The 115,043-nt window shown below is 55.2% G+C and carries 110 protein-coding genes, 1 pseudogene and 2 riboswitches (2 of these 113 only partly in view); of the genes and pseudogenes, 22 read left to right on the forward strand and 89 right to left on the reverse strand.

Annotation, left to right across the window (positions count from 1 at the left end; translation table 11 throughout):
- Positions 1–1,336, reverse strand: partial view of a succinate dehydrogenase flavoprotein subunit gene (gene sdhA / locus ACFPQ4_RS03580; protein WP_378110376.1) — the 5' portion only. Its footprint begins 422 nt before the window's first position; only the first 1,336 of its 1,758 coding nucleotides appear in the window; the start codon lies at positions 1,334–1,336; its stop codon lies beyond the left edge, outside the window.
- Between the two features lie 63 nt (positions 1,337–1,399).
- A complete protein-coding gene (locus ACFPQ4_RS03585; protein WP_378110377.1) occupies positions 1,400–2,065 on the reverse strand; it encodes a succinate dehydrogenase cytochrome b558 subunit in 666 nt (221 codons plus the stop codon).
- Between the two features lie 203 nt (positions 2,066–2,268).
- Here ACFPQ4_RS03585 and ACFPQ4_RS03590 point away from each other — a divergent pair, with 203 nt between their 5' ends.
- Together ACFPQ4_RS03590 and ACFPQ4_RS03595 are read left to right on the forward strand one after the other, a co-directional pair.
- Entirely contained in the window at positions 2,269–3,177 is a 909-nt protein-coding gene (locus ACFPQ4_RS03590) for a LysR family transcriptional regulator (protein WP_378110378.1), read from the forward strand.
- 184 nt (positions 3,178–3,361) lie between these two features.
- A riboswitch (cyclic di-AMP (ydaO/yuaA leader) is annotated at positions 3,362–3,569 on the forward strand.
- A gap of 10 nt (positions 3,570–3,579) precedes the next feature.
- Positions 3,580–4,218, forward strand: coding sequence for a 3D domain-containing protein (locus ACFPQ4_RS03595; RefSeq protein ID WP_378110379.1), 639 nt, complete (start codon positions 3,580–3,582; stop codon positions 4,216–4,218).
- A gap of 1 nt (position 4,219) precedes the next feature.
- Here the strand turns inward: ACFPQ4_RS03595 and ACFPQ4_RS03600 are convergent, their stop codons facing one another.
- From ACFPQ4_RS03600 to ACFPQ4_RS03615, 4 genes are all read right to left on the reverse strand, one after another.
- Entirely contained in the window at positions 4,220–5,029 is an 810-nt protein-coding gene (locus ACFPQ4_RS03600; RefSeq protein ID WP_378110380.1) for a polysaccharide deacetylase family protein, read from the reverse strand.
- Positions 5,030–5,110: 81 nt separating this feature from the next.
- Positions 5,111–5,773, reverse strand: coding sequence for a potassium channel family protein (locus tag ACFPQ4_RS03605; protein ID WP_378110381.1), 663 nt, complete (start codon positions 5,771–5,773; stop codon positions 5,111–5,113).
- A 14-nt stretch (positions 5,774–5,787) separates the two neighbouring features.
- Entirely contained in the window at positions 5,788–7,131 is a 1,344-nt protein-coding gene (locus ACFPQ4_RS03610; RefSeq protein ID WP_378110530.1) for a TrkH family potassium uptake protein, read from the reverse strand.
- Positions 7,132–7,153: 22 nt separating this feature from the next.
- On the reverse strand, positions 7,154–8,491 hold the full coding sequence (locus ACFPQ4_RS03615; RefSeq protein WP_378110531.1) for a TrkH family potassium uptake protein: 1,338 nt from the start codon (positions 8,489–8,491) through the stop codon (positions 7,154–7,156).
- Between the two features lie 434 nt (positions 8,492–8,925).
- Between ACFPQ4_RS03615 and ACFPQ4_RS03620 the strand changes: the two genes are divergently transcribed.
- On the forward strand, positions 8,926–10,653 hold the full coding sequence (locus ACFPQ4_RS03620) for a CPBP family intramembrane glutamic endopeptidase (protein ID WP_378110382.1): 1,728 nt from the start codon (positions 8,926–8,928) through the stop codon (positions 10,651–10,653).
- Between the two features lie 410 nt (positions 10,654–11,063).
- Here ACFPQ4_RS03620 and uvrC read toward each other — a convergent pair whose 3' ends face one another.
- A complete protein-coding gene (gene uvrC, locus ACFPQ4_RS03625; RefSeq protein ID WP_378110384.1) occupies positions 11,064–12,995 on the reverse strand; it encodes an excinuclease ABC subunit UvrC in 1,932 nt (643 codons plus the stop codon).
- A gap of 212 nt (positions 12,996–13,207) precedes the next feature.
- Here uvrC and ACFPQ4_RS03630 point away from each other — a divergent pair, with 212 nt between their 5' ends.
- Positions 13,208–13,354: a YqzM family protein gene (locus ACFPQ4_RS03630; protein ID WP_378110385.1), complete on the forward strand. Its 147-nt coding sequence runs from the start codon at positions 13,208–13,210 to the stop codon at positions 13,352–13,354.
- An 82-nt stretch (positions 13,355–13,436) separates the two neighbouring features.
- On the opposite strand, the gene ACFPQ4_RS03635 is transcribed toward ACFPQ4_RS03630, so the two are convergent.
- From ACFPQ4_RS03635 to ACFPQ4_RS03680, 10 genes are all read right to left on the reverse strand, one after another.
- Positions 13,437–16,097: an SLC13 family permease gene (locus ACFPQ4_RS03635; RefSeq protein WP_378110386.1), complete on the reverse strand. Its 2,661-nt coding sequence runs from the start codon at positions 16,095–16,097 to the stop codon at positions 13,437–13,439.
- Between the two features lie 763 nt (positions 16,098–16,860).
- Positions 16,861–17,070 (reverse strand): YezD family protein, encoded by a 210-nt coding sequence (locus ACFPQ4_RS03640; protein ID WP_378110388.1) that lies wholly within the window; start codon positions 17,068–17,070, stop codon positions 16,861–16,863.
- A 26-nt stretch (positions 17,071–17,096) separates the two neighbouring features.
- Positions 17,097–17,969 (reverse strand): sulfate ABC transporter permease subunit CysW, encoded by an 873-nt coding sequence (gene cysW / locus ACFPQ4_RS03645; protein ID WP_378110390.1) that lies wholly within the window; start codon positions 17,967–17,969, stop codon positions 17,097–17,099.
- A 4-nt stretch (positions 17,970–17,973) separates the two neighbouring features.
- The gene (cysT, locus tag ACFPQ4_RS03650; RefSeq protein ID WP_378110391.1) at positions 17,974–18,822 is read right to left on the reverse strand and encodes a sulfate ABC transporter permease subunit CysT; all 849 of its coding nucleotides are present in this window, start codon (positions 18,820–18,822) and stop codon (positions 17,974–17,976) included.
- 33 nt (positions 18,823–18,855) lie between these two features.
- Complete coding sequence (locus ACFPQ4_RS03655; RefSeq protein WP_378110392.1) at positions 18,856–19,953, reverse strand: sulfate ABC transporter substrate-binding protein; 1,098 nt, start codon at positions 19,951–19,953, stop codon at positions 18,856–18,858.
- A 200-nt stretch (positions 19,954–20,153) separates the two neighbouring features.
- Positions 20,154–20,930, reverse strand: coding sequence for a prepilin peptidase (locus tag ACFPQ4_RS03660; RefSeq protein ID WP_378110393.1), 777 nt, complete (start codon positions 20,928–20,930; stop codon positions 20,154–20,156).
- A 96-nt stretch (positions 20,931–21,026) separates the two neighbouring features.
- Positions 21,027–21,974 (reverse strand): ATP-binding protein, encoded by a 948-nt coding sequence (locus ACFPQ4_RS03665; RefSeq protein WP_378110394.1) that lies wholly within the window; start codon positions 21,972–21,974, stop codon positions 21,027–21,029.
- Positions 21,975–21,995: 21 nt separating this feature from the next.
- A complete protein-coding gene (locus tag ACFPQ4_RS03670; RefSeq protein WP_378110395.1) occupies positions 21,996–23,489 on the reverse strand; it encodes a DnaD domain protein in 1,494 nt (497 codons plus the stop codon).
- 128 nt (positions 23,490–23,617) lie between these two features.
- Positions 23,618–24,031 (reverse strand): GtrA family protein, encoded by a 414-nt coding sequence (locus ACFPQ4_RS03675; protein WP_378110396.1) that lies wholly within the window; start codon positions 24,029–24,031, stop codon positions 23,618–23,620.
- A 37-nt stretch (positions 24,032–24,068) separates the two neighbouring features.
- The gene (locus ACFPQ4_RS03680) at positions 24,069–24,368 is read right to left on the reverse strand and encodes a YuiB family protein (RefSeq protein ID WP_378110397.1); all 300 of its coding nucleotides are present in this window, start codon (positions 24,366–24,368) and stop codon (positions 24,069–24,071) included.
- Positions 24,369–24,514: 146 nt separating this feature from the next.
- On the opposite strand from ACFPQ4_RS03680, the gene hemQ reads away from it, so the two are divergent.
- The gene (hemQ, locus tag ACFPQ4_RS03685) at positions 24,515–25,258 is read left to right on the forward strand and encodes a hydrogen peroxide-dependent heme synthase (protein ID WP_378110398.1); all 744 of its coding nucleotides are present in this window, start codon (positions 24,515–24,517) and stop codon (positions 25,256–25,258) included.
- A 59-nt stretch (positions 25,259–25,317) separates the two neighbouring features.
- Here hemQ and ACFPQ4_RS03690 read toward each other — a convergent pair whose 3' ends face one another.
- The 3 genes from ACFPQ4_RS03690 to ACFPQ4_RS03700 all read right to left on the reverse strand — a co-directional run bounded on the left by ACFPQ4_RS03690 (position 25,318) and on the right by ACFPQ4_RS03700 (position 28,367).
- Entirely contained in the window at positions 25,318–26,736 is a 1,419-nt protein-coding gene (locus ACFPQ4_RS03690; protein ID WP_378110399.1) for an aspartate ammonia-lyase, read from the reverse strand.
- Between the two features lie 156 nt (positions 26,737–26,892).
- Positions 26,893–27,174, reverse strand: a complete 282-nt coding sequence (locus tag ACFPQ4_RS03695) for a hypothetical protein (RefSeq protein WP_378110400.1) — start codon at positions 27,172–27,174, stop codon at positions 26,893–26,895.
- Positions 27,174–28,367: an NAD(P)/FAD-dependent oxidoreductase gene (locus ACFPQ4_RS03700; protein ID WP_378110401.1), complete on the reverse strand. Its 1,194-nt coding sequence runs from the start codon at positions 28,365–28,367 to the stop codon at positions 27,174–27,176. Before ACFPQ4_RS03700 ends, ACFPQ4_RS03695 begins: the two co-directional genes overlap by 1 nt.
- Positions 28,368–28,613: 246 nt before the next feature.
- Here ACFPQ4_RS03700 and ACFPQ4_RS03705 point away from each other — a divergent pair, with 246 nt between their 5' ends.
- Positions 28,614–29,609, forward strand: coding sequence for an NAD(P)/FAD-dependent oxidoreductase (locus ACFPQ4_RS03705; RefSeq protein WP_378110402.1), 996 nt, complete (start codon positions 28,614–28,616; stop codon positions 29,607–29,609).
- A 106-nt stretch (positions 29,610–29,715) separates the two neighbouring features.
- Here ACFPQ4_RS03705 and ACFPQ4_RS03710 read toward each other — a convergent pair whose 3' ends face one another.
- From ACFPQ4_RS03710 to ACFPQ4_RS03720, 3 genes are all read right to left on the reverse strand, one after another.
- The gene (locus tag ACFPQ4_RS03710) at positions 29,716–29,925 is read right to left on the reverse strand and encodes a hypothetical protein (protein WP_378110403.1); all 210 of its coding nucleotides are present in this window, start codon (positions 29,923–29,925) and stop codon (positions 29,716–29,718) included.
- Entirely contained in the window at positions 29,919–30,062 is a 144-nt protein-coding gene (gene sda, locus ACFPQ4_RS03715; protein WP_378110404.1) for a sporulation histidine kinase inhibitor Sda, read from the reverse strand. Before sda ends, ACFPQ4_RS03710 begins: the two co-directional genes overlap by 7 nt.
- Before the next feature lie 275 nt (positions 30,063–30,337).
- Positions 30,338–31,000 carry a YheC/YheD family protein gene (locus ACFPQ4_RS03720; protein ID WP_378110405.1) on the reverse strand — a complete coding sequence of 221 codons (663 nt, stop codon included), beginning with the start codon at positions 30,998–31,000 and terminating at the stop codon, positions 30,338–30,340.
- 400 nt (positions 31,001–31,400) lie between these two features.
- Here ACFPQ4_RS03720 and ACFPQ4_RS03725 point away from each other — a divergent pair, with 400 nt between their 5' ends.
- Positions 31,401–31,970, forward strand: coding sequence for a hypothetical protein (locus ACFPQ4_RS03725; protein WP_378110406.1), 570 nt, complete (start codon positions 31,401–31,403; stop codon positions 31,968–31,970).
- A gap of 385 nt (positions 31,971–32,355) precedes the next feature.
- Here ACFPQ4_RS03725 and ACFPQ4_RS03730 read toward each other — a convergent pair whose 3' ends face one another.
- A complete protein-coding gene (locus ACFPQ4_RS03730; protein WP_378110407.1) occupies positions 32,356–32,715 on the reverse strand; it encodes a HesB/IscA family protein in 360 nt (119 codons plus the stop codon).
- 49 nt (positions 32,716–32,764) lie between these two features.
- Positions 32,765–33,214, reverse strand: a complete 450-nt coding sequence (locus ACFPQ4_RS03735; RefSeq protein WP_378110409.1) for a hypothetical protein — start codon at positions 33,212–33,214, stop codon at positions 32,765–32,767.
- A 284-nt stretch (positions 33,215–33,498) separates the two neighbouring features.
- On the opposite strand from ACFPQ4_RS03735, the gene mqnE reads away from it, so the two are divergent.
- Together mqnE and ACFPQ4_RS03745 are read left to right on the forward strand one after the other, a co-directional pair.
- Entirely contained in the window at positions 33,499–34,569 is a 1,071-nt protein-coding gene (mqnE, locus tag ACFPQ4_RS03740) for an aminofutalosine synthase MqnE (protein ID WP_378110532.1), read from the forward strand.
- Between the two features lie 85 nt (positions 34,570–34,654).
- A complete protein-coding gene (locus ACFPQ4_RS03745; RefSeq protein ID WP_378110410.1) occupies positions 34,655–35,713 on the forward strand; it encodes an NAD(P)/FAD-dependent oxidoreductase in 1,059 nt (352 codons plus the stop codon).
- On the opposite strand, the gene ACFPQ4_RS03750 is transcribed toward ACFPQ4_RS03745, so the two are convergent.
- Positions 35,710–35,976, reverse strand: coding sequence for a YuzB family protein (locus ACFPQ4_RS03750; protein WP_378110411.1), 267 nt, complete (start codon positions 35,974–35,976; stop codon positions 35,710–35,712). The two genes, ACFPQ4_RS03745 and ACFPQ4_RS03750, sit on opposite strands and share 4 nt — an antisense overlap.
- A gap of 98 nt (positions 35,977–36,074) precedes the next feature.
- Here ACFPQ4_RS03750 and ACFPQ4_RS03755 point away from each other — a divergent pair, with 98 nt between their 5' ends.
- Positions 36,075–36,320 (forward strand): NifU family protein, encoded by a 246-nt coding sequence (locus ACFPQ4_RS03755; RefSeq protein WP_378110412.1) that lies wholly within the window; start codon positions 36,075–36,077, stop codon positions 36,318–36,320.
- Positions 36,321–36,373: 53 nt separating this feature from the next.
- Here ACFPQ4_RS03755 and ACFPQ4_RS03760 read toward each other — a convergent pair whose 3' ends face one another.
- From ACFPQ4_RS03760 to ACFPQ4_RS03790, 7 genes are all read right to left on the reverse strand, one after another.
- On the reverse strand, positions 36,374–37,144 hold the full coding sequence (locus ACFPQ4_RS03760; protein WP_378110534.1) for an SDR family oxidoreductase: 771 nt from the start codon (positions 37,142–37,144) through the stop codon (positions 36,374–36,376).
- A 23-nt stretch (positions 37,145–37,167) separates the two neighbouring features.
- Complete coding sequence (locus ACFPQ4_RS03765; RefSeq protein ID WP_378110536.1) at positions 37,168–37,875, reverse strand: Cthe_2314 family HEPN domain-containing protein; 708 nt, start codon at positions 37,873–37,875, stop codon at positions 37,168–37,170.
- Positions 37,876–37,989: 114 nt separating this feature from the next.
- On the reverse strand, positions 37,990–39,771 hold the full coding sequence (locus ACFPQ4_RS03770) for a UbiD family decarboxylase (protein WP_378110413.1): 1,782 nt from the start codon (positions 39,769–39,771) through the stop codon (positions 37,990–37,992).
- The gene (locus tag ACFPQ4_RS03775; protein WP_378110414.1) at positions 39,768–40,727 is read right to left on the reverse strand and encodes a COX15/CtaA family protein; all 960 of its coding nucleotides are present in this window, start codon (positions 40,725–40,727) and stop codon (positions 39,768–39,770) included. The genes ACFPQ4_RS03770 and ACFPQ4_RS03775 overlap by 4 nt, the downstream gene beginning before the upstream one ends.
- 122 nt (positions 40,728–40,849) lie before the next feature.
- On the reverse strand, positions 40,850–42,214 hold the full coding sequence (locus tag ACFPQ4_RS03780) for a glycosyltransferase (protein ID WP_378110415.1): 1,365 nt from the start codon (positions 42,212–42,214) through the stop codon (positions 40,850–40,852).
- A gap of 50 nt (positions 42,215–42,264) precedes the next feature.
- Positions 42,265–43,233, reverse strand: a complete 969-nt coding sequence (locus ACFPQ4_RS03785) for a GDP-mannose 4,6-dehydratase (protein WP_378110416.1) — start codon at positions 43,231–43,233, stop codon at positions 42,265–42,267.
- A gap of 1 nt (position 43,234) precedes the next feature.
- On the reverse strand, positions 43,235–44,260 hold the full coding sequence (locus ACFPQ4_RS03790) for a mannose-1-phosphate guanylyltransferase (RefSeq protein WP_378110417.1): 1,026 nt from the start codon (positions 44,258–44,260) through the stop codon (positions 43,235–43,237).
- Between the two features lie 218 nt (positions 44,261–44,478).
- Between ACFPQ4_RS03790 and ACFPQ4_RS03795 the strand changes: the two genes are divergently transcribed.
- Positions 44,479–45,906, forward strand: coding sequence for a glycosyltransferase (locus ACFPQ4_RS03795; protein WP_378110418.1), 1,428 nt, complete (start codon positions 44,479–44,481; stop codon positions 45,904–45,906).
- 680 nt (positions 45,907–46,586) lie between these two features.
- On the opposite strand, the gene ACFPQ4_RS03800 is transcribed toward ACFPQ4_RS03795, so the two are convergent.
- The 9 genes from ACFPQ4_RS03800 to metA form a co-directional block, all read right to left on the reverse strand.
- On the reverse strand, positions 46,587–46,937 hold the full coding sequence (locus ACFPQ4_RS03800; RefSeq protein WP_378110419.1) for a thioredoxin family protein: 351 nt from the start codon (positions 46,935–46,937) through the stop codon (positions 46,587–46,589).
- Between the two features lie 31 nt (positions 46,938–46,968).
- Entirely contained in the window at positions 46,969–48,603 is a 1,635-nt protein-coding gene (locus ACFPQ4_RS03805) for a putative polysaccharide biosynthesis protein (protein WP_378110420.1), read from the reverse strand.
- 13 nt (positions 48,604–48,616) lie between these two features.
- On the reverse strand, positions 48,617–49,339 hold the full coding sequence (locus ACFPQ4_RS03810; protein WP_378110421.1) for a ThuA domain-containing protein: 723 nt from the start codon (positions 49,337–49,339) through the stop codon (positions 48,617–48,619).
- A gap of 21 nt (positions 49,340–49,360) precedes the next feature.
- The gene (locus tag ACFPQ4_RS03815) at positions 49,361–50,110 is read right to left on the reverse strand and encodes an HAD family hydrolase (protein ID WP_378110423.1); all 750 of its coding nucleotides are present in this window, start codon (positions 50,108–50,110) and stop codon (positions 49,361–49,363) included.
- A 66-nt stretch (positions 50,111–50,176) separates the two neighbouring features.
- Complete coding sequence (gene mqnC, locus ACFPQ4_RS03820) at positions 50,177–51,316, reverse strand: cyclic dehypoxanthinyl futalosine synthase (RefSeq protein ID WP_378110424.1); 1,140 nt, start codon at positions 51,314–51,316, stop codon at positions 50,177–50,179.
- A gap of 81 nt (positions 51,317–51,397) precedes the next feature.
- Positions 51,398–52,771, reverse strand: coding sequence for an EAL domain-containing protein (locus ACFPQ4_RS03825; protein WP_378110425.1), 1,374 nt, complete (start codon positions 52,769–52,771; stop codon positions 51,398–51,400).
- A 136-nt stretch (positions 52,772–52,907) separates the two neighbouring features.
- Positions 52,908–54,092: a MalY/PatB family protein gene (locus ACFPQ4_RS03830; protein WP_378110426.1), complete on the reverse strand. Its 1,185-nt coding sequence runs from the start codon at positions 54,090–54,092 to the stop codon at positions 52,908–52,910.
- 19 nt (positions 54,093–54,111) lie between these two features.
- Entirely contained in the window at positions 54,112–55,269 is a 1,158-nt protein-coding gene (locus ACFPQ4_RS03835; protein ID WP_378110428.1) for a PLP-dependent transferase, read from the reverse strand.
- Between the two features lie 19 nt (positions 55,270–55,288).
- Positions 55,289–56,230, reverse strand: a complete 942-nt coding sequence (gene metA / locus ACFPQ4_RS03840) for a homoserine O-acetyltransferase MetA (RefSeq protein ID WP_378110429.1) — start codon at positions 56,228–56,230, stop codon at positions 55,289–55,291.
- 107 nt (positions 56,231–56,337) lie between these two features.
- Positions 56,338–56,449, reverse strand: a riboswitch (SAM riboswitch).
- 121 nt (positions 56,450–56,570) lie between these two features.
- On the opposite strand from metA, the gene ACFPQ4_RS03845 reads away from it, so the two are divergent.
- Complete coding sequence (locus ACFPQ4_RS03845) at positions 56,571–56,756, forward strand: hypothetical protein (RefSeq protein WP_378110430.1); 186 nt, start codon at positions 56,571–56,573, stop codon at positions 56,754–56,756.
- A gap of 65 nt (positions 56,757–56,821) precedes the next feature.
- On the forward strand, positions 56,822–57,757 hold the full coding sequence (gene corA / locus ACFPQ4_RS03850; protein ID WP_378110431.1) for a magnesium/cobalt transporter CorA: 936 nt from the start codon (positions 56,822–56,824) through the stop codon (positions 57,755–57,757).
- Positions 57,758–57,840: 83 nt separating this feature from the next.
- Here the strand turns inward: corA and ACFPQ4_RS03855 are convergent, their stop codons facing one another.
- Together ACFPQ4_RS03855 and ACFPQ4_RS03860 are read right to left on the reverse strand one after the other, a co-directional pair.
- On the reverse strand, positions 57,841–59,223 hold the full coding sequence (locus tag ACFPQ4_RS03855) for an MATE family efflux transporter (protein WP_378110432.1): 1,383 nt from the start codon (positions 59,221–59,223) through the stop codon (positions 57,841–57,843).
- Positions 59,224–59,341: 118 nt separating this feature from the next.
- Positions 59,342–60,346, reverse strand: a complete 1,005-nt coding sequence (locus ACFPQ4_RS03860) for an HRDC domain-containing protein (RefSeq protein ID WP_378110433.1) — start codon at positions 60,344–60,346, stop codon at positions 59,342–59,344.
- Positions 60,347–60,581: 235 nt separating this feature from the next.
- On the opposite strand from ACFPQ4_RS03860, the gene ACFPQ4_RS03865 reads away from it, so the two are divergent.
- On the forward strand, positions 60,582–60,872 hold the full coding sequence (locus tag ACFPQ4_RS03865; protein WP_378110434.1) for a DUF3055 domain-containing protein: 291 nt from the start codon (positions 60,582–60,584) through the stop codon (positions 60,870–60,872).
- A 61-nt stretch (positions 60,873–60,933) separates the two neighbouring features.
- The gene (locus ACFPQ4_RS03870; protein ID WP_378110435.1) at positions 60,934–61,176 is read left to right on the forward strand and encodes a hypothetical protein; all 243 of its coding nucleotides are present in this window, start codon (positions 60,934–60,936) and stop codon (positions 61,174–61,176) included.
- On the opposite strand, the gene ACFPQ4_RS03875 is transcribed toward ACFPQ4_RS03870, so the two are convergent.
- From ACFPQ4_RS03875 to ACFPQ4_RS03925, 11 genes and pseudogenes are all read right to left on the reverse strand, one after another.
- Complete coding sequence (locus ACFPQ4_RS03875) at positions 61,173–62,507, reverse strand: phosphodiester glycosidase family protein (RefSeq protein WP_378110436.1); 1,335 nt, start codon at positions 62,505–62,507, stop codon at positions 61,173–61,175. The genes ACFPQ4_RS03870 and ACFPQ4_RS03875 overlap by 4 nt on opposite strands.
- A gap of 241 nt (positions 62,508–62,748) precedes the next feature.
- On the reverse strand, positions 62,749–63,051 hold the full coding sequence (locus tag ACFPQ4_RS03880) for a Ger(x)C family spore germination C-terminal domain-containing protein (protein ID WP_378110537.1): 303 nt from the start codon (positions 63,049–63,051) through the stop codon (positions 62,749–62,751).
- Between the two features lie 89 nt (positions 63,052–63,140).
- Positions 63,141–64,046: a 5'-3' exonuclease gene (locus tag ACFPQ4_RS03885; RefSeq protein WP_378110437.1), complete on the reverse strand. Its 906-nt coding sequence runs from the start codon at positions 64,044–64,046 to the stop codon at positions 63,141–63,143.
- Between the two features lie 112 nt (positions 64,047–64,158).
- Positions 64,159–65,328, reverse strand: a pseudogene (locus ACFPQ4_RS03890) (aminotransferase class I/II-fold pyridoxal phosphate-dependent enzyme); the annotation flags it as partial.
- A complete protein-coding gene (locus ACFPQ4_RS03895; protein WP_378110438.1) occupies positions 65,325–65,699 on the reverse strand; it encodes a Spx/MgsR family RNA polymerase-binding regulatory protein in 375 nt (124 codons plus the stop codon). The gene ACFPQ4_RS03895 and the pseudogene ACFPQ4_RS03890, both read right to left, overlap by 4 nt.
- A complete protein-coding gene (locus tag ACFPQ4_RS03900; RefSeq protein WP_378110439.1) occupies positions 65,696–66,688 on the reverse strand; it encodes an RluA family pseudouridine synthase in 993 nt (330 codons plus the stop codon). Before ACFPQ4_RS03900 ends, ACFPQ4_RS03895 begins: the two co-directional genes overlap by 4 nt.
- Before the next feature lie 3 nt (positions 66,689–66,691).
- Positions 66,692–67,270 (reverse strand): cob(I)yrinic acid a,c-diamide adenosyltransferase, encoded by a 579-nt coding sequence (locus ACFPQ4_RS03905; RefSeq protein WP_378110440.1) that lies wholly within the window; start codon positions 67,268–67,270, stop codon positions 66,692–66,694.
- The gene (locus ACFPQ4_RS03910) at positions 67,242–67,862 is read right to left on the reverse strand and encodes a bifunctional adenosylcobinamide kinase/adenosylcobinamide-phosphate guanylyltransferase (protein WP_378110441.1); all 621 of its coding nucleotides are present in this window, start codon (positions 67,860–67,862) and stop codon (positions 67,242–67,244) included. Before ACFPQ4_RS03910 ends, ACFPQ4_RS03905 begins: the two co-directional genes overlap by 29 nt.
- A gap of 100 nt (positions 67,863–67,962) precedes the next feature.
- Entirely contained in the window at positions 67,963–68,208 is a 246-nt protein-coding gene (locus ACFPQ4_RS03915) for an aspartyl-phosphate phosphatase Spo0E family protein (RefSeq protein ID WP_378110442.1), read from the reverse strand.
- Between the two features lie 139 nt (positions 68,209–68,347).
- The gene (locus ACFPQ4_RS03920) at positions 68,348–69,577 is read right to left on the reverse strand and encodes an aminotransferase class I/II-fold pyridoxal phosphate-dependent enzyme (RefSeq protein ID WP_378110443.1); all 1,230 of its coding nucleotides are present in this window, start codon (positions 69,575–69,577) and stop codon (positions 68,348–68,350) included.
- A 32-nt stretch (positions 69,578–69,609) separates the two neighbouring features.
- Positions 69,610–70,101, reverse strand: coding sequence for an Lrp/AsnC family transcriptional regulator (locus tag ACFPQ4_RS03925; RefSeq protein ID WP_378110445.1), 492 nt, complete (start codon positions 70,099–70,101; stop codon positions 69,610–69,612).
- Positions 70,102–70,443: 342 nt separating this feature from the next.
- Here ACFPQ4_RS03925 and ACFPQ4_RS03930 point away from each other — a divergent pair, with 342 nt between their 5' ends.
- The 3 genes from ACFPQ4_RS03930 to ACFPQ4_RS03940 all read left to right on the forward strand — a co-directional run bounded on the left by ACFPQ4_RS03930 (position 70,444) and on the right by ACFPQ4_RS03940 (position 72,292).
- A complete protein-coding gene (locus tag ACFPQ4_RS03930) occupies positions 70,444–71,058 on the forward strand; it encodes a matrixin family metalloprotease (protein WP_378110446.1) in 615 nt (204 codons plus the stop codon).
- Positions 71,059–71,071: 13 nt separating this feature from the next.
- Positions 71,072–71,656, forward strand: coding sequence for a hypothetical protein (locus ACFPQ4_RS03935; protein WP_378110447.1), 585 nt, complete (start codon positions 71,072–71,074; stop codon positions 71,654–71,656).
- Between the two features lie 141 nt (positions 71,657–71,797).
- Positions 71,798–72,292 (forward strand): hypothetical protein, encoded by a 495-nt coding sequence (locus tag ACFPQ4_RS03940; protein WP_378110449.1) that lies wholly within the window; start codon positions 71,798–71,800, stop codon positions 72,290–72,292.
- A 147-nt stretch (positions 72,293–72,439) separates the two neighbouring features.
- Here the strand turns inward: ACFPQ4_RS03940 and ACFPQ4_RS03945 are convergent, their stop codons facing one another.
- The 6 genes from ACFPQ4_RS03945 to ACFPQ4_RS03970 form a co-directional block, all read right to left on the reverse strand.
- The gene (locus ACFPQ4_RS03945; RefSeq protein ID WP_378110450.1) at positions 72,440–72,772 is read right to left on the reverse strand and encodes a spore coat protein; all 333 of its coding nucleotides are present in this window, start codon (positions 72,770–72,772) and stop codon (positions 72,440–72,442) included.
- 34 nt (positions 72,773–72,806) lie between these two features.
- Positions 72,807–73,028: a hypothetical protein gene (locus tag ACFPQ4_RS03950; protein WP_378110451.1), complete on the reverse strand. Its 222-nt coding sequence runs from the start codon at positions 73,026–73,028 to the stop codon at positions 72,807–72,809.
- Positions 73,029–73,105: 77 nt separating this feature from the next.
- Positions 73,106–74,023 (reverse strand): cysteine synthase A, encoded by a 918-nt coding sequence (cysK, locus tag ACFPQ4_RS03955; protein WP_378110452.1) that lies wholly within the window; start codon positions 74,021–74,023, stop codon positions 73,106–73,108.
- A 3-nt stretch (positions 74,024–74,026) separates the two neighbouring features.
- Positions 74,027–74,566 carry a hypothetical protein gene (locus ACFPQ4_RS03960; RefSeq protein ID WP_378110453.1) on the reverse strand — a complete coding sequence of 180 codons (540 nt, stop codon included), beginning with the start codon at positions 74,564–74,566 and terminating at the stop codon, positions 74,027–74,029.
- Positions 74,567–74,679: 113 nt separating this feature from the next.
- A complete protein-coding gene (locus ACFPQ4_RS03965; RefSeq protein ID WP_378110454.1) occupies positions 74,680–75,099 on the reverse strand; it encodes a DUF350 domain-containing protein in 420 nt (139 codons plus the stop codon).
- Positions 75,100–75,116: 17 nt separating this feature from the next.
- Entirely contained in the window at positions 75,117–77,486 is a 2,370-nt protein-coding gene (locus ACFPQ4_RS03970; RefSeq protein ID WP_378110538.1) for an endonuclease MutS2, read from the reverse strand.
- Between the two features lie 126 nt (positions 77,487–77,612).
- Here ACFPQ4_RS03970 and ACFPQ4_RS03975 point away from each other — a divergent pair, with 126 nt between their 5' ends.
- Entirely contained in the window at positions 77,613–77,972 is a 360-nt protein-coding gene (locus ACFPQ4_RS03975; RefSeq protein ID WP_378110455.1) for a phage holin family protein, read from the forward strand.
- A gap of 174 nt (positions 77,973–78,146) precedes the next feature.
- The gene (locus tag ACFPQ4_RS03980; RefSeq protein WP_378110456.1) at positions 78,147–78,518 is read left to right on the forward strand and encodes a cupredoxin domain-containing protein; all 372 of its coding nucleotides are present in this window, start codon (positions 78,147–78,149) and stop codon (positions 78,516–78,518) included.
- A 160-nt stretch (positions 78,519–78,678) separates the two neighbouring features.
- Here the strand turns inward: ACFPQ4_RS03980 and zapA are convergent, their stop codons facing one another.
- From zapA to pxpB, 12 genes are all read right to left on the reverse strand, one after another.
- Complete coding sequence (zapA, locus tag ACFPQ4_RS03985; protein WP_378110457.1) at positions 78,679–80,937, reverse strand: cell division protein ZapA; 2,259 nt, start codon at positions 80,935–80,937, stop codon at positions 78,679–78,681.
- 402 nt (positions 80,938–81,339) lie between these two features.
- Complete coding sequence (locus tag ACFPQ4_RS03990; protein ID WP_378110458.1) at positions 81,340–81,492, reverse strand: hypothetical protein; 153 nt, start codon at positions 81,490–81,492, stop codon at positions 81,340–81,342.
- 295 nt (positions 81,493–81,787) lie between these two features.
- Positions 81,788–84,235, reverse strand: coding sequence for a phenylalanine--tRNA ligase subunit beta (gene pheT, locus ACFPQ4_RS03995; RefSeq protein WP_378110459.1), 2,448 nt, complete (start codon positions 84,233–84,235; stop codon positions 81,788–81,790).
- A gap of 60 nt (positions 84,236–84,295) precedes the next feature.
- Positions 84,296–85,330: a phenylalanine--tRNA ligase subunit alpha gene (gene pheS / locus ACFPQ4_RS04000; protein WP_378110460.1), complete on the reverse strand. Its 1,035-nt coding sequence runs from the start codon at positions 85,328–85,330 to the stop codon at positions 84,296–84,298.
- Positions 85,331–85,774: 444 nt separating this feature from the next.
- The gene (locus ACFPQ4_RS04005) at positions 85,775–86,392 is read right to left on the reverse strand and encodes a YcnI family copper-binding membrane protein (protein WP_378110461.1); all 618 of its coding nucleotides are present in this window, start codon (positions 86,390–86,392) and stop codon (positions 85,775–85,777) included.
- A 136-nt stretch (positions 86,393–86,528) separates the two neighbouring features.
- Positions 86,529–87,215: a response regulator gene (locus ACFPQ4_RS04010; RefSeq protein WP_378110462.1), complete on the reverse strand. Its 687-nt coding sequence runs from the start codon at positions 87,213–87,215 to the stop codon at positions 86,529–86,531.
- Entirely contained in the window at positions 87,215–88,054 is an 840-nt protein-coding gene (locus tag ACFPQ4_RS04015) for a sensor histidine kinase (protein WP_378110463.1), read from the reverse strand. Before ACFPQ4_RS04015 ends, ACFPQ4_RS04010 begins: the two co-directional genes overlap by 1 nt.
- Before the next feature lie 37 nt (positions 88,055–88,091).
- Entirely contained in the window at positions 88,092–89,765 is a 1,674-nt protein-coding gene (locus ACFPQ4_RS04020; protein WP_378110464.1) for a copper resistance CopC/CopD family protein, read from the reverse strand.
- Between the two features lie 132 nt (positions 89,766–89,897).
- Positions 89,898–90,302: a gamma-glutamylcyclotransferase family protein gene (locus ACFPQ4_RS04025; RefSeq protein ID WP_378110465.1), complete on the reverse strand. Its 405-nt coding sequence runs from the start codon at positions 90,300–90,302 to the stop codon at positions 89,898–89,900.
- Entirely contained in the window at positions 90,299–92,425 is a 2,127-nt protein-coding gene (locus ACFPQ4_RS04030) for a putative bifunctional diguanylate cyclase/phosphodiesterase (RefSeq protein ID WP_378110466.1), read from the reverse strand. Before ACFPQ4_RS04030 ends, ACFPQ4_RS04025 begins: the two co-directional genes overlap by 4 nt.
- A 105-nt stretch (positions 92,426–92,530) precedes the next feature.
- Entirely contained in the window at positions 92,531–93,292 is a 762-nt protein-coding gene (locus tag ACFPQ4_RS04035) for a LamB/YcsF family protein (RefSeq protein ID WP_378110467.1), read from the reverse strand.
- Entirely contained in the window at positions 93,289–95,046 is a 1,758-nt protein-coding gene (pxpB, locus tag ACFPQ4_RS04040) for a 5-oxoprolinase subunit PxpB (protein WP_378110468.1), read from the reverse strand. Before pxpB ends, ACFPQ4_RS04035 begins: the two co-directional genes overlap by 4 nt.
- A gap of 89 nt (positions 95,047–95,135) precedes the next feature.
- On the opposite strand from pxpB, the gene ACFPQ4_RS04045 reads away from it, so the two are divergent.
- Together ACFPQ4_RS04045 and ACFPQ4_RS04050 are read left to right on the forward strand one after the other, a co-directional pair.
- Positions 95,136–95,456: a hypothetical protein gene (locus ACFPQ4_RS04045; protein WP_378110469.1), complete on the forward strand. Its 321-nt coding sequence runs from the start codon at positions 95,136–95,138 to the stop codon at positions 95,454–95,456.
- An 8-nt stretch (positions 95,457–95,464) separates the two neighbouring features.
- Positions 95,465–97,936 carry an MMPL family transporter gene (locus tag ACFPQ4_RS04050; RefSeq protein WP_378110471.1) on the forward strand — a complete coding sequence of 824 codons (2,472 nt, stop codon included), beginning with the start codon at positions 95,465–95,467 and terminating at the stop codon, positions 97,934–97,936.
- On the opposite strand, the gene ACFPQ4_RS04055 is transcribed toward ACFPQ4_RS04050, so the two are convergent.
- From ACFPQ4_RS04055 to ilvB, 16 genes are all read right to left on the reverse strand, one after another.
- Positions 97,937–98,545, reverse strand: a complete 609-nt coding sequence (locus ACFPQ4_RS04055) for a hypothetical protein (RefSeq protein ID WP_378110473.1) — start codon at positions 98,543–98,545, stop codon at positions 97,937–97,939. It abuts the gene before it with no gap.
- Between the two features lie 148 nt (positions 98,546–98,693).
- Complete coding sequence (locus tag ACFPQ4_RS04060; RefSeq protein WP_378110474.1) at positions 98,694–99,656, reverse strand: aldolase catalytic domain-containing protein; 963 nt, start codon at positions 99,654–99,656, stop codon at positions 98,694–98,696.
- Between the two features lie 108 nt (positions 99,657–99,764).
- Positions 99,765–100,061: a HesB/YadR/YfhF family protein gene (locus ACFPQ4_RS04065; RefSeq protein WP_378110475.1), complete on the reverse strand. Its 297-nt coding sequence runs from the start codon at positions 100,059–100,061 to the stop codon at positions 99,765–99,767.
- A gap of 51 nt (positions 100,062–100,112) precedes the next feature.
- Positions 100,113–101,390: an MFS transporter gene (locus tag ACFPQ4_RS04070; RefSeq protein WP_378110476.1), complete on the reverse strand. Its 1,278-nt coding sequence runs from the start codon at positions 101,388–101,390 to the stop codon at positions 100,113–100,115.
- A 59-nt stretch (positions 101,391–101,449) separates the two neighbouring features.
- A complete protein-coding gene (locus tag ACFPQ4_RS04075; protein ID WP_378110477.1) occupies positions 101,450–102,949 on the reverse strand; it encodes a leucyl aminopeptidase in 1,500 nt (499 codons plus the stop codon).
- 45 nt (positions 102,950–102,994) lie between these two features.
- Entirely contained in the window at positions 102,995–104,392 is a 1,398-nt protein-coding gene (locus ACFPQ4_RS04080; RefSeq protein ID WP_378110478.1) for an ATP-binding protein, read from the reverse strand.
- A gap of 124 nt (positions 104,393–104,516) precedes the next feature.
- Positions 104,517–105,887: an anti-sigma-I factor RsgI family protein gene (locus ACFPQ4_RS04085; RefSeq protein WP_378110479.1), complete on the reverse strand. Its 1,371-nt coding sequence runs from the start codon at positions 105,885–105,887 to the stop codon at positions 104,517–104,519.
- On the reverse strand, positions 105,884–106,681 hold the full coding sequence (gene sigI / locus ACFPQ4_RS04090; protein WP_378110480.1) for an RNA polymerase sigma-I factor: 798 nt from the start codon (positions 106,679–106,681) through the stop codon (positions 105,884–105,886). Before sigI ends, ACFPQ4_RS04085 begins: the two co-directional genes overlap by 4 nt.
- A gap of 155 nt (positions 106,682–106,836) precedes the next feature.
- Positions 106,837–107,262: a hypothetical protein gene (locus ACFPQ4_RS04095; RefSeq protein WP_378110481.1), complete on the reverse strand. Its 426-nt coding sequence runs from the start codon at positions 107,260–107,262 to the stop codon at positions 106,837–106,839.
- 130 nt (positions 107,263–107,392) lie between these two features.
- Positions 107,393–107,941, reverse strand: coding sequence for a peroxiredoxin (locus ACFPQ4_RS04100; protein WP_378110483.1), 549 nt, complete (start codon positions 107,939–107,941; stop codon positions 107,393–107,395).
- 149 nt (positions 107,942–108,090) lie between these two features.
- Complete coding sequence (gene leuB, locus ACFPQ4_RS04105) at positions 108,091–109,170, reverse strand: 3-isopropylmalate dehydrogenase (protein WP_378110485.1); 1,080 nt, start codon at positions 109,168–109,170, stop codon at positions 108,091–108,093.
- Between the two features lie 198 nt (positions 109,171–109,368).
- Positions 109,369–110,565 carry an aminotransferase-like domain-containing protein gene (locus ACFPQ4_RS04110; RefSeq protein WP_378110486.1) on the reverse strand — a complete coding sequence of 399 codons (1,197 nt, stop codon included), beginning with the start codon at positions 110,563–110,565 and terminating at the stop codon, positions 109,369–109,371.
- Between the two features lie 22 nt (positions 110,566–110,587).
- Positions 110,588–112,138, reverse strand: a complete 1,551-nt coding sequence (locus ACFPQ4_RS04115) for a 2-isopropylmalate synthase (protein WP_378110487.1) — start codon at positions 112,136–112,138, stop codon at positions 110,588–110,590.
- A 157-nt stretch (positions 112,139–112,295) separates the two neighbouring features.
- Positions 112,296–113,288 carry a ketol-acid reductoisomerase gene (gene ilvC / locus ACFPQ4_RS04120; protein ID WP_378110488.1) on the reverse strand — a complete coding sequence of 331 codons (993 nt, stop codon included), beginning with the start codon at positions 113,286–113,288 and terminating at the stop codon, positions 112,296–112,298.
- 156 nt (positions 113,289–113,444) lie between these two features.
- Entirely contained in the window at positions 113,445–113,930 is a 486-nt protein-coding gene (ilvN, locus tag ACFPQ4_RS04125) for an acetolactate synthase small subunit (RefSeq protein WP_378110489.1), read from the reverse strand.
- Positions 113,927–115,043, reverse strand: the 3' portion of a protein-coding gene (gene ilvB / locus ACFPQ4_RS04130; RefSeq protein WP_378110490.1) for a biosynthetic-type acetolactate synthase large subunit. It continues 629 nt past the right edge of the window; only the last 1,117 of its 1,746 coding nucleotides appear in the window; its start codon lies off the right edge, out of view; the stop codon is at positions 113,927–113,929. The genes ilvN and ilvB overlap by 4 nt, the downstream gene beginning before the upstream one ends.

A 115,043-nucleotide genomic window follows, 5' to 3' on the forward strand; every position in this document is an offset into this window, starting at 1 on the left:
CGTTGCCGTCCATCTTCGTGATCGCGTCGTATTTGCTCGCTTGCTTGTTGCGCTCGCGCTCGAATACGCTTTCCGATACGTCCTCGGCGGACTTCTTCAATCCTTTGATATATTCGATCGCTTTAGGTCCGGTTACCATGCCGCCGAAGATCGCGGACAGCAAGGAGTTCGCTCCGAGACGGTTCGCGCCGTGGTATTGGTACTCGCACTCTCCGCAAGCGAACAAGCCCGGGATGTTCGTCATTTGGTTGTAATCGACCCATAGTCCGCCCATCGAGTAGTGAACCGCCGGGAAAATTTGCATCGGAATTTTGCGCGGGTCGTCGCCCATGAACTTCTCGTAAATCTCGATAATGCCGCCGAGTTTAACGTCGAGCTCCTTCGGATCTTTATGCGACAAATCGAGATACACTCTGTTCTCGCCGTTGATGCCGAGCTTTTGGTTGACGCATACGTCGAAAATTTCGCGAGTCGCGATATCCCGAGGCACGAGGTTACCGTACGCCGGATATTTCTCCTCGAGGAAGTACCAAGGCTTGCCGTCCTTGTACGTCCAAATCCGTCCGCCTTCGCCGCGGGCGGATTCGCTCATGAGGCGGTTCTTATCGTCGCCCGGAATAGCCGTCGGGTGAATTTGGATGAACTCGCCGTTCGCGTAGTATACACCTTGCTGATACACCGCGCTGGCCGCGGTACCCGTATTGATAACCGAGTTCGTCGTTTTGCCGAAAATAATGCCGGGACCGCCGGTCGCGAGAATAACCGCGTCGCCGCGGAATGTGACCGACTCCATCGTGCGCAAGTCTTGCGCCGAGATGCCGCGGCAAATGCCGTCGTCGTCCACTACCGCTCCCGTGAACTCCCAGTGCTCGTACTTTTGCACGAGTCCGGCCGCTTCCCAGCGGCGAACTTGCTCGTCCAACGCGTACAGGAGCTGCTGGCCCGTCGTCGCGCCCGCGAACGCCGTGCGGTGGTATTGCGTTCCGCCGAACCGGCGGAAGTCAAGCAAGCCTTCCGGCGTACGGCTGAACATAACGCCCATCCGGTCCATCAAGTGAATGATGCCGGGCGCCGCTTCGCACATCGCTTTAACCGGCGGCTGGTTGGCGAGGAAGTCGCCTCCATAAACCGTATCGTCGAAGTGCTCCCACGGGGAGTCGCCTTCGCCCTTCGTATTGACTGCTCCGTTAATGCCGCCTTGCGCGCATACGGAGTGCGATCTTTTGACCGGAACGAGCGAGAACAGATCGACCCGTACGCCCGCTTCAGCCGCTTTTATCGTTGCCATAAGGCCGGCCAGTCCGCCGCCTACAACTATGACTTTACCTGTAGCCATTACGTCTTCTTCCTCCCTAAAAAAAAGTTCTGCCTCAGCAAAACTGGGTGCGATTGCCTAAGCTTAACCTGCCGTTACGGAAGCGATCGACGCAGCGGCATCGAACTCGTCGCCGCGGAACGCGATCAGCGACAGCAAGAATAACACGGACACGATAACGAAGATGCCCATGCAAATGTTCGCGGACACTTTTTGCGCGCGCGGACCGATCGTGATTCCCCAACTGACGAGGAATGCCCAGATGCCGTTGGCGAAGTGGAACGTAGCCGCAAGGACAGCAATGATATAGATCGTGAACACGGCCGGATTGCTGACGATATCGTGCATATGCGAGCCGAGTTGTTCATACGTCGTGTTGCCGAACGTAACTTGCAAGCGCGTCTCGTAGACATGCCAAGCGACGAAGATGAACGTGATTACTCCGGTAACGCGTTGCAACGCGAACGCCCAGTTCCGGGAGTAGCTGAAGCGGCCGACGTTAAGGTTGGATTGGAACGCCATGTACAACCCGTAAACGCCGTGGAACAAAATCGGCAACCAAATAAAGAACAGCTCTAGGAACGGTAACAACGGAAGCCCGTGCAAAAAGTCGATGCTGTCCGCGAATCCCTCGGTTCCGCCTTCGTATGCGGAGTAGTTCGTCAATGCGTGCTCGACCAAGAACAGGCCTAGCGGAATGACACCGAGCAAAGAGTGAAGCTTGCGCGGTAAGTAAGAATTCCCTTTCATGTCCGTATGTGTTCTCCTTTCGTAACCGTGCGATTGTCGCTGTGGACGCTCTTAGACATTGCCTTCAATGCCATTCGCCACCATCAGTCACCGCTTTATAGGTTACTCTATTTTCGCTTATAATGGAACTGCATATTTCTTATTATAACTTATAACGATTATGCATATGGTACCTTTATTCGACAATGAAGGAGTCGTCCGACATGCTTGATGACATGCGCGCGTTCGCCACGATCGTGGAGCAGACGAGCCTGAACAAAGCGGCAGAGCGGCTGAACGTCTCTCAGCCCGCGCTATCCCGGCGAATCGCCAAGCTGGAATCGGAGCTGGAAGTGACCCTGTTCCGCCGCATCGGCAAACGCCTTGAGCTCACCGCGGCCGGACAACTGACTTATGAATTCGCATTGGAGCTTCGCCGGTTCCACAGCAATTACTTGCAAAAGCTGAACGCTTTCAAGTCCGAGGAAGCGCCGGTCGCCACGATCGGAGCTAGCCTAACGACGCTGCAGACGACGTTGCCTGAGCTTATCCAAGCGATGACGGAGAAACATCCTCAGCTCGAGATCAAAGCGGTCACCGGCAAAGCGCACGAAATCGCGACGCTAGTGAAGGAGCGTAAAGTCGACTTCGGTCTCGTCGCGTCCGCCGTCGATGCCGATCCCGCCATTACAAGTTTACCCTTATTTGACGATCACCTCATACTCGTCCTTCCCCGAACGCACTATATATTAGAGAGAACGCAGCTGGCGATGTCCGATCTGAACGGATTGCCCATGATTTTGTTCGCGCCGGGCACCTGGTACCGCACGCACACGGACGAGCTGTTCCGTAAATACAATCTGAAGCCGGACGTTCGCATGGAAATCGATTCGTTCGAAGCCATCATCCGGTTGTTATCCGCGTGCCGGGCCGGGACGCTTTTGCCCAAATCGTATATGCGCGAGCAGCTACTCGCAGACAACGACCTGTACCTGGTCCGCATTCCGGAACTGGAAGAGACGAAGCGGACGATATCGATCATTCACGGGGATCCGGCATGGCTTGCGCCTTCGACCCGCTATTTGATCGACGAGATGACCGCTTATTTCAGCCGTCGGACGAACACTCCGTAAATGCAGTCCCGGCGCGGGTTTGAGGGCGATTGCCGGGATTTTCCGGTTCCAACGATCTGCCTGCTGTGTTAACCTCTACAAGACGTATAAACGGTTGCCGCCAATCTTGGAAGATAGCGGCATAACGTTTGTATCTAAGCCATTCAGAGTGGAACCGTGTAACAATCGTTCCCTATGAATGGACAACCAAATCTGGCCTAAACCATTTGGTGCGGGGGAAAATACTTAACGTGCGCATAGGCGCGGATGGCTCGGCCATCGTCCAACGCCGACTGCACTCGGGGTGAATCGAAACGTACTTAGCGACGGAGACGTCGCTCGTCCGATCGTAGGGTTGTACTCCCAATCCGAACCCGACAGCTAACCTCGCCGGCCCCATTTTATTAGGAGGCAAGTATACTTATGAACCGAAAACTGAAGAATCTCGGCACGCGCACGGCATCGCTCGTCTTGGGCGGCGCTCTGCTCATTCCTGCATTAACCGCCCATGCGGCAACGACTCACATCGCTACGGACACGACGACGTTCTGGAAGCTATCCCAATATTACGGCATTCCGACGCAGCTTCTGCTGGACGCCAATCCGAACGTGGACCCGACGAACATCTACGCGGGCTTGCGGCTTTCGATTCCGACGACCAACACGGTCACGGCGAAGTCGACCGAGCAACCGTCGGTTACGGCGCAATCGATCACCACGAATGCAGGGGTTTCGCTCGCATACTCCAAAGTGCTCGATATCAAAGCAACGGCGTACTCGTCGGCTCCGGAAGAAAACGGCCCCTGGGGCGCCGTCGACTACTTCGGCAACGCGCTGAAGCTGGGTACGATCGCCGTCGATCCGAGCGTAATCCCGTTCGGAACGAAGCTGTACATTACGGGCTACGACTTCAACGGCTTGCCGGTCGGCGGCATGGTCGGAACGGCGACCGACAAAGGCTCGGCCATCAAAGGTAAACGCGTCGATATTTTCATTCCCGGCACCCCGGCGTTCGTCTCCGAATTCGGCATTCAGAACGTGAAAGTGTACATTTTGAAATAAGTTACTCGATAGCTCCTTCGGGCAGATGCAACATCTGCTTGAGGGAGTTATCGCGTTTTACCGGCAATCCGAGCAGCTCCGACAAGGAGACCGGCTCGTAGTCATGCTCCCTCAGCCAATCGATAATCCGAGGCAGCGCTTTGACCGTACCGGCGAGACTTTGCCCTTCCCCGCCTCCCGCATGCATAAGAATGACCGATCCCGGCCTGACCGACTTCGTCACGTTGCGGAACACTTCATTCTCAGTCAATTGCCGCCAATCCGCGGAATCCACGTCCCAATTGACGACCGTATACCCTTGCGTTTTCGCCCACTCCAGCTGTTCCGGCATAATTTCCCCGTACGGCGGGCGGACAAGCTTCGGCTTGTAACCGATAATACCCGCGATGACCGTCTCCGCGCGCGTAATCTGCCGCTTCACGTCCTCGACCGGCAGCTTGGAGAAATCCGGATGGCTGTAGGAATGGTTGCCTACGTCATGCCCTTCGCGCTTAATGCGCCTAAGCAGATCCGGATGTTTCATGCTGCGCGTCCCCATAGCGAAAAAAGTAGCCGTCACGTGCTTTTTCTTTAATACGTCGAGAACTTGACCCGTAAATCTAGGATCCGGCACGTCATCGAACGTTAGCGCCACTTTCCTAGACTCGCGCGAAGCGGATAAGACGAATACCCCTTCGAATTTGCGTTCCAAATCCGTCCACTGTATGCCGGGCGGTACGGCTCCGGCCGAACGAGCCGACCCCATCAAACATAAAAGGGTGACGGCGCCCCCCAGCACCATCACCGCGATTCGATAACGCCAACCTGCCATTGTGCCACCCTCCCAGGACCGATCGTCTACCTTATATCCTGAGCAAGTGGGAACTTTTTCATACTTACGGCTGCAAATCGATTATTTGTTGAGCGAGTGCTGGAACTGCTCAATTTGCTCGTTCGTCCCGATGACGACCATGACGTCCTTCTCGGCAAGCACATCGTTGGCTGCCGGCGCGATGATGATACCCTTCGGTTTGTTAATCGCCACGATGCTGCAACCGAACCGTCCTCTCGGATTGACGTCTTCGAGCGATTGTCCCGATAGGCATTGCGGAACCGCGAGCTCCGCGATCGTATACTGCTTTGAAAGCTCGATGTAATCGAGCAGATTCGGCGAGACGAGCTGGTGCGCGACGCGAATGCCCATATCGCGCTCGGGATAAATAATGCGGTCGACGCCCATGCGCTCCAACACGCGGCCGTGCAACTCGGACACCGCCTTCGCCACTACTTTCTTCACGCCGAGCTCCTGCAACAGGATCGTCGCTAAAATGCTAGCCTCGACATCGTCTCCGATCGCGACGACGCCGCAATCGAAGTTGCGCGCGCCGATCGATCGTAGCACTTCTTCTTCCGTCGCATCCGCTACTATCGCATGCGTAAATATTTTGGACAACTCCTGTACTTTTTCCTCGTCGCGGTCGACGCCGAGCACTTCGTGGCCCAATCGGATAAGCTCTTGGCCGATGCTCGAGCCGAAACGGCCTAATCCGATAATGATGAATTGATTCGCCTTCATGTTGTCCTGCTCTCCTACCCGATTATGATTTTGCCTTCCGCTTCGCGGTAAAGCTTGCGTTCTTGTTTAGGTCCTAGCGCGTAGGTTAGCGTTAACGGACCTAGACGTCCGATGAACATCATGACGATGATAATGATTTTACCCGCAATCGTAAGCTGCGTAGTCAGCCCCATCGTTAAGCCGACCGTACCGAAAGCCGATGTCACCTCGAACAAAATCATGAGGAAGGGATGATCCTCGGTCGTCGCCAAAATCATCGTTGCGATCGTGACGAGCACGAAAGCGAACAGCGTAACGGTAAGCGCCTTGTACACCCGCTCCTGCGCGAGACGGTATCGGAACAGAACTACGTCGTCCTTGCCCCGGATCATGGCCACGACGGCGCCGATGAGCGCGGTGAACGTCGTCGTCTTGATGCCGCCTCCCGTCGAGCCGGGAGATGCACCGATAAACATGAGGATGACGATAAAAAATTGCGTCGCTTGCCGCAGTCCCGCCAAATCGACCGTATTAACACCGGCGGTTCGCGGCGACACGGACTGCGTGAACGAGGCCAACAGCTTCTCTCCGAAGCCCAAATGCGCCATCGTTGCCTGGTTCGTATACTCGAAAATAAAGATGACGACGGCCCCGGCGACGATAAGTATGCCCGACATGCTAAGCACGACTTTAGAGTGCAAGCTCAGCCTCCGTCTTAGCTTTCGCATTTCCACTAAATCCGCCAATACGACGAAGCCTAGACCGCCGAGAATAATAAGCAGCATCGTCACGATGTTAACGAGCGGATCGCCGACGTAATCGACCAAGCTACGGTAATTGCCCATAATATCGAATCCTGCGTTATTGAAGAACGAGACGCCGTGGAAGACGCCCTTAAAGATGGCCTCTCCGACCGGCATATCGTATGCGAAGCGAATCGCGAACAACAACGATCCTGCCGTCTCGATGGCAAGCGCATAGACGACGACTTTACGTACCAAACGCACGATGCCTTCTATGCTCGTCTGGTTCAACGCCTCTTGAAGCACGAGGCGCTCGCGCAGCGAAATCCGTCGTTTGAGGACGATCGCGAACAACGTCGACATCGTCATGAAGCCTAGGCCGCCGATCTGGATGAGCAATAAAATAATAACTTGTCCGGCTGTAGTCCAATACGTCCCCGTATCCACGACTACGAGTCCCGTCACACAAGTAGCCGACGTCGCGGTGAACAGCGCGTCGAGAAATTTGGGCTGATGTTCCGCAACGTGAGCGAACGGCAGCATAAGGAGTCCCGCGCCGATAAAGATGATTGCTAAAAACCCCGCAACGAGAATACGCGGCGGCGAGCCCATAAATTTACGCAACGCGTCTCGCATCATAAGCCCTCTCCCTATCCGATTAACCGATTATGATTTTACCTTCCGCATGCCGATAGCGGGCGCGTTCCAACTTCGGCGCCAGGGCGTAGGTCAGCGTCAGCGGCCCGAGCCGCCCGATGAACATGAGAACGATGATCGTGAGCTTCCCTGGAGTCGTTAACTCCCCGGTCAATCCCATGGACAAACCGACCGTGCCGAAGGCGGACGTTGCTTCGAACAGTATTTTCAAAAATGCCGCATCTTCCGTCGTACATAAAATCATCGTTCCCAGCATCACGATGCCGATACAGAACAGCGTGACGGTAACGGCTTTGTATACCCGCTCTTGGGCAAGCCGGAGGCGGAACAGAACGACGTCGTCTTTGCCCCGGATCATGGCCAGCACGGCGCCGACGAGCACGGCGAACGTCGTCGTCTTGATCCCCCCGCCCGTTGATCCCGGAGACGAGCCGATAAACATGAGAATAATAATGAAAAATTGCGTCGCTTGACGGAAGTTGGAAATGTCGACGGTAGTCACCCCGCCGGAACGGGTCGTCACCGACTGGAACACCGAAGCGAGCGCCTTCTCTCCGAGAACGCTAGGTCCGATCGATTGGGAATTCGTGAATTCGAACAGGAAGATAATAAGCGCTCCGACGACGATCAGCGTTCCGCTGACAATCAATACGACTTTGGTATGCAAAGACAATCTTCGTTTTAAGTCTAACCGCAAGTCGAACAAGTCGGACAAGACGATAAAGCCGAAGCCGCCTAAAATAATGAGCAGCATCGAGACGACGTTCATATAGAGGTCCGACGAGTAAGCGGAGAAGCTGCTGAAATCGCCCGACAAGTCGAAGCCCGCATTGTTAAAGATCGATATCGAATGAAACACTCCGTGGTATATCGCGCGCCCGATGCTCATATCGAACGCGAACCTTATCGCGTATAAGGCCGCTCCTATGGCTTCGATGGCAAGAGCGAAAGTAATGACTTTGCGCACGAGACGTACGAGCCCTTCAATGCTGCCCTGGTTAAGCGATTCTTGCAGAATAAGTCTTTCCTTGAGCGAGATCCGTCTTCGGAGAATCAAGGCGAACAGCGTCGCCATCGTCATAAAGCCGATTCCGCCGACTTGGACGAGCAAGAGGATAACTGCATGACCGAAAGTCGTAAAATAAGAGCCCGTATCTTCAACGACGAGCCCGGTTACGCACGTCGCGGATGCCGCGGTAAATAGAGCATCGATATAAGGCATCGGCTTTCCGTCCGTCACGGAGACCGGCAGCTTTAACAGCTGCGCGCCTAGAAGGATGATGAACACGAAGCCTAGAAGCAGCGTTCTCGGAGGAGACGCGCTAAACCAGCGAACCATTTTTGTGTACAAGCGATATTCTCCTCTGAAAGCAATGACCGACCATAAAAAAAGAAGCAATGGAGCCCACTGCTTCGAGATTAACATACATGTCCTGTTCCGCACAGTCTGCGAGGGTAGATCTCCGAATACAATAACTTGTACCGGCGATCGGTCGGCGCCCCGTTTTCCATTCGGCAAACCGGCTGGTTCAATATGGAATTACGTGACGTACCATCGAATTATATGCTTTCTAGGTAGTGGGAACAACGTCAAAAAGGGGGCAAACTACCGCGTTTCGACGATATTAAGCACAGCAAACGCATACTATCTTCGGCTAATGCCGCCGCGCTACGATTATCGCTCCCTTTTCTTTCATTTTCATCGAAAATGCGAGATACTTAATGGAAAATCAGAGATCCAATAGGTCATGCCAAGAGAGGAAGCACCCGCCAATGCCCCAACATAATCAAGCATCTCTGTCGCGCCGCTGGGTATGGACCGCCGCGATCAGCTTATTACTCTTTCTATTTATACAAGTATTGCCGACGACCTATCAGCAGTTACAGTCGGATGATCAGAAGGTATTAACCCGCGCCCAAGCGGAAAATCAAGCCGTATCCATTGCGGAAAAGCGCTTCGGGATCGAACGCGGCACGATCGGCAAGGTAACCGTCACCCAGCTGTCGGATAGCGATGCGGTCGGGTATTACGCCAAAAATAACTTGATGTCCGAATACGACAAACGGTTAGACGCCACGTTACCGACCGACTATTACCGCGTAGATCTTCATTTGGGCGGCAGCTCGGGAACGCTTAAGCTGCTGCTTCATCTGAAATCCGGAAACCTCGTAGGCTGGCGGCATCAAGCTAGCGGCGGTATCGGCGCCGAGAACAAGACCGCCTCGGAGTCAGGGAATGGCCAAGCGGAAGCCGAAAGAGCGCTGCGATTCGCCTCCGCTTGGGGAATAGACGCGGGAAGCTGGGAATGGAGCGGCATTCACGAGGCGGACGGAAGCTCCGTATTCGTCTCCAAGCAGTCGGACGTAGGCGAGGCGCAGCAATGGCTGAAAGTGCGCGTGCCGCGTTCGTTCGAGACTTCCGGATCTTCCGCGACTCCGTGGGATGGCGGATATGTCCTTTATGGCACGCAATTGCCGGCGAGCTTCCTAGGCTATATGGATAAGCAAGAGCATTTGGCTTCCCAAATATCGAAGTTCGGTTATATCGTACCTCAGATGCTATTGCTCGTGTGCGCCATCGTTGCCGCGGGTACTTATGCCGCGCATAGCTCGTATCGGCGGGGGATATTCTTGGCCCTCGTGTTCTTCGCCCTCTACGTCGCCTTTACTTACAACCTGATCCCGGGAATGCGGGCTAGCGTGATGGGGACGTCCACCGGCGTCAGCGATACGCTTAACCCGAGCCTAATTACGGTCAGCCTTATTATTTACGGTGCGATGGGCTTGCTCACGTATTTGTCAGCGGTTGGCGGCGATGGCTTGTGGAAGTCGATGGGCGTTGCTTTATGGCCTCGTTGGAAGGATGCCGGATATGGCGAAACCGTGCTCCAGAGCATGAAGACGGGATACTTCCTCGCCTTTATTCTGCTAGGCGCCCAATCCGTTATACTGATCGTGTTGCAGCAATTGCTCGGCTCTTTCGCTGCGTCTGATCCGTCGCAATCGACCTATAACATGACTTATCCGTGGTTATTGCCGATTCTCGCTTGGTGCGCGGGCATTTCCGAAGAGCTGCAAAGCCGGCTGTTCGGCATCGGACTATTCCGTCGTTGGTTCGTCGGAGGCGTCCGCAAGCTGCTCGGCAGGGAGCCTTCGGCCCGAACTGTATCTTGGCTGACTTTCGCCGCTATGTTGCCGCCGGGCTTGTTATGGGCGCTAGGGCACGTCGGTTACGCGGTCTACCCGATCTATACGCGTACGATCGAGCTCGTATTGCTGTCCTTGCTGTTCGGTTGGTTCATGCTTCGCTTCGGGCTTATGGCCGTGATCTTCGCCCACGTGACGCTCGACGCTATCCTCATGGGCGTTCAACTGCTATCCGACGGCTTGCCGGGAGATTATTGGAGCGGACTGTTCAGCCTCCTCATGCCGGGGCTTGCCGGCATCGCGATCTGGTGGCTGCATCGGCGGCTCTCCGCTCGCCCGGGGCATATGGTATAAGGAAAGTCCCTTTTCATCGTTATCCCCTAGGCTCAGGAAACGCACGAAAGGCTCGACGGCCGCTGTAACGCGATATTATCGCGCTATTGCTAGCCGTCGAGCCTTTTTCCGCTTCGTAACTCGATATTATCGCGCTATTGCTAGCCGTCGAACCTTTTTCAGCTCCGTAACTCGATATTATCGTGCTATTGTTTGCCGTCGAGCCTTTTGCCGCTCTGTAACGCGATATTATCGTGCTATTGTTAGCCGACGAACCTTTTTCCGCTCCGTAACTCGATATTATCGCGCTATTGCTAGCCGTCGAGCCCTTTTCCGCTTCGTAACTCGATATTATCGCGTTATTGTTAGCCGTCGAGCCCTTTTCCGCTCCGTAACTCGATATTATCGTGCTATTTCACACCGACGAGCCTCTACTCCGCGTTCAAAGCCTCCAAAATACGGCTCGCCAGCGCTTCGCCGATCGATACCGCTTTGAAATCTTCCACCGAAGCTTCCTTGATCGCCTTAAGCGAGCCGAAATGCTTGAGCAGCTGCTTGCGTCTCTTCTCTCCGATGCCCGGAATCGCGTCGAGCTTGGAAGCGACCATCCCCTTCGCCCGCTTCTCGCGGTGGAACGTAATCGCGAAACGATGCACCTCGTCCTGAATGCGCGTCAGCAAGTAGAATTCCTGGCTGTCCCGCGCTAGCGGGACAGGTTCGGGTGGATCGCCTACAAGCAGCTCCGCCGTGCGGTGCTTGGCGTCTTTCGCCAAGCCGCATACCGGCACGTCGAGCCCGAGCTCGTTGGCTAGCACGTCCATGACGGACGCGATATGCCCTTTGCCGCCGTCGATGACGATCAAATCCGGCATCGGCAGCCCTTCTTTAAGCACCCGTTCATACCGTCTGCGCACGACTTCACGCATCGTCTCGTAATCATCTGGCCCCTCGACGGACCTGACGTTATACTTGCGATATTCCTTCTTATCCGGCTTGCCGTCCGTGAACACGACCATCGCGGAAACCGGCGAAGCACCTTGAATGTTCGAGTTATCGAATGCCTCGATCCGGTGCGCGCTCGGAATGCCGAGTAGCTCGGCCAAGCCGTCCGCCGCTTTCACGGTTCGCGTCTCGTCCCGCTCTAGCAGCTTGAACTTCTCCTCCAGCGCTACCCGCGAGTTGTCGCACGCCATCGCGACGAGTTGCTTCTTCGTGCCGCGGCGAGGCAACGCCACCTTGATCTTCAACCAGCGGCGCAGCGAGTCTCCGACTTCGCCGCCTTCTTCGGACGGCGAATCCGCCGTATCTTCTTCCTCGGCAAGTTTTCTCGTCAAAGCCGCCTCGCTGTCCGTTCCCGCAGCCGGCGTCTCGCGTTCGCCCGCTTCCTCTTCCGGCGGCAACGGCAGTAGCATTTCGCGAGGAAGCGCGGGATTATCGCTGTAATACTGGGTAACATAACTGAGAAAATCATCGTACGGCTCGCCGTAATACGGAAAGACGGACATGTGGCGCTGATTCATTTTGCCTTGGCGCATATAGAGAATTTGCACGCACATCCAGCCTTTGTCGACCGCAAAGCCGAACACGTCGCGATCCATCGCGTCGGTCATATTGATCGTCTGCTTCTCCATCAGCGCATCGATCGCCGTTATCTGGTCGCGGTATTCGCGAGCGCGCTCGAAAGCCAGCTCTTCGGCCGCTTCCTCCATCTTGCGCTTCAGCTCGCGACGGATGTCGGCATGCCCCCCGTTCAGAAACCGCGAAATTTCGCCGATCATCTCGTCGTAAACTTTCTGATCGACCGGATATTCGCATGGCGCGACGCATTGGCCAAGGTGATAATATAAGCACACTTTGTCCGGCAGCACGTTGCACTTGCGAAGCGGATACAGCCGATCGAGCAGCTTCTTCGTCTGTTGGGCCGCGAACGCGTTCGGGTACGGGCCGAAATACTTCGCCTTGTCTTTCACGACCCGCCGCGTCACTTCGAGCTTCGGATGCGCTTCGTGCGTTATTTTTAAATAGGGGAACGATTTGTCGTCCTTGAGCAGCACGTTATATCTCGGCATATGCTCCTTGATCAAATTACACTCGAGGATGAGCGATTCCGTGTTGCTCGCCGTGACGATATATTCGAAGTCCCGGATTTCGGACACTAATTTTTGCGTCTTGCCGTCATGGCTTCCGATAAAATAAGAGCGGACGCGGTTTTTCAGTACTTTCGCTTTGCCTACGTATATGATGCGGCCTTCGCCGTTCTTCATCAGGTAGCAACCCGGCTGATCCGGAAGCAGCGCAAGCTTATGGCGAATATTCGCCATCGCTTCCTCGCGGCTGGCCGCAGGAGGAGTCAAGTTATCCATGCAGGGCACCTCGTCTTTATCGGCATTCGGGTTCGGCGATTCGATCGCCAGGCAGAACACCCGTTCCTCCATTGTACCATAGCCGCGGGCTTTTCGGATTCGCCGCCGTCGCCGATGTCGCAAACTTGTCACCGACTGGCGCTTTGCATGTCTTTACAACAAAAAGCGAAGTTGGGTATACTATCAGTATCGAACGTCTCAGGAGGCTTACCATGGAAAACGTAAGAGATCCGCGTCAACATATTAACGAAGAACCGCGCGACGACTTGAACGATACGGCAATGGGCTTTTTCGCAATGTTCGGCTTCATGTTCGTGGTGTTCACCGTAGCGGTTGTTATTAAATTTATTATCGACTAAGCTTCCGACGAACAGTAAAAAACGCATTCCGAACCCTTCTCGGGAATCCGGAATGCGTTTTTTCGTTATCTCTAAACGTTTCTCAGCCGATCAATCCGATCCACTTCCAGTAAGGCACGCTCGCCATGACCGCCGCCATTGCCGCGACGGCATACCCGAGCGCCATCCATTGGCCTTGCCGATGGCTGAACGACTTGCCTTCCGCGCTATAGTAGGCGGTCAAATATGTCGGAGATTGATAAGCGAAGAAGAACGGATCCGTCGACAGCAAGATGACGAACACGAGCACCCAAGGGTGGATGCCGGCTTGCTCGGCGAGAGGCAGCAGCGCCACGACCAGCAAAATAAGCGCCGGGTCGTCCCTAACGATGAACGTGACGATGAACGACAGCAGCATGACCGCGGCGAGGAACAACATCGGCTGATCGATGAACGCAGACATTCGATCCCCAAGGAAAGACGACATCGCTTCTACGATGCCGAGCTGCTTCGCCGCTTCGGCGAAGCTGAACGCGATGCCGATGAAGAGCAGGAACGTCCAATCCACACCCGTCTTGAGCGTCTGCGTATCCAATGTTTTCGTAATGACCAATACGGAAAACCCGATGAGCAGCACCCAGGCGTTGTCGATGCCGTGAAGCGGTTGAAGGATGAGCATCGCTATGCACCCGACGACGGTCCATACCGTCACGCGCTCTTCTCTGGACAGCTTGCCGATCAGCTTCAGCTGGTCGTCGATCACTTCGCGGGAAACCGGTCTAGCGGGCGCCACGTTACGGAACTTCATGAACAAGAAGCCGAGGATGATAGCGGCGAAGATTAGAAACGCCGGCAAAGCGTACAGGAACCATTCGAACCAGTTCGGCTGCTTCGCGCCGTGCACGAGACCGAACGCCATTACGTTGCTGTACGAGCCCGTCAGCATGAACGGTGCCGCGAAGCCGTAGAATACCATCGCGGCAAGCCCCAATCCAGCGGCCCCGTCGCTTCGGTCCTTGAAGCCCATCGATTCCGACAGCGTACGCGCGATCGGCACGCCGAGCGTAACCTTCGCGGAGGAAGACGGGATAAGCGGATTGAGCAGCGTGCCCCCTGCCACGATTCCCCATAGCTGTCCGCGGTAATTGGCGGGAAATCGCTTAAGCGCGTGCAGCGATAATCGGAATAGAATACCCGACTTCGTGATAACCGCGCCTAGGGCGAGAATGAACAGCATGTATAACCACGTCGTGGACGAGAAGCCCGACAACGCCACCTCCGGCGTTACTAAGCCTCCTAGCACCCAGAACATCGCCATGAGCAGCGCTACGACATAGTCCGGGATCACGTTAACGATCCAGAGCGCCACGGCGGCCAAGCCTATTCCTATGAAATCCATGCCGTGACGCGACAGCCCCGCCACCGGATCCGCGAAGTGAAAATACCCGAGGCAGCCTGCGGCGATCGCTAGCGCGATGACGCCGCTCCACCGGCTTCCACTGAGCAGATTGCCGGCTTTGGAAGCCAAATCATTCGTAATCTGGCGATCCAGCTTCTGCTTCGCCAGCCGGTAAGCCCGCTCGTCGGCGTCGACATCCGCGGCAAGTCCCGCCGCCCCACTTCCGGCCGTCGTCGCTAACGCCTCCGCCATCGCCAAATGCTCGAGCGCCTTCGCTTTCATCCCGATCGCGCGGCTAATCTCGGCTGCCCGCTCATGCAGCAGCACGAGCTGGCCCGTGCTAAACCCATGCCCTGACGCCTCTAGCGTCGCCTCGACTTTAACGAAACCGGCCTCCCGCGCATTCATCGCGCAATTGCGCAAATAACGATCGAGCACGCCGAACTCCGCGCTCCCGAGCGCTTCGATCGGGCACCTATCCAGCGCGTCCCAGCCCTCCGCATCGTCGGGAGCGACCGCGAAGATCCGTATCGCGTCCGCCCACTGCTCCGCCTCCGCGTACATTCGGATCGCCGCGTCCCAGTTTCCGTCCGCGCACCACACCCGCTCTGCTATTTCACGAAGCTCGCTCAACTGCTCCGTAGCGTACCGATCTGCCAGCCGCGCACGCAGCATCCCGCGTACGGCCGCCGTTACCGCGAACCATTGCGATGCTTGTTCTTCAGAGCGCTCGCCTTCAACATCTCCTTCGGCTTCCTCGAACCGGATGAACTCCTCCCACCGAGGCATCCATTCCGCGATCCGTTCCACCGCTTCGATGCCGAACTGCTCGCGCGCAAGCTTCCGGTTCACCCTCGGGAATAACGAGCATGCCTCCACGAACTCGCACCACGCGGTAGGCAATGCCTCCAGCGCCTGCGAAATCCACCTTGCCTTCTCTTCATTCGATTGCTGCAATCTATCGTTCGTCTGCACGAGCCGAGAGGAAAGCAACCCGATGAAATATTTAGAGACGACCGGATGCTCGTCGATCAGCTTCTCGAACATCTCCTTATCCATCACGAAAAGCACCGAATCGGTCGCGGTCCTCGCGGTAGCCGACCTCGCTTCCCCCGTCAAGAGCGCCATTTCGCCGAACGTATCCCCTTCGCTCAGCTCCGCTAACGGCCTGCTGCCGCCGTCCGGCAACGCCGACGAAAGCTGCACTTTGCCCCTCTCGATCAGGAACATGCTGTCCCCGGCATCGCCCTGCTCGAACAACAGCTTCCCCGCCTGCAGCTCGCGCTTGTCCAATTTGCCTAATATTTTCGCCAACTCGATATTCGTTAGCCCGCTGAAAATCCGAAATCCCGCTATCGTCGCCATAATCTAATAGATCCCTCTAGTAGCCATAATTTCAATATCCTTATCTTACATTATCGTTAACCTATTATATAGACGCAAAAGTCCGGACTCCGGGGCGGCGCTGAACAACTTTCAAGAGCTGCGCGACCCATCAAGAAGCTGATCACGAAGAAGATTCCACAGCAGGAAGATCATCCGTATTCGATGGAGGCTATGATCCTGCCGGGAGGGCGTGAAGCCGGGTGGACTCGGAGTTTCGTCGCTGTAGCCTCGTTTAGCGAGGTTGCAGTGGACGCGCTCGGAGTTTCGTCGCTGTAGCCTCGTTTGGCAAGGTTGCAGTGGACGCGCTCGAAGTTTCGTCGCTGTAGCCTCGTTTGGCGAGGTTGCAGTGGATACGCTCGGAGTTTCGTCGCTGTAGCCTCGTTTAGCGAGGTTACAGCGGGTGCGCTCGGAGTTTCGTCGCTGTAGCCTCGTTTGGCGAGGTTACAGCGGGTGCGCTCGGAGTTTCGTCGCTGTAGCCTCGTTTGGCGAGGTTGCAGTGGGTGCGCTCGGAGTTTCGTCGCTGTAGCCTCGTTTGGCAAGGTTGCAGTGGGTGCGCTCGGAGTTTCGTCGCTGTAGCCTCGTTTAGCGAGGTTACAGCGGGCGCCCTCGGCGTTTTACGACTTTCTTCTCGGGAACCGAGGTTACTAAAACGCATTTCTGTAGTCATCCAAGTTAATTCGTCCGCGCGCAAAGCGCAAAAAAACAGCCCGGTTGCCCGGACTGCCCTGTTTAATCGCGATAATTAACCTTGCTTGCGCGGTTTTTTCTCTTCCGTGTGCAGGGTGCGTTGCACGGACGACGTACCGTCGTCGTAGCGGCGACGCTCCTTGCGTTCGATCTGCACGATTCTGCCGTCGTGTACGACGATGTTCACCTCGCCGTATTCCAACCCGTTCACTTGCTCAGCGATGCGCGAGAGCCAACGATCGTCTACTTCTACCGGTTTCGCCATCCGAATCCCCTCCACATTCCTCTTGTTTATCTTTCATGCTCGCGGCTCATGCGGCTTTCCACGATCGACTTAATGACTAGCGTGATGATCGCTAGGATCATTAACAGCGACGCGACGGCGAATGAGGCGCTGAATTGATACTCGTTGTATAAAATTTCGATGTGCAACGGCAGCGTGTTCGTCTCTCCGCGGATATGTCCCGATACGACGGACACGGCGCCGAATTCTCCCATCGCCCTGGCGTTGCACAGAATCAAGCCGTACAACAACCCCCACTTGATATTCGGCAGCGTTACCTTGAAGAACACTCGCCAGCCTCGGGCGCCAAGCGTAACCGCAGCCTCTTCGTCCTGCGTGCCCTGCGCTTCCATGATCGGAATGAGCTCCCTAGCCACGAACGGGAAGGTTACGAACATCGTCGCAAGAACAATGCCCGGCGTAGCGAAAATAATGTGAATGTCGTGTGCTTGTAACCATGGGCCCATGAACCCCTGCGCTCCGAACAATAGAACGAAGATGAGACCGCTGACGACCGGCGATACCGCGAAAGGCAGATCGATCAGCGTGACGAGCAGGTTTTTGCTGCGAAACTTGAACTTCGTGATCGCCCATGCCGCCGCTACGCCGAATATCGCATTAAGCGGAACGGCAATCGCCGCCGTAACGAGCGTTAGCTTCAGCGCCGACATCGCATCCGGATCCTTCAGCGCGCTTACGTACGATTCCCAGCCTTTACGCAAAGACTCGGTAATGACCGTGATCATCGGTAGCACGACGATTAGAGCTACGAAAAGCAAAGCGATCGAGATGAGCACCCAACGTACAATCGGCGACTCCGTCATATGAGGGCGAGTTTTCGTGCTTTTACCGGAGCGCGGGTTCGTAACGATTCCAGCCATAGTCTTACGCCTCCTTCGAAACGACGCGCAGACGGCGGTTAGACCATCGTTGCAGCAAGTTGATGCCTAGCAAGAGCACGAAGGAGATGAGGAGCAAGCCGACCGCGACGGCGGCCGCTTGGCTGTACTGGTACTGCTCAAGCTTCGTGATGATCAGGAGCGGCGCGATCTCGGTTTTCATCGGCATGTTGCCGGAGATGAAGACGACCGAGCCGTATTCGCCGATGCCGCGGGCGAAGGCGAGCGCGAAGCCAGTCAGCAGCGGCGGCAGCAGCTCCGGCAAAATCACTTTGCGGAACGTGCGCAGCCGGTAAGCACCGAGCAATACGGCCGCCTCCTCCATATCGGACTCCATATCCTGAAGTACCGGTTGCACCGTTCTTACGACGAACGGAAGTCCGATGAAGATAAGCGCCAGCGTAATGCCAAGCGGCGTGTAAGCGACCTTAATGCCGAGCGGTTCCAGGAGTGACCCGATCCACCCCTTCGGCGCGTAGATCGTCGTAAGGGCGATACCCGCCACCGCCGTCGGCAACGCGAAGGGGAGATCGATAAGTCCGTCGATAATTCTTTTGCCCGGAAAACGATACCGCACGAGCACCCAGGCAAGCAGCAACCCGAATACGAGATTCGCCAGCGCCGCGTAGAAGGAAGTCAGCAAACTCAGCTTATAGGAGGCGACTACCCGCGGGTTCGTAACCGTATCCCACCACTCCGAAGGGGAGAGATCGAGCGATTTGATGACCAAGGCCGCGAGCGGGATCAGCACAATCAAGCTTAGGTAGAGCACCGTGAATCCGAGCGAGAGATTAAATCCCGGGAGCACCCGGTCCGCTTTGCGTTGTCGCATCATTGTCCTGCCTTAACCCCTCTGGCCGGCCCTCTCTTAGGATCCCGGCGTATAAATTTTGTCGAACGTGCCGCCATCGGCGAAATGCTTAGCTTGCGCTTCTTTCCAGCCGCCGAAATCCTGGTCGATTTGCAGCAGGTTCAATGCCGGGAATTGATCCTTGTATTTGTCTGCTACCGATTGCAGGCGCGGACGGTAGAAGTTTTGCGCCGCGATTTCTTGGCCTTGCTCGGAGTACAAGTATTTCAGATAAGCGTCCGCCGCTTCGCGGGTGCCTTTCTTATCCACGTTCTTATCGACAATCGCTACCGGCGGCTCCGCCAAAATGCTGAGCGAAGGCGTTACGATTTCGAACTTGTCGCCGTACTCTTTCAATGCCAGATACGCTTCGTTCTCCCATGCGAGCAGTACGTCGCCGATGCCCTTCTCTACGAAAGTCGTCGTCGAACCGCGTGCCCCCGTATCCAGAACCGGTACGTTTTTGTACAGCTTGTGGAGGAAATTGAGCGTCTGCGTCTCGTCGTAACCTAGCGTCTTCTGCGCATAGCCCCAAGCGGCCAAGTAGTTCCAGCGTGCGCCGCCCGACGTCTTCGGATTCGGTGTAATGACTCCGACTCCGTCCTTGATCAGATCGTTCCAGTCTTTAATTCCTTTCGGATTTCCTTTGCGTACGAGGAAGACGATCGTCGACGTGTACGGCGTGCTGTTATTCTCGTAAGACTTTTGCCAGTCGGGCTTCAGCAAGCCTTTGTCCGCGACCGCGTCGATATCGTAACCGAGGGCGAGCGTCACGACGTCCGCTTCCAGACCGTCGATGACCGAGCGGGCTTGCGCGCCGGAACCGCCGTGGGATTGCTTGATCGTGATTTCTCCGCCCGTCGTCTGCTTCCAATATTCGGCGAAGCTTTTGTTGAACGCCTCGTAAAGTTCGCGAGTCGGGTCATAAGAAACGTTGAGCAGTTCGATCGGATCCGGAATCTTGCTCGGTTCGGCAGCCGATCCGCTTGGCGATGCTGCGTTCGACGGAGTAGCCGAGGAACCGTTGTTGTTATCGTTATTTGAACCGCAAGCCGACAATGCCGTTACAATCAGTATCGCGATAAGGACCGATTGGAATTTTTTAAATGTTGTCATTTTCATACACCCCAATGTGTTGTAATGTTGCCTCTTCACTCCGGTTGGCCTGACCGGTCGCTTTAGGACATGATTCCCGATAATTCCTACAAGGTTTATAATTCCTACCCGTTTACTAGGTATTGGGGAAATAATAACAGGGCGCCTAGCCCCCTGTCAATAAGTGCTATAAAAATAATTGATAATTTCTGGGCGACTAGTTACGCGTAAAGAAATCGATCGACGTACCACGCGATAACCTGATCGCCGTAATAATAGACGATCAGCGCTCCGAGCGCGATGAACGGACCGAACGGAATAACCGCGTCTCTCTCCCGTTGTCCCGCGAGCGTGCGAGCCCAGCTGAATACGAGCCCGCATACGCTGGCCGCGAACAAGCTTAGCAGCGTAAGCTTAATGCCTAGCGCAATGCCAATGAACGCATAGAGCTTGACGTCGCCCCCACCCATCGTCTCTTTCTTCAACAGATGCCCCGTAATTACGCCGATTAGGAACAGAATCCCGCTGCCGACGAACATGGCGGCGAAGTAATTCCACAGCGGCAGCGGATGGCTCCAAAGCCTGAGCAAGGCGGCGCCCGCGATGCCGACCGCGACGACGGCGTTCGGAATGCGCAAGCTTTGCAAGTCGGTCTGCGTAATGACGATAAGAATGCAGGTAACGAATAAAGCGACGGCCAATTCCCGTTGAAGCCCGAGAATGAGGTATGTAATCGCGAACAATATTCCCGTGGCGAGCTCGCCTATCGGATAACGCGCGGAGATCGGATCTTTGCAGTAGCGACAAAGCCCGCGCAGGAACAAATAGCTGAATACCGGCACAAGATCGAGCGAGCCTAGCGTATGCTCGCATTTTGCGCAGCGCGAAGGAGGATAGGCTATCGATTGCCCCGCAAGCACGCGAATAGCGACCACGTTCAGAAAGCTGCCGATAAGGAGACCGGACAAGAACAGAAGCATCGTCGTTAATAGATTCATATGGCCTCCCGCTCTTAATGAAAAATTAAAAACCGGCAAAATTCTTTATGGGTTCCATAAAGAATCGGCCGGTTTAGTGTAATGCTCCTGATGGCGCTATCCCCGATGATTTCGGCCTCGCACGTGCACGACTTCGACGAACGGACGGACGCGATCCATGAGACGCTGTCCCTTATGCATCTCTTCGCCTTCCTTGTGCGTGAAGCTGAAGTGCTTCTCCAGCGCCTCCAGATCGTGGTTCGACGTATAGAACGTCGGTTTGCGGTTCATGCGATGGTTAAGAATGGCGCCCAATACGTGGTCGCGCACCCAAGGGCTTAAGTTTTCCGCCCCGATATCGTCGAAGACGAGCAAATCCGCTTCTTTCATCAGCGTGATCGTCTCTTTCATCTGCTGCGGCTCCAGCATGAGCGCCTTGACGTCTTCCACGAAATCCGGCATATAGACGATTACGCCGGAGAAGCCTTCCTTCGCCAGCTTCTGAAGCATGAACCCCGCCAAATACGTTTTTCCCGTGCCGAAGTCCCCCTGCAAATACAAGCCTTTCTTCTGCAGTCCTTCGCTTCGCGTCTTCTCGATGTAACCGAGCAGATCCATGACGGCCGGCTCCCGGCTCGGATCGAGATCGAGCATTTCCGACGGGTCGTATTCCGCTCCGAGAATGGTTTCGTCTACGAAGAAATTCGTAATCCGCTTGCGAATTTGCTGTTGTTGCTCGTTTACCGTCCATTTGGAGCAAGCAATTTTCTCGTCTACCACTTGCCAACGTCCGTTCAGCGGCGAGCACGTAATGCCTGTGTAATGACCTTGCATATCGTTCGGACATTTCGCCAACCCCGGGCATTGCTTGCAATTGCGGACTTCGACCGACATCTGATAGAGCCGGTTCATATTAAGTCGCAACGTCTTATCGTCCACGTCGGGATAACGGGAACGAAGCTTCAGCACGAGCGGGTCGTTCAATACTTGCTCGGCCAACTGATCGGAACGCTCCGCTCCTCCGAACTGTGGCAATCGGCGAAGCGCTTCTCCCAAAGATTCCATCTTCCCGTCCCCCTGTTCCCTTTAGCGTTCTTCCTTCATTCTGCGGGCGAGCTCGCGCATCTTCTCCCGCTCTTCCGGCGACACTTCCCGCACTGGTCCTTCGTCCTTGACGACCGGCATCGACGGCTTGCGGCTCGCCGCGCCGCGTCCTTGCCGGGTTCCTCCGCCGCTTCCGCGCGCGGACGGCGCATCTCCGTTGCGTTTACGCTCAAGCGCCGCGTTCAGCTTCTCCTGCTCCCTTACGTACATGACTGCTTTGTCGAGCGTATCGATGCCCTTGGCGAGCATATTGGAGGCGATCGAATCGATGAACGATTTCGTAAGGCGTTGATTGCTGCTCATTCCGAGCACGTAATGGATGAGCACGTTGATGACCGGCTCGGGCAGCTTGTAGTTCATATCGATCTTCTCGAACATACGGATGAAGGCATCCGGAACCGCGCCCGGAAAATACCGCTCCAGCATGCGCGTGTACGGCTCTCTGCGTAGCATCTCGTTGTACTGGCTTGGCGTAACCTCGGCCAAAAACCGCTCCGGCACGTCCAATTGAATCGTAGAAGTCGCGGCCGCGGCGATCGATGCTTCTTCGGTCGTCCGGCCTTCGCCGCGCGACAAAAAGCGCTCTCGCTCTTCGTCCCGCTTGCGGCTCTGACGGTACATCAGATTGGCGCGGTTTTGCAGCTCGTCCCAGACAAGCGTCCCGTCCGCGTGGAAAGTCCCATCTTCGTCGAGCAGACGGCAAATTTCCGGCACTTCAAGATCGTACTTGTACGCGAGATAGTTGAGTTGCTCGAGCAGCTCCGGCGATCGGTTCAACCGCTCCACGTGAACGCGGTTCGCCGAGCCTTTCGGGAATCGCATCATCATGTCGCTATGGCGGATTTTCTCTTGTCCGCGGAACGAAGGCGCCCGCTCGGCGGCGGACGCGCTCTCCGTCCAACCGGATTCGAGCTCCGGATCGACGGATCCCGCTCCGATCTGGAACAGCTCGTAGAACGGAACCGTCGCTTCCTCGCGGTTCATGAAACGCGTGAGCTCCTGCGGAGGCACAGGAACGAATTGTTCCCGCAGTTCAAGCAACCCTGGCTTGCCTAGCTTGTCCCGCAACAGCAACGTCAAATGCAAATTGGAGAAAAACTCCGCCGGCTGAAGCGGTCGGATTAACGCGTATTCGTATAAGGTTTCCTCGGTTAACGGATTATGATGACGGAAAACTTGCATCAGACCGACCGCTTCGAGCTTCGAAGCCGCCTCGATCACGTTTTTGCGTCCGGTTGCGCCGGGCTCGACGCCGAGTCCTAGAAACAGTCCGCGTTGCGATGCGATCGGCGTATATCCGGTCTGGTCGTCCGCGATCTGATGATATAACAATTGATAGAGGCCCATCGACATGGCGCCAACCATCGGCTGATAGAGAGAGAACAGAACCTTGCGGTCGAGAGCGCTAAGCGCGAAATCCCGATTCGCGTAATAACGGTGATTCTCGGTAAATTCCATAAGATTCGATACGCGCATCGCGGAATCGACAACCTTTTCGCTAGAGAATGATTTCTCTATTGTAGCACACTCGGCTATCGGCCATAGATAGAAAAATAGAGCCAATCTAGGCTCTTTGCGCATGGATTCAAGGAAACCGATCTCTATTATGAACTTGATTGACCGCTTTCGGGCTCTATGCGGAACACCCAAAGTTTGTAGCCCAAATAGTTCACGATCAACGATACGACGACGGAACACGCTTTGGCCGCCGCGGCCGTCATTCCCATGTTCTCCAAGGCAAGCAACGTCGCGGTCGAGGCCGCGAAGGATAGCAAGTTCACGGCAACGAAGCGAACGATGTCGCCGGCCTGACGCTTTTTGTTCACTTGGAACGTCCATCTGCGATTTAATAGATAGCTGTTCCCGATCGCGACGCCGTAGGACACCGTTTGCGCCCAAGCGGAACCGAAACCCGCCGCGTACACCAAAACGCAAAAAACGACGAAGTCCACGCCCGTATTCATAATGCCTACGAGCGCGTATTTCGCCATTCTGATCATTTCCGACCGCTTGAACATCTACTAATAGCCCCCTTCGCAGCATCGGGGCCGCAGGTTAGAACATTTTGTAGCCGCCGCGTCTTAATGCGCGAATCGCCCATCCACTTATGTAAGCGCCGAACGCGCCCGCAACGACGAGAATAATATCCGATACTAGCATCGACCGCACGTTCTCCGATACGGTGAGATCGGGCTGCCACAACGAATAGATCCCGATAGGCACGACGATGATCAAGAACAGCCACAGCGGCAGCCACGTCGTCTTGATCAACATGTTCAATATGAAGCCGATGCCGAAAAACAGCACTAGGCAGAGTAGCGATCCGACGATCGCGAACATGATTCCCCCAAGCATTATGCGTCCCTCCAAATTATGCAGTGCCAAACCGTTGTAAGTTACACTTACAGTGTACAAGATCGATTTCCCGCGCGTCAACGTTGCTCCCCCCTCTTCAATTACGCTACAATGGGAACAGCAAGTTGGACAAGGAGAGATGACGTATGAGCGAAGCCGCTCAAACCTTAGAAGGTTGGTACGCGCTGCACGATTTGCGCAGCATAGATTGGGAAGCTTGGAACGCGGCAAGCGCCGCGGAGAAGGATGCCGCGCTGAACGACCTGCTTGGGCTCGTAGCCGACTGGCAAGCGGTCGAGGATCGCAAGGAAGGCAGCCTGGCGCTATACACGGTCGTCGGACAGAAAGCCGATCTGATCTTCATGCACCTGCGGGAGACGCTGCAGGAGCTTAACGATATCGAGAACGCGTTCAACCGTTCCGCGATCGGACGGTTCATGAAAAAAGCTTATTCGTACGTAAGCGTAGTGGAACTGAGCAACTACATGGCCGCGCCGGGCGTCGATCCGATGCAAGTGCCGGAAATCGTTGCGAGGCTGAAGCCGATTTTGCCTAAGAGCAATCATATTTGCTTCTACCCGATGAACAAGAAGCGCGAGCTTCAAGACAACTGGTACATGCTTTCGATGGAAGACCGCAAAACGATGATGCGCAGCCACGGCATGATCGGTCGCGGTTACGCGGGCAAAGTCAAGCAAGTCATTTCCGGCTCCGTCGGTTTCGACGACTGGGAATGGGGCGTTACGCTGTTCGCGGACGATGCGCTTCAATTCAAGAAGCTCGTCTACGAAATGCGCTTTGACGAAGTCAGCGCCCGCTTCGGCGAGTTCGGCGCTTTCTATGTCGGCAACCTGCTGACGGGCGATGCGCTTACCAAGTTACTAAAGTAATCACGCCGCAGGGCACGGACCGGGGATCGCCTCCCCGGTCTTTTTTATCGTCGTTATGGTTAACCTTGATCTTTAAGCAGATGCTCTCCCGCGATGCCGGGAGTCGTCATCTGGACGGGATCGAGGATTTCGTCCATTTCCTCGGCGGTGAGCAGTCCCTTTTCCAGGATAAGCGCCTTTACCGACGCCCCCGTCGCCAGCGCTTCCTTCACGAGCTGCGCGGCAACGTCGTATCCGAGATGCGGATTGAGCGCCGTCACGATTCCGAAGCTATTTTCGACGTACTCCTGGCAACGCTCCCTGTTCGCCGTCATGCCTTGCAACGCGAAGCGATCTAATACATCGAGCGCATGCGCGAGTATATCTAGCGATTGCAACAGATTGAAAGCGATGACCGGCCCCATGACATTCAGCTCGAATTGTCCGGCCTCGCAAGCGAGACAGATCGTGTGGTCGTTGCCCATCACTTGGAAAGCGACCTGATTCACGACTTCGGCCATGACCGGGTTCACTTTCCCCGGCATGATGGAAGAACCCGGCTGCCTCGGCGGCAAAACAAGCTCGCTTAGCCCGACGCGCGGTCCGGATGCCATCATTCGGATGTCGTTGCATATTTTAGACAAGTTGACCGCGAGCACTTTAAGCGCGGCGGATAGCTCCGTATACGCGTCCGTATTTTGCGTAGCGTCCACGAGATCGTCCGCCGTGCGGATAGGAAGGTGCAAATCTTCCGAAAGTTTGGCGACGACTAGACGGATATAGTCCGGCGTCGCATTAAGCCCCGTACCTACCGCCGTCGCCCCCATATTCACGGCGAGCAACCCCTCCATCGCCCGTTCGATCCGACCGATATCCCGCTCCAGCACGCGGCCGTACGCGCCGAATTCTTGCCCCATCCGAATCGGCACGGCGTCCTGCAAGTGCGTCCGTCCCATTTTGAGCACGTCGTCGAACTCGGTTGCTTTGCGGATGAACGATTGCTGTGTCTGGCGAAGCGTAGCAAGCAGCTTATTGGAAGAACGGTAAGCCGCGATCCGCAGCGCCGTAGGAATGGCGTCGTTCGTCGACTGCGACATGTTCACGTGGTTATTCGGGCTGCAGTGAAAATAATCGCCTTTGGCGTAACCCAATATCTCGAGCGCCCGATTGGCCAGCACCTCGTTCATGTTCATGTTGATCGACGTGCCCGCCCCGCCTTGGATCGAATCCACGATAAATTGATCCGCCCATTGCCCGCTGGTTACCTCGGTCGCAGCTTTGGCAATCGCGTCGGCAATGTTGTTCGGCAGTCGCTTCAGCTCCGCGTTCGTCCTCGCCGCAGCCAGCTTTACATGAGCTAAAGCTCCTATCAGCGACGCGTGAACGGGTACGCCGGTAATCGGAAAATTATCGACCGCCCGCATCGTCTGAATCCCGTAGTACGCTTCCTTCGGCACGCTCAAGCTGCCGAGCGAATCTTTCTCGATTCGTTCGCCCAATTCCGACACCCCTTAAGCAAGCAACTCGCTGTAGTATATCGTTACAATTATTTATAGTGTGCCAAACTATATAGGGTGTTACCCAAACGTAAGGTAGCGAATGTACGCAAAAAAGCCGGCAACCAGTCCAATGGACTTGTTGCCGGCTTAGCCGATTTAATCTTCGTCTGCTTCGCTAAGCGCGCGCATCTGGGCTTCCCATTCCGCGCGGCGCTTCTCTTCCAAGTATTCCTGCGTCTTCCGGTCGCGCTCGCGGCCTTTCTCCTTCAGTCGCTCGATGGCGGGCTGAATGAGCAGGTCAACCTCGGCTTGTACGGTCGACACGAGATCATAACGGGATTGCGACTCCAGATAGGAGCCTACCTCCATCAGCGCGTTGTAACGGTCCAGTTCGCCACGCGTTAACAGGCCCCGCACTTGCACGCTGCAATGTCTCATTACAGGAATTTACCTTTGCGCAGCACTAGCGGAATACCGCCGATGATGAACAGGTAACGGATGTCGATAGCCTTCTTCAACCATGCGGCTACGCGACCTTTGTATTTACGACCGAACGCGATCCCGATCGCTTCGCCTTTACCAAGCGACGCAACCGTACCTTTGTTCGAGAACGCGAACTTCTTAAGCGGCTGGTTACGGATCGAAGCAACCAGGTTGTGCGCGCAGTTAACGCCTTGTTGCATGGCCATTTGCGCGGTCGGCGGATATGGACGGCCTTGTTCGTTGAACAACAAGGAGTTGTCGCCGAGGATGAAGATGTTATCGTGACCAGGAGCGCGAAGGAACTCGTCTACTTTCACGCGACCTCTCATCGTCTCGAAACCGGCTTCTTCGATCAAGCGGTTGCCGCGTACGCCGCCGGTCCAGATAACCGTCTGCGATTTGATCTCTTCGCCTTCGCCGACGATAACGCCGTCCGGGCTGCACTCTTTGATCGCCGTGCCGATGCGGAACGTAACGCCTTTCTTCTGAAGCACGTTCATCGCGTATTCGACCAGTTCCGGATCGAAGCCCGGCAACGCGGTCGGAGCCGCTTCGATGTTGATGATCTTAACGAGCTGCGGATCAACGTCGAATTGCTTGCACAGTTCCGGAATACGGTCGGCCAACTCGCCGATGAACTCGATGCCCGTGAAGCCGGCGCCGCCGACTACGAACGTCAAGTAGTCCGTACGGTGCGGCTCGCGCTTGAAGCGCGCGAATTGATATTCGATATGCTCGCGGATTAGGCGAACGGAGTTAATGGAACGAATGCTCATCGCATGCTCGGCGAGTCCAGGGATGCCGAACGTCTCGGACTCTCCGCCGAGGCCGACGATCAGGTAGTCGTAAGACAGTGTGCCGTCTTCGAGGATGACTTTGCGGTCTTGCGGGCGAATTTGCACGACGGTCGATTTAACGAAGTCGATTTTGAATTCGTCGATCAGCTTGGAGATGTTAACGCGTGCGTTCTCCGGGTGATCGGTACCTGCTGCGGGCATGTGCAGGTGAGTCGTGATGTAGTGGTAGTCATGCTTGTTGACCAACGTTACATCCGCTTCATTATAGTTCAATTCCTTTTGCAGCCGAAGAGACGTCAGAACGCCGCCGTATCCCGCGCCAAGGATAACAATTTTCGGAATGCTGCTCATGTGGTAATCCCATCCAATCCTATGATGTGTTTATTTGTGAAAAATTACACAATGTCCGCCGTTAATTTGCGTCGCCGGAACTATACATGCGTATCATATCGGCTTTTTCAACAATTTTCAAGGTTCATTTTCACGAATAAATTTGTGCTACCCTACAAAATCCTTTTCATGTCTCAGTCGCAAGCTTATAATTGTAAATTAGATACAGCAGCCTGTTTCCAGGCAATTGACGGAGGTGTCCTTGACTTGACCCAGAGCATTGAATCCGCCGTAGACGTAGCGATTATCGGCGGCGGTCCTGCAGGCATGTTCGCGGCTTTTTACGGCGGCATGCGCCAGATGTCCGTAACGTTAATCGAGAGCATGCCCCAACTCGGCGGCCAACTCGCAGCGTTATACCCTGAGAAATATATTTATGATGTCGCTGGATTTCCTAAAGTAACCGCGCAAGAGCTTGTAAATAATCTAAGTTCCCAGATGAACCATTTCGAGGCGAACATACGTCTCGAAGAGAAAGTCGTGAAGGTAACGAAGCTCGAAGAACGCCTATTCGAGATCGTTACCGACAAAGGCGTCGTGCATTCGCGCGCCGTCATCATAACGGCCGGCGTCGGAGCCTTCGAGCCGCGCAAGCTCGAATTACCCGAAGCTGCGCGATTCGAGAAGAAGAATCTGCGCTATTTCGTAAGCGATTTGGAGCAATACCGCGGGCAGAAAGTGCTCATCAGCGGCGGCGGCGACTCCGCGGTCGACTGGGCGCTTATGCTGGAGCCGATCGCGGAGCAAGTGCTGCTCGTCCATCGCCGCGATAAGTTCAGAGCGCACGAGCATAGCGTCGAGCTGCTCATGCAATCGAAAGTCAAGGTCATCACGCCGACGGAGATCACCGCTTTGCACGGCGAAGATTTGATCGAAAGCGTGACGCTGACCGACGTCAAATCCGGCGAGGTTACCGAGTATGCGGTCGACGCGGTCATCATCAATTTCGGCTTCGTCAGCTCGCTCGGACCAATCGCCGAGTGGGGCATCGATATCGAGAGCGGCTCGATCGTCGTCGATTCCCGCATGGAGTCGAGCATCCCGGGCGTATTCGCCGCAGGAGATATTACGACTTATCCGGGCAAGCTGAAGCTAATTGCGGTCGGTTTTGGCGAAGCGCCTACGGCGATCAACAACGCCAAGGTATACATAGACCCTAACGCCAAGCTATCCCCAGGCCATAGCAGCAACATGAAGCTATAAATTCTAACAAAAGGGCACCCTACCTTATGATGACCGGAAGCTTCGTTCCGGAAATCACGAGGAGGGTGCCTTTATGATATGTCCCGTATGCAACGCGTTAAGCCTCCTAGCCGTTTCTTGTCCGCAATGCGGTGCCGCCGCCGAAGACGAAGGTCGTTGGAGCGACTGGAGCGGACCTTATGCTCCCTACGAACCCCATCTGCGATCCGAAGCCGAGTTCGGCGTCGAATCCGATCTCGTCTGCAGACATGCCGTCCGATGCGCGCAGTGCCAGCTTCCTTTTACTGCCGAAATTAATGCCTGGGACATCTAGCATACCCGTTCCCCGCGAAGGGTCAGCTTCCGCCTGCGAATTTCCGCGCGAAGCATATACACGAATTCCCTGTCCAACTGCAACCGCAAAGCGCTGCGGTATGCGTCGAGCAACATCTCATCCGGTAACGTCGGCAACATAAAGCCCCACATCCTCTCCACCTTTAAATGGAAGATCGTGAAGGCATCATAGCATGCGTAGAACAAGGTGGACAAGATTACCATCTATCCACAGAAGACTGTGAATAACATGTGTGAAAAATGTTGAAATCTTCTGTCAAGCCACGTCTGATCATGTGGAAATTGTGGATGAAGTTATTCACAGCCTGCGGATCGATTCGGGATATAAAATAGTTTCATAATCTATCGGCGCGCGATTAAAGCTTTCTATAGAAAATAATGTCAAATTGCGCGGATTACTGCGGTCGAGTATTGACCTCCAAAATCCAAATATGTCCGTTCCGGTCGATTCCGTAGTCGTAGCCGAGTTGCCCGATGCCCGGGAACCTGCGCTCCAGCAGCTCTGTTGACGCTTTCGTCAAATGTCGCATCTCGCTCTTCTTGCGGCCGACAAGCCTTGATGACAAAGATAGTCGAATTCCTTGCGCCGCGGTCATCTGGACGCCGCCGCGGCATAAGTTCGTAACGAATAATCCTCTTCGTGCTAACCTGCCCACCATCGACCGATAGGTCCACGTTCCGTTCTCTTTGACGTACTTAACCCGGTAATCGATCGGTCTTCCGGCGATCGTCGCCAGACGAATGCCTCGCTGGATCAAATAAGAACGTCTTCCCCGTCGTCTATTAATCTCGGACATAATCCCCCCGAAGCTCGATCTCGTTACCGTCCGCGACATGTACGTGCAGGAGTACCGTCCCCCTCCATGCTTCGATATTTTCATGACACCCAGTCCGCCGCCGCCGCGAATCGGTTTAATGACTACCATTCCGTAGCTGGAGAGCATCCCGCGTAAGTTGGCGGCATTGAATAACCTAGATGACGGAATGTGCCGCGCGATATAAGGATTCGCGGACATTACGTTCGTTTTCAGCCACTTGCTGGCAAGCTGCCGATTCATCCATCGTGGCTCCTTTCCTGAGTATACCTATACTTTACTCGGGCTAACGGACAGGTTCTTGGATGGATGACGCGGTTGTTTCGCCTGTATTTAGACATTCGACTGTAGTTTTGGCGGGTATGTATCTCCTTACGCTGCTGTTACAATCGTGAAATTTTGAATGGTTGACCCGTTGCACGGTTATTTCACGATCGTAAGAGGCAGGCGCTTCGCTCTTCAGGAGATACATACCCTCTTTTTATTGTCGAAGGCGCAAAAAACAAACTCAAAACGTGGTCATTGAGGGGGGATGGGATAGCTTGGCCGCCAGCTTGCCCAGCCTAAATGGAAGTAGCATCTTTTTGGCGTGAGCCGCATATGGAATTATATTGGCATAGTGTGAAAAGAAGGGGGCTGTTTCATGGGGAAAAATATTCGGCTGTTCACGGTTTTGGTCGCAATGGTGGTGTGGATATCCGGCTGCGGATCCGGCTCCAACGATACCGTGACCGTTAAAACCGACGAGGGCCGCGCAGAAGTGTCTAAGGACGGGGACAAAGTTACGGTGAAGACGGACGAAGGAAAAACGACGATCACGAGCAACGAAGACGACGGGACCGTCCAGTACGAAGCCTCCGACGGTAACGGAGGAACGGTAAAAGTGGAGTCGGGATCGAAGGAGCTGCCGAAAGATTTTCCGAAGGAGATTCCATTGCCCGAAGACGCCGAAATCGTAACGACCGTCAATATGTCTTCCGACCAGATGAAAGGCTACATGGTATCCCTCTCCACCGGACTAGACGTTCAGAAAGGCGCCGATTTCTACCGGGACGCACTCAAAAAAGACGGCTACGAACTAGCCGATACTTCTACTCCGGACGGCGTAACCCTGGTTGGAGAAAACGACACGTACAATATGTTCATCGTCGTGGTGCCAGACACCGCGAACGCCGGTAAAACCTCCATCACGATTACGTTTGGCGCCAAATAAACGATAAAGTACAAATATAGGTAAGCCCTTGGTCGTTCCAATTATGGCGACCAAGGGCCTTTTTACTATTTCCGATCATTTTCCAATAAAACTCTATGTAAGTGTATTTCATACAACTATTTACTGCAGGATCTTTTCGCTGAAGCATGCTAATTGCATCACGTACAACTAAATCGCCGCATTCCCGTTGTATTGGCCATTTTCCCAAATTCTAAGTGTACGAAATCCACCTAGCCCCCTGCCCACCCGACGAAATCCGAAAAGTAATTGCATGAATTGCAACTAGTAACCCTCTATTGGCTTTCTATTGGCTTGTTTGATCCGCGACGCAAAGGGCATGCAAAAACGCCTCCCGAAAGAGAGGCGCTTAAATTTGAACTTTAGTTTAGCAAGGCTCCGCTGCCGGGTTGCCCGCTTCCGTCGCCGTTCTGAAGCTAGAGCCGCAACCGCAAGTTGCGGTCGCGTTCGGATTGTGAATCGTGAACCCGCCGCCCATCGCGGACTCTTTCCAGTCGATCTCGACGCCGTTCAAATATTTGAGGCTTTGTCCGTCAACGACCACCTTTAATCCGCGAATGTCCAGTTCCTTGTCATCCGAGTGCAAGTCATCATCGAAACCCATGCCATATGAAAATCCGCTGCATCCGCCTTCGTTCACGCCAATGCGCAGAAACAAATTCGGAATTTCTTCGGCTGCGAGCATCTCCTGAATTTTCGCGCCTGCGGATTCGCTAATATTGACCATATCTGATTCCTCCCCTGCCTGATCTCTCTTAAGTATACCTTAGAGAACCTCAAGCCTCAAGTGAGGTATCTGTCGCCGCTTGCTGCCCCAATCCTTTGAGCTCGATACGAACTCTGAATTGACCTTTCTCGTTCTGAAGAAAATCGGCAAGCCTGCGGAATACTTGAGCCAGCTCCGGGCCGGACGAATCGGTGTCCAGCGTATAACGGAATTGGTCGGCCGACAAGCCGCGCACTTTGGCACGATCGGCTTCGCGAACGTCGTTGTCTTGCAGGCGACGCCATTCCTTGGAAGGCTCGAACTTGTCCGCGCGTCTTACGATTTGCTCGTAAATGTGCTGTTTTTTGAGCCACATGTAGTATTGAATCGGGTTCGACAACTGCCAAGCGGCGCTCAGGTCCTTGATCGTATAGGCGGCCCGGTATTGTTGAAGCGTCTGGATTTTCTCCGCTTCGTCCAGTTGCTCCAATTCGCTCAGCGGTAAAATTTCTGGTTTCAATTGCATACACCTCCCACTTTAGATTTTCTTTACCTTATTTCCCCTATAACATAACCAAAAAATGTTTATTATTCAAGTTGATTCCCGATTTTGAACGGGTTTATACATTTCATTTTTCCAGTTGCCGGAGGTTGGACATAGGTTTATAATTGTTACAGTTGTTTACTCGTTGTTTTCATACTTCTTTTAGAAAGTTATTTTTTTCACAATTTATTCTACCTAGAGTCTACAGCTTATAGGAGGCGAATGCCTTGACGCTCGTCACGACGCATCCCGACCGCCAAATGGCGGAAATCGCTGACAAAGTACGTAACGGCGAACGTTTATCGATGGAGGATGGCGTATTCCTCTACCGTTCGGACGACTTGCTTACGATCGGCCAATTAGCCAACGAAGTTAACTTGCGCAAGAACGGCAAGAAAGTGTATTTCATTGAAAACATGAGCTTGTATTTCACGAACGTATGCGAAGCTCACTGCGCGTTCTGCAATTTCCGCAAGGACGAAGGCGACGAAGGCGCCTACACACTTACGCCGGAGCAGATGATCGAATACGTCGACCAACACATCCACCCGGGCGTCCGCGAGTTCCATATCGTCGGCGGGCATAACGTCCACGTTCCGTTCGAGTACTACGTCGAATCGATTCGCGCCTTGAAGCAGAAATACCCCGACGTAACGATGAAAGCTTATACGGCGGCGGAGATCGACTTCTTCTCCCGCATCTCCGGCAAGACTTACAAGGAAGTATTGGAAACGCTGATCGAAGCCGGCTTGGAAACGTTAACCGGCGGCGGCGCGGAAATTTTATCCGATCAATACCGTAAAAAAATGCGGGTAGACAAAGCGAATATCGCGCAATATTTGGACGTTCATCGCACCGCTCACGAGCTTGGCCTTCGCACGCACACGACGATGCTGTACGGATCGATCGAATCGGTCGAGGAACGCGTACAGCATATGCTTCACATTCGGGAGCTGCAAGATCAGACGAACGGCTTCCAAGTATTCATTCCGCTGTCGATGCAGCCGATCAGCCCGAAAGCCGGCATTCGCCGTCGCAACTCCGCTTACGACGACTTAAAGGCGATCGCGATCAGCCGTCTGATGTTGGACAATATCCAGCATATCAAAGCTTACTTCATCAATATCGGCACGCAGCTGACGCAGTTGGCTCTGACGATGGGTGCATCCGACGCGCACGGCACGATCGTCCGTGAACGGATCAGCCACTCGGCTGGCGCTTTGACTCCGGCAGGCATTACGAGGGAAGATTTGATCTGGCTTATCAAAGGCGCCGGCCGCATTCCGGTCGAACGCGACACGTTCTACAACGAAATCAAAATATACGAGTAACAACAGAGAGCCCCGTCGGGAAGACTGGGGCTTTTCCGTGTCATACTAACGATTACACGAGGCGTACACAAAGGAGATCTGTAAGATGAGCAATATCGTTATTTTGGGTGGCGGATACGGCGGTTTAACCGTTGCGCAGGAGCTGCTGGACCATATTCCGGACAAATCCCGAATTTACCTCGTCGACCGCATGCCTTATCAAGGCCTGAAGACGGAATACTACGCTCTAGCGGCAGGCACGGTGTCCGATATGGACATCCGCGTCGCATTCCCTATCCACCCGCAATGCGAGCTCGTATACGGCGAAATTACCGACATCGATTTGGACAAGAAGCTCGTGCACATTGAATCGCGCGATCCGCTTCCCTTCGATTCCCTGGTCATCGCGCTTGGCTGCACGGACAATTATCACGGCATCGTAGGGGTTTCGGACCATGCTTGCAGCATTCAGACGCTATCGGCTACGCGCCGCACGTACCAGCAAATCAACGATACGAAGCCTTATGGCCAAGTGACGATCGTCGGCGGCGGACTTAGCGGCGTCGAGGTAGCTTCGGAGCTGCGCGAGGCGCGTCCGGACATTAACATTCGGATTTTGGACCGGGGCGGCAGCGTCTTGTCCGCGTTCCCGGGCAAGCTGCAGCAATACGTGGCCTCTTGGTTCCGGGAGCACTATGTTGAGATGCGGTCGCACATCTGCATTACGCAACTGGAGCGCGGCGTCATCTATAACGGTACCGAGGAAATCGTAACGGACGTAACCGTATGGACCGCGGGCATTCAGCCAGTGGAGATCGTACAGCGCATGAACCAACCGAAGGATCAACAAGGCCGCCTCGTCGTCAACGAGTACCATGAGCTTCCGGACGCGCCTAACGTATACGTTATCGGCGATTGCTCCAGCCAACCCTTCTCGCCGAGCGCGCAGCTCGCCGGAGCGCAAGGCAAACAAGTCGCCGAAGTCATTAGCGCCCGCTGGAACGACAAAGAACCGAGACTGTCCCGCATCAAGCTCAAGGGAGTTCTCGGTTCGCTCGGCAAAAAATCCGGATTCGGAATTATGGGTAGCGTGCCAATGTTAGGCCGCATACCGCGCATGATCAAGAGCGGCGTTCTCTGGAGAAGCAAACGGCATTTCGGTTAAAGATCGTCGAGCAGCTTGTCGAGCGCGGATTGGCGCGATTCCTGGTCTTCGATCGCCGCCAGCACGAGCTCGTACAGCTGTTCCGCCGTCTCCGCGACGACGGATTCTCCGTTGACCAGCGCGTAAGGCGACAGGAAACATTCACCGCAATTGCCTAGGCAACCGTACTCGATAACCTCGATATGAGGAAGCTGTTCCAGCTTCTTTAGCACCAGATCGGTGCCATGGTGCATATTGCTAACGCAGAACTCTACGATGTGCATGCGAACTTATCCTTTCCCTGCGTCTGGTTACCCAGCAGTCGTCTGTTTGAAAAAAAGCGATCATGTACTATAATAGAATGAGAAAGGAGTGGATGATCATGAGTACAAATGCGCCAAGCACGCAGTATGATGAAGTACTAGATGTGCTCGATAAGTTGCGTCCGTTCCTGCAACGCGACGGCGGCGACGTCGAACTCGTCGAAGTGGAAGACGGTATCGTGAAGCTCCGCTTGATGGGCGCTTGCGGTAGTTGCCCGAGCTCGACGATTACGCTTAAAGCCGGTATCGAGCGCGCGTTGCTGGAAGAAGTCGAAGGCATTCAAGAAGTCGTTCAAGTGTTCTAATTTTCCTTATCTCAAGGAATGAAGAAGGTCTCGCCCTGCGGCGGGACCTTTTGTCATTTCGTGAGCGTCGTGCGAATCGGGTCCAAGCCTCCGGATATGTCGATCGTATTGCCGGTAATGAAATCCGATTCCGGGAGACAGAGGAATGCGATCATGCGCGCCACGTCTTCGCCGGTGCCGGGACGGCCTCGCGGAGACTCTTGGTCTATGATGCCCGCCACGTCGGCGATGCTCTTCTCCTTGTTGCCGCCGCGGATGTCTCCCGGGCATATCATATTGACGGTAATGCCGCTGGCCGCCTCTTCCACCGCGAGTGTCTTCGTAAATGAGACGAGCCCTACCTTGGCTGCCGCATAGACGGCCCTATGCGGCCACGACCGTGCTTCCCCCGCATGCCCGAAGCCGAAGTGAATAATTCTCCCCCATCCGCGGGTCCGCATGCCGGGAAGGACACGATGATCCAACAGCATCGTGCCGACCAGATTGCCGTTCATCAAATAATGGATATCCTCCGGTCGGTAGTCGGCGAACAAACGGCGTTCCCTAATGAAAGGGCCCGCGTTGTTGATAAGGATATCGACGCCTCCAAGCTCCCTCTCGACCTCGGATACGAGCTTGTCCGACGTCTCCGGTTGCGAGATGTCCGCCTTTACCGCGATCGCTCTGCGTCCTAGCGATACGATTTCTTCGGCCAATTGCTCCGCTTCCGTCTGGCTTGTCACGTAATTGATGGCAATGTCGCATCCGAGAGTAGCGAGCTCGATAGCCGTCCTCCGGCCCAATCCTTTGGCGCTGCCCGTGATGAGCGCCGTTCTGCCGATCAGCTTCACGCGGCTCTCCCCTTGCCTTAATGTGTCTGTCCGATTTGCTTGCATGCGTATCGGAAGCTATGTCCTAGCGTGGCTTCGATCGTGTCCCATGCACGATCGAGATCCGCCATATTCGCCTTAAGATCCTCTAACTGTCTCCACTCGCCTTGATGCGGGAGCATCGTTCTCAGATCGTCCTGCAGCTCGGCGTTCATGTGATGGATTTCCGTGTTTCTGCGGCTCCTGAGCCTGTTGAACGACTCTTTGTGCTGCTCTTTCAGCTCGTTAAGCGGAGTCATCAGCTCGGCGTGCAGCCGGTTAAGCCGCATGTTGCGAAGGACGGTGAAAAACGAGAAATGCGCCTTCATCCGTTCCGTCTTCAGCTCCAGCAGCTCGTTCAATAACGTTCCGAGCTTGTCGAGCAACGCGAATACTCGGATGTACGCATTCTTATCGTAGTACACATGGCGATAATAGTTCAGCTTCTCCTCGGGAGTAAACTCGTCTACGCGCGCATGCCGGACTAGGCTGGCGTATTGCTTCGCCGCATACCGGCTTTGCTCCAGCTCGTCCATGGATCGGAGCAAGCCTTCCGCCCAGACCCCGTAGCTCTGGTAGACGTACTTGAGCTTCGCGTCGCGGCTGCGATCCGATGCCGCGAAAGCAAGCCTAATAAACTTCTCGATCGCCCGAACGGTGTCCAGCGACGTTCCGGTCCATTCTCTCGGTTGCTCTCCGAACAACATCCTTAGCAAGGCGATGCCTCCCTTGGTCCGCATCCGCGGCATTCTTACCCATTGTAACGCATAAGAGGCGGAACGCTCAACCGATTCGGTTGCGCCGCTTCCGCCTCTTCCTTATTAACCTCTCCAACCGGAGGTTTGCATATATTCCTTCCATCGCCGATCCACGAGCTCTACGATGTCCTCGCGCGGGAACAGCTCGTCCGGGTAGCCCGGCTTCATGCGCGCGTCGATTACGATCGGCAGACGGTAACCGATATGGTGGCGTCCTGCTTCGCTTGCCGCGTAGATGTCCGCCGCTGGGTTGAACCGGGTGAACGTCGCCCATAAGAACGGAGTTTGACCGTCCGCGATATCCGCGTCGTCGGCGATGACGACGAGCGGCCACGGGCAATCTTCCGCGGATAATCGCTCGGCCAGCCTTGCGCCAAGCTCCGGATCTTCGGCATAAGGTTTGCCTTCCACGACGAGACAGCCTCTACAGTACGGCTTCACCTTGTGAATGCCGGGAATCGGACCGCCTTCGTATTCGCCCGGCAGTTGTCTGATCGGATCGCCTACGCCGAGCAGTACCGCCTTGCTTCCGTGATTAAGACGCGAGCCCGTGTAATCGAGCGTATCGTGGGAAGTTTGGTCGAAGACGAACAAATCCTTGAACGGATCGAACCTCTCCAATACGGTCTCCAGAAGCAGCGGGAAGTTCGCCAAATCGAGCGGGCGATCGGTTAAGATGAGGAACTTGGTCAGCGACAGCTGGCCTTCCCCTAAAATGCGGAACGCCGTGCCGAGAGCCTCCCGCGAATAGCTTTCGCGCACGACCGCTGCCGCGAGCGCGTGAACGCCCGTCTCCGCGTAAGCCCATAAGCTTCGCACGCCGGGCATGACCATCGGAAACGCCGGAGATAGCAACCGTTGCAAGTATTCGCCGAGGAAATAATCTTCCTGCTTCGGCTTGCCCACGATCGTCGCAGGGTAAATCGCGTCTTTACGATGCCACACATGGTCGACGTTGAATACCGGGAAATCGTGCTGGAGCGAGTAATAGCCGAAATGATCGCCAAACGGCCCTTCCGGGCGACGTTCATGCGGTTTGACTCGTCCGACGATGGCGAATTCGGCTTCGGCCGGAATGCGGTGACCGCCATGCGGATTGTCCGCGACCGGAAGCTTGCCGCCCATAACTAGCGATGCCAGCATGAGCTCGGGCATATTCTCGGGCATCGGAGCGATCGCCGATACGATCAACGCCGGCGGTCCTCCGAGAAACACGGTGACGGGCAACGCTTCTCCGCGCTGTTCCGCCGCGTGGTAGTGGAATCCGCCGCCCTTATGGATTTGCCAATGCATGCCGGTCGTCCGGTCATCGAAGATTTGCATGCGATACATGCCTAGGTTATGGCGCTTAGGATGGTCCGGGTGCTCCGTGTAAACTAGCGGAAGCGTAACGAACGGCCCGCCGTCTTCCTGCCAGCTCGTAATAACCGGAAGTCCGGCAAGCGGACGTTCCGTGCGGGAAACTTGAAGCACCGGCGCCTGCTCTCGGCCTACCTTCTTCGTTCCGACCTTCATCAGATCGAAGAACATGCCGCGCTGGCTCCAAAGCGACGAGAACGACGGCGGCAACAGCGTATCTACCGAACCGATCAATTGTTTGACGAGCTGCTCCGGTCTCGGACCGAACGCCATGTCGACTCTGCGCTCGGTGCCGAATAAGTTCGTGACGACGGGGAACGTGCTTCCCTTCACGTTCGTGAACAGTAGCGCGGGACCGCCGAGCTCGATGACTCGGCGATGGATTTCCGCAAGCTCAAGCACCGGATCTACGGGCGCGTCGATGACGATTAATTCTCCATTGGAGCGCAGCGCTTCAAGGAAAGGTCGTAGCGAGGAATAGATCATTGTACTGCCTCCGTTCGAACATCCGTATCGGGACGGCTAAGCTGACGAGCGCGAATCGCCAATAGGCACAGCATGCTGAAGAGCGAAGCGATGATGATCGTATGGATCAATCCCGTAAAAATATACACGTCTTCATTGTCCAGCGTCACCGACAGCAAGCCCCCGCTTAGTACTTGAAGTAGGACGAGGAACGCCGTCTTGGCGGCGATCGATCCTAGCTCGGACCTTTTGCCGACGGTACGGCGGATAAAGCTCGCGAGCAGGAACACGACTATTAGCATGAGTAATGCCGCTACCCGGTGCGCGAACGCGACGGCGGTCGAGCCCGACAGCTCGGGAACGACGTCGCCGTTGCACAGCGGCCAGCCTTCGCAAGCGCCGCCGGAACTCGTATGGCGTATGTAGGCGCCTAAATAAATGACGACGTAGCAATAGACGATAGCGGCGATAACGGCGCGGAACAGCTTAGCCGGAACCGGCGAAGCTTGGGTCGCGGTGCTCGTCCGATCGGCAGCCTTGCTTACGCGCGATACGTACAAATAGTGCAACCACGTGCACGTAAAAGCCAATAAGGAAATACCGAAGTGAAGCGCTAGAACGATGGAGGATTGTTCCCATACGACGGCCATCGCGCCGAGTACCGCCTGCATGACGGTGAAGAGCAAAGCGCCATCCGCGTACAGCATCGCTTCCCGGCTGCGCGCCGGCTTCCAGAAGCGAGTGGCAAGGAACGTCGCGCCGACTAGCAAGCCGACGAGACCACTAATCGCCCTGTGCGTATATTCCACCATGGATTCTACCGTATAAGCGGGAACGAATTTGCCGTTGCAAAGCGGCCAATCCGTGCCGCAGCCCCGTTCGGAGCCCGTGTTCGTTACGAGAACGCCGGCGATCAGCACAAGAAACATGCCGACGCACGTCAAAAGCGATAAAATTTCATATCTACGTTGGGTCATGCCCATCCCCGATTTCTTGTGAAAGTAGGCGCAAGGAGGCCATTTCCCATTATACAGAACCCCATCCGGCATTGCCATGTCACATTTGTGAACGCTGGCCAAAGCCGGACGGGGCTCTATATTTAGCCTATTGGCAACAGGGACGAACGCAACGCCGTCAGACGTTCCTTGATCGCTTGCCCTGTCGCTTTCGGAGAAAAGCGCGTACGGATCGTCGCTTGCCCGATGCGGGCGATCGTCTCCCGCCACTTCGCGTCGGTTGCCATCTTTCGCATCAGGTAGGCGGCATGATCGATATCCGGCTCCGCCCAAATTTGGTGCGCCCGATAAGGCCCGTAATCTTGACCGACCTTTACGAGCTGATAGTCGACGGCACCGGCGTTGCTGGCGTTCATGAAGTCCGTATTGCCCGACCAGTTCGTGCCGATGACCGGCTTGCCAAGATACATCGCTTCGGCGAGAGGCAAGCTGAAGCCTTCGGACCGATGCAACGAGACGACGCAGTCCGCGCAACGGATTAGCGCTTTGACTTCGGTCCTTCCGAGCACCTGATCGATGATTCGCACGTTCGGTATGCCTTCGAGACGTGCCCATAGCGCAGCCGTCTCCTCCGCCGTCGGATGGTTGATTTTCACGACCAGATCCACCGGAAGATCGCATTCGCTCGTCAGCTTGCGATAGGCATCGATGACCCCTTGCGGATTTTTCCTTGCTTTGATGCTGTACGAATCGTACATGCAGAGAAACAAGAACCGGTTGTTCGGCAATCCGAACCATTGCCGGTTCAGATGGTCGGGCAACTCCTCTACATAGACGCCGTGAGGGATAACGATTGTCGGCACTTTGGATTTCGCCGCGATGCTATCCCTGACGAACTTCGTCGGTACCCAAATTTCGTCGAGCAGCTCGAAGCCGTGCATGTACTCATCCGGAAATTCCGGAAGCTCCCAGTGCCAGTAGCCGATATTAAACCGGTCTTGGAACAACGACCCGCCGAATCTTCCTGCGACTAGCGGCATCTCGGGGGCGTTAATATGGAAGATATTCGTCTTGTAGTGCGGAACCGCGTTTTCTTTGTGCGCCCAAGATATGTCCATGTTCACGAGATTGTCCAGATCGACGGAGATGATCCCGAACGGAAGCCCGGCGCTCTCGATCGCCCTGGCCGCCAGACGGCAAGACTCCCCCATCCCCGTCTCGCTACGAGCATAACCGATTAGGTTAATGCCGAATTCGTCGGAGTACGGTTCGGCATCGAGCGCGCGCATTAGTTCCAGCGGAAGATCCTTATCCGTGATGTCCATAACGGACGCATGTTTCGTGGACGCAAGCCGAAGACGCCGTAACCGTGCCGCCCTGCGCCATCTGACTCTGGCCGACGGGCGCCTTCCGCCATCATGTCGGACTATCCGGCTAAGCCGATGGGCTTTGCCGCGATGCTTCGCTCTCGACCTCGCCGTATCCAAAGCGATACTCGCTCTTTGCATTTTTCGCCGGTTCCGCCTGTTCCTTGCTAATGCCGCAGCACCCGCCATCGTTAACCACCGCTTTCGCCATGCGACTGGGAACGCCAATAGTTAAGAAGGTCAAGCATCGTTCGCTCGAACGGGATTTCCGGCCTCCAACCTGTCGCCGCATGAAAATTATCGTAGTTGCCAAGCAGCAGCTCCACATCCGATGGGCGCATCCGCGCCGGATCCTGCCTGGTTTCGATGTTCGCGTCGCTGAATGACAGCAACAGCTTCAACATGTCCGCGATCGACCAGCATGTGCCTGAGGCGATATTATAAACTTCTCCCGGTTGGCCTTTCTCGAGCGCAAGCCAATAGGCGCGCACGACGTCGCGGACATCGGTGAAATCCCGCTTCGCTTCGAGATTCCCGACGCTCATGACGGGAGGCTGCAATCTTTTTTCGATATCCGCGATTTGCTTGGCGAAGTTAGAAGTGACGAACTGTTCTCCGCGGCGTGGACCGGTATGATTGAACGTCCGCGTACGAATAACGTGAAGGCCGTAGCTTTTGTAATATTGATAGCCCATTAAATCCTGAGCTACCTTGCTGATGGCATAGGGGCTTAACGGACGCAGCGGATTCGACTCGAGAATCGGCGTTTCGTGCGGATCGACATGCCCGTACTCTTCGCTGGAGCATGCGATTTGAATTTTCGAAGGCAAATCAAAGCGACGTACCGCCTCGAAAATATGCAGCTGCCCCGCGATATTGTTGTTGATCGTATCCATCGGAGCATTCCAGGACGTCGGAACGAAGCTTTGGGCGGCCAAGTGGAAAATCAAATCCGGCTTCTCCGTCTTCACGAGCGTCTCTACCGAGAACGGGTCGCGAAGCTCGCATTCCACCAAATGCAAATCTCTGAGCATATGTTCAATATGATTCATGCGACTGCGATTGCGAATCGTGCCGACGACCTCAACGCCCTTTTGCAGCAAAAACTCGGCCATATGGCTGCCTACAAATCCGGAGACCCCCGTCACGAGTGCTTTCATGTTAATGCTTGCCTCCTTCTTTGTCCTCCAGTTGTTGCACGTACTGCTTCAGAAGCGATTCGCTGGACTTATGACAAACCAGTAAGCCTTCCTCCGTGGCTACGATAATGAGATTGTCCGCGCCGATAATGATCGCCTGTAGCTTCTCGCTGAAGACGATGTTATTCGTCGCGTCGGCGAGCAGGGCGTTCCCTTTGACGATATTGCCAGCTTCGTCGGACTTACTGAATCGCTCCAGCGATTTCCAAGTGCCCACGTCGTCCCAATCGAACTTTACGGGAATGCAAAATAAGTGCTCTGACTTTTCCAAAATGGCGTAATCGACAGAAATTTTCGGCAGCTTCGCGTACACGTCCTCCCAATCTACTTCCGCATCCAGCAACGGGTACCAAATATCCGGCTGATATCGTTTCATCGCAGCCGCGATCGTCGAAGGCTTCCAAATGAAAATACCGCTATTCCAGTACACCTCGGGCATTTCCAACCATTTGCGCGCGCGTTCCTTGCTCGGCTTTTCGAGGAATGCCTGGACTTTGCGCACGTTGCTGCCGTTACCGACAGTGTGGATGTATCCGTAGTTCGTCTCGGGACGGGTCGGAACGACGCCGAGCGTGACGATCGCTTCGCCGGTTTCGGCATTCGCTTCGGCTTCGGCAAGCTTATCGACTAGCGATTTTGTATCGGGAATGAGATGATCGGCGGGCATCGTTACAATGACTTCGTCGTCGTTCTCGCGCAAAAACCGCAGCGCGGTTAAGGCGATGCAAGGGGCGGTATCGCGCTGAACCGGTTCTATGATCAATCTGTCCGTGTCCAGCTCGGGCAATTGCGCCTTCACCAGATCGACGTACTTGGCGGCAGTCGCTACGAACAATTGCCGTTCGGGCAAATGCTGCGCCAAGCTGCGGTAAGTCATTTGAAGCAAAGACTCGTCGGAGGTCAAAGCTATAAATTGCTTCGGTCTGCTGCTTGCGCTCTTAGGCCAAAGCCGATTGCCTCTACCTCCGGCCATGATGACGATCTTCACAACTCGTTCAGCTCCAATCGCGCCATACGGGCAAGATGCGTTATCTAAAGATGCCAATTCTCCATTATTTTATGGACTGCCTACCCAGAAGGAGTGGACGATCATCTCTCTCTGAAAAAAATTGCGCGCATCTTTAGCGTCAAGGGTATTGGTCCAAGACATTACTGCCCCCGCACATATCATAAAAAAATACACATTCCGAATGACGGAGGATACCGATGAACATTCTCATGCTCAGCACCTATCCCCCTCGTCGATGCGGGGTTGGCGAGTTCGCGTACGATCTTGCGAATCATCTCATGCTCAAAGGACAGATGAATGTCGGCATCGCGGCTCTCGTCACCGATTCGTTGCCCTATCCTCCCGAAGTCGTCATCAAAATTCGCCGCGACGAGTTACAGGATTACTACAATGCGGCGAACGCGATCAACGCTTCCCGGTGGGACGTCGTCGTCATTCAACACGAATTCGGTTTATACGGCGGGCAGGACGGAGCTTGGGTTATCGAATTGATCGCCAATTTGAAAAAGCCGATAGTTACGGTACTGCATACGCTTGATTTCGCTCCGATTGGACCTCGCGCTTCGGTGGTCAACCGGATCGTCTCCATGAGCAATTACGTCGTTGCCACGACAGCGCATGCCAAGTCGATCCTCCCCGGTTTCGGCGCTCCCCCGGAACGGACGATTCATATTCCGCTCGGCGCGCCCGACAACGCTTCGATGGACCGCAACGCGTTGCGCGCCGCTTACGGCGTTCATAATCGAGTCGTTGCCCTTACGTTCGGTTTGCTTAACCCGAACAAAGGCGTCGACCTCGTGCTTAGCGCCTTGCCTTCGGTCATCGCTGCGCATCCCGATATCCTATATTGGGTTGTTGGCGGTCCGCATCCGGATAATCCGGAAGCCGAAGGTTATTTCCGGGCGTTGGTTGCACGTACGAGCGAACTCGGCTTAGACTCGCACGTACAATTCATGCCCGAGTTCCAATCCCAGCAAGATTTGCTTCAACGGTTAACCGCGGCGGATATTTATATTAATCCGCACTGGGACGTGAGCCTCGTGTTTGCCAGCGGAACGCTTACCCATGCCACGCGTACCGGCAAGGCTATCATGTCTACACCGACAAGCTACGCGCAGGAATTGTACGGCGACGGAACGGGACTGCTATTCCCGTTCGGAGACGTATCGGCGATTGCCGGCCAACTGTCGGGTTTGATTAGCGACGCCCCGGCTCGGGGACTGTTTAGCTCGCGCGCGTTTAATAAAGGCCTGATCTTTGAGTCGAATCGGATCGCCGATGGTTATTTGCAATTAGCAAAGCTGGCCAGCTCCGAATCGCTCCGAAGAGGATCGGCCGAACTGGCCCCGTTTGCGGAGCAAGAAGATGAAAGAGGTGCCAAACGTCGGCGCAGGAGAAGCAGACGTTTGGCGCGACGACGCGGAAAAGGAAGGCGCCGTTTGATCGTTCGCGGTAGAAAGCGCAGATTGCTTAGACGCGGAGGAAGAAAGCTACGGCTTCGAAGAGGGAAGCTTAAGGGGAACGGCCGGGCGAGAAGATCGTCTCGTGTGGTGAAGAGAAGCAGACGCGCGCGTTCTTCCCGTGTTAGAACAGCGGTGAGCAGACGTGGGAGAAAACGCAAATAGGTGGTCGCGTACGTTCCGATATGTAGTAGCAAATGTTTCGATATGCAGGGTAGTGCTGAGCGGCATCGAATTCCAGAGTCGTGCGTCGGCAACGGGCACGATCCTCGAGATTATCGGCAACGGGCTTTCTACGAAGTCAATCCTGGCGTCCACAACGAAGCCGTGCTGAATTGCAGGCAGAAGAAGCATGTCATCCTCTGCCTGTCTACCGTTGAGCATAGTGAGGACAATGCCGTGCGCGTGTCCAAGCTATCGTTCAAGTCTGAGTGTATGGAAAAAGCCGTCCTTCGAATTGCGAAGGACGGCTTTTTCCGATGCGATACCGCTATTCACCAACCTGATATCCTAGTCGGAAATTTCGTCGATATAACGGTGCGTGGCACTGTTGGAGCCTTCAATTTCACGGATTCGGCGATGTAACGATGCGTGGCACCGTTAGAGCCTGCAATTTCGCGGATTTGGCAAATTAACGGTGCGTGGCACCCTTGGAGCCTGCAATTTCGCGGATTTGGCAAATTAACGGTGCGTGGCACCGTTGGAGCCTGCGATTTCGCGGATTTGGTGATTTAACGGTGCGTGGCACCGTTAGCGCCTGCAATTTCACGCATTCGGCGATGTAACAGTAAAAAAGCTGTGACTAATGCGCCAAAAGCACATCAGACACAGCTTTTATCGGTCACTCAATTCGCGGCAGGTAACGCCTTCGCTACTTCCACCGCACGATCGAGGAACTGCTCGATCTCCTCGCGGGTTTTGCGCAGCTTGCTTACGAACCGGACAACCTCTTTCCCGTTACGGAACGCGATGAAGCTTGGTATACCCAGTATATTCAACTCGCTGCAGAGGTCTTCCATATCGTCGCGGTCGATCTCCGCCATCGTTAGGCGATCGGAATAAGCCGCTTCGACGTCCGCGATGAACGGATCGATGAAATGGCAATCTTTGCACCAAGTCGTCTTGAAGATGACGACCGTAAGGTTGTCGCCGGCGACAAACTCGCGAAATTGAGACTCCTCGGTTAAACGTTGCATGATGTTCCCTCCCTCTCGGTGTATATGTCTATTATGCTCTCGAACTTTGGCGAGCGGCGAGCAGTTTCAAGAACGGCGACAGCAGCTTGCGTACCGGGCGCGGATATCCCGCAATCTCTTCGGCCGTGACGACGCGGAGCAAGACGAGAAGCGCCGGATACAATACGGCAATCGCGCAGCCCATTACCGCGCACGAGAAGAAGAACGCGATTTTGTCCGGAACCGTACCTTGCAGAATAGCCAATACGATCCATTCGAGCAAAGCGAGCACCGCGGCGACGATACCCGTCGTCAGCAAGAAGCCTGTCCACCGGTTGCCGATGATCTGAATTTGCGTGCGCTTCTTCAGACTAAGGATGTTGAACGTTAGCGCCCAGACGAAGCAGACCGTCGTCGCGGCCACGATGCCGTAGACGCCGAACAAAGGCGCGAGCGCGAAGCTCAAGATGACTTTGATGAGAATACCCGTCATCGCGTGCATCGTCGCTTTTTTCGGCTGGCCGATGCCAAGCAGAATCGAGTTCGTTACCATCATGCCGATCTGGAAAATCGTGCCGAGCGTAAGGATCGCCACGATCGGGCTGCCCACCGGGCTTTCGAACAGCAAGCCGTTCACGCTGTACGCGCCGACGCCCAGCAGCAAAATAACCGGCATGCCGCTGTATAGCGCGATTCTTACGGCCATCGAGGCTTGCTTGCCGACGCGTTCTTGGTCGCCCGTAGCGTGCGCGGAGGATATGATCGGGATGATCGACTGGCATAACGCGATCGCCAGTACGACCGGAATGCCCGCGATCGATTGGGCGTTCATGCCGAGCACTGCCGCCCAGTGAACGACCTTATCGTAATCGAAGTGGCCTTTGGACAGCGGAATGACCATATACGTATCCATCGTGAATAGTAGTTGAACGGTTACAGACGTCATGACGATCGGGATCGACAGGTTGAACAGCTCGCGATAGATCGCCTTTAACCTAAGCTTACGCGAAGGATCCCCGCCTTGTCGCGGCTGCGTTCGATCGATGCCTTTCAGCCTGCGCGCGTAATACAGCATGACGATGAACGCCGCTACGCTGCCGAATACGCTGCCGAGTACCGCTCCGGACGCGATGCCTTTGTCGTTAAGCGGGTTGGCGGAGTATACCGCGTAAGCGATAGCGACCGCCGCGATAACGCGGGCGAATTGCTCGACGATTTGCGAGATCGCTCCCGCGGTCATGAACTGCCTGCCTTGGAAATAGCCCCTGATCATCGCGATGACCGGGAATAACAGCAACGACGGCGCGATCGCCCGCACGGAAGCGGCGGCATCAGGCATGTCTAAAATCGAATTCGCAATGAACGGCGCCAGCCCGATCATGCCGAGCGTAATAATAACGCCGGCGATCGCGCCGAACAGCAACGCCGCCCGGTACACTTGCTGGGCTTCGTCGATTTTGCCTAGCGCGTATCGCTCCGACACCATCTTGCTGATCGCGCTCGGAATGCCAGCCGTAGCGACCATTAGCAAGAGCAAGTACAAGTTGTTCGCGGAGTTGAAATAGACGTTCCCTTCGTTATGGAGCAAATAATCCAGCGGTACCCGCTGAAAAATGCCAAGCGCGCGGGCGACGAGCGCTGCCGCGGCCAGAATGAGTGTGCTTTTGAGCAAAGTATCTTTTTTCAAGGTAGCCTCTTATTCAGCCGATCGGCTCTAATGGTTGATGGTTGCCGCGGAATGGAACGCCGGCGCCGGAAGGTGCGGCCCACTTCACGCCGTTGGCGATAACGCGGCGGATAATCGGGTGGTAATAAGTCGGGTAAGTCTCGTGTCCCGGACGGAAATAAAAGATCTTCCCTTGTCCGCGACGGAACGTACAACCGCTGCGGAACACTTCTCCGCCTTCGAACCAGCTGACGAAGATCAGCTCGTCCGGCGCGGGAATGTCGAAGTGTTCGCCGTACATCTCTTCGGGCTTCAGTTCGAAATACTCGGGAACGCCTTGCGCGATCGGATGCGACGGATCGACGGTCCAAATGCGTTCCTTTTCGTGCGCTTCGCGCCACTTCAGACCGCAGCCCGTGCCCATGAGCTTCTTGAATATTTTCGAATAATGACCCGAATGAAGCACGATAAGGCCCATCCCGTTCAGGACGCGCTCGTGCACGCGATTGACGATGTCGTCGTTCACGTCGTCGTGAGCCATATGACCCCACCAGATGAGCACGTCGGTCTCGTTCAATACGTCTTCCGTCAAGCCGTGCTCGGGCTCCGGCAGCGTCGCGGTGCGGACGGCGAATGCCGGCTCTTGCTCGATTAATCCGTCGGCGATGACCCGATGAATGCCGTCCGGATATACGTTGCGCACTTGTTCATGCGTTTGCTCATGCTTGAACTCGTTCCATACGGTGACGCGAATCATGCGGACACCCTCCTTAGATCGTTAGCACAGCACGTATTGTCGAATCGCCTGCGCGACGCCGTCGTCTTGATGATGCCCCGTGACGACGTCCGCTGCCGCTTTAACCTCGTCTTGCGCGTTGCCCATCGCGATGCCGAGTCCCGCTTCGCGAATGGCCGCGATGTCGTTCAAGCTATCGCCTACCGCGACGACCTCGGACATGTCGAACCCGCGCATGCGGCACACTTCCATGAGCGCAGTCGCCTTGGATACGCCTTCGGGGTTGATCTCGATGTTGAAAGGAGAGGAGTTGCTAAGCTCGAGCCCCTCGATCTTCTCGACTTGCTCGCGGATGGAGCCGAGCATAGCCAAGTCCTCCGTATAATAACCGAACTTAAGCCAATGGCGCGCAGGCGTATCATCTACCCAGCGTTCCTTGTTGTAAATTTCCTCGGTCGTGTACGCCCAAAACCACGCGTCGTGACGCTCGGCGATCGCGTGGAGCTTCATGACTTTGTCCGCGGCCAGCAACGTCCGGCGATGGATCGCATGCGGCTTCGTCCAGATCTCCCCGCCGTTGACCGTAATCATCGGCGTCTGGAGCCCAAGCTGCTCCGCGAACGGCAAAGCACTGACGAAGCCCCGCCCCGTCGATACGCATACGGTGATACCGGCTTCCGCCGCTTTCCGAACCCATTCGGCGTTCGTCTCGCTGATCTCGCTGCGATCGTTCAACAACGTACCGTCCAGGTCGAGCGCCAGCAGCTTATATTTGCCTACTTGATCTGCCAAACTATATCGTACTCCCCTTCGAAATAAGCTCCGAGGTGGCTAATGCCACCTCGGAGCTCCGTTATGTTAATTTTGCATGATGTAATCTTTAGCGACCGTCTCGTTAACGTCGTTGTAGATTTTGATCGTCTCGTATCGCGTATTGCGCTGTGCCGGAATTTTGCCGGCTTCGCGAATGAGCTTAAGAATAAGTTCGATATTTACTTTATGCGTCGTTCCGGCGGCGGATACGACGTTCTCCTCGATCATCGTGCTGCCGAAGTCGTTGCAGCCGTAGGACAGCGATAGCTTGCCGACATCGGGTCCCATCGTTACCCAAGAAGATTGGAAGTTGTCGATGTTGTCGAGCGCGATTCTGCTGATCGCGAGCGTCTTGAGGTATTCTTCCGGCGTCGCCTTCTCGCGCTTCATGTTCGTGTTCTCCGGTTGGAACGTCCACGGAATGAATGCCAGGAAGCCTTTGGACGGATAGCCGTTGTTCAAGCACTCGTCTTGCGCTTCGCGCACGCGGAGCAAGTGCAACGCGCGTTCTTCCATCGATTCGCCGAAGCCGATAACCATCGTCGCCGTCGTGTTCATGCCGATCTTATGAGCCGTCGTCATGACGTCCATCCAATCGCGCCACGTGCCCTTCAAACGGCTGATCTTCTTGCGCGTGCGGTCGTCCAATATTTCGGCTCCGCCGCCCGGAAGGGAATCGAGTCCGGCTTCGTGCAGCTGGCGCACGACGTCCTCGAGCGGGATGTTCCCGGCGACGTCTTGCATTTTGCGGATTTCCGCTGGCGAGAACGAATGCATCGTAATCGACGGGAACCGCTGCTTGATCGCCCGCAGCAAGTCCAAATAATAACTGAACGGCAGATCGGGATTCGTGCCGCCTTGCATCAAAATTTCCGTGCCGCCGACGTCGATCGTCTCCTGGATTTTCTGGAAGATTACCTCGTCGGGCAACACGTACCCTTCATTCGATCCTGGCGCGCGATAGAACGCGCAAAACCGGCAATACACGTCGCATACGTTCGTGTAGTTCACGTTGCGTCCGACTACGAACGTCGTAATCGGGTCGGGATGGCGGCGCAGCATTAGCTGGTTTGCCGTATGGCCTATTTTCTCGATCTCGTCGCTTTCGAACAGCGTTACGATATCGTCTTGTTGCATTCGCTCGCCTTGGAGCGCACGGTGTAATATCCGGTCCACTTGATTCATTGTAAGGACCCTCCTCTTGCATAGCTTTAACCTCGGTGTAACGCTTATCCCATCGTAACATAAAAAGACCGCGGGGTCACCTTAAGAGGCGACTTCACCGCGGCGGTGTTGAATACGCGCTTTCGTTTCCTGGAACATGCCTCTCTCGTGCTCGTGGAGCAGCACGTTCGGCTTCGCGAAGTAAAACCCTTGTCCCATCTTGACGTCGAGACGGAACAGCACGTCCATCTCTTCTTCGCGTTCCACGCCCTCGGCCACCAGCTCGCACTTGATTTCGCGAGCAGCCGCCACGAGCGCCTTCAGCAAGCTTTCCTTGATCGCGATCCGATCGACTTGCTGGATGACCGATCTATCGATCTTGATAAGCTCCGGCACGAGCTCCCCGATCAACTGCAAGCTGGAGTAACCCGAGCCCGCATCGTCTACGGCGAACTTGAATCCATGCTTGCGATACGTTTGCAATATATCAACCATAGCTCTAAAGTTCGTCACTTCGTGACGTTCCGTAATTTCGAAGTAAATTTGCTGCGGACTAAGCGGCGGATGCTTCTCCAAGCATTGCAGCACATGCGTCAAGAAGAGCGGATGCGACAGCGTCACCGCCGTCACGTTCAGGAATACAGGCTCGCGTACTTTGCGGAAGGCGATCTCTTCAAGCGCCCGCTTCACGACAAGAAACTCGAGCTTCGTAAGCAGTCTCGCTTGCGAAGCGAATTGGAACAGCTCGTCCGGCAAATGTAATATCGAATTCTCGGGTCCGCGGGTAAGAATCTCCCAGCCGTACACGTCGCCGCTCGTCAAGTTCATGATCGGTTGCGCGAGTACGGTAATCGTACCCTTCTCGATTATTTGCTCCATTTGGATGCGGAGATGCTTCATCTGAGGCGTTATGACGCCCGTAGCCAAAGCTAACGCGCTCTGGTACGCGTCGGACAACGAATGGTGAACTTTGCGGAGTACGTTAGCGCTCGCGATCGGTACGTAACCGGATGCGATATGCAAGCAATTGCGCCATTCCGGCAACGTGCCCGCGAGTCCGACTTCCAAAGCGGTTTTAATATCGTTCAATACGGCGGCCAGGCTTTCCGGAACGAGCGAATCTTTGTCGGACGGCTCGTCCGCGCACGTAATCAGTACGAAATCGGTCTTCGAATATTGCTGCAGCGCGACGATTCGTTTCTCTCCGAGCAAGCTTAGCGAGGCGATTCTCAGATGTCTGCGGCAGCCGTCTTGCAGGCTCGTCCACATCTCTTCGGTCACTTCGTCCTGAAGCAGGGAGAAGTCTAGACGAAACAACGCCAAATAACATTCTTTATGCTGCTCCAGCTCCTTGCCGAGCAGTGATAGAACGGGTTGTCTGAACGTGAATTCAGGAGGAAAAAATTTCAATGAGCGATCCGGAAGCGTCATCTTGAGGGCAAGAGCAAAGCGGCCGAGCAGCGCCTGGACATTCACGATTAGATCCTCATCCCTTGTCGTTTAAGTTCAACTATTGTAGCACGATTTGCCATGCCTTAATAGGCAATTTTGGAAGAAAACCACGAGAATTCAGAAAATCCCCGCGGTCCCCTCCTTTATTTACCTATTTTAGTTAAACGTTTTCAGACGATTCGACTGCCGTCGCGAATTGGTCCAGCGCCTTCAGCAGAAGCGAACGCGGACAAGCGAAGTTAACGCGCAAGTGTCCTGTCCCTTGCTTGCCGAAGATCGAGCCTTCCGTGAAGGCGACGCCGGCTTTCTCGAACATGAGCCGCTTAAGCTCCTGCGGACTGCCCGAGATCGCATTGCAATCGAGCCACACCATGTACGTGCCTTCGGGTCTCATCACTTTGATTTGCGGCAACCGCGTCGAGACAAAATCGACGATCGCATTCAAATTGCCCTCCAAATACGCGAGCAATTGATCCAACCACTCATCGCCGTGCTTATAGCTGCTTTCCATCGCCGTAATGCCGAAATAGCTCTCCATGTGCAACGACAACGTCTTGAGCAGCGCGTTGTACTTCGCTCTCCGCTGCTCGTCGGGGATGACGACCGCCGCGACTTGCAGTCCGGCGAGGTTAAACGTCTTGCTCGGCGCGATGCACGTAAGCGAGCGCTGCGCCGCGTCTTCCGAGAGCGATGCGAACGGAATGTGCTTATGACCCGAAAAGACGAGGTCATGATGGATTTCGTCCGCGACGACGAGAAGATCGTACTTGCGGGCAATATCGGCCACGCGCGACAGCTCCTCGCGCGTCCACACGCGACCGCCCGGATTGTGCGGCGTACAGAGCAGCAGCATCTTGGCCCCGGCTTGCGCTTGTTGCTCCAGCAAATCGTAATCCATGACGTAACGACCGCCGTCTTGCAGGATAAGCGCGTTGTCTACGACCTTCCGGCCATTCATCTTAATGACGTCATAGAACGGATAATACACCGGCGATTGCAGAATAACGCCGTCGCCCGGCTCCGTGAACGCCATCACCATCAAGCTGAGCGCCGGCACGATACCCGGTGCGGAGGATAGCCACTCTTGGCGAATGTCCCACCCGTGCCGTCTGGACAACCAACCGATAATGGCATCGTAATAGCCTTGGGTCCGGATCGTGTAGCCGTACACGCCTTGCTCCGCGCGTTCGACGATCGCGTCGACGACTTCGCGCGGCGGCGCGAAATCCATATCGGCGACCCATAACGGCAAAATATCGGACCGTCCGAATAGCTTTTCCGATTGATCCCACTTATAGGAAGCTTTGCCCGTGCGATCGATCAATATATCGAAATCATACTTCATGGACGCTCGCTTCCTTTCGTTACCCGTTATTTTCCCGTTCAGCGGCTTCAATCGCCTGCTTGAGGTCGGCAATTATGTCGTCGATATGCTCGATGCCTACCGAGAATCGGAGCAGACGATCGTCTACGCCGACGCGTTCGCGAATTTCGAGCGGGATGTCGGCATGCGTCTGTACCGCCGGATACGTCATGAGCGATTCGACGCCGCCCAAACTCTCGGCGAACGCGATCAGCTTAATATGGCGCAAGATCGGCTCGATCGTGCGGGCATCCTTCATCTTAAAGGAGAAGATGCCGGTGTTGCCGGAAGATTGCGATTTCTGAACCTCGTAGCCCGGATGCGAAGGCAACCCCGGATAATACACCTGGAGCACGGAAGGGTGCGTCTGCAGCCATTCGGCCACGCGCGTCGCGTTATATTGGTGGCGTTCCATCCGAAGCGCGAGCGTCTTCATGCCTCTCATGAGAAGCCAAGAATCTTGCGCCCCGAGCACAGCCCCGATGGAGTTGTGCAGGAACCCGATCTGCGCGGAAAGCTCCTGGCCTTTCGTGACGATCAGTCCGGCGAGCACGTCGTTGTGTCCGCCCAAATATTTGGTCGCGCTATGGATGACGATATCCGCGCCGAGCTCGAGCGGACGTTGCAGGTAAGGCGTAAGCAACGTATTGTCGACGATCGTAATAAGCCCTTTTTGCTTCGCCCATGCGGATACTTTGGCCAAATCCGTAATCATCATAAGCGGATTCGTCGGCGTCTCGATCAGAACCGCCTTCGTGTTAGGCGTACGTTGGGATTCGAGTGCGTCGAGGTCGTTCGTGTCGACGTACGAAGCGGTCACGCCGAACCGGGACATGATTTTCTCGAGCAGCCGATATGTACCCCCGTACAGATCGAGGGAGACGAGCAGATGATCGCCTTGACTGAACATCGCGAAAATAATTTGCAACGCGGCCATGCCGGTGCTGCACGCGAATCCGGCATCCCCGCTTTCGAGGTCCGCGGCGGCCGCCTCGAGCACGGCGCGCGTCGGGCTCTTCGTGCGAGCGTAGTCGAAGCCCGTGCTTTGGCCGAGCTTAGGGTGACGGAATGCGGTAGCGTTATAGATAGGGAAGCTCACGGCTCCCGTATCCGGATCGCTTTGCGACCCGATTTGGGCCAAACGGCTTTCCATGTTCATCTGTTGCGACAGCCTCCTATTAGATCGAGTAATATCCGTTATTGGCTTTCGCCTTGCCGAGCTCGAACGGCGTCTCTTGGTAGACGAAATAGTTCAGCCAATTCGAGAATAACAAGTTCGCGTGCGCACGCCAAGTCGACATCGGCAGCTTGGACGGATCGTCCTGCGGAAAATAGTTGCGGGGAACGTTGATGCGAAGCCCCTTCGCCTTATCCCGGTCGTACTCCCACTTGAGCGAGTTTGAATCGTATTCCGAGTGACCGGTTACGAATATTTGCTTGCCGTCCGCCGAAGCGGCGATATAGACGCCCGCATCGTCGGATTCCGATAAGATCACGAGTCCCGGTATCTTCTCAATATCTTCCCGGCGCACTTCCGTATGCCTCGACTGCGGCACGAAAAACTGTTCGTCGAAGCCGCGCAGCAGCTTGTCGTTCGCTTTCGTGACGCGGTGCGCGAACACGCCGAACATTTTCTCGTCGAGGTCGTATTTCGGCACTCCGAAGTGATGGTACAGTCCGGCTTGCGCGCCCCAACAAATATGGAAGGTGGAGGTGACGTTGTTCACGCTCCAGTCCATGATCTGCTTTAGTTCTTCCCAATACGTGACTTCCTCGAAAGGCATATGCTCGACCGGAGCGCCCGTAATGATCATCCCGTCGTATTTCTGGTCGGCGATTTCGTCGAAAGTCTTGTAGAACGTCTCCAGATGTTCCGCGGACGTGTTTTTGGAAACATGGGTTTTCGGGTGAAGCAGAACCGCTTCCAATTGGAGCGGCGTATTGCCGATCAGCCGAAGCAGCTGTGTCTCCGTCGTTTCCTTCGTCGGCATTAGATTTAAGATCGCAATGCGCAGCGGCCGAATATCCTGATGGTATGCTACGCTTTCGTCCATGACGAAAATATTTTCCTGCGCCAACACTTCCTTGGCCGGCAAGTTGTCCGGTACTTTAATCGGCATGTTAGTCCTCCTTACTGGTGGCGAACGTTACGTCATTCGACACCATGGCATAATAAAAAACGACCCCAACTAGAAGGGTCGTGTAAGAAGTATCGTACGCGGCGCCCTTCTCATCTGTCAGAAACGTTAGTCGTTTCCGCAAGATTTAGCACCGTGCGTCGTTAAACGCCGGTTGCCGGGCTTCATCGGGCTAGTCCCTCCGCCTGCTCTTGATAAGATGGCAAAACTCATTTTCAGTTGTGGGGTTAAACTACCTTTAATGTACCCGAAAAAGAACGACCCGTCAAGACGCGCGGCAGCCCGGAAGGTTGTCGTATTTTCTCCTTGATAGGAGATGGGGGTGGGGATTATACTTATCACGTCCACCGCGCGGAACAAGCGCGAAATGAGCGATGAAAAGGGGGAAGCCGCAATGGAAGGCGATACGCCCAGGCCTTATGGGAGCATCAGCTTGAATAGCGCAGGATGGTATTCCGATTACGCACGGGGAGTCCTTCCCGGATCGGCTTCTTCGATGGCCGGCTAAGGCTCCTCATTGAGACGCGGATATCGTCCTGCATGAACGTATGATCATGCAAAGGAGCGAATCCTATGAAAATCAGGCTCGTGAACAATGGCGTATTTACGCCGATCGAAGATATTAACGAAACGCTGCTCCCTCCGAAGAGCGGCTTTTATTGGATTGACGCCGACATCGACGACCTCATCGTCTTGCAGCCCTTATTCGGTCTACATGACCTTGCCGTAGAAGACTGCATGACGGAAGAAGAGCAACGGCCCAAGCTCGAAATTTACGAAAGCCAATACTTCCTCGTTATTAACAGCATCCGGTTCGACGACGAAGAAATTTTCTTGCGGGCGCTGAACATTTTCCTTGGCCGCCATTATTTGATTACGGTTACCCGGCAGAAGATCAACGAGCTCCGCGCGGTCAAGCCGGTGCTATGGGAGCAAGAAGTCAATCAATCTGACCGTTTCCTGTATCACTTGGTCGACATCGTGGTCGATAATTACTTCTCCGTCGGCGACCGGATCGAGGCGCGCATCGAGAGCCTCGAGGAAGATATTCTGATGCATACGAAGAAATCGCACCTGACCGAGATCATCGGTCTGCGAAGCGAAATTCTGTGGCTTAAGAAGGCGCTCGGTCCTCAGCGAGAGCTGATCAGCACCTTGAATCGCAAGGAGCTTCGCCTGATCGACGACCAGCTGCAAAAATATTTCGGCGACATTCACGAGAACGCCGTCAAAATTTACGAGACGTTCGAGACGTACCGCGACTTGATGGGCAACTTACGCGAGGCTTACCAATCGAGCTTGGCGAACCGCGCGAACGAAATCATGCGCGTGTTCACCGCCTTGACGACGATCTTCATGCCGCTCACGTTCATAACCGGGATTTACGGGATGAACTTCGACTTCATACCGGGCATGCATTATCATTCGGGATCAATTGTGTTGCTCGCGCTTATGGCCGTCATCGGTTTCGGGATGTTTTACTTCTTCCGCAAGAAGGATTGGCTATGAGTGAAGCCGGTTCAAGCGTAATCCGACAATAAGGAGCGAGGATCGTCGCCTTGGCGAACATCCTGCGCTCCTTATTTATGTTCTTACATCGTGCCGGCTTGCACCGCGCCTTTAGCATCGACGGCGGGAGCGCCGATCCGGTCAGCCAGCTTGCCGGCTTTCCGATGATTCCGCCAGCGGAACCACATGATGATGCCCCGGGTATATTCGTCTAGAATCATCCCCACATATACGCCGTACAACCCCCAATCGAGCGACAACCCCAGCGCGTAAGACAATCCGAACGCGAGAATCCACATGCTTGGCAGCGACACCATCATCGAAAACCGTCCGTCACCTATCGCGTTAACCGATTGTCCCAGCGCCATGTTCAACATCTTGCCCGGCTGCAAGATCAAGTTCAGCCAAAGTAACGTAATCGCCGTATCGATAATCCACGGGTCGTCCGTGAAATATTGCAAGATCGGCTGGCGGAAGACGAGCATCAATCCGGTATTCAGCGTTACGAGCAGCATGCCGGCCCCCATCGCCCGGTAGCAGCTGTAATACGCTTCTCGGCGCATGTCTTTGCCGTACATGTACGCGATCTGGATTTGCGCGGCGACGGCGAGCGACCAACCGACCGTGAACGCGAACGACTCCATCGTATTCATATATGTCCTTGCGGCAAGCTCATGCGTGCCCATAATGCCGATCAAGCTGAATATCGCCAGTTGGGAAATCGTCCACGAAGCGCCGTTCAAGCTCATCGGCCAACCGATCCGGATGACTTCCTTCAGTAACTTAGGCTTGAACTTGAAAAACTCGGACCAAGCGATCTTCGAACCGAACGCGTGACGGAACAACCGCAATAGCACGAGCACCGCAAGAAACCGAACGATGACGGTCGATAGCGCGACCCCTTGCAGTCCCCACTTCGGGAACCCTAACGCTCCGAAAATAAAACAAGCGTTCAAAAAAACATGGAAAATATTCATGCCGAACGCGATATACATCGGGGATCGCGTATCGCCCGTGTTACGGACGCAAGTACTTAGCGCCGCGTTCAACGCGGTGAGCAGCATGCCGCTGCCGACGATCGTCATATACGTATCGGCGTCGGGCAAAATCTCGTGCGGTACGTTCAGCGCTTCCGCGAACGTACCCGCGCCGAAGAAAATCGTAATGCTGACGATGATGCCGAGCGCTCCGGTAATGACGATCGCCATCGTACCGAGCACGCGAGCATCCCTCTGCTGTCCCGCGCCAAGCCGTTGGGCGATCAAGATACCCGCGCCGCTAGCTACCAACATGAAGACGATGAGAACCGCGTTGAAAAACTGGTTCGCGAAACCGACGACGGCAACCGCGTCGTTCGAAATTCGGCTCACCATCAGCGTATCGGCCGTTCCGATCGCGAATTGCAGGAACATCTCGATCATGATCGGCCAAGCTAAAGTCCCTAAGGACATTTTGTTCTTATTCATGGTGACTGCCATCCTCCAGCGAAAACCTTTTCACATTCTTGCCTAATATAACACGCAAGGTATCGCCGGAGAAGGCATTCCAATGGTCATACGAAGCTCTTGGGTCCCGTATGCGGTCTTATACCGCCGTTCTGCTTACTCTACGAAACCGAATGCGCGCCATCCTCAGCTTTTCGTACTGTCGCTCCGTTTCTTGATCATTCGTCTTGAGGTCCCCGTACACTTTGCGCAACAGAGGTTTTAAGTACTTGTCGCCCAACTCTCCAAGCGCGGATTCGATCTTGCCGATCTCCTCCGCCGATATTTCCGCCAATTCGTGTTCCACGATGGGCAGCACGTCATACCCTTCCTCGTCCAGCTTCTCGATTCGCTCTACGAGCGATCTGCGGGGACAATTCAGATCGCCTTCCAACTGCTCAAGCGATTTACCGTCGCGAATGGCGAACAGCAGCGAGCGTTTCTCCCGAACGTCGGTGAGCGTCTTGCCGTATTTGTCTTCCTTCAGCCTGAATAACCACTCGGACAGCTGTTCCGCGGACACGGCGCCCGGTACCCAGCTTTCCAGCGGATACGGATGCTCCCTCTCCGCGTCCTTCATAACCGCTAGAAGACCGCCGCCGTATTTGTCGGCTTTCAGCTTGCCGAATCCGGGAATTTCAAGCAATTCCTCCATCGTTCGCGGCAAGTACACGGCCAGCATATGAAGCTCGCGGTTCGTAGCGATCAGGAAAGCGGATTTCTTCTCTTCCGACGCTTTCGAACGGCGCCATAGCCGAAGCTTGTCCGCCATCTCGTTCGGCGGCTGCAAATCGGCGTAACACTGCAGCAGCTGCGGGAGCGACGGGCGACGGTCCCAGAACGGCGTCTCCTCCAGCATGCCGTCGATAAGCGGCCTGAAGCCTAAGCGCATCTTCCCGGCAATGCCGTGCCGGAAAGACGCCAGCAGCTCTTCCCAGCTCATTCCTTCGTACCAGAGATCCGCCTCCGAAGCGCTCGCCGAGTCAGCCGGCTTCCAGCCCGCGCTCCATACGCCTTGCTGTTCGCCGATATAGACGTGCGCCTGCTCCTCCGGCTGCCCCTGGGCAGCCAATCGTTCGAATTGATTCAGAAATACTACGTTCATTCCCTTCTCCTCCTTGCGCCGCGTCCGCGGCGAGATATGCGTTCAGGCTACAGTACCCGGAGGAGATGCAGGAATAACTCAAAGAAGCACCCCCCGCCGAATCGGCGATGAGGTGCTTCCTCTCTCCTGTGAACATGAACAGTTCCAGATTAACAAAATTACCCGTGTTAGGCAATACCCTCCGCGTTGCTTTATAATGGGGAAAGCACTAGCGCCAAGGAGGACTTATTCCGTCATGCAAGATTTCGATTATTTATCCGATTCCACCGAACAAACCTCGACCCGCTTCGTTACGTTCATTACGCCAAGCTTGAAGCGATTCGACCTGGCGATATTGACGACGAACCGCTTCTACGGCAAGAAGCTCGTTACCGACATGCAATTCGGCCGAAGCGCCGTGCTCGGACCGGACGATCTCGAGGAAGAAGGCGTGCTGGAATCCGTATTCCGCATTACCGAAGAAGAAGCCGCCGAGCTAGCCCAGTTTCTAGTGCTCGTACTCGGAGCCGTTAACTTCACCGACTAAACGATTGGCGAACGGGGCATCCTGTGGGAAACTCATCCGAGGAAAAGGGAGGTTTCCTAACATGTTTCCGTTCCGTTCCAAAAAAAATCAGCCGATCAAAAATATCGCAGCCATAGAATCGATGAAGGTCGAGCTGGCCAACGAGGAGTTTCCGGAGGGTCCTTACGGATCCGCAATGCCGATGGCCGCTTACGGGAAGAGTACGCCATGGTTAGTCGGGCAACAATCTCCCAATGCTTTCGATTACGAGAACAAAGAGCTGCACGCGGGTCTGGAACGGGACTACCCCGGCGAGGACGATTAAGTTCTCAGCTGAACGCCGAATAGCAACGAATTGCTGATCAGCCGACCCGGCGTGGTCAGCATTCGGCCTGTCGCGAATAAGCCCGACGATGCCCCGCCATCCAAATTCATCCCTTGGACGGCGCCGAGCGAACGAAGAATTTCCCCTAAATCTTTGATCGTCGCTTTATTAACCGTGACGATGACGACGCTGCCGTCTTTGCGGATGCCGATTCCGCTGCGGGCGGCCGGCGTGGACAGTATTTTCTCCTGCTTAAAGCCTTCGCGTACCGCATCGTTGTAAGCTTTGCCGTCTTTCAGCACGCGCGGTCCCGCGCCGACGGCCGTTACGACGTCACCCCAATCGATCTCGTTCCCGTTAATGTCCGTATATTTGAGCCGATAATGAATTCTTTTGCCGACTTCGAACTTGCTGCCGAGCGAACGCTTCTCCGCGCCGTTGAGCACGATGACGAACCCGTCCCGAGGAATCGCCACGTTCTCGTCCTGAGCGATCCGTTTCACTACGCCACCTTGGACGACGATCGCCGTTCCGTAGGCGAACCCGATCTTAGCGCCCCGCGCAGGCGTGAACAAAATCGAGGAATTGCCTTCCGGGTTTGGCGTGCGATTAACGAACGTCGCATACCAATTGTTCGGATAATTATAGCTGCCGTTGCCGCCGCCTTGTACTTTCAGGCGCAGCGTATCCATCTTCGCTCTGCCGTCCGCGGTAAACCCGATCGTCGTGCCGTAGCTGCCCATGTGAACGGCTTCTCCGTCCGCGATCAAATTGCCCAACGGTTCCTGGGGATCGCCTGCTTTGTCGTAGGCTTCGAAGAACGTTCCGTTCACGGCATAATCCGCTTTGCGCCGGATTGCGAGACTTCTCAGTTCTTCGATATTGCCGACCGCGTTGCTGGCCAATCCGATATCTACCGGCATGCCTTTCGGCAAAGTAACGGTTTGCACGCTGAATGTCGTTGCGCCTACCTTCACCTTGCGCAACTCTGATTTGGGCGCGGAAGCGAGACTCACCGGTAAGGCATCCTCGATTTCGATATTCGCTACGCATGTATATGCGTTCCAGGCCCCGTCTTTATTCTGCGTCCATCCTTTGGCGGTAATCGTTATGGCACCTTTCGCTTGAGGGACGATCAATCCATTGATCGTAACTTTAGCGATCTTCGTATTCGAGCTCGCGTAGACGCTGTCAGCCGGCGAATGCAGCAATGCGGCTAAATCCGTCCGCTTATTCAGCGGCACGCGGATTACGCCCGTCTGGCACGCGAACGGAGATACGGGAGCCGTCTCCGTCGACGCAGGAAGCTCCGACGGGCCTGGCTTTCCCACGGAGGGCAGCGATGGCGTCGTTGGCGCGAGGGGCGCGGTTGGATAATTAACCGTCGGCGCACCCGTTGGAACGGCTCTCCCTTCTGCGTCGGCACCAGCCACTAGTATCCCAAAGGCTAATGCTAGGGACATGCAATGTTTAAACGTACGGTTGAGTGTAAGCTTCATAATGACAAACGACCTCATCTCTCTCGAATACAGGTATATTCGGTAGCGTGAGGCCGATAGTTTAGAGCGTTGCCTATTGAATCATTCCGAAGTCAAACACGTGAACCTTCGCTTCGACGCGAACGTCCGCTTCCGGGTAAACCTCGCTCCAATTCAAAGCCTTCCATTCCTTGAAGCTCATGCTGTTTCGTACGTACGCTCCGATGCCCAGACTGTCCGTCCCAAGTTTTTGCAGCTTACGGACGATTCCTTCGAGCTGGTCGGACAAGGCGGCGGACAACGTTTCGTCCAGCTTCGCTTTACGGCTGGACTCTTTCCAGTCGGAAGTGCCCGTCGATTCGAGCAAATTGCCTTTGGCTTGCACTTTTATGCAAATATTGAAGCCGACGCTCTAAGAAAGCAAAAAAGCACTCCCCCTCAAAACTAAGAGAGAGAATGCTTTCTGGTTAGATAGTAATAGCTTTTTTATACTGCAAAAGGATCTAATTCGCCGAAATGTCCATCAAGAACTTTAATCAACCCGCCGAATTCTAATTGCTCGAACTTCCGAATCGAAGCTTCCCTTGATAAATTCAATCTGCAGGCATCCAATTCGCATTGAACGGGCGCATCCAAGCGTATAGTAGCCAAATCCCTCGACAAATGAAGCATGTCGATATTGGCCTCTATTTTGCTTCTTACCCCTTTGGGTAGAAGATCTAAATTTTCGAGGACGCCTTCAACCGACTTATAATCGTTCAAAAGCTTTAATGCCGTTTTCTCCCCGATCCCTTTAACCCCTGGATAATTATCGCTGGTGTCGCCCATAAATCCCTTCAAATCAATGACTTGAAGCGGAGTTAGCTGCTTTAGCGCGAACAATGTCTCTAAGTCATAGACGGTGTAGTTCGATTTGCCTTTATTCATAATAACGACTTTAATGTTCTCCGAGACGAGCTGAAGCATATCATGGTCACCGGTCAAAACATAAAATTCGGACTCGTTGCAAAGGCCCTTCGCCAACGTGCCGATACAATCATCCGCTTCGTAGCCATGGATGCCTACGTTAACTATCCCCATATCTCCGAGCACTTCTTTAACCAAATCGAATTGGGGAATCAATTCGAGGGGCGGTTCTCCCCTATTGCCCTTATATTCCGGAAATTGTTCCGTTCTGAACGTTTTGCTTCCCATATCCCAACAGCAAATCACATGAGAAGGTTTGAATTCATTTAACGCGTCGGAAAAATATTGAATAAATCCGTATATCGCGTTCGTCGGAAGGCCTGCGCTAGTTTTCCTAATGTACCCTGTATATGACGTTGCGTAGAAAGCTCTGAACAATAAAGCCATTCCATCGACCAACAGCACTTTATTTCGATTTTCAGCCAATTCATTCACTCCGTTCGAACGATAAAATAAGATCGTTAGTCTATCGTCTATTCTATCATTCGCGGGGTGCGTTCACTAGCTATTGCTAAGAGAAGTTATTGGCATTCCCGCTCCGCATGAATTCGCCGATCCGGCGAGCCGCTTCCAATAGCCGCTCCTCCGGTTCGACGAGCGCAAGGCGCACGTACCCTTCGCCGCGTTCACCGAAGGCATTGCCGGGAATCGTAGCGACGCCGGTCGCCTTAAGCAGTGCCTTTGAGAACTGCCGGGACGTCCATCCTTCGGGTACAGGCGCCCATAGGAACATCGTGGCCGCCGGAGACGGCACGTTCCAGCCATACGATCTAAGCGCCCCTACGAAGGCGTCTCTTCGCCGCTCGTACAAGTGCGCAACCGGTCGAGGATCCGTCATGTCCAAGTCGAGCGCGGCGATTCCCGCTTCCTGCGTTCCCAGAAAGACGCCGAAATCGATTTGGTTTTTGAGCGCGCGAAGCGACGCGAGAATATCGCGATTGCCGACGGCGAAACCGATCCGCGTGCCCGCCAGGTGGAACGACTTGGACAGCGAATGAAATTCGATGGCCACGTCCGACGCGCCCGGTATTTCTAGCACGCTCGGGGGCTTCGCGCCATCGAATGCCATTTCGCTGTACGCATTGTCGTGGACGAGCAACACGCCGCGTTTCCGTGCGGCATGTACAGCCCGCTCGAAGAACGCCAAGTCCGCCGTCACGGAGAGCGGATTGCTCGGATAGTTCAAAATCATGAATTTCGCGCGATTCCATACCGCTTCGGGTACCGCGTCGAAATCCGGCAAATACCCGCGCTCCGCATCCAGCGGAAGCGGAATCGCCTCAACGCCCGCGACCGCGAGTCCCGCGCCGTACACCGGATAACCGGGATCGGGCAACAACGCCGCATCGCCGGGATCGGTAATCGCCAGCGCCAAATGCGCCAGTCCGTCCTGCGTTCCCATAAGCGAGACGATCTCGCTCTCCGGATCCAGCGCGACGTTGAACCGATGTTTGAACCACTCCGCTACCTTCTTCCGGAATGGCAACGTTCCTTCCGTGCCCGGATAGCTGTAACTGTCCGGCTTCATCGCCGCTTCGGCCAACGCCTTGCGAATGCTCTCCGCCGGCGGTTGATCCGGACTGCCGATATCGAGACTGATCACTTCCAAGCCTTGCTCTCTCGCTTCGCGCTTCCAGCCCGCGACTTCCGCGAAGATTGCCGAGCCTAGACGGTCAAGCCGCTGCGACCGCAGCGATAGGCGCGTCATAGCTGCCCCCACGCGCTGCCGAAGTCCGGCTCGCGATGGCCGACGGTTACGCGGCTTCCATTGCTGACGACGGGACGTTTGATCAACATCCCGTTCGAGGAGAGCAAAGCGATCTTGTCCGCTTCGGACATCGTCTTCATCTTGTCCTTCAAGCCGAGCTCGCGGTAAGCGTCCCCCGACGTGTTGAACCATTTGCCGATCGGCAATCCGCTAAGCGGAATGAGCTTGCTTAGTTCTTCCACGGTAGGAGGCTGTTCTCTAATATCCTGATCATCGAGCGTGTAACCGTGCTGCTTCAGCGTCTTGATCGCGAGCTTGCAAGTACTGCAAGTAGGCAAATGGTAAATTTTCAAATTCGTCTCCGTCGTCATGCGCGCGAGTACTCCTCTCTCGTGTTGCGCAGCTCCTGATCGAGCCGCCTTAAATCTTCCGGCAATTCCGCCGTTAGCCGTACCGGCTCGCCCGTCACCGGATGCTCGAAGCCGAGGCTTATCGCATGCAACGCTTGGCGATTGATGATCCCCGATACCCTATCCGCAAGAGCCGAAGCGTTCCAGCTTTCCTCCGAGTAGTAGCTGTCGCCGATGAGCGGGCAGCCGATCGAAGTCATATGCACCCGAATTTGATGCGTTCTTCCCGTTCCTAGTCGAATATCGAGCGCGCAGGCTTCTTCGCCGTAGGTTTCCGCGACCTCGTAAAAAGTGAGCGACTGTTGGCCGTCCTCCCGCACGACGCGGCGGTGCGGATCCTCGGTCTGCCGCCCGATCGGCTTGTTGATCTCTCCTTTGCTTTCAGGAGGATGCCCGTAAGCGTATGCGCGATACTGCTTAATGACCTTATTCTCTTTCATCTGCTCCGATAGCTGCTGCTGCGCGTACGAATGCTTGGCGACGATGACGAGACCGGACGTATGCTCGTCCAGCCGGTTTACGGGCCTAAAGCGCACGCGTTCCCCGCGCGATTGCCAATAATGGACGACGCCGTTAGCGAGCGTATTCAAATAATGACCGACCGTAGGATGAACGATAACGCCCGCCGGCTTATTCAAGACGAGCAGATGCTCGTCCTCGAATACGATATCCAGCTCCATCTCTTGCGGCATAATCTCATCTGAAGTTTCAGAAGCGATTCGCAGCTCGATTTTGTCGCCTTCGGCGATTTTATCGTACGGTCTGGCCTTGTTGCCGTTGACGAACAAGCCTTCCTCAGACGCCTTCAGTTGCACCATTAGCCGCCTAGAGATGCCTAGCCGTTTGCGCAATACGTCGCGCAAGCCGCGTCCTTCGTCCGAAGCATCGGCGACTAAAGTAAGCGGCGTATATCCCAAATCGCTAGTAATGTCTTTGTCTTCGTTGCCCACCCGTTACGACCTCCGTCTGAATACTTGCGCGCCCCGTTCGTACTCGACGTCCTGCATTCCGAGCATCGCGTTAGCCGCGCGAGCCGCCGCAAAGAAATAGTCGGACAGCCTGTTCACGTATTTAATAACCGGCTGCGGGCACGGTTGCAAGGCTGCCATCGCTACGATCCGACGTTCCGCGCGCCTGCAAACGGTACGGCAAACGTGAAGCGCCGCGGCGTGCTCGCTGCCTCCCGGCAATATAAACCGCGCGATCGGCGGAGTCCGATCTTCGTACAGATCGATCCATTGCTCCAACTGCAGCGCCATCTCATCCGTTACTTTCATTTTCTCCGGGATCGGCGTAGCATAGCTTAAATCGGACCCGCAATCGAACAACTCATGCTGGATCGCCGTTAACTGCGCAAGCATGTCGTCCCATAAACCGTCATTGTCCCTGCCTAAGATGGCGGCCGCCTGTCCGACGGTAGCGTTCAGCTCGTCGATCGTTCCGTAAGCTTCCACGCGCGCGTCGTCCTTGGACACTCGTGCGCCGATTACGGACGTCTTGCCTTCATCGCCCGTCCTTGTATATATTCTCATCCCCGTTAACCTCCCGTATGACACGATACCCTTTCACTTCGCTCGCTATGCCGGCCGTAAGGCGGTACACGGTCCGGCTGCGTTCGGACAACGCCCTGTTCGCTTCGGCTAGCCGGTACGTATACCACGCGGTCCAAGCATCCATCGACAATAAAGCCGCCGGCTCTTCCGTAACGACGATCAGCTTTCCCTGATAGGAGAGAAGCTCGTCCATCGCTTCCGCGAACGCGAGATCGAGCGACGTCGAGTTCTCGGCGCTTCGACTGTCCAGCTGTGCCGACGTAACGGCCCTTCGCAACCATCCGGACAAGCTGTCGACGACGAGCACGCGCCGATCGGCCCGATATAAATTCGACTCTCTGTTGACGGCGCGCAGCTTCAAAGCGAGCGACTCGTCGGCCTCCGTACGCAACCACTCGAAGCTCTTGCCTTGTGACGTCGATACCCGGTCCGGCTTCATTCTAGCGTCTGCCGACCGGCCGGGAAAAGCCGGGCATGACATATGTATGCCTTCGCGGCCAATGCTCGCGGCCAGATGCTCGGCGAAGAGCGACTTGCCGCTAGCGATTCCTCCGGTAATGAGCCAGAGCATCGTCCGTCACTCCTTCGTTAAGCGTTATCATAACTATAGCACACTCCGATAGGCAAAAAAGAGACCCGGCGCAACTTCGGCCGGATCCCTCATAAGCCCTTTACGAGCGGGCAACATGCTTCATATATTCGTTAATTTTGTCGTCCAGCTGGCGACTGATTTCCACGACCGGGTCCGCCGTAAGCGACAGCTCCTGCATGAACATATCGGTCATTCGCTTGCGCAACGCATCGATTTCCGCCGACAGCGCGCCGTCGTACTTCCTAAGCCGAGCGTTCGTATCCATTCCCCTGCCACTATCATAGATGATGACATGGGCTTCGGTATGATTTTGCATATGCATCATTGGGTCAAGCTCCGCCGCATCCATGTTCCTACTCCCCTCATCTGTGATAACGTGCTTCAGCAGGTTGGAAACACAAAACATGGTTTAGTATAGCAGATAGATTATCGCTTGAACACCCGATTTTGGAACGATTTTTATTTTATTCCAATTTCCTTAGGAAAGTATAGATCCGCTCCATCGCTTCGTTCAATTGAGCGACCGACGTGGCATAGCAACAGCGCAGGAACCCTTCGCCGCCTTTGCCGAACACGTGTCCGGGAACGGCAGCGACCTTCGCTTCAAGAACCAATCGCTCGGCGAACTGCTCGGACGTGAGACCCGTCGACCGAATCGAAGGGAACGCGTAGAACGCGCCTTGCGGCTCATGGCATTCCAGTCCCATGTCCCGGAAGCCTCGCACGACAAGCCGACGACGCTGGTTGTACGATTCCATCATCCGGTCTTTCTCTTCCAAGCCGCCCTTCGTGAGCGATTCGAGCGCCGCGACTTGGCCCATGATCGGCGCGCACATAACGGTGTATTGATGGATTCTCAGCATAGCTCCGATAATGTCCGGATGACCGCATGCATAGCCCATCCGCCAACCGGTCATCGCGAACGCTTTGGAGAAGCCGCTCACGAGAATCGTCCGATCCTTCATGCCCGGAAGCGCGGCGAAGCTGACGTGCTTCTTGCCGGTGAACGTAAGCTCGGCATAGATCTCGTCGGAGATGACGATCAGATCGTGCTCTTCGACGATTTTGGCGATCGGCAGCAATTCCTCGTACGTCATGATCGCGCCGGTCGGATTGCTCGGATAACAAAGCACGAGCACTTTCGACTTTGGCGTTATCGCCGCGCGCAAGCTTTCCGCGGTCAGCTTAAACTCGTCGTCGGAGAAAGTCTCGATGCCGACGGCTACGCCGCCGCTGAGCGTCGTAATCGGCGAATAGGAAATATAACACGGCTCCGGAATGAGAATCTCGTCACCCGGCTCGATAAGCGCCCGCAGCGCGAGGTCGATGCCTTCGCTGCCGCCGACGGTGACGATGATTTCCTTGGCCGGATCGTAGTTCACTTTGAAGTTGCCACTTAAATAGCCTGCGATTGCATCGCGAAGCTCCGGCGTGCCCGCGTTGGAAGTGTACTGCGTTTTCCCCTTTTCGAGCGCGTACACCGCTGCGTCCCTTACGCGCCAAGGCGTGACGAAATCCGGCTCGCCGACGCCGAGGGTGATGATGTCCTTGTCTTTGCTCGAGCTGACCAAATCAAAGAATCGCCGGATGCCCGACGGAGGAATGGCGCGCGCGCTGGCGGCCAGATGTTGCTGCATGCCGCTCGCCCGGGGCCGTTCAACCTGCGTTTGCGGCTTTTCTTCGTTTTTTATCATGGGGACGACTTCCTTTACGTATAGGCTGCCCGTTATGGGGATACGATCAAACGATGGTCGTCATCGAATTCTTCGAAGACGATGCCGTCTTGCTTATATTTTTTAAGGATAAAAAACGTCTTCGTGGAAATGACGGAATCGATCGTGGACAGCTTATTGGATACGAACGATGCGACTTCCTTCAAGTTTTTGCCTTCGATCTCGACGCACAGATCATACGCGCCGGACATGAGATAAACCGATTTCACTTCCGGATATAGGTATATGCGTTCCGCGATGCTTTCGAAACCGCGGCCTCTTTCCGGCGTGCATTCGACTTCGATCAACGCAGTGACCGTATCGTCGCTTACTTTGCTCCAATTGACGACCGTCGCGTATTTGACGATCACATGGTCTTGTTCCATCTCGGCGATCGCGGAGGTAACGTCCTCTTCCGCCGCGCCCAGCATCGTAGCGATAGTGGTTGCGGACAATCGGGCGTCTTCCTTGAGCAGATCCAAGATGCTGAGTTTAAGTTGATTCATCGTGATCCCTCCTGAATTACTCTCCATATTACATCACAAACAGGCTTCATGAAAAGAAAAAAGTCCGCTCGACAATATCTCACCGCTCATCTGCTTGGCTTTGATAATAGATTTAGTTTGGTGGCATTTGGAGGGGCGTATGCATGACCAATCATTGGAATAAGTCGTTTAATATTTACAGAAAAATCTAAATGTTACAAAGTTACGGGGTGGAAAAATGATGGTACTTTATTAATTGTTAGCGTTTTCTTCCAATAAAATTAGTTAGAAGGGAGATGAATTAAAGGACTAATTCGTTATCATTTTGCTTTCTTCTACAAAAAAATTCGGAGGTATGAGCAAATGAAATTATGGAACAAGAACATGCTGTTTATTGTCTTAGCCGTACTCACAATTGCAATCCCTATGAATGCATCTGCTTATGTGCCCTATTATTATAAAATGATAGGCGGTATCTCCCCGGGACTCTATGACAATAATGCTACTCCATACAACTATTATGGACAAATGTTTTATATGGATTATGTTGCTGAATCCGCCTTCACAGCGTGGGGGGTTGCGACAACAAAGGCAAATCTTATAAACGCCGATTCTTATGGTGCTACCGGAACGATAAAAGTACGTAGCTACTCTGATAATTATGGCAATATTGACCTTTACGGTTGGGCTGAAATGTACAACTCGAATAATGTTAGAGTAAATGGATACCGAGGTGCATCCGGCCCTTCATCCAATTACAATACAGGCAGCATCTATTTAAATGTCTATGATATGGCAGAAAGCTCGTTGAATTTCTCACAGATGAAAGCAGTAGCGATTCATGAGCTTGGGCACATTTGGGGACTTGATCATCAAAGAAACGGTACCGCTTCAGTAATGAACGATATTACTTACATCAGTAATGGCTGGCTTACACCGCAATCGGATGACATTAACGGCGTTAATAACATAAATTAGGAGGCTGTCCCCAGTGAGAAAATTTATCGTTATTTGTACATTCCTCTTAACATTTGCATTTGTGACAGCTTGCGCAAAACACGAAAATCGTCCCCGTGCCGATTACGGCATGATGGCCTTACAGACCTATTATCAGAACTTTGAAGAAATTACTATAGATTCAGACTTGATCGTTGAGGTCGAACTCACAGGCAATACAAAACAATTTAATTATGGCCATGCAGATTGGAGTGTTGCTGATGCTGAAGTCAAGAAAGTCTACAAAGGTGACGAAAAATTCAAATCCGAACTTATTCAAATTTTAGAAGTAGCGCCTCTGGATAATACAAGTGAAAATTACGTAAATAAAAAACATTTGTTATTTCTCAAAAAGTATATAGGTCCAATGATCGAAGATGCTTACGTCATTGCCGGAGTTTATCAAGGTAATTTTAAAATTGATAACGAAGATAAACTGATATATGAGGCGGATAAATATCACGGATATATATCATTTCAATCCAAATTAAACAATCAAAAGATATCCGTAGCCAAAGAGAGAATCGATGTTGCTCTGAAACAAACAAAATTGGTAAATGATTCGAAACCTGCAAAGTAAATGAATCAAAAATTAAATGAGGATTCAATGTCGAATAGTCGGTTTTCAAAAAGAAAGCTAATAACTGTTAATACCCTTATCTTAATATTAATTATCGTTACTTCTTGCTCGAAGCATGAAACCCCAAATGTAGGTTATAGTATGAGCTTGCAGACTTTTTATAAAGATATTGAAGAAATTACAACACATTCAGCTTTGATTGTTGAAGTGGAACTAACAGGAAATTCGAGGAAATTTTATTATGGCAATACGGATTGGAATGTCGTTGAAGTTGAAATTACGAAGGTTCATAAAGGGTTCGAAGGGTTGAAGTCCGCCAAAATACAAATCTTGGAGGTAGCATCGCTTAATCCCGCTGGTAATCGTGCGCAAAACAAACATCTGTTATTTCTCAAAAGATACTCCGGACCGATGTTTGAAGATGAAGATGCTGCGTACATTGTTACCGGGGTTTATCAAGGCAATCTAAGGATAGGTAAAAATGACATATTAACTTATGATCCGGCGAAATATAACGGTTACGTGTCTTTTCAATCCGACTTAGACGGTCAACCGCTCTCCGTTGCCGAACAAAAAATTCGTGTAGCGGTGTCACAGACTGTTACAACGCCGATCGTCGCCGGAAGCTCCGAGTAACGGTGCCACACACCGCTACAGTATCGCTATCCCCGTCCCTCAGGTGGGACGCAAGAAGGAAATCCCCTAAGCTCTTCTGAGCGAAGGGGATTTCCTTGTAAGCGAGCAAATAGGTCTATTCCCGTTCACCCTTGCGGGTTGCCGCCTTCACTGGCCTCGGGTACTCTGTACGAATTGGTTCGTCTTCTGCTGCGTTTGTTGATACTGCTTGATCTGCTTATCGATCTCTTGCTTCAAAGCCGGCGACGATACGTTGTACATTTGGGCTTGATTCATTGCGTTGAATAAATTCCCTTGCATGGTCAGCGTTGCATCCAATAGCTGAGTGAACAGTTGACGGATTTGCGGGCAAACCGATTCGGTCGCCGCCGTCGCGTATTCGCGGGTCACGCGCTTCAGATCGGACAATACCGTATAGGCGATATCTGCATCCGGCAAAAGTTGTTGCTTGGCAATCGGCTTTTCCATCGTCGTCTGCATCGTTTCGTCCTCCTCGATGTCTAATCGGGTTTCGTCAAGCTTGCGGCGCTGTCGGGGCGATCGATTGATGCTGCTGCAGCGCGCTTAGCAACTGATTGTAGTGCTGCGCATGCATGTCAACCATGCCCGTAATGACCTGTTTCACGCTTGGGTTCGTGATCGTCGCGGCCGCGACCGCGCATTGCTTGATCAATAAATCCTCGTTGGACATCGAATCGGCGAGATACTCCAGCTCTTTGGCCGTCAAAGCTTGCATCGCAGGCTCTTCCCCCTTTGGTCGTCGTGAAACAAAATTATTATCTCACCTGGGGAAACGCTTATGACCGGTACGTTTTAGAATATATCCATGCTTAGATAACGCTCGCCAGTATCTGGCGCGATGCAGAGCACGCGTTTGCCCGGACCGAGCCGGCGGGCGATTTGCATCGCCGCCCATACCGAAGCGCCGGAAGACGGACCGACGAGCAGCCCTTCCCGTCTGGCCAGATCGCGCATCGTCTCCAAAGCGTCCTGATCGGATACTTGAATGATCTCGTCGTAGACGGACGTATTCAGTATGGCCGGAACGAACCCCGGACTCGTCCCGACGAGCTTATGCGGCCCAGGCTCGCCGCCGGACAAGACGGGCGACCCGGCAGGTTCGACTACCGCTACGTATAAACCGGGAAGTTGCTTCTTCAGCTCTTCGCCCGTTCCCGTAATCGTTCCACCGGTGCCGGCGGTCGCCACGAACGCATCCAACCGACCTTCGGTCTGCTCCAAGATTTCCACGGCGGTCGTCGTACGGTGAATGTCCGGATTCGCGGGATTGTCGAATTGGTTAGGCATATAACTATCGGGAATTTCCGTAAGCAACTGTTGCGCTTTCCTGATCGCTCCCGGCATGCGCTCGGCGGCAGGCGTAAGCACGACCTCCGCCCCATATGCGCGCAAAAGGGAGATGCGTTCCGCAGTCATATTGTCTGGCATAACGAGAACAATCTTATATCCTCTTGCAGCAGCGTTCATCGCGAGTCCTATGCCAGTGTTGCCGCTCGTAGGCTCTATCAGGACGCTGCCCGGCACGATCAGACCGCTCGCTTCCGCGGCGTTCATAAGACCGAGAGCCGCGCGGTCTTTCACGCTGCCGCTCGGGTTCATTTTTTCCAGCTTCACGAGTACTTCCGCATCATCCGGACCCGTCAACCGCTGCAAAGCGACCGCGGGCGTATCGCCTATCAGCTCCGTAACGGAATTAACCATTCTAGTCATTCTTTACCCCTGTTTCCCGGCCTGGCCGGCCTGTTCGCTTAAACGGCGGATGATCTGTTCGCGCCCACTCTCGGACAGCAGCGTCTGCGTCGCGAAGCAGGAAGGGCACACGTACAAAGTCAAGGAGAACGGCGCCTCAAGCACCGTTTGCCCTAGCGATTGAGGAACCCTAGGACTGAAATGCTCCGCCGCGATCCGCTGTTCTCCCGCCTCGAACATATACTCCCGGCAATTTGGGCATTCGGGGACGAATTCTTGTTCGTCCAACAGACGCTCCATCGCTTCCTCGAGTACTAGCCCTTCGGGTCCGCTCTCGCGGAACGCCAGCGCATCGTCCCATTCCTCACCCTCGTTGTCCTCGTCTTGCTCGTACGCTTCGATCTCTTCTTCCTCTTCATCGGCCGCCGAATCGCCGCCGATGTCCAATCTCAGCGTCCGGTATCCGTCCATCTCATTGTCGCAGACCGGACAATATTTGTCGGGCTCTTGCCCTTCTTCCACGGGTATTTCGCTTTGACACCACGGACATAACTGAACCGCCATCCTTGCTCAATCCTCCCTCAATCCAAATTCGACCAATAAATAACGCCGATCGCGATGAACAGCAACGCGAACGCGAGCAAAGTTCCCCATAAATATTTCATGCAGTCCTCCGATCAACTGACGGCAGCACCGATAATGTAAGATAGCGAAACGGAAAGCACCATCGCCAGCAAGCCGACCGCGCGGTTATCTTTGGCAATTTCCTCGTCGATGCGGAACACCGGCGTCAGAAACTCGAACAGAAAATAAGCGGCGAGCAACAGCACGAATCCGACCGCTGCCCACACCATGCTCTCGTAGATGGAATCGTTCGCTTCGATGGAAAATCGAAAAATATTGCAAATGCCGAATATTTTGCCCCCCGTCGCCATCGCCACGGCAACGTTTCCTTTGCGTATCTCGTTCCAGCCCTCGTACTTCGTTACCCATTCGAAGATGGACAGAAATACGATCAGCGACAAAATCCCTACCGAGAAATAAGCCAGTACCGCGGAAAAAGGATGCGACATCATTTCGTCGACTACGCCCTGCATGCGCGATCACGCTCCCGTCAATGGAGTTCTGCTATGGTGACTCCCGCTCCGCCTTCGCCGAAATTGCCCAGACGGTAGCTTTTGACATGCTTGTGCCGACGCAAAAACTCTTGGATGCCCGTGCGAAGCGCGCCGGTGCCTTTACCATGGATGACATATACTTGACCCAGATTGGACAAAAACGCTTCGTCGAGGAACCGATCGACTTCCATGATCGCCTCGTCCAGCGTCGTGCCGCGCAAATCCAGCTCCGTTCGGATGTTGTCATCTCGCGTACGTTTCACGACGGTCGCTTGTGCTTGCGGCTTCGATTTGGACGAAGCTTGCTGGCGGAACGGCTCAAGGTCGGCTAGCGCGACTTTCATCTTCATGATGCCTAGCTGAACGAACGCTTCGTTGTTGCCGGACAGTTCCACGACATGACCGCGCTGACCGCCAAGACTTAGCACCTTTACTTCGTCGCCGGCCGAGATCTTAACCGCTTTGCCGCCCGTCGCGACGCGCGGCTCCCGCGTAGCCGGCGCCGGAATCGCATCTTCGAGCCGCTTGCGGGCATCGATCAGCTTATGCTCTTTAACCGATGCGCCTTCGTCCAGCGCCAGCTTGCGCAAGTCGGCGATAATCTCCTCGGCTTCCCGCTTCGCCTTCGCGATCGACAATCGCGCTTGCTCGCGGGCTTCGTCAATCAGCTTCGCTTTCTGCTCCGAGAACTTCAAACGATCTTCTTGCATTTGCAGCTGCAGCTTCTCCACGTCGCGGCGCAGACGTTCCGCCAGCTGACGTTCCGATTCTGCGGTTCGACGGTCCTGCTCAAGAGAAGCGATCATCGTATCGACCTTCAGCTCGTCCTCGCTCACTTCTCCGCGGGCATGCTCGATAATGCCGATCGGCAAACCGAGTCTCTCGGCGATCGCGAACGCGTTGCTTCGCCCCGGCACCCCGACGAGAAGCCGGTACGTCGGCCGCAGCGTCGCTACGTCGAACTCCATGCTGGCGTTAATGATGCCCGCTCGGTTGTAGGCGTAAGCTTTCAGCTCGCTATAGTGCGTAGTCGCGATCATGCGGCAACCGATCCGGTGCAAATGCTCCAAGATCGCTATCGCTAGCGCCGAGCCTTCCGCGGGATCGGTTCCCGCGCCGAGCTCGTCGAGCAATACCAAGCTACGGGACGTCACTTGTCCGAGCATCGAGATGAGGTTCGTCATATGGCTGGAAAACGTACTCAAATTTTGCTCGATGCTTTGCTCGTCTCCGATATCGGCGTAAATGCCGTCAAAAACACACAGCCGGCTTCCTTCGTCCGCGGGCACGAACAATCCGGACATCGCCATCAGGCTGAGCAAGCCGATCGTCTTGAGCGATACCGTCTTCCCTCCCGTATTCGGACCCGTTACGATGATCGCCGAGTATTCGTCGCCGAGCTCGATATCGATCGGCACGACGTTTTTCGCGTCGATTAACGGATGGCGGGCTCTTCGCAGATACAGCCGGCCCTCGTCGTTGATCGTCGGCAACGTCGCGAACATCGCATGAGCGAGCGATGCTTTGGCGAATATAAAGTCGAGCTGTCCGACTAGATCCACGTCGCCGGCAAGCAGATCCGCGCGTTCGCCCGCCGCCTCCGTCAGCTTGCGTAAAATGCGCTCGACTTCCTGCTGCTCCTTCAACGTCAGCTCGCGCAGCTTGTTGTTCATCTGAACGACGGCTTCCGGCTCGATGAAGAGCGTCGCGCCGCTGCCGGACTGATCGTGCACGATGCCGCCGAAGTGAGCGCGATATTCTTGCTTGACCGGAATGACGTATCTATCGTTGCGCTGGGTAATGAGCGCGTCTTGCAGCATTTTTTGCACCGAGCTCGAACGGATTAGACTTTCCAGCTTTTCCCTGGCTCTTCCCGCGTTGATCCGAATATCCCGGCGTACCGAAGCGAGCTCGGGACTCGCGGAGTCGAGCACGTCGCCTTGCTCGTCGATGCAACGGCGGATTTCGTCCTCCAGCTGCTTGAAATCCGTAAGCGGCTCGCGCAAATCCGTTAGCAACGGAAGCGTCAGCTCGTCGTCCGCAAGCGCGATGAACCGATTCAGCCTTCTTGCGCCCATGATGAACTGCGCGATATCCATTAGCTCCGCAGGCTGCAACATCCCGCCAAGCTTGGCTCTATATAACGAAGCCCGTACGTCGGTAATGCCTCCGAAAGGCGGCGCTCCCTTGAGGCTGATCGCCTTAGACGCTTCGTCGGTCACGGCTAACCTGCGCTGGACAACCCGAAGCTCCTGCGACGGATACAGCTTCTCCGCTTCTTCTCTTCCTAAGCTCGTCGCGGTAACCGCCACCAGCTTTTGAACGATTTTATCGTATTCTAACGTGTGCAATGCCTTGGCGTTCACGGCATCGTTCAACTCCTTCGCGTCCTCTACGAACACTATTATAGCCGAACGAACAGTTCTTGCGAAACCTGCCACTCATACGTAACGCTAATCGCGGACAGACTATGCGGTAAGGAGGTCGATAAGATGCATGTTCTTGGAACAATCGTAAGGTTCATCGTATCCGCCATCGTTCTGATGGTCGTCGGCTATTTGGTACCCCAATTCGCGGTTGGCGGTTTTTGGAGCGCGCTAATGCTTGCGCTCGTCATCGCCGTACTCGGGTGGATCATCGAAGGGATTTTCGGCAGAAAAGTTACGCCGTACGGCCGGGGAATCGTCGGGTTTCTGTCCAGCGCGCTCGTCATTTGGCTGGCGCAATTCGTCATCGGCCACGTCCACGTAACGATCCTCGGAGCGCTTCTGGCCGCGCTCGTCATCGGGATCATTGACTTGTTCATACCGGTGGCCAGTCCGTATCGTACGACGGAACGGCATCCTGGCTAAGCCGCCCGCATTCCGACAAAGGCCGATCGCGCGGTTCGGTTGCAACCGAACCGCGCGATCGGTCTTTTGTTGTTCAAAGTTCACCGAGAATTCATGGATCCATCGAGAATATACAGGCGTCCTATGATACAATCTACGTGTTGATCCAGTATTACCATTTAGGAGGAAAAGTTCATGCAAAAGAAACTCGGTTACGCACTCATGACGCTCGCATTCGTACTAGTGCTCGTCGCTTGCGGCAGCAAAAACAATTCCAACGGCTCGGAGCCTTCCCAATCGCTCGTCGCCTCCGAAGAGCTCGTAATTAAAGCGAAAAGCTGGGAATTCGATAAAGCGGAATACATTATACCAAAAGATACGCCGGTCAAAATCACGGTCGAAAACTTGGACGGCGCGCACGGCGTCCTGCTTAGCGGCGCGGACGTCAAAATTCGCGGCGGCAAGTCCGAAGTCGTTACGTTGGCGGCAGGCACGTATGAGTTCAGATGCAATATCCAATGCGGCGCGGGCCACGGCAAAATGACGGCTAAGCTGATCGTGCAATAATAATGGAATAGGGAAAGGGCGTGGCGGGACTTCCTGCTTCGTCTTTTTTTTGCGTTTTGGTTGCGGGTGAGATAAAAGACAAAAACCGTCAGGGAATCCTGACGGTTTGTCTTTTAGGAAGAGCATAAGGAAGATTATTAAGAAGAGCGAAATAGACTCGTTACTCTTGTTCCAATAGGTCGATCCACTCGTTGTATTCGACCTGAAGCTTCGCGTAGTCCGACTTCAGCTCGTCATGCGCCCTGCTCAGCGCGCCAAGCGCCTCGCGCTGCGCGTCAAGCTGCGCTCGCGCGCTGTCGCGCTCTTCCGCGAGCTCGCGCAACTGCTCTTGCGAGGCGCCCAGCGTCGCCTCGCGGGAAGGCGCGGCGGCGGCTTCCGCCTGCGCCGCTTCAAGCTCGCGCGACGCCTGGTCGGCGGCTTCGCGCCAGGTTGCCTCCGCCTCGCTCAGCTCGGCGAGGCGCGCTTCCAGCGACGCCGCCCGCTCGGTGGCGTCGCGCGCGGTTTGCTGCGCGGACGCGAGGCTGTCCTGCAGCCGCTGCAAAGCGCTTTGGGACGAGGCTTCTAGCTCGTCCCGCTTATGCAGTTCCGCGAGCGCGGCTTCCAGCTCGCGTTCGGTATGTTGGCGCGCCGCGATTTCCAGGCGCAGGATTTCGACCGACTGGCCTTCGACGGCGTGCAGCATCTCTTGCTGCTCGACTACGGTACGTTGCCCGTCTTCGGCTTCGTTTGCCCAATGCGCGACGTCCGCCTCCAGTTTGTCGCGAAGCTTGTTCCACTCCGCCTCGCTCGCTTGCCAACTTTCCTGCTTAGCTAGCCAAGCTTCGCGTTCCGCAAGCCATGCAGACCGCGCTTGTTCCGCCGCTTCGGCTTCCGCGTCGCGCAGCGCTTGCGCGGTCTTGAGATCTCCGGTAAGCTTGCTTTCCAGCGCCGCCAGCTCTTCGAAATGTTCTTCCTCCAACGCATCGCGTTCCCGCTCGTGCAAGCTTCTCAGCTCTTCGAGGTGATTCGCGTTCTTCTGTTGCGCCGCTTCTAACTCTGCCGCGAATTTCGCGGCTAATTCCGCTTCCTTCTCGGCCTGTTCCGCTTCCTTCGCGGCTTGCTTCGCTCTCTCCGATTCAAGCTCCGCTTCCAAGCTCGCGATCCGCTGCGACAGCTGATCCTTGAGGCTTGCGCGCTCGCCGGCGGCGTCAAGCTTCAAGGCTTCCAGCGCTTCGGTCGCTCTCGACTTTACCCTCTCGAGCATTTGCGACCCTTCCGTACGCTCGCGTTCGAGCTGCGCGGTAAGCTCCGACGTTGCGCGTTCGGTTCTCGCGTCCGCTTCCGACTTCGCGCGTTGCAACGCTTCGCTTGCTTTGGCTCTCAACGTGGCTAACTCTTCGGCCGCTTTGGCCTTAACGCTTGCCAGCTCTTCCGCCGAACTAGCTAGCGCGTACTCCAACTGCTCTTGAACGCTAGCGAGTTGTTCCGCGGCACGCGCTTGCGCACTCGCCAACGCTTCGGCACCGTTCGCCTCCGCCTTCGCCAGTGCTTCCTCGGCCTGCAACTTCAGGCTCGCAAGCTTCCGGGACGCCTCCGTCCGTTCGCCCTCCAGCAGCGCAGTGAGCTCTGCCGTTACGCGTTCGACTCTCTCGCTAGCTTCCGCCTGCGATCTTGCCAGTGCCTCGGATGCGCTCGCTCTCTCGGTTGCGAGTTGTTCCTCGACTTGCGCTAAAGCCGTCTTTGCTTTAGCTTTCACGCTAGCTAACTCTTCCTCGACAAAATCCAAAGCTTCCGACGCTTGGGCTTTCACTTCGGCTAGTTCTTCCGCTGCTTTGGCTTCGGTTGCGGCTAGCGCTTGAGCGGCATTCGATTCGGATGCCGCCAACGCCTCGGCCGTGTACGCTTCCGCTTCCTTGAGCAACTCCGCGGCTTGGGCTTTAACGCTAGTCAATTCTTCCTGTGCTTTCGCCTTAACGCCGGCCAACTCTTCCTCCGCTTCTGTCTTAGTACGCGCCAATTGTTCCTGGGCGCTTGCCTTAACGTCAGCTAACTCTTCTTGCGCGCTCGCCAACGTTTCGGCCGCTTGCGCTTTTACTCTAGCAAGCTCCTCCGTGGCATAGGCCTGCACGGCTTCCAAATCCTCGGCAGCCTGCAGCTTCGTGTACTCAAGCTCTTCGGAGAGCTTTTGTTGCTCGATTTCGACCTGCTGCAACCGTTCGATCTCGCGACGCAGCTGCATAAGCTCGTCCCCGATGTTCACGGCGGCGAGCACCGCCAAGCGCGTCAAATCCAACCGCGGCGCGCCGCTATTGATTTTGCCCATGTGCTCGTTAACGAGCGCCGCGACCTTTCTCATATGTTCCGTACTAGAGTGACCCGTCAGCGTATATTGCGTTCCATATATGTCAACGGTCACACGCATCTTATCGTTTGCACTCACCGGCGTGATCCTCCCATTGCGTCCAAATTCATCGTTCCAACCCGATCAACATCTCACAGTTAACGGAACGTTCTTCCGTTAATCGTTCGTTTTAGCCTTAACTCCGCATTTTTAACTGAAAACATTTTCGTTAATTTCGCGCCATAGCCCAAATCCTTACCGAAATTGCAGGTTTAACGGAAATACGTTCCGTAAAGCGGAAAATACGCATCTTTTTCGTCAACGCTTACGAAAATTTATTCCGTTATTTACGGCACGAACTCTTGCCCCGCCACGCAGTGTAGCAATAAGGTTACTCCATAACGCTATCCAAGCTTACTCGCCACTTTCGGTGAATAAGGTGATGCGGCAACGCTATTGACTCATTCGTGCGTAAACACGCGCTTCTGCGAGCCAATAAGGTTACTCCATAACGTTATTCCAGCAATCGAGCCACTTTCGGAGTGGATAAGGTGATCCCGTAACGCTAATTTCCATGCTAATTTCCACATCCATGAGCTGTTCACGGTTTTGCGCGTATTGCCACTTCCACGAGCTATTCATGATTTTGCGCATACTGCCACTTCCTTGAGCTGTTCACGTTTTTTGCGCATACTGCCACATCCATGAGCGCCGTTCATGCTTTTCGCCGCAATAGGTAACTATCCGCCGTTCAGATGCCAGCCTTCGCAAACCGCGACTCCAAACGTGCCTTTCCCCAAGAAACGCCACTCGCCGACACCGTTCCCACCGACGCGATTCGGCACCTTCTCGTGCCCGAAATCCCGCGCCACGCAACAGAAAATGCAGCGAATCACCAGCCGCCTATCAGCGTCTAGATGTATTCGCTGCACCCATTGCCGTTTCCTGCCTATTTGCGAAGTTCCGCTCCGAAAGATTGTTCCAGAAGTGTCAAAACATTTCCATGCACTGCCGTTACTTCTTCATCGGTCAACGTGCGTTCGCCATGACGGTAGACGAGCGCCAGCGCGACGCTCTTCTTATCGGCCGCTACGCGATCGCCGGTGTAGACGTCGAACACGCGAACCGACTCGAGCAACTCGCCCGCGGAAGCCTCTATAGCAGCCGTCAGAGCGCCGCCCGCTACGCCGCGGTCCACGACGACCGCGATGTCCCGTTCCATGGACGGGTAACGAGGCAACGTGTTGTATTCGATATGTTGATCCGCGTATTCGTAGATCGGCACGAGGGAAAACTCGGCCACGTACGTATCCGGCAAATCGAACTCCCGTTGAAGCTCCGGGTGGAGCTGGCCGACGTAACCGATCGTCTCGTCTCCGCGCTCCGTATGCAGCTTGATCGCCGCCGTGCGGCCTGGATGGAAGCCATCCGGTTGCGCCGCCTCGTAAGAGATCCGTCCGGCTACGCCAAGCCGGCGGAACGCCGTCTCGAGCAAGCCTTTGGCATCGTAGAAATCGACGGCTTCCGCCGGACGATTCCAACTGGCCGATCGGCGGTTGCCGCATAGCAGCAACGCCGCGCGCGGCTTCTCTTGCGGAAGGCGCGTCAGCACCGCCTCGTCCGTATGATAGACGCTGGCGATTTCGAACAACGCCAGATCGTTGTTTTTGCGCGTCAAGTTGTACGCCGCCGCTTCCATCAAGCTTGGTAAAAGCACCGTGCGAAGCACGCTGCGCTCCTCGCTCATCGGCATCGCGAGCGCGATCGGCTTCACGCCATTGTCGGACAGCGACGGGAACAAACCCGTACGCTGCGCGGATGTTACCGAGTAGCTGATCGCTTCGTGCAAGCCCGCGTTCGTCAGCGTCGTCCGAAGCCCTCGGCGAATCGTCTGTTGCTTCGTGAGCGAGCCGGCCGTCGACGAGCCTTCGATCAACGTCGTCGGAATTTCATCGTAGCCGTATAGCCTTGCGACTTCCTCGATCAGATCGACGTCGCGGGTCATGTCGCCGCGGCGCGTCGGTACCGTAACGTCCCAGACGCCTTTGCCGGCGGAGACGGCGACGAATTGCAGACGCGTCAAGATCGTCTCCACCTCGAGCACGGACAACGACGTGCCGAGCATATTGTTGACGCGGTCAAGCGTCAACCGTACGACGGCCGGTTCGAACGAGCCGGAGCCCGCCTCCGTAACGCCTTCCGTTACTAGACCTTCGGCGTACTTGGCGATCAAGCCCGCCGCGCGATCGAGCGCGTCGCGCACGCGGGACGGATCCACTTCCTTCTCGAACCGCGCGGACGCTTCCGAACGCAAGCCCAATTGACGCGACGTACGGCGCACGGAGCCGCCGTCGAACTTCGCGGACTCGAGCACGATGTCCGTCGTATCCCTCGTAACCTCGGAGTTCGCTCCGCCCATGACGCCAGCCAACGCAAGAGCTTTGTCTCCGTCCGCGATAACGAGCATGTGCGGCTCAAGCTTGCGCTCTTGGTCGTCAAGCGTCACGAGCACTTCGCCCGGTTGTGCCAGGCGCACGATAATGCGGCCTCCCGCGATTTTCGACGCGTCGAAAGCGTGCAACGGTTGACCGTATTCGAGCATAACGTAGTTCGTGATATCGACGATATTGTTGATCGGCCGAACGCCGGCGGCGATAAGCCGGTTTTGAATCCAAAGCGGCGCAGGTCCGATTTTCACGCCTTTGATATAGCGGGCCGCATAAAGCGAGCACAACTCTTCGTCTGCAATCTTGACGCTTACGTGATCCGAAGTTTTATCCTTCGTCGCGTACAGGTCTTTGCTAGGCTCGGGCAAGCGGAGCGGACGCCCCGTCAAAGCCGCGACTTCGTAAGCAACGCCTAGCATGCTGAGGCAGTCGGAACGATTCGGCGTCAAATCGAGCTCGAGGATGTGGTCGTTCAACGCGAGCACGTCTAAAATATCGCGGCCGACTTCCGTCTCCGCAGGCAGCACGAGAATGCCCTCTTGCTGCTCCTTCGGCAACAGCTTGTCGTTAATGCCCAGCTCGCGAGCCGAGCAGATCATGCCTTGCGATTCGACGCCGCGAAGCTTCGCGCGTTTGATCGAAATGCCCGGCAGCACGGCGCCCACCTTGGCGACCGGCACCTTCTGGCCTGCGGCGATGTTCGGCGCGCCGCACACGATTTGCAAGTCTTCGCCGGTGCCCGCGTCCACGGTAACGACGCTAAGCTTGTCCGCGTCGGGATGCTTCTCGCGCGTTTTTACGTAACCGACGACAACGCCGCTTACTCCGGAATTGCGGGAAGGGACGGAATCGATCTCAATGCCTCCGCGAGTCATCATCTCAGCCAATTTTTGCGGCGCTATGCCTTCAAGGTCGATATATTCGGATAACCACCGATAGGATACGTTCATGGGATACTCCCCTTATTTTTACATGATTATTAGTAAGCTTTCCTCTTCGCTTGTTAGCCGTTACAGCTTGGCGAATTGGTTCAAGAACCGCGTGTCGTTCGCGTAAAAATGACGAATGTCGTCGATGTCGTATTTGAGCAACGCAATTCGCTCGACGCCCATGCCGAACGCGAATGCGGTCACTTCGTTCGGATCGTAGCCGCCATGCTCGAGCACTTTCGGATGAACCATGCCGCAGCCGAGAATTTCGATCCAGCCCGTATGCTTGCACATCCGGCAGCCGCTGCCGCCGCATTGCGCGCACGTTACGTCGACTTCCGCGCTAGGTTCGGTGAACGGGAAGAAGCTCGGACGAAGGCGGATTTCCATTTGCGGTCCGTACATTTCGCGCACGAATTGCAGCAACGTGCCTTTAAGGTCGCTCATGCGAATGTTCGGTCCGATGACGAGCCCCTCGATCTGATGGAACATGAACGAATGCGTCGCATCGTCGTCGTCGCGCCGGTATACTTTGCCCGGGCAGATGACTTTGACCGGCGTCTTGCCGTTCATGGCCTTCATCGTACGGATTTGTACCGGCGAAGTATGCGTGCGAAGCAAAATTTCGTCCGTAATGTAGAACGAATCCTGCATGTCGCGCGCAGGGTGGTTTTTCGGCAGGTTAAGCGCTTCGAAGTTGAAGAAGTCGGTCTCGACTTCCGGACCTTCCGCGATCGTATAACCCATTCCGACGAAAATATCCTCGATTTCCTGGGCCACTTTATTAAGCGGATGAACCGCTCCGACGCTAGGCGCCTTGCCCGGCAGCGTGACGTCGATCGTCTCGGCCTGCAACCGGTGCGCGGTAGCCGCGCGGTCGAACGCTTCTTGCTTATCGGCGATAACGGCCTCGATCGCGGCGCGAACCTCGTTGCCGACTTGCCCGATGACTGGACGCTCCTCGGCGCTAAGCGAGCCCATGCCCCGCAAAATTTCGGTCAACTGGCCTTTCTTGCCCAAATAGTGAACGCGCAGGTCGTTCAACTGTCCTGCGTCCGCGACTCCTTGCAGCTGTTCAAGCGCCTCTACCCGCAACGCTTCCAAACGGTCTTTCATTACGATCCGCTCCTTGGTTTAAATGGTCTTGGGGAACAAATAAAAAAAGCCCTCTCTCCCGTAAGGGACGAAAAGACCGTGGTACCACCCTTTGTTGGACTATCCCCGCGCCAAGCCGCTTGGCTTGTTCGTTGCGTTACGGACGCATCTGCGTCCCGGAACATGGACATTCCCGCTTCATACGACATAACGGGTCGTAGACCGATGCCTCCTACTTGCGCATTTCGCGCGTTCAGAGCACTGCTCCGGAGCGAATTTCGGCAGCCTGGCTTCCTAGGAACGCTCTCAGTCTACGGCGTCCCCTCCCTGCAAGAATGTACTGCGTACTTATTTCCATCATCGCATTTTGGTATGTTGATTATCCCACATTATAGGGGAATTCCCGCGTAGAAGCAAGCAGGCGGCCGCCTAGGCTAAACTGCGCCCCAGACTGCCGCCGACCGATTACTTCCGTTTCCGTAGCGCTAGGCCTAATGCTACTAAGCTGATTGCTAACCCCGCGATGGCTATCGACAAGATCAACGGATCACTTTCGCCGTCATCCTCTTCCTCGGTCGCGCCTGCGGCAGCCCCATGATCGTATCCATGGGCGTCGCCGGTAACCGCCGCGGTAACTTTCGTTACCGATGCCGGCGTATCCGCATCCGCCGCGCCCGTCCACTCGACGACTTCGCCGTCTGAGTACGTCTGGTACGCTTTCCACACAAGCTCTTTCGCGTCGGCGGCCACTTTGCCTTGCATATTGAAATCGCCGAATTCCGTTGCGCCAAGCCCCGCTCCGGTCGCTTTCCACGTCACGGACGTGATTTTGCCGTCCGCGTTCTTCTCGGTCTCGTAGCTCCAATCGGACTTCGGCTCGAAGCGGCTTACGTCCACGCCGTCCGGAATCGTTACTTTCACTTGCGTCGTAGCGGCTTCCTTCTCGGAAGGCACGCGTACGGTGAATACTTGGTACGAGCCTGCCGGCACTTCGGCCGGTTGCACTTTCACGTGCGCGCTAGCCAATCCTGCGAATCCGAGTGCCATCAATATCGTAAGCATGAGGACTACTATCTTTCTCATAAGGGGTTGTCCAACCTTTCATCGCTCTCGCGTCGTTATGTTCCCCAGTATAGACCGTGCCCCCGTGCCCCGCATGACTCGAAAGAGTCATATTGACGTGACTGTTTGTGACGATTTGAAGTCGGCAGCCCGTTGTCTACTCGTTTCCCGTCGGTTCGACCAATCCGCGCTCGTAAGCGAACCTCGTTAATTGAACCCTATTGTCCAAATGCAGCTTCTGCAAAATGTTTTTCAGGTGGTTTTTCACGGTATGCTCGGACAAGCCGAGCGATTGCGCGACCTCGCGGTTCGTCAGCCCTTGCGCGACTTCCCGCAGCAGCTCCTTCTCCCTTGGCGTCAGTCCTTCGACCTGCGCATCGTCGCCGTCCTTCGCTCCGGGCGACTGCTGCGGCTTGCGATTAGCGAATTCGCGGAGGATCGATAACGCGAGATCCGGATTCAGCGGCGCTTCGTCGTGCGCGACCGCGCGCAAATAATCCCGCCATGCCGACGGGTTCAAATTTTTCAGAAGATACCCTTGCGCGCCTTTTTTGATCGCTTCGAACAAGTGCGACGCATCGTCCGATACGGTTACGATGACGATTTTCACCTGCGGCTGTCCGCCCTTGATCGCCTTGACGGCTTCTAACCCGCCCATGCCAGGCATATGGATGTCCATCAGCACGAGGTCGGGCTGCAGCGCATCCGAGAGCACGATCGCTTCTTCGCCGCTGGACGCCTCCCCGACGACCACGAAATCGGGATCCGCCGATACGATCATTCGCATGCCTTCCCGCGCATGCGGATGATCGTCCGCGAGCAGTACGCGAACCGGTTGCGCCATTAGGCTTGCCCTCCTTCTTTGATCCACTCGATGACGGTCCGATCCCCTCGGCGCTCGGCCGCGAACGTCCAACCCATGCGGGTTGCCCGGTCTTTCACCATCCGTAGTCCGAACCGCTCAGGCGCGCGAAGCGGATCGACCGAGAACCCCGCGCCGTCATCCTCGACCGCGCAGCGGAAGCCGCCATGGCCATCCGATTCGCCGATGACGTACACGGTCGAAGCTTTGGCATGCTTGCGCACGTTAATTAGCGCTTCCCGCACGCATGCATGCAGCTCGACTTTCTCTTTATCCGTTAAGCTTTTGTCCGTTATGTCCCACATAAATTCCGCCCGCGCTTCGGTAATGCCCGCGGTTTCTCCGAGCAGCTCGCGCAGCGGCATGACCCATGCGGCAGTATCCGGCGACGGAGGAAGACGCAGGCTCGCGATTGCCTGCCTTACGTCTTCGTGCATAATCCGAACCGTCTCGCGAAGGCCGGCGGCCAACGGCTTGACCGGCCCTTCTTGAACGGCGGCGTCCAATTGATCTAGCTTAACCGCCAGCAGGAACAGAGACTGTGAAATCCCGTCGTGTAGCTCTCTAGCGAGTCTTTCCCGTTCCTCGAGCGCGGCGCTCGTCGCCTTTTCCCGCTGCAGCGCGTCTTGCGATTGCTCTAGCCGGACGAACAAGCTTCTCACTACCGTCAGAGTAACGGCCAGCACGATGAAAGGCGCGAGGAAATTACCGAGATCCATCGACATATACGGCAACAGGAACGCATGCCGCACGTATTCCCATAAGCCGATCGTTAACGTCGGGATCCAGAGGATCAGCCATTTGATGCGTCCATTGTGCACGATTGTTCACCCTTTTCGCCCGCACGGCGTCGTCCGGTTAATAAATTGTGAAAGTCGTCTCTTTGACGTGCTCCGTATCCTCCGAGTCGGTAACACGGATTTGCGCGGTCCACTCTCCGGCGAACGGCAAGTATGGTCCCGTAGAAACATAGGTCGACTTAGCGAAATCCGGGAAAGCGTCTTGCTCTTCGTCCGTATACGGCTCGAGCGGCACGTCGATGAAGCCGACGTCTTGTTTGTTTTTCGGGAGCAGCCTTAATTGGACTTTTTTCGCCGCGCCTTCTCCGACCGACGACGGCAGCCATATTTTCAAAGTGAACTGGTTGTCTCCCGGCGCATTCGGCGTAATCCGCAGCGTGAGATGCATGTCCGTGCCCATCTTATGATACGAAAGCGGCTTGTTCGCGGGCAGCGGCGTTTGATAGGTGAGTACGCCTACGGTAAGCACGATCGCGCACAGTAATCCGACGTCCGCTTTTAATAAAAGGCCGCGCGGCAAATCGCCCTTCTTTAGCCGCAGCCGTATGAAGAAAGCCGTCAAGGCGACAAGCACCGAAATCGCGGCTTTGACGATCAGCCAAGTCCCCCATTTCGTATAGAACAAATACGTGAGCGAAGGCAGAAAATGCAGCGTCGACAAGATGCCCGTGACCCATAGCGCGAGAAATGCGATTAGAGCCCATTTGGAGAACAGCAGCGCGAACCGCCCCGCCTCCGGTCGCTCTTTCAGCCATACGGCCAAGAGCAGAACGAGTCCGCCGCTCCATAACGATGCCGCGAGCAAATGCACGAAGTCGAGACCTACCGAGTATGCGACAGGCTCGTATACGACGGCATGGCCCGACCAAGCTTCGATGAACAGCGCGATGGCTACCCAGATCAAGCGAGGAATGACCGTGAAGCTCGTAAGCAGAGGCGCCGCGAACGCGAGCAGCAGCTCCGCCATATATAACCGTCCGATCGTCGTCTCCATCAGAATGCGGCCCCACTCGGAAACCGGATCTTCGCGGGCAAGATCTTTTAAGCTGAAAAAGATATACGTGAGCGTTGCGATTAAGGCGAATTTGCCTGCCAAACCGACCGCTTGCTCCCTGATTTTAGTGACGAATGGCGATGCCGAGCGATTCAAGCACCATAATAATAGACCAGATAGGCCCAGCAAACCGGCATAGTATAGCACTCTGGAGGCGTACAGAAGGAACGTCTCCGTCGTCAATCCCGTTCCCGCTTCGGCATGATCGTGCGCATGTCCGACTTGGCTGTGCGGATCGAGCTGGCGTGCGTCCGGTAACGGCGCGGGATGACCTACCGTGAATACGTAGGCGCCCGATATCGGATGCCCGTCCGCCGAAATAATCGAATAAGAGACGGTATAATGACCTTCTCCTAGCTTCGGTAACCCGATCGTTAATCCTTTTCCCTCGTCGACGAATAAAGGCTTGCCTTCGGCTACGTTCCGAGACGATTCGTCCAGCACGAACAGCTTCGCGCCCCCCGGATCCAGACGCTCGTTGAAGAGTACTTTCACCTCTTGCGGACTCTCGTCCGACTGGCTGCCTGCTATGGGTAACGTACTGACCAATTCGGCATGCGCATCCGCGCGTCCCGCGAACCCCGCCAGGAGGAGCCATAGCATTCCTAGCGTTACGATTAATCGCAAACGTCTCGTGCTATACCGTTCTTCCATTGCGCTGCTAGCTGCTCTATTCATTAAGGGATGCCTCCTGCCGGCCTATTACCGTATCCTACGAACACTATTCCTCCATCGTAACTGAACGGGACGGACTGTTCAACAGGCGCACATTGTCGTTACCGTGTCGAATGCAAACAAAAAATCGAGCCTCTAGGGCTCGATAAGTTTGGTCCGCGCGACGTCGGGCCACCAGTCCGACTCGATCACGGGATACCCGCGAGAATCGGTCCAAATATATAACCAACCGGCAAGCGTAGGATCATCTATATCCCGCGCCCACACCCGCTCATAATCGTTGTCTTCTTCTATACCTTTGAAGCCTTCCAATTCGTCGAGCCCCGGCATAGCAGCGAGCGATACCTCCATCCACATTCCGCGCACCGTACACTCCGAATCGGGCATTAACGCCGGATAAGGACCGTAATCCACGAGCCGACCGCGCACGCGTCCTTCTAGGATCGAAATAACGTAGGGAGAAATAACGCCGTGATTGTGTAAACCTGGCAACAAGGAGCCATAGACGAAAATCCGGACATGCCCCTTCTCCAATCTCATGCCGTATTCCCTTCGCGCTGTCCGGAGGAACGCTTCTCCGCATCGAATAGAGATACGAACTGCTCAGGCGGTACCGGACGGGAGAAGAAGTACCCTTGCGCTTCTTGGCATCGTTGCTCCCGCAAAAACGCGACCTGCCCTTCGCTCTCGACGCCTTCAGCCGTAACCGTCAAATTCAAATTGCGAGCCATCGCGGAAATCCCCGATACGATGGCCGCATCGTTGCGATCGGTCAAAATATCGTTTACGAACGAGCGGTCGATTTTCAGCTTGTCGATCGGGAATCGCTTCAAGTAATACAGAGAGCTGTATCCCGTACCGAAATCGTCGATGCTTATGCGGACGCCGATCTTCTTCAGCCGCTCCAGCATCGCCGTCGCGAACGCCACGTCGGCCATAATGCTCTCGGTAATCTCAAGCTCCAACCATTGCGGCTCGAGCCCGGTCTCCTCCAGCACTTTCTCTATGCGCTCGCACAGGTCGTGCTGGCGGAATTGCCGAATCGAGAGATTCACGGACATGACGAGCGGCGGATAACCTTGCTCCTGCCACTGCTTCGTTTGCCTGCACGCGGTCCTTAGCACCCATTCCCCAAGCGGTAAAATAAAACCGCTCTCTTCGCTCAGCGGAATAAACTCCGAAGGCGGAATCGAGCCCTTCTGCGGATGGTCCCATCTAAGCAGCGCTTCCGCGCCGACCAGATGGCCTCCTTCCAAATCGACGAGCGGCTGATACGCAAGGTGGAATTGCCGCAGCTCCAACGCGATGCGAAGGTCGTTCTCCAGCAGCAGCTTCTCCTTGGCTTTCAAGTTCATTTCCGATGCGTACCGTTTCCAACCGTTCCTCGTATCTTTGGCGCTATACATCGCCGTATCGGCGTTTTGAAGCAATAAGTCGAGCGAGTTGCCGTCTTCCGGATAGATCGCCATGCCTACGCTCACCGTTACATGAAAATCCAATTGTCCGACCCTGATCGGCGTATCGAACGTTTCGACGATTCGCTGCGCCGCTTTTTCCGCCTCCTGTACGTCGCGTAGATCCGACAACAAGAAAGTGAACTCGTCCCCGCCCAATCGGAATACTTTCTCCGGTTTGCTCGCTAGCTTCGTTAGCCGGTCGGCTACCGCTATAAGCAGTTGATCCCCGAACGAATGTCCCATCGAATCGTTAATCGTCTTAAAGCGGTCCAGATCGAGCCATAACAACGCGAATCGGCTGTCGCCATGCGCGGCTCGGCCCATCTCCACCCTCACGCGCTCGGAGAACATCCGCCGGTTAGGCAAGCCCGTGAGCTCGTCGTGGTACGCCAAATAGTTAATTCTAGATTCCGTCTTCTTCTGGCGCTTGTATGGCTCTTCTATCAACACGTAATAGACGCCTTTGAGCAAGTAGTAGTAGCCGATTAGTTTGAGGCATTCGGCGAACATATAATGCACGTTGCCGATTTCGGACCCGAGCGTTTCTTCCAATTCGGAGATAAGGAGCCAGATCAACGCCTGCACGATCGTTAGCATCGATTGCGGACGTTCGATCCGATGACGGTATAAAATGACGGATGCCGCCGCGGCGTACAGGAACAAGATGATTCCCGTTTTATATCCCTCGAACGACTTCATCGTATGCTCGTTCCAATTGTCAAAGCTGAATACGCCCCATGCGATCGCGCCGACGGCCGCTATGACCGGTACGATCGTATAAATGCGCGATCTGGCTTTGACCGGAGCGTTGTTCATCGAGAATACGAGCAACAAGCCGATGGCGCCGATCAGTTGGGCTATCCAGCCCAGCATCTCGCTCGGCATGTCGCCGAATCGCGCTTTGCCAAGCGGCATGTCCGTGGAGCTTAACGCGTGCATCAGCTCAAGAAGGCCAATGCCCGCAAAAAGAGCAGCCGTCATTAGACGCTGCCTGCATAAGGTAGAGACGAATACCATCCAACCTAACGTAAAAATGGTAAAACAAATCGAGAACCCTAGTGCCTCAAGCAACACATGCGTAGAAGTACCGGAAATCGGAGAAAACACGTCTTTCAGCCAACGGTCGGCAGCTTGCAAGAACAGAAATAAGGAAAAGGCGGCGAGAACCGTCCACATTGTTTTCATTTCAGCGCGATTAATCGACATGCTAAACCCCCGACGCAACTTTGTACCCTAACATGTTCCACACGAACCGCGATTTTCCTGCAAGTTGGGAAACTTTCGACAGATTTTCGACAAAATTCGTGCAAATCAGCGTGTTGGGCGCTGTATAATAATGCCTTCTGCCAGCAAAGCTTGTCGAATTCGCTTCGCGCTTTGCGCGGCGTTCGGCGTATCGCCATGCAAACAAATCGTTCGAACTCGCATGACGACGCTGCCGCCGTCGATCGTCGCAGCCTCGCCTTGCTTAACTAAGGATATCGCTTGCGCGACCGCCTTCTCGTCCTCATGCCATACGGCCCCCGGCAGTTGCCTTGAAGCTAGGCGGCCGTCCCGCCGATAGGTCCGATCGGCGAATCCTTCCGGGACGAAGCCAAGTCCGCATTCGGTCGCCGCGGTTTCAAGTCGACTTCCCGGCAAGCCGAATAGCAGCAAAGATGGATCAAAGCGATACACGGCTCCTGCGATCGCTTCCGCCAGCGCTTGATCGGTCGAAGCCATGTGATACAACGCCCCGTGCAGCTTCACGTGACAAAGCTTGCCGCCGGCCGCCCGAACGAAAGCTTGCAACGCTCCCGTCTGGTACAGCACGAAGTCGCTCGCTTCGCCGGGCGTTACCTGCATCTCCCGTCTACCGAAGCCGAGCCTATCGGGCAAGCCCGGGTGAGCTCCGATGGCGATCCCTCGTTCCAGGCATCGCTCCACGGTAGCACGCATTTGATGCGGATCTCCCGCATGATAGCCGCAAGCGATATTGGCGGAAGATATCGAAGCCAGAAGCTCGTCGTCCGAGCCGAAAGCATATAGGCCGAAGCCTTCGCCGAGATCGGCGTTCAAATCTATCTCGTTCACGCAAGCGTTCCTCCCGTCGTCCATGCGCATACCCGGGCGAATACGCCCGCCTTAAGCAGCGCAAGATCCTGTTCCTGCGCCTGTCTAGCTTGCATCGCGGCGTCCATGTCGACCCTCTCGAACCTCACCTGGTCGCCGGGGGCGACTTGGGCGAGCTTCGGCAGATCGGCCGCGATAACGTGCGCGAGCTTAGGATATCCTCCCGTCGGTTGGCAGCCCGCCGCAAGAACGATCGGTTGACCGTCCGGCGGAACTTGGACCGTGCCTTGCGCGACGCCGTGCGATGGCAATTCGACGCTGCTTAATCTTGCGAGCGCCGTTCCGTTTAACCGAATTCCCATCCGATTTGACGCGGTGCCGACGCGATACGCCGATTCTAGCAACGCTTGTCGCGCCTCCTGATCGAATTGCTCCCACTCCGCCCCTTCGGTTATCCGAAGTAGCACGAACCGTTGTCCTTCGGACGTACGAGCGTATCCGATACCGCTGGCTTGCCATGGGACCGTGCTCCAGCAGCGCCCTTCCTGTCTTGCTTTGCGAAGCAACCCGTCGCTAAGCACGAGCGACAACGCCGTAGGCTCGCCGCATCCGAGCGATTCGCTTTCGGCGACGGCCGCTCCGATCTTCGCCCGCGGATCGGTGCTGCGGCTACCCATTACTTTGGGTACATCGATGCCGCCCGCTATGGCCATATAGGTTCTGCATCCCGCGGTTACGCGGCCGAACGCTAACGTTGTGCCTCGGCGAAGCGCGACGGGCTTGTTCATCGGGATGGCTTCGCCGTTAGCGGATGCATCGATGTCCGCTCCGCTCAGGGCAATCAGCATATCCTGCTCCACCGCAAAGGCGGGTCCAATTATAGTTAGCTCAAGTCCTGCGGCGTCTTCACCGTTGCCGACGAGTATGTTCGCCGTTCGCATCGCGTATTCGTCCATCGCTCCGCCGACGGTGACGCCGTAAGCTTGCCAGCCTGGCCTTCCTAAATCTTGCACCGTAGTCAGCATCCCCGGCTTCGTCACCGTAAACGCCGCGTGGCGCGTGGGCTTCGAATACATCGGTGCTTTATTGTCCGTTGTCGCCAGAACCTCTTGCTTATCGCTATCAGCAGGTACGAACTTCACTCGATCCCCTGGAGCCAGCAAGAACGGCGCTTCCTCTTCCGGACGGAACAGCTGCATTGCCGTTCTGCCGATGATCTGCCAACCTCCGGGCGAGGTCACCGGATAGACGCCCGTCTGATTGCCGGCGATCCCGACGGATCCGAAGGGTACCGTCACCCTTGGCGTCTGGCGTCTCGGTTGGGCTAAGCGATCCGGCAACCCGATTAAGTAGGGAAAGCCGGGAGCGAATCCGATCATAGCGACTTCGTATACGACCTCCGAATGCTCCCGAATAAACTGTTGCACGGTCAATCCGCTTCTCGATGCGGATGCTTCTAGATCCGGTCCGTGCTCGCCGCCGTAACGAACCGGCAATTCGACGAGCTTCGGCGAGTATTCGGCGACCGATGCTACGAACCCTTCCAGCTTGAGAAGAAGCTCTTCGGACGCTTGCGCTACCATTAAGCGCGATGAACGAATATGTACGGCAATCGAACGATACGCGGGCACGAGCTCTTGCAGCCACGGAAGCGCTAGCCCCCGTATATGTTGCATGGCGGCGCCGACGGCCTGAATGGGAATATCGCCCGCTCGCCAAGCTAGCATAAACGCACGATCTCCTAGCGGCTCAATCACGAAGTCCGAAGTCGTCATTCCGATCGCTCCTCTTTGCATTACGGATTGCAACCTTTTCCGAATAAACGTTACAATTATGTTATCAGCAGAGGAGGAAGAAATCACCAGTGGAAACCTTCGAATTAGCGAATTTGACTATCTCCCAACCATCTTACGAACAATCGTTGAATTTTACGCGCGCCAAGCTGTTCGTCGTTACGGAGCATGGCTCCAAGCTGTGGTATATCGAACTTGACGGCATAATGGACGAGGCGTTGCTTCGTCGTTTCGCGGATTCGGAAGAGATCGGCGTCGACTTGCGCGCGACGACCGTAGGCGGCCGCGCCTTGGCCGGACGAGGCTATTTCCACGCCAATCCGCTGCACCGCGCCGCCGCGATCCGCGGCGAAGACCAGCTTGAAGGATACGGACGTCAAAGCGGAGCGTGAACAACTAGATGATGAACCGATGGAGCAGCTGGACCGCGCGGCTGAGGTGGACGACGCTCGCTGCCTGGATCGCGATTACCGTCGTCTCGGCGCTTGCTTTGCCTAGCTTGTCCGACGTCGTTCGCCATACCGAACAGACGTTCATCCCTAAGCAAGCCGAGTCGGCGCAAGCCCTAAAGCTGCTTCAAGAAATAAACCCCGACGCCAAGTCCCGGACGAGCGCCGTCATCGTGCTCTCGCGCGGCGGCGGATTGAACGCCGGGGATCGCGCATGGATGAACCGGACGCTCGCAGCGGTGGAAGCGCGCAAGGACGAGCTGGGCATAACCGGCCTGCTGGACGCCAATACCCAGCCCGAGCTCGCCGGACGCTTCCTGAGCACAGATAAGACGACGATGCTTGCGATCGTCTATTTGCCGCGGTCCGACTTCGACGACGCGACCAGAGAGACGCTTGCCCGGCTGAAGCGACTCCTTGCCGGGGCACCCGAAGGCGCCGAAGTCGAATTGACCGGCAGCGCCGCCATCTCGCAAGATTTCCAGGAGTCTTCCCGCGAAGGCTTAAAGCGAACGGAAAGCGTAACGATCGGACTCGTGCTCGTCATTCTGCTGATCGTCTTCCGTTCGCCCGTCGCCCCGATCGTCCCTCTCCTGACGATCGGGGTCAGCCTGGTCATCTCCAGAGGGATAACCGCATGGGCTGCAAGCTTCGGCCTTCCGGTGACCAGCTTTACCGAATCATTCTTGATCGCCGTCCTGTTCGGCGCGGGAACGGACTATTGCATCCTTATGATCGGTCGGTACCGCGAAGAACTCGGCGTCGACGGCGAGCCGGTCGCCGCGATGCGTAGAACGCTTCGCGGCGTCGGTCCGACGATCCTCTATGCCACCAGCACCGTATTCGCGGCGTTCTTCTTGATCGGCTTTGCCCAATTCGGACTGTACAAATCCGGCGCCGGCGTCGCGATCGGCTTGCTCGTAACGCTTCTCGCGGGCATGACGCTCGCGCCTGCCCTCATTCTATTGCTCGGCAAAGCGCTGTTCTGGCCGCTCTGGCCGGGTAAAGGCAACGCCTCGCCGCACGGCCATTCCAAGCTGTGGGCGTCCGCGGCCGCAATCGCGTCTAAACGGTCCGTGCTCGTGATGCTTTCGGCCATTCTGTTGCTAACGCCGATAACGTTTCTTTTCCAGGGCAAGCGGTCTTTCGACGATATATCGGAGATCAGCCCGTCGCTAGGCTCCGTCGTCGGTTTCCATCAGACGGAGCGCGCTTTCGGAGCCGGGGAGGTGTTCCCGCTCACGATGGTCGTCACGTCTTCGGAATCGTTGCGCACGCCTTCCGCCTTCGCCGCGCTGGAGCAAGCCAGCTCCGATCTCGCGCATGTCAAAGGGGTACGAGAAGTGCGCAGCGCGACTCGTCCGCTCGGGGAGAAGCTGAAAGTCGGACAAGCCGGCGGCGCTCCGCAAGGGCAGACATCCGCCGAAGAGAATAAAGCCGGTTCCGCGAGACAACAAGCGCTATTGCGAGGACTCGAGGCGATCGCGCTTCGCGCGGTTCCGATCAGCCAAGGCTTGGTCGGCATCTTGCCTTCTATTCGGCCGATCATCGACGCGCTGATGCCGTTCTTCACGGAACAGCTTCAAGCTTCGGAAGGAATCGCGGACTTAAAAGACTTATTGGAGCAAGGGAACGGCAGCACGCAGGCACCAAGCGTCGAGACGGATCCGATCAAAGCCGGCATGCAGCAAATATTGCGATTTTACATGTCTCCGGACGGCCGTACTACGAAAATCGATATTATTATGAAGACGAATCCTTTCTCTACCGAGACGATGGACAGCGTCGATACGCTGACCGCTGCGCTACGAAAAAGCCTGGATGAATCCGTTATTACGGACCCGCAAGTTTTCGCTTCCGGAGCATCGGCCAAATATAACGAGCTGCGCGAAATTTCTTATCGAGATTTCTTAAGAACAGGCGCGCTCGTACTCGTTGGGATCGCCATCGTGCTTATGCTGCTGCTGCGATCGATCATCGGGCCGTTGTACGTGCTAGCCGCGCTCGTCTTCAATTACTTGATTACGATGGGGCTGCTGGAATTTCTGTACGTGAAGATGCTTGGATTCGACGGGTTGTCTTGGACGGCGTCCTTCTTCATCTTTATGGTTATCGTCGCGCTCGGAGTCGACTACAGCATCTTCCTCATGGCGCGTTACCGAGAAGAGTATCGGTACGGAAACAGCAAGGAAGCGATGACGAAAGCTATGACGTCGACCGGTGGAATTATTATCTCTGCAGCCGCTATCATGGCAGGCACGTTCGGCGCGCTCGGCTTCTCCGGCGTCGATACGCTTATCCAGATCGGAGTAGGCACGATGATCGGCCTGCTGCTGTATGCGACGCTGTTCATGTCCCTAGTCGTGCCGGCCATAACCTTCCTCGTCGGCGAACGCAATCGGTGGCCGTTTCGCAAGCGGTAGTTACAACGGCTCGTCCTGACCGCCGGCGACTCTGCCGCCGATGAATCGAAGCATCGCTTCCAGCTCCTGCTGTTGCAAGCGCTCGAGCAACGATCTTAAAGCCGAATCGTCCCCGTTTGTCCTCGTCTCGTGAATTTCGATCGTGTTCGCGAACAACGATGGGTTCCAGCTTCCTTGATGGCGAATGGCGTTCAGCGCTTGACCGATCGTACCGGACGACGATGGTTCTTTTTCGAGCAACGTTGCCGCCCGAGCCTGCAACCCGTGATAGGCAGGATGATCCCCGGAACGCATAAACCAGTATTTAGCGTTGTCGTAGTCCCCTTCTCTTCGATGCACGATACCGTGAAGCGCCGAACCGGTTGCCGAATGCAGCTCCTGAACGAGCTCGTGAGCCGCTTCCAGATCATCGTTCCACAGATGCAGCGCCGCTTTCCAAGCCGGCGCCGACAGCTTGCCGTCCGGATGGTTGCCCGCCAGCTCTTCCTCGGATAGCGCCGCAATGTCTTGCGCTAAGCCCGGATGCCATACGTACTGCGGCGTTAGCGCCGGTAGGCTTTGCCGTCCTTGGAGCATTGCGATTACTTTCACGCTTGGCATGTCGTTCATGTCCGGTCCCCTTTCTATCTCCAGCTTTTGACATCACAATAGCCGAATCCGCGGTTTTTGTCGAGAGACCGACCGCTTTCCGATAACGATAGCCTAGAACGCAAAAAAGCCAGGCAGCAAATTCGTCTGCCTGGCTAAACGCTATCGCTTACTTGTTATACACTTCCGGCGTCGTCATCTTGTCGTAGAAGTCGGTGAACAGATCACGCTTCTCCGAAGCGCGCCAGCCCATCGCCGAGCGCGGATGCTCGTCCAGCATGCCGGTAATCATGTCCGGAATGAGGTAGCCCCACTCTTCCTTCTCGCGCAGCTTGAGCATATGCTTCTCGATCATGCCGAGAACCGGACGGAGGCTGTATTCCGGACGCGTGATCTTGGCGAGCAATAGCTCGGTCGGCGTGTTGCCGGCGGCGCGGCCCATTCCGTACACCGATGCGTCGAGCAGCTCTACGCCGAGTTTGGCCGCAGCCATCGTGTTCGCGAACGCGAGTTGCATATTGTTGTGCGTATGGACGCCTAGACGTTTGTTCTTCAAGGAGCGACGGAACTTCTCGACCAAATAAGTGAAATCGTCCGGATCCAAGCTGCCGAAAGAGTCCACGATGTAGACGACGTCGATCGGGCTGTCGTTAATCATCGCGAGCGATTCGTTAAGCTCGTTGTCCATGACGTTCGATAGCGCCATGATGTTGATCGTCGTCTCGTAGCCGCGTTCATGGAACAGCGTGGCCAGCTCGATCGCTTTAGCCGTATCGCGCGCGTAAGTCGCGACGCGGATCAAGTCGAGCATCGAGTCGCTGCGTGGAAGCACGTCCGCTTCGTCTACCCGGCCTACGTCGACGAGCGCCGACAGCTTCGTGTTCTTCTTCTGGATAATATCGCGCAGGAACGCGTCGTCCAGAAAACGCCAAGGACCTTCTTTTCCTTCGCTCTTAAGCAGCTTCGGAGAGTTTTTGTAGCCGATTTCCATGTACTCGACGCCAGCGGCGTTCAAGGATTCATACAGATCCTGAACGAATTCGACGCTGAAATCCCAATTATTGACGAGTCCTCCGTCGCGGACCGTGCAGTCCACGATTTTGCAATGGCTTGTCTTGCTTTGTACGCTCATTTCCGTAAAATCTCCTTTGTCTCCACTGGCCTGTGCGGTTTCTGGAATAATGATTATTAGTTTACAACAAACCGGTATCGTTTACTACCTCAATATGCCAATAGCGAGTTATGTCATTATAAAAATGATGTTTTCGCCCAGTCGGTCGATTTTCAGGCTTTTGCCATCCAAAAACCATACGTCCTTGCTTTCCATGTAAAACGTCAACGGTTCTGCGACCGTCGTTACTGCCGCGTCAAGCGGGGTGTCTCTCGTAATGCCGAATGCAAAAGGAACTTCCGCTCCGCTTACGTACCTGACGAACACGCGAATCATTTCGCCGTCCCCGAAACCCCATTCGTTCTTGATGCAGGACAGCGCGGAAGGCGTTACGACCAATTCCACTTCCATCACCCCATCGCCCATAATGAATACCCTTACATTGTACAGCCTTTCGGAAAATAATGGAACGTAAAGCTAAGCTTCCCGGCGCTTAAATACGACCGGCGCGAAGCCGAGCGAGAGCGCCAGCATGCCCGTGCCCGCCAATGCGGTAATGCCGTAGCCTTGCAACCAATCGGGTCCGCTATCCGCAAGTTCGTACAGCCATCCGCCTAGCATCGGTCCGATAAACCCCGCCATGCCGGTTAGCGCGGAAAATACCGCGATATAGATCGGCCGCTCCGACGTCGGCGAATCTCCGATCAAGAAGTTGAATACGAGCAGATTGTACCCCGCCAAGCCGAATCCGAGCACCGCATGAACGATAATAAGCGTAAGCATCGCCGGCATGACGGCCATTCCGAACCAGAGCGCGCAGGAGGCCGCGATCAGCGGGAACGTCCAGATGAGCAGCGTATTCGTGGCGAAACGGCTATTGAGCACGCCCCAATAGTAGTAGCTGATCATCATTACGACGTTTTGCAGCATCGTTATGATCGTGACTTTGCTGGTGCTTAAATCGATAACCTCTAACATGACGTACGAGAATAGAGGGACGACGATATTTTGCAGCAAAATGAAGGCGGATATGAATACGGTCGCCATCAGGAAGCGCCGATCCGCGAACGGCTTCGACAGCATCCTGAGCGAGCGTCCGCTCTCCGACGGCTGGAACGGGGGGTTCGGATAGCGAGCCAAAGACCAGCCGTTCCAGACGACGCAGGCGGCGCTTACCGCGAACAACACGGTAAACCCGCGCGTGCCCGGCAGCCACTCCATCAATTGTCCGCCCAATAGTAACGTCGCGCATACGACGAACCAATGGATCGTGTTGCGAATGCCGAAATATTTGCCTCTGATCTGCGCGGGCACGACATCGGCCATGAGTGACGTCCATATAACCCCGCCTGCTTGACCCGATATCATCGACATTAGCCAAAGCGCAATATACACGGGAATCCAGGCGTCCTCCGAGAACGTTAGCGGGATAAGTCCCGTCGCGATCCAAAGCGTCCGATGGACGGTTCCGAACAGAGTGAGATACAATCGCCGGTTATGCCACCGCTGCATGGCGAAAGCGATGAATACTTGCACGAGCAGTGCGAAGTAGGGTATCGCCATGACGATGCCGATATGGAACGCCGTGAAGCCCAAATACGTCAAATAGACAGTCTGCAGAGGACCGCCTAACAAATTCGCGATAATGTTGGCGGGAATGCCTTCGATCAAAGAGATCCGCAAGCCCCGCCTGTTTTCCGTTTCGTCGCGGCGAGTCGCCAGCGTGCGCCGCAAACCGCCAAACCAATGCTTCATGACCGGTTCCCCCATGGTGAAGCTCAATGCGTATGCCGAGCTTATCATCCACCCGCGTGTCAGATCGCGATCATGCGAACGTACTCCACGAGCGTCCGAACGATGACGCCGGTGCCGCCCTTGCTCTCGAACCCGCGATCGGACCACATCCAAGCGGTTCCCCCGATGTCCAAATGGATCCAAGGCTTGCCTTCCGAGAAATGCCGGACGAACAAGGCACCCGCGATCGCGCCCGCCCATGCTCCCCCGTGGTTTTTCACGTCGGCTACGTCGCTCTTGAGCAATCTGTCGTATTCGGGATGCATGGGCAATTGCCAGACGTATTCACCCGCATGGCTCGAAGCATGAATCACGTTAGCCATAAACGACTGTTCGTTCGTGAACGCTCCGGTCGTCAGATCGCCGAGCGCGTGCATGACCGCTCCCGTCAACGTCGCGACGTCGATCAGCTTCGTCGCGCCATGGCGTATCGCCGTCGTTAGTCCGTCGGCGAGCACGATTCGGCCTTCCGCGTCCGTATTAAGCACTTCGACCGTCTGCCCGCTGTATGTCGTAAGTACGTCGCCCGGCTTGAACGCGCTGCCCGAGGGCATGTTCTCCGCCGCCGGAACGACCATGACGACGTTCGCTCGCGGCTTCAGCTCGCCGATTGCCCTCATAGCGCCCAGCACCGCCGCCGAGCCGCCCATGTCGGAGATCATCTCCTCCATGCCTTCGGGCTTTTTCAAGGATATGCCGCCGGTATCGAACGTTATTCCTTTGCCGATGAGACCGAGCGTCTGATCGCTCCCCGGATTGCCGCGATAGTTAAGCACGATCATGCGAGGCGGGTTCGCGCTCCCCATTCCTACCGCAAGCAGCCCGCCCATGCCTTCGGCCGCGGCCGTCCGCTCGTCGTAAATCTTGCAATCGAAGCCGTATCGATCCGCGAGCGAGCGGGCTTCGCGGGCGAGCAGCTCCGGCGTAAGCCGGTTACTCGGCACGTTCGTCAGCTCTCGCGCGTAGCAGACGGCGTTCGCCGTGCGATAACCTAGCTGCAAGCCTTCCTGCCAAGCGTCCGCATCCGCGCCTTCTTCCAATAGGAAGGTCAAGCGGGTAAGCACGGCCTGCTCCCGGCCACCCGCGGCAAGACTGTCTCTCCGGTATAAACCGAGCAGCAGCCCTTCCATGAACGCGGCAGCCGACGATGCCGGCTGTCCTGCCGGAACGACAATGTCGGCGCTGCGGACCCGGAGACCGAGCAGTTTATTACCTACCGTTCCCGCCGCTCCCCGCAGCGCTTTAGTCGACATCGGCGCGCGTTCGCATCCCGCGACGAGCAAATAAGGCTGCGGCAAATAGCCTAACGTAGGCATCGATACGGCTTCTCCCGGCTTGCCTTGAAAAGCTTCCCGCCCGTATAAATCACGAAGAGCATCGTCCAAGAGCGGATGAAACAACACTTCTCCGCGTCCTAGAAACGATGCGTCCTCGAACCGTACCCTTATATCCGCGCGTTCGCCATCGTTGTCCTTCGTCCCGACGATCCGCCACGTTATATCCCAATCTGTCCATAACATCTCTATCGTTACCACCTTGCGAAGATTCGAATACCTACACAGATTCTACTCTTTCCCCTCGGTGCAAGGCAAATAGATTAAAAATTCCGTTCCTTCGTTCACCTGGCTTTCCACGTGGATCATGCCGCCGTGGTTCGTGATGATCCGATAGCTGACCGATAGTCCTAATCCGGTACCGGCTTCCTTCGTCGTGAAAAAAGGATCGAACAAGCGCGCAAGCGTCGACCTCTCCATGCCTTTTCCATTATCCCGGAACGAAATGACGGCATAGGCGCCTTCTCGCCGAGCGGTTATGTCGATACGGCCTTTGCGGCGGTTGCCGACTTCCGAAATCGCATCCATCGCGTTTTTCAGCATGTTCAGGAATACTTGCTTTACTTGCTTCACGTCGATGGCGATCATTAAGTAAGGATCGAACACCTCGCACTGCAGCTCGCAGCCCTTCATATGAGCTTCGCTCTCGGAGAGCAGGATCGTCTCCTTCAGAAGGAGCCCGACGAGCACCGCCTGCTTCATCGGGGCCGATGGCTTCGAGGAGTTCAGAAACTCGTAAATGATGTCGTTCGCCCGGTCGATTTCGGAAATGATAATTCGCCCGTATTCTTGCTTCCCGATCTCGATAAGGAAAGGATTGAGGAGCTGGATAAACCCTCGAATCGAAGTTAGCGGGTTGCGTATTTCGTGGGCGATCGCCGCTGCGATCTTGCCTAGCATAGCCAGCTTGTCGTTCTGGAATGCCGTCTGCTCGATTTGCTTGTATTCGGAGACGTCCTTCACGCTGACCAAGTAATCCCCGTCCAATTCGTCGATCAAAGAAATCGTCACGAGGAGAAATCTGCCGCTCGCGTCTTGGAACTCCCCTTGAAACCTCCGGTATAGCACCATTTCCCTATACATCCGCACGAAGCTTCTTCGGATCGGTTTCTTAAGATGCGAGTGGAAAAAAAGCTGGTATAACGTGCATCCAATCAGCGTTTTGCGCGGGGCTTGAAGCATGCGCGACATCGGAACGTTAAGGAATCGAAGGTTGCCGGCGTTATCGAATAAAGCGACTCCGCTATCCATGTGTTGAAGTACCGTTTCGAATTTGTTAGGCCGTTCTTCTTCGATCGGCACCGCGTTCATAGCAGCCGTCATGAGCAATCGCTCCGTGTTCACGTCCGGGAGCGGCTCTTCGCTTGCGGCCGCGCTCTCGGGCAGACGAAGCGCGATTAACAATTCGGTGATAAACAAAAGAGACCGGTGAACGAACGTCATCCGGTCTTCTAGGTCCGTGTACGAAAGAAGAAACTTTACGCTCTCCTCATGGTGATCCATGATCGCATCCGCGGGGATATCCTGTAGAGCCTGTCTAAGAGCGTCGATGTCGGCGCGTGCAGCTTCACCGCCATTACGGACGAATTCGGCTAGAATCGGCAAATAAAGCGTTCTCCACCTATCCATTCCGTTCGACCTCCTTCTCGACAGTCGCATCGTCTACAGACAAAAATCACATTTATCATAGACATTGTTTAGCAAAACTGTCAACGAGAGAAGTTGTCGATAACTGTAAGGATATGTCGATACGTTAACGTCCGCGACGATCGTCGTCCGAATGATTGCCTCCCTCCCCGTCATTGCTGGAATTGCTTCCCCGGTCGTCCCCTCGATCGCGCTCGTCTTTGTCGCTATCGTCCTTTGAATTGTGCTTGTTGTTGTCTTTTCCCGAACCGTTGACAACTTGCTTAACGCCGTCTTGGTGTTTACCGCCTTTGTTGTCGTTACGATCTTCTTGGCGCTTATCGTCGTTTTGCCCATTATCGTCGTCGTTGCGCTCGTCCTTATTGCGGTTATCGACATTGTCTCTTTTACCGTTACTTGTGGAGTTATCGTCTGACTTTCCTTTCTCGTCGGACTTTCCTTTGTCGTCATTCTTGCCTTTGTCGTCATTCTTGCCTTTGTCGTCCTTGCCTTTGTCATCTTTGCCTTTGTCGTCCTTGCCTTTATCGTCCTTGCCTTTGTCGTCCTTGCCTTTGTCGTCGCTTTTATCGTTGCCCGAATGCTTCGCATCGTCACTCGGCTTCGGCGACGCCCCGGGTTCCTTGGAAGCTTTCGGTCCGCCTGCGGAAGGAAGCTTCTTCTTAGCTCTCGCCTCGCTGAGCAACTTCTCCCAAGCGTCCTTGTCCGCCCTATGATCGTCTTCCCCGCCGAGCACTTTGCTTACGCCGCCCCATTCCGCGGCAATCTTCTTAAGCGATTGTTTTTTCAACGATTCGATGGAAACGTCGTGACCTTGGCTTTCCGCCGCCAGCCAGAACGCCATCTTGCCGGATGACACGCCTTGCTCGTTCGCGGCTTGGCGAATGTCCTGCGGCACGGATATCGTAGTCACGTCGAGCTGTTCGCCCGTTGTCGGATCATTCCGCATGGCCGCTTCGCTTAGCGCAGACTTCACCTTCTCGGACGCTTGCGCTACCCAGTCATCGGCAATCGATCCGAGCGGAACGCTAGCGATGACGATTTCTCTATCCGGGAGCGTCAAAATATTCGTTGCGACCAAGTTGTCCGCCAAATCCTGCATGACGGATTCCAAATCCCGTCCTTTGTATTTCACGTGCGCTATGATCGCTTCGGCATCCGAATTCACCGCGCGAAGCAAGCGAACGTTCATCTTCTTGTCCAACCCGATCTCGACGCTCGGATTGATGTCCATCGTCACGTAGGCGACGACTTCAGGGGGACGCATCAGCCAAATGCCGAAGAAGAGGATTAGCAACACCGCCGCGCTAATGCCCGATTGCAACAACCGCCGTAGCTTAACGGTATTACGCTGCAAAGCATAAGCGACTTCCGCTCCTATCTCGAACCCGGGCAACCTGCGAACCCGAACGAACTCGCCACCAGGCGTAAGCACGACAGCCGTCTTGTTTTCCAATGCCATTATCGTTCCGCGGTTCATTGCGCTTCCTCCTTTCGGCTTTCGTATAACCCTATGTAATGCTGCAAATACGGGTACGTTCCGCTCGCGATGAGAGATACCGCGATGACGTATTTGCGATGGCGTTCGATCGTCTTGCGCGACACGGATTCCGCCAAACACAGCTCCTTAATAGGCAGCTGTCGCTTTTCCTTCAAATAACGAACCAGGCCTGCGTCCCGGGACAAAGCGCTCCCGAGCCTAAGCAACGCCTCCCTCGAGTCTTGATGGCTTGGCGATAATCGGACTAAATCGGAGAAAGTGATGCCGTATATCGCTAGTTCCTCCGTCAGCGCTTCGATTTCCAGCTTGCGTTCGTCCGAGGTGCGAGTGCGCTCGTAAGCGTCCATCGCTTGACTGACTTCGATCCGGTTCATCGGCGCTTCGCCCGATTCCTCGTCGAACGCGCTGTACGGAACGACCCCATTATGTCTGCTCTCTTGCCGTACATAATCGATGAGCCGCCTTCGTATAACCGTTTCCGCGAAGCCCAAAAACAGCCTGCCGTTCTCCGGTTCGAAGCGAGTAATCGCTTCGTCGAACGCGGAGAGCGCAATGCTAAAGGCGTCATCCCGCTGCGGATCGATATATCGGCGGTAAAAACGACTCGTGATCTTAATAATATATGGATGATAGCGAACGATCAGTTCATTGCGCAGCGCCGTTTCCCCATTGCGGATACGTTCCACGATCGCTTCGGGCGACTGTACGTCCGAAGGTTCGCGGGCTGACATGACCGATGCGTTGAACCATTTTTTCCAAAGTACGAGCAGCACCAGCTCACCCCACGATCATATAAATTCGGACAACATCTTTATTTTAAGGGGGTACCTTCCTAAAAGAAACAAAAAAGAGCTGGCATTAAACGGAATAAGTCCGCTTAAACGCTCAGCCCTTGCGGTTATCGTTATCGGTTCGGCAGCCCGCTCCGTTAAAGCGCGCCTCCCGGCGTACGCTTCAAGCGTAGCTTATGACGCCGCTGGCTCAACACGATGAGCCGCTTCTTCAGCTGTTGCACCCACTCGCCGTCGTCAATCTCCTTGGCGAAGGAGAGCAAATCCAACGACATGTCGATCTGGTTCTGAACGAGAAGAATCGGATCTTCGTCCTCGTTGTTGACGCAGTTCTCGTTCAAATCTTTGTCGGATTCGTCGACGTAATCATGAAAGTCGACTTCGGAGGCTCCGTCTCCATGCGCGTACTCGGCCAATATTTCATATTCGTTCTCCACCAGATAATGGACTTCTATCCGATGGCAGACCGGACACAACAAGATCGGAACATTATGGATTCTCGTCCGGTAATGCTTCAACGTACCTTTCGTTCCAATCATACTCGCACCGCAGCAGAAGCTCATCGCCTTCACCTCCGAAATACGGAAACCTGATTTCCTCACTTTATTCTATACATACGAGCACAATTCCTGCCTCAAAGAAAACAAACTCCCCGGAAGAAATCTTCCGAGGAGAATGCGGGCCGGTTTCGACTTATTTCGCTACGAGGTTCTTGTCGCCGGCTTTCCAGTTCATTGGGCACAAGCCGCCGGATTGAAGCGCTTGAAGAACGCGAAGCGTTTCTTCTACGCTGCGGCCGATGTCGTTATGATTAACGACTTGGTATTTCAATTCGCCTTCAGGGCTGATGATGAACAAGCCGCGCAATGCGATTCCTTCTTCTTCGATCAATACGCCATAGTCGCTAGCGACTTTCTTCGTAAGATCAGATGCAAGCGGGAAGTTCAACTGGCCGAGGCCGTTGTCGTTGCGAGCTGTATTAATCCACGCGCGGTGGCTATGCTTGCTGTCTACGCTGACGCCGAGAACTTCCGTATTCAGTCCGCTGAATACTTCCGCAGCATCGGACAGAGCCGTAATTTCCGTCGGACATACGAACGTGAAGTCCAGCGGATAGAAGAACAGCACCAACCATTTACCGCGATAATCGGACAAAGAAGCCGTTCCGAATTCTTGACCGTTACCAAGAGCCGTCTCCATCGTGAAATCCGGCGCAGGGCGACCTACCAAACGTTCTGCCATCGATATTTCCTCCTATCGGACCGGCTTGTCCGCCGGTACTCTCTATGTGTGTATGTGTGTCGAACACTTAAAGAATCGTACCATTGCGGACAAGCCCAGTCAATATGATAATCGTTCCTTTTTTATAATAACTCTAAATCAGTGGCGAATTAGCGAACCATCGCATTCACGATCAAATCGCCCATCGCGGTCGTACCGATCGCTTTGCTCTTGTCAACGGCGATATCTCCCGTGCGGTGACCGGCGTCAAGCACTTGCTTAACCGCTTGTTCGATAACGTTAGCCGCTTCTTCGTAGCCAAGCGTCAGACGGAACATGAGCGCAACGGACAAAATCGTCGCGATCGGGTTAGCGATGCCTTGTCCGGCGATATCCGGCGCGGAACCGTGAACCGGCTCGTACAGCCCGAAGCTGCCTTCGCCGAGCGATGCGGAGGATAACATGCCAATCGAACCGGTCAGCATCGCTGCTTCGTCGCTCAAAATATCGCCGAACATGTTCTCGGTGACGATAACGTCGAAGCTGGACGGACGGCGAAGCAATTGCATCGCGCAGTTGTCTACGAGCACGTGCTCGACTTCTACGTCCGCGTATTCCGGAGCGATGCGGTTTACCGTCTCGCGCCACAGGCGGGACGTCTCGAGTACGTTAGCTTTGTCGACGGAAGCGAGTCGCTTGCTGCGCTTCTGAGCCACTTCGAACGCTTGACGAACGATGCGCTCGATCTCGGTCACGTTGTATACGCAAGTGTCGACTGCTTCTAGGCCGTTCTCGCCTTCGCGACGGAACTTCTCGCCGAAGTAGATACCGCCGGTCAGCTCGCGCACGACGATCAGGTCAGTGCCTTCTAGAACTTCAGGCTTCAACGTCGATGCGTCCTTCAGGCAATCGAATACGACGGCCGGACGAATATTGGAGAAGAGTCCAAGCGCTTTGCGGATGCCGAGCAAGCCGGTTTCCGGACGAAGCTCCTTCGGATTGTTATCCCATTTCGGTCCGCCTACGGCGCCGAGCAATACGGCATCGGAGTTGCGGCACATGTCGAGCGTGTCTTGCGGCAACGGTGTACCTCTTTCGTCAATGGCGATGCCGCCGAACAAGCCGTGCTCGAACTCGAACCGGTAGCCGAACAGCTCTTCCGTGCGCTTCATTACTTTAATGGCTTCGCCAACGACTTCGGGACCGATACCGTCTCCGGCGATGACTGCGATTTTTTTAACTTCCGTCATAATTATTATTCACTCCAAAGTAGGGTATGGTCGTTCAATGAGACTATTTATCAATTGTAGTACATTCCGAGCAAGAGGCAAAATAGATAATAACTATGGTTTCTATAGGTTGTAACTATCATACGGCGGCTTGACTTAAAAAATAAAGCGGTCGTCCCCGGAGCTCTTCGCCCCGCGAACAACCGCTTCGCTATGGCCTTAACGAACGAGTACGCTCGCCATCGCTTGAGACAACCGCTCCATCCCTCTAACGGTGCCCTCAGCATCGTTATGCGTGAAGTTAAGGCGCATGTTGTTGAACTTCGACTCTTCCGCAAAGAACGTTACGCCCGGAACGAACGCGACGCCGAGATCGACCGCCGTCTTGAGCAAGTCGGACGTATTGACCGATTCGGGCACTTCGAGCCAGAAGAACATGCCGCCCTTCGGCTCGTTCCACGTAACGCCCGGCCATGCTTGCTCTTGAAGCAAGTCCGCCATTTGACGCATGCGTTTCTCGTACTCCTTGCGGACGAACTCGATATGCGCGGCCAAATCGAAATGCTCCATCAGTTGATGCAGCGTCTGCTGGTCCAGCGAGCTGGAATGCAAGTCCGCCGCTTGCTTGGCGCGAGCCATGTGCCGGATAATTTCCGGATCGCCCATTACCCATCCGGTGCGCAGCGCAGGCGCCACCGTCTTGGAGAACGTGCTCGTGTAGACGACGCAAGAGCCGTTCGGGTGCTGATCCAACGAGAACAGCGACGGATACGTCACCGAAGCGTCGCCGAACTTAAGCTCTCCGTACGGATCGTCCTCGAGAATAAGCGTATCGCTTTCGCGGCATTGCTTGAGCACGCCCAGACGACGCTCGAGACTCCAAGCGTTGCCCGTCGGGTTCGAGAACGTAGGAATGACGTATACCATCTTCGGCTTATACTGCTTGAGCTTCGCCGCGAGATCGTCCAAGTCCATGCCGTCTTTGTCGGTATCAACCGACACCAACGTCGCGCCATAAGAGCGGAACACCTGCAGCGCCGACAAGTAGGTCGGACGCTCGACGAGGATCACGTCTCCTTGGTCGATGTAGATCCGGGTAAGGAGATCGATCGCCTGCTGCGAGCCGGTCGTAATCAGCATATCGTCGGGCGTAACGTTTACGCCCTTCGTCCCGACCCACTTACAGATCGACTCGCGCAGCGGCAAGTAGCCTTCGGTCAGGCCGTATTGCAGCGCTTTGTTGCCCGCTGCAAGCACCCGCTGAAACGCTTCGCCGATCGCCGCGACGGGAAAGTGCTCCTCCGCAGGCAATCCGCCGGCGAACGAGATAATCGACTTCTTCTGCGTAAGCTTCAAAATTTCGCGTACGGCCGAAGAGGAGAAAGTGCCTAATCTAGCGGAAAATTGATACTTCATCGATGCTTCCCCATTTCGATTCTTAGATCAATGTAACGTTGTCGCGACGGCTGCGGGTCGGCGCGTTGCGCTTGTCGAGCAGGCGGTTCAAGGCGTCGACGTACGCGCGGGCGCTGGCTTCTAGAATATCCGTGCTTACGCCGCGTCCATGCGCGGACGAATCGCCTTGTTTAAGCACGACGTGCACTTCGCCCAAGGCGTCGGTGCCGTCGGTAACGGATTTGATCGTGTAGTCGTCGAGCTCGACGGTCTCGCCGGTAAGCGCATCGATCGCTTGATAGATCGCGTCGACGGAGCCGTTGCCTTCGGAGTGTTTCTCCAGCACGCCTCCTGCGGTTTTCAGCTTCACGGTCGCGGACGGAGTCGCATGGCTATCGAACGTGACGACGAGCTGCTGCAACGAGAACACTTCCGGCGTCTCGATGATTTTCTCTTCGAGCAAGGCGCGGATGTCTTCGTCGCTGACGTTCTTCTTCCGGTCGGCCAAGTCCTTGAACTTGCCGAACGCGGCGTTAAGCTGCTCCTCCGACAAGTTGTCGTAGCCGAGATCGATCAACTTCTCGCGGAACGCGTGGCGGCCGGAATGCTTGCCGAGAACGAGCTTGCTGTCCTTCAGTCCGATCGTGTCCGGGGAGATGATCTCGTAAGTCGTCTTCTCTTTAAGCATGCCGTCCTGATGGATACCCGATTCATGCGCGAACGCGTTCGCGCCGACGATCGCTTTGTTGCCCGGCACTACCATGCCCGTCAGCTTGCTGACGAGACGGCTCGTTCTGGCGATTTCCTTCAAATTAAGCGACGTCTTCGCTTGGAAGAACTCGGCTCTCGTCTGAAGCGTCAACGCGACTTCTTCGATCGCGGTATTGCCGGCGCGTTCCCCGATGCCGTTGATCGTTCCTTCGATCTGATCGGCACCGTTCAGAATGGCTGCGAGCGCGTTCGCCGTCGCCATGCCAAGGTCGTCGTGGCAGTGCGCGGACAGCTGGATTTTCTCGATTCCCGGCACTTTTTCTTTCAAGGTTTTGAAAATATTGCCGTATTCATATGGCGTCAAATAGCCGACCGTATCCGGGATGTTCACGACGGTCGCGCCTGCTCTAATGGCCATCTCCGTTACTTCGCACAGGAAGTCCAGCTCCGTGCGGCCTGCGTCTTCCGGAGAAAATTCGACTTTATCGAAATATTGCTTCGCGTAACGGATCATGCGATCCGCCGTCTCGAGCACCTGTTCCTTCTCCATGCGCAGCTTATGCTTGCGATGGATCGGGGAAGTCGCGAGGAAGAGATGAATGCCAGGGTCTTTAGCCGCCTTCACCGCTTCGCGAACCGCATCGATATCTTGTTCCCGCGAGCGGGCGAGTCCGATGACCGTCGCGTTCTTCACCGCGCGAGCTACTGCGTCTACGGCCGCCAAGTCCCCTGGCGATGCCGCAGGGAAACCGGCTTCGATCCGATCGACGCCGAGTCTTTCCAATTGAAGAGCGATTTCGACCTTTTCCTGCGTGTTCAGGTTAACGCCCGGCGACTGCTCGCCGTCCCTCAACGTCGTGTCAAAAATGTATATTTTTCGCATGGTAGAGTGATCCTGCACCTCCTGAAGCAAATGTTCAACTATAGTCCGATTATAGCATATTGTCGTTATCCGACATGAGCACATATTCGATGCACTTTACGAAAAAACCCCGGATCCGGGGTTTTTTCATAACGATTCACATGCTATTAAATTCGAATTACTTCTTGATCCAATGCATCATGCCGCGAAGCTGGGAGCCTACGACTTCGATCGGGTGCTCGGCTTCGTTGCGGCGGGTAGCCGTCAAGAACGCGCGTCCCGATTGGTTCTCGAGGATGAAGTCGCGAGCGAATTTACCTTGTTGGATGTCCGTCAGGACCGCTTTCATCGCTTTTTTCGTCTCGTCCGTCACGATGCGAGGTCCGGTAACGTAGTCGCCGTATTCAGCCGTGTTGGAGATCGAAGAACGCATGGAAGCAAGGCCGCCTTCGTACATCATGTCGACGATCAGCTTAAGTTCGTGCAAGCACTCGAAGTAAGCCATTTCAGGAGCATAGCCGGCTTCAACGAGCGTCTCGAAGCCCGCTTTAACGAGGGCGCTAGCGCCGCCACAAAGTACGGCTTGTTCGCCGAACAGGTCGGTTTCGGTTTCTTCGCGGAACGACGTTTCGATAACGCCCGCGCGCGTACAGCCGATGCCTTTAGCGTAAGCCATACCGATTTCGAACGCTTTGCCCGTGCCGTTCTGGTGGATAGCGATCAATCCCGGAACGCCGAAGCCTTCCGTATAAGTACGGCGTACCATGTGGCCCGGGGATTTAGGAGCGACGAGAAGAACGTCCGCGTCCGCTGGAGCTACGATTTGGCCGAAGTGGATGTTGAAACCATGGGAGAACATGAGCGCTGCGCCTTTTTTGAGGTTAGGCTCTATCTCGTTCTTATAGACGCTAGCTTGCGTCTCGTCTGGCATAAGGATTTGAACGACGTCCGCTTTGCGAGTCGCGTCCGCTACGGACAATACTTCGAAGCCGTCGTTGCGAGCCGCGTCGGCGGATTTACCTTGACGAAGACCGATAATAACGTTGAGGCCGCTGTCGCGCAAGTTTTGCGCTTGGGCATGCCCTTGGCTGCCGTAACCGATAATTGCTACTGTTTTGCCTTTCAGAACGCCGAGATCTGCATCTTTCTCATGAAACAACTTAACTGCCATTGGAATGTGTCCTCCTTCGGATATTTGCATAATTTCTAACTTACCCCTCGAAGCGGGCGTTCCAAGGGAGAACGCCTGCGGATCGCGCTAATCGCGCTCACCCCTCGAACTCCCGCTCCGAGCGGGGCTGATTGTAAGTGTTACGGTTGCTGAAAATTAACGGCTGCCGCGCGCCATTGCCGTCACGCCGGTGCGGGATAGCTCCCGTATGCCGTATGGCTTAAGCAATTCGATCATCGCGTCGATCTTCTCCGTGTCGCCGACGACTTGGACGATCAGGCTGCTCGGACCGATATCTACGACCGCCGCGCGGAACGTCTCGACGATACCGAGAATTTCCGGCCGCGACGTTGGCTCCGCGCCGACCTTGATCAGCCCGAGCTCGCGTCCGACCATCGGATTGGAGCTGACGTCGATAACCTTGATTACGTCGATAAGCTTGTACAATTGCTTCTGAACTTGCTCCAGCGTATGGTCATCGCCGGTAGTGACGATGACCATACGGGACAATCCGACTTCCTCGGACGCGCCGACGGTAATGCTCTCAATGTTGAAGCCGCGGCGCCCGAATAGGCCTGAAACCCGTTGCAGTACGCCTGGCTGGTCGTTTACGAGAATGGCGATCGTATGTTTGCGGTTCATTCGGAATCCCCCATCAGCATCTCGCCGATAGTCGAGCCTTGCGTAACCATCGGGTAGACGTTCTCATGCTTGCGGACGACGAATTCGACGACCGCAGGACCTGGATGTTTCAATGCTTCTAGCCAAGCCGCGCGTGCCTCTTCCTTATTGGAAGCGCGGAACGCCTTAACGCCGTACGCTTCGGCAAGCTTAACGAAATCAGGGCTGCCGGCCAGATCGATATGACTGTAACGATTGTCATAGATGATCTCTTGCCATTGGCGAACCATTCCCAACACTTGGTTGTTGATTATCGCGACTTTGACAGGTATATTGTTTATCGCGCAAATCGCGAGTTCTTGAGCGCACATCTGCATGCCGCCGTCGCCGTTGATCGATACGACGGTACGGTCTGGGTTGCCCATCTGGGCCCCGATCGCGGACGGGAAGCCGAAGCCCATCGTGCCGAGTCCGCCCGACGTTACCCAAGAGCGCGGTTTATTGAACGGATAATATTGCGCCGCCCACATTTGATGCTGGCCTACGTCCGTCGTTACGATTGCGTCGCCCTTCGTCGTCTCGTGAATCATCGATACGACCCATTGCGGCTTCAACTCGACTTCGGAATCTTTGTACTTGTTCGGCTTGGAAATTTTCCATGCGCCGATCTGCGCGCGCCACGCATCCGCTTTGTCCGCGCGTTTCGCGCCGGCATTAGCCAGTTGCAATGCTGCTTTAACATCCGCAACGATCGGGATTTCGGTCGGAACGTTTTTCCCGATTTCAGCCGGATCGATGTCGATATGAACGACTTTCGCTTTCGGCGCGAAGCCTTGCAGCTTCATCGTCACGCGGTCGTCGAACCGGGCGCCGATGTTGATCAGCAAGTCCGCGTTCTGGATCGCTTGGTTAGCCGTATACGTACCGTGCATTCCCGGCATTCCCATATGAAGCTCGTGACCGCTAGGAAATCCGCCCAATCCGAGCAAAGTCGTCGTCGTCGGGATACCCGTCTTCGTAACGAACTCATACAGCTCTTCGTGAGCGCCGGAGTAGATAACTCCGCCGCCGGCCAAGATGACCGGACGCTCCGCTTGCTCGATCGCTTTGAGCATTTTTTCCACTTGCATCTTG

The organism is Cohnella yongneupensis (genome assembly GCF_042655785.1).
Taxonomy (GTDB): Bacteria; Bacillota; Bacilli; order Paenibacillales; family Paenibacillaceae; genus Cohnella; species Cohnella yongneupensis.

Coding starts and splice junctions, on each gene's coding strand:
- ACFPQ4_RS03605 (WP_378110381.1), bottom strand. CDS start 5,773: ATGAAGGCGAATCAATTCATCATTATCGGATTAGGCCGTTTCGGCTCG.
- ACFPQ4_RS03670 (WP_378110395.1), bottom strand. CDS start 23,489: ATGCGCGTATCGAATCTTATGGAATTTACCGAGAATCACCGTTATTAC.
- metA (WP_378110429.1), bottom strand. CDS start 56,230: ATGCCGATTAAAGTACCGGACAACTTGCCGGCCAAGGAAGTGTTGGCG.
- ACFPQ4_RS04075 (WP_378110477.1), bottom strand. CDS start 102,949: ATGTTATGGACAGATTGGGATATAACGTGGCGGATCGTCGGGACGAAG.
- ACFPQ4_RS04065 (WP_378110475.1), bottom strand. CDS start 100,061: ATGGGCGATGGGGTGATGGAAGTGGAATTGGTCGTAACGCCTTCCGCG.
- ACFPQ4_RS03905 (WP_378110440.1), bottom strand. CDS start 67,270: ATGAGAATATATACAAGGACGGGCGATGAAGGCAAGACGTCCGTAATC.
- cysK (WP_378110452.1), bottom strand. CDS start 74,023: ATGACTAGAATGGTTAATTCCGTTACGGAGCTGATAGGCGATACGCCC.
- ACFPQ4_RS03770 (WP_378110413.1), bottom strand. CDS start 39,771: ATGATCTATTCCTCGCTACGACCTTTCCTTGAAGCGCTGCGCTCCAAT.
- ACFPQ4_RS03665 (WP_378110394.1), bottom strand. CDS start 21,974: ATGGAATCTTTGGGAGAAGCGCTTCGCCGATTGCCACAGTTCGGAGGA.
- ACFPQ4_RS03965 (WP_378110454.1), bottom strand. CDS start 75,099: ATGCAGGGCGTAGTCGACGAAATGATGTCGCATCCTTTTTCCGCGGTA.
- ACFPQ4_RS03925 (WP_378110445.1), bottom strand. CDS start 70,101: ATGAATCAACTTAAACTCAGCATCTTGGATCTGCTCAAGGAAGACGCC.
- ACFPQ4_RS04115 (WP_378110487.1), bottom strand. CDS start 112,138: ATGCGAAAAATATACATTTTTGACACGACGTTGAGGGACGGCGAGCAG.
- mqnC (WP_378110424.1), bottom strand. CDS start 51,316: ATGAATCAAGTGGACCGGATATTACACCGTGCGCTCCAAGGCGAGCGA.
- ACFPQ4_RS04050 (WP_378110471.1), top strand. CDS start 95,465: ATGATGAACCGATGGAGCAGCTGGACCGCGCGGCTGAGGTGGACGACG.
- ACFPQ4_RS03780 (WP_378110415.1), bottom strand. CDS start 42,214: ATGCAAAGAGCGAGTATCGCTTTGGATACGGCGAGGTCGAGAGCGAAG.
- ACFPQ4_RS03835 (WP_378110428.1), bottom strand. CDS start 55,269: ATGAACATGGAAAGCCGTTTGGCCCAAATCGGGTCGCAAAGCGATCCG.
- hemQ (WP_378110398.1), top strand. CDS start 24,515: ATGAGCGAAGCCGCTCAAACCTTAGAAGGTTGGTACGCGCTGCACGAT.
- ACFPQ4_RS04100 (WP_378110483.1), bottom strand. CDS start 107,941: ATGGCAGAACGTTTGGTAGGTCGCCCTGCGCCGGATTTCACGATGGAG.
- ACFPQ4_RS03775 (WP_378110414.1), bottom strand. CDS start 40,727: ATGACCCAACGTAGATATGAAATTTTATCGCTTTTGACGTGCGTCGGC.
- corA (WP_378110431.1), top strand. CDS start 56,822: ATGAAAATCAGGCTCGTGAACAATGGCGTATTTACGCCGATCGAAGAT.
- ACFPQ4_RS04070 (WP_378110476.1), bottom strand. CDS start 101,390: ATGAAGCATTGGTTTGGCGGTTTGCGGCGCACGCTGGCGACTCGCCGC.
- ACFPQ4_RS03920 (WP_378110443.1), bottom strand. CDS start 69,577: ATGATAAAAAACGAAGAAAAGCCGCAAACGCAGGTTGAACGGCCCCGG.
- pxpB (WP_378110468.1), bottom strand. CDS start 95,046: ATGACGACTTCGGACTTCGTGATTGAGCCGCTAGGAGATCGTGCGTTT.
- ACFPQ4_RS03830 (WP_378110426.1), bottom strand. CDS start 54,092: ATGAAGTATGATTTCGATATATTGATCGATCGCACGGGCAAAGCTTCC.
- ACFPQ4_RS03720 (WP_378110405.1), bottom strand. CDS start 31,000: ATGAATCGGCAGCTTGCCAGCAAGTGGCTGAAAACGAACGTAATGTCC.
- ACFPQ4_RS04055 (WP_378110473.1), bottom strand. CDS start 98,545: ATGAACGACATGCCAAGCGTGAAAGTAATCGCAATGCTCCAAGGACGG.
- ACFPQ4_RS03635 (WP_378110386.1), bottom strand. CDS start 16,097: ATGGCGACGATAGCGGGATTTCGGATTTTCAGCGGGCTAACGAATATC.
- ACFPQ4_RS04060 (WP_378110474.1), bottom strand. CDS start 99,656: ATGAGCGTACAAAGCAAGACAAGCCATTGCAAAATCGTGGACTGCACG.
- ACFPQ4_RS03910 (WP_378110441.1), bottom strand. CDS start 67,862: ATGCTCTGGCTCATTACCGGAGGAATCGCTAGCGGCAAGTCGCTCTTC.
- ACFPQ4_RS03695 (WP_378110400.1), bottom strand. CDS start 27,174: ATGAGACATTGCAGCGTGCAAGTGCGGGGCCTGTTAACGCGTGGCGAA.
- ACFPQ4_RS03610 (WP_378110530.1), bottom strand. CDS start 7,131: ATGCGAGACGCGTTGCGTAAATTTATGGGCTCGCCGCCGCGTATTCTC.
- uvrC (WP_378110384.1), bottom strand. CDS start 12,995: ATGGATAACTTGACTCCTCCTGCGGCCAGCCGCGAGGAAGCGATGGCG.
- ACFPQ4_RS03590 (WP_378110378.1), top strand. CDS start 2,269: ATGCTTGATGACATGCGCGCGTTCGCCACGATCGTGGAGCAGACGAGC.
- ACFPQ4_RS03785 (WP_378110416.1), bottom strand. CDS start 43,233: ATGAAAGCACTCGTGACGGGGGTCTCCGGATTTGTAGGCAGCCATATG.
- ACFPQ4_RS03865 (WP_378110434.1), top strand. CDS start 60,582: ATGCAAGATTTCGATTATTTATCCGATTCCACCGAACAAACCTCGACC.
- cysW (WP_378110390.1), bottom strand. CDS start 17,969: ATGGCTGGAATCGTTACGAACCCGCGCTCCGGTAAAAGCACGAAAACT.
- ACFPQ4_RS04030 (WP_378110466.1), bottom strand. CDS start 92,425: ATGTCGATTAATCGCGCTGAAATGAAAACAATGTGGACGGTTCTCGCC.
- sda (WP_378110404.1), bottom strand. CDS start 30,062: ATGTTGCCGACGTTACCGGATGAGATGTTGCTCGACGCATACCGCAGC.
- ACFPQ4_RS03940 (WP_378110449.1), top strand. CDS start 71,798: ATGAGCTTGCAGACTTTTTATAAAGATATTGAAGAAATTACAACACAT.
- ACFPQ4_RS03915 (WP_378110442.1), bottom strand. CDS start 68,208: ATGATGCATATGCAAAATCATACCGAAGCCCATGTCATCATCTATGAT.
- ACFPQ4_RS03585 (WP_378110377.1), bottom strand. CDS start 2,065: ATGAAAGGGAATTCTTACTTACCGCGCAAGCTTCACTCTTTGCTCGGT.
- ACFPQ4_RS04110 (WP_378110486.1), bottom strand. CDS start 110,565: ATGAAGTATCAATTTTCCGCTAGATTAGGCACTTTCTCCTCTTCGGCC.
- ACFPQ4_RS03895 (WP_378110438.1), bottom strand. CDS start 65,699: ATGACGACGGAGACGAATTTGAAAATTTACCATTTGCCTACTTGCAGT.
- ACFPQ4_RS03675 (WP_378110396.1), bottom strand. CDS start 24,031: ATGTTCAAGCGGTCGGAAATGATCAGAATGGCGAAATACGCGCTCGTA.
- ACFPQ4_RS04095 (WP_378110481.1), bottom strand. CDS start 107,262: ATGAGCTTCTGCTGCGGTGCGAGTATGATTGGAACGAAAGGTACGTTG.
- ACFPQ4_RS04080 (WP_378110478.1), bottom strand. CDS start 104,392: ATGGATAGGTGGAGAACGCTTTATTTGCCGATTCTAGCCGAATTCGTC.
- ACFPQ4_RS03870 (WP_378110435.1), top strand. CDS start 60,934: ATGTTTCCGTTCCGTTCCAAAAAAAATCAGCCGATCAAAAATATCGCA.
- ACFPQ4_RS03980 (WP_378110456.1), top strand. CDS start 78,147: ATGCAAAAGAAACTCGGTTACGCACTCATGACGCTCGCATTCGTACTA.
- ACFPQ4_RS03595 (WP_378110379.1), top strand. CDS start 3,580: ATGAACCGAAAACTGAAGAATCTCGGCACGCGCACGGCATCGCTCGTC.
- ACFPQ4_RS03860 (WP_378110433.1), bottom strand. CDS start 60,346: ATGAACGTAGTATTTCTGAATCAATTCGAACGATTGGCTGCCCAGGGG.
- ACFPQ4_RS03630 (WP_378110385.1), top strand. CDS start 13,208: ATGGAAAACGTAAGAGATCCGCGTCAACATATTAACGAAGAACCGCGC.
- ACFPQ4_RS04020 (WP_378110464.1), bottom strand. CDS start 89,765: ATGAATAGAGCAGCTAGCAGCGCAATGGAAGAACGGTATAGCACGAGA.
- ACFPQ4_RS03795 (WP_378110418.1), top strand. CDS start 44,479: ATGAACATTCTCATGCTCAGCACCTATCCCCCTCGTCGATGCGGGGTT.
- ACFPQ4_RS03930 (WP_378110446.1), top strand. CDS start 70,444: ATGAAATTATGGAACAAGAACATGCTGTTTATTGTCTTAGCCGTACTC.
- ACFPQ4_RS03810 (WP_378110421.1), bottom strand. CDS start 49,339: ATGATTCGCGTCACCGTATGGAACGAGTTCAAGCATGAGCAAACGCAT.
- ACFPQ4_RS03640 (WP_378110388.1), bottom strand. CDS start 17,070: ATGGCGAAACCGGTAGAAGTAGACGATCGTTGGCTCTCGCGCATCGCT.
- pheT (WP_378110459.1), bottom strand. CDS start 84,235: ATGAACGTATCCTATCGGTGGTTATCCGAATATATCGACCTTGAAGGC.
- ACFPQ4_RS03600 (WP_378110380.1), bottom strand. CDS start 5,029: ATGGCAGGTTGGCGTTATCGAATCGCGGTGATGGTGCTGGGGGGCGCC.
- cysT (WP_378110391.1), bottom strand. CDS start 18,822: ATGATGCGACAACGCAAAGCGGACCGGGTGCTCCCGGGATTTAATCTC.
- ACFPQ4_RS03710 (WP_378110403.1), bottom strand. CDS start 29,925: ATGCTAGATGTCCCAGGCATTAATTTCGGCAGTAAAAGGAAGCTGGCA.
- ACFPQ4_RS03960 (WP_378110453.1), bottom strand. CDS start 74,566: ATGGCGGTTCAGTTATGTCCGTGGTGTCAAAGCGAAATACCCGTGGAA.
- pheS (WP_378110460.1), bottom strand. CDS start 85,330: ATGAAAGACCGTTTGGAAGCGTTGCGGGTAGAGGCGCTTGAACAGCTG.
- ACFPQ4_RS03725 (WP_378110406.1), top strand. CDS start 31,401: ATGGGGAAAAATATTCGGCTGTTCACGGTTTTGGTCGCAATGGTGGTG.
- ACFPQ4_RS04025 (WP_378110465.1), bottom strand. CDS start 90,302: ATGAGATTGGAGAAGGGGCATGTCCGGATTTTCGTCTATGGCTCCTTG.
- leuB (WP_378110485.1), bottom strand. CDS start 109,170: ATGACGGAAGTTAAAAAAATCGCAGTCATCGCCGGAGACGGTATCGGT.
- ACFPQ4_RS04085 (WP_378110479.1), bottom strand. CDS start 105,887: ATGAACCGCGGAACGATAATGGCATTGGAAAACAAGACGGCTGTCGTG.
- ACFPQ4_RS04010 (WP_378110462.1), bottom strand. CDS start 87,215: ATGGCGCAACCGGTTCGCGTACTGCTCGCGGACGATCATCCGCATGCG.
- ACFPQ4_RS03765 (WP_378110536.1), bottom strand. CDS start 37,875: ATGTTGTTCGGAGAGCAACCGAGAGAATGGACCGGAACGTCGCTGGAC.
- ilvC (WP_378110488.1), bottom strand. CDS start 113,288: ATGGCAGTTAAGTTGTTTCATGAGAAAGATGCAGATCTCGGCGTTCTG.
- ACFPQ4_RS03750 (WP_378110411.1), bottom strand. CDS start 35,976: ATGCACATCGTAGAGTTCTGCGTTAGCAATATGCACCATGGCACCGAT.
- ACFPQ4_RS03615 (WP_378110531.1), bottom strand. CDS start 8,491: ATGGTTCGCTGGTTTAGCGCGTCTCCTCCGAGAACGCTGCTTCTAGGC.
- ACFPQ4_RS03655 (WP_378110392.1), bottom strand. CDS start 19,953: ATGACAACATTTAAAAAATTCCAATCGGTCCTTATCGCGATACTGATT.
- ACFPQ4_RS03745 (WP_378110410.1), top strand. CDS start 34,655: ATGAGCAATATCGTTATTTTGGGTGGCGGATACGGCGGTTTAACCGTT.
- ilvN (WP_378110489.1), bottom strand. CDS start 113,930: ATGAACCGCAAACATACGATCGCCATTCTCGTAAACGACCAGCCAGGC.
- ACFPQ4_RS04005 (WP_378110461.1), bottom strand. CDS start 86,392: ATGAGAAAGATAGTAGTCCTCATGCTTACGATATTGATGGCACTCGGA.
- ACFPQ4_RS03680 (WP_378110397.1), bottom strand. CDS start 24,368: ATGCTTGGGGGAATCATGTTCGCGATCGTCGGATCGCTACTCTGCCTA.
- ACFPQ4_RS03800 (WP_378110419.1), bottom strand. CDS start 46,937: ATGCAACGTTTAACCGAGGAGTCTCAATTTCGCGAGTTTGTCGCCGGC.
- ACFPQ4_RS03950 (WP_378110451.1), bottom strand. CDS start 73,028: ATGCAAGCTTTGACGGCCAAAGAGCTGGAGTATCTCGCCGATTCGATG.
- ACFPQ4_RS03975 (WP_378110455.1), top strand. CDS start 77,613: ATGCATGTTCTTGGAACAATCGTAAGGTTCATCGTATCCGCCATCGTT.
- ACFPQ4_RS03620 (WP_378110382.1), top strand. CDS start 8,926: ATGCCCCAACATAATCAAGCATCTCTGTCGCGCCGCTGGGTATGGACC.
- mqnE (WP_378110532.1), top strand. CDS start 33,499: ATGGCGGAAATCGCTGACAAAGTACGTAACGGCGAACGTTTATCGATG.
- ACFPQ4_RS03660 (WP_378110393.1), bottom strand. CDS start 20,930: ATGAATCTATTAACGACGATGCTTCTGTTCTTGTCCGGTCTCCTTATC.
- ACFPQ4_RS03945 (WP_378110450.1), bottom strand. CDS start 72,772: ATGCAGACGACGATGGAAAAGCCGATTGCCAAGCAACAACTTTTGCCG.
- ACFPQ4_RS03730 (WP_378110407.1), bottom strand. CDS start 32,715: ATGGTCAATATTAGCGAATCCGCAGGCGCGAAAATTCAGGAGATGCTC.
- ACFPQ4_RS03990 (WP_378110458.1), bottom strand. CDS start 81,492: ATGCGCAAAATCATGAATAGCTCGTGGAAGTGGCAATACGCGCAAAAC.
- ACFPQ4_RS03855 (WP_378110432.1), bottom strand. CDS start 59,223: ATGAATAAGAACAAAATGTCCTTAGGGACTTTAGCTTGGCCGATCATG.
- ACFPQ4_RS03755 (WP_378110412.1), top strand. CDS start 36,075: ATGAGTACAAATGCGCCAAGCACGCAGTATGATGAAGTACTAGATGTG.
- ACFPQ4_RS03700 (WP_378110401.1), bottom strand. CDS start 28,367: ATGAGCAGCATTCCGAAAATTGTTATCCTTGGCGCGGGATACGGCGGC.